This window comes from Amorphus coralli DSM 19760 (assembly GCF_000374525.1).
Lineage (GTDB): Bacteria > Pseudomonadota > Alphaproteobacteria > Rhizobiales > Amorphaceae > Amorphus > Amorphus coralli.
Genome location: NZ_KB894570.1, coordinates 340,715 through 456,057 on the forward strand (window position 1 = coordinate 340,715; position 115,343 = coordinate 456,057).

The 115,343-nt window shown below is 67.0% G+C and carries 92 protein-coding genes and 1 tRNA gene (2 of these 93 running past the window's edge); 44 read left to right on the plus strand and 49 right to left on the minus strand.

Annotated elements, in window-relative coordinates; genetic code table 11:
• Positions 1-4,846: the 5' portion of an apolipoprotein A-IV repeat region-like domain-containing protein gene (locus tag C507_RS0101565; RefSeq protein WP_018697892.1), read on the minus strand. The gene continues 2,081 nt to the left of window position 1, outside the view; the window shows 4,846 of its 6,927 coding nt (coding positions 1-4,846); the start codon lies at positions 4,844-4,846; the stop codon falls past the left edge of the window.
• Between the two features lie 398 nt (positions 4,847-5,244).
• Here C507_RS0101565 and C507_RS0101570 point away from each other — a divergent pair, with 398 nt between their 5' ends.
• Positions 5,245-5,565 carry a 2Fe-2S iron-sulfur cluster-binding protein gene (locus tag C507_RS0101570; RefSeq protein WP_018697893.1) on the plus strand — a complete coding sequence of 107 codons (321 nt, stop codon included), beginning with the start codon at positions 5,245-5,247 and terminating at the stop codon, positions 5,563-5,565.
• A 299-nt stretch (positions 5,566-5,864) separates the two neighbouring features.
• Here the strand turns inward: C507_RS0101570 and C507_RS0101575 are convergent, their stop codons facing one another.
• Entirely contained in the window at positions 5,865-7,538 is a 1,674-nt protein-coding gene (locus C507_RS0101575; protein WP_018697894.1) for an electron transfer flavoprotein-ubiquinone oxidoreductase, read from the minus strand.
• A gap of 455 nt (positions 7,539-7,993) precedes the next feature.
• On the opposite strand from C507_RS0101575, the gene C507_RS0101580 reads away from it, so the two are divergent.
• The 5 genes from C507_RS0101580 (at position 7,994) to C507_RS20040 (ending at position 12,478) form a co-directional block, all read left to right on the plus strand.
• A complete protein-coding gene (locus tag C507_RS0101580) occupies positions 7,994-8,587 on the plus strand; it encodes a uracil-DNA glycosylase family protein (protein WP_018697895.1) in 594 nt (197 codons plus the stop codon).
• A 187-nt stretch (positions 8,588-8,774) separates the two neighbouring features.
• Positions 8,775-10,175, plus strand: coding sequence for a cytochrome ubiquinol oxidase subunit I (locus tag C507_RS0101585; RefSeq protein ID WP_018697896.1), 1,401 nt, complete (start codon positions 8,775-8,777; stop codon positions 10,173-10,175).
• Positions 10,176-10,181: 6 nt separating this feature from the next.
• Entirely contained in the window at positions 10,182-11,186 is a 1,005-nt protein-coding gene (gene cydB / locus C507_RS0101590) for a cytochrome d ubiquinol oxidase subunit II (protein ID WP_018697897.1), read from the plus strand.
• Positions 11,187-11,323: 137 nt separating this feature from the next.
• The gene (locus C507_RS0101595; RefSeq protein ID WP_018697898.1) at positions 11,324-12,172 is read left to right on the plus strand and encodes a S49 family peptidase; all 849 of its coding nucleotides are present in this window, start codon (positions 11,324-11,326) and stop codon (positions 12,170-12,172) included.
• Between the two features lie 117 nt (positions 12,173-12,289).
• Complete coding sequence (locus C507_RS20040; protein ID WP_018697899.1) at positions 12,290-12,478, plus strand: hypothetical protein; 189 nt, start codon at positions 12,290-12,292, stop codon at positions 12,476-12,478.
• Positions 12,479-12,580: 102 nt separating this feature from the next.
• Here C507_RS20040 and C507_RS0101605 read toward each other — a convergent pair whose 3' ends face one another.
• Positions 12,581-12,997 carry a hypothetical protein gene (locus tag C507_RS0101605; RefSeq protein WP_156829119.1) on the minus strand — a complete coding sequence of 139 codons (417 nt, stop codon included), beginning with the start codon at positions 12,995-12,997 and terminating at the stop codon, positions 12,581-12,583.
• A gap of 475 nt (positions 12,998-13,472) precedes the next feature.
• Here C507_RS0101605 and C507_RS0101610 point away from each other — a divergent pair, with 475 nt between their 5' ends.
• A complete protein-coding gene (locus tag C507_RS0101610) occupies positions 13,473-14,417 on the plus strand; it encodes a glycine--tRNA ligase subunit alpha (RefSeq protein ID WP_018697901.1) in 945 nt (314 codons plus the stop codon).
• A 231-nt stretch (positions 14,418-14,648) separates the two neighbouring features.
• Here C507_RS0101610 and C507_RS0101615 read toward each other — a convergent pair whose 3' ends face one another.
• Positions 14,649-15,638, minus strand: coding sequence for an OmpA family protein (locus C507_RS0101615; RefSeq protein WP_018697902.1), 990 nt, complete (start codon positions 15,636-15,638; stop codon positions 14,649-14,651).
• A gap of 218 nt (positions 15,639-15,856) precedes the next feature.
• On the opposite strand from C507_RS0101615, the gene glyS reads away from it, so the two are divergent.
• The 3 genes from glyS to C507_RS0101630 all read left to right on the plus strand — a co-directional run bounded on the left by glyS (position 15,857) and on the right by C507_RS0101630 (position 19,998).
• Positions 15,857-18,229, plus strand: coding sequence for a glycine--tRNA ligase subunit beta (glyS, locus tag C507_RS0101620; RefSeq protein ID WP_018697903.1), 2,373 nt, complete (start codon positions 15,857-15,859; stop codon positions 18,227-18,229).
• A 172-nt stretch (positions 18,230-18,401) separates the two neighbouring features.
• On the plus strand, positions 18,402-18,812 hold the full coding sequence (locus C507_RS0101625) for a VOC family protein (protein ID WP_018697904.1): 411 nt from the start codon (positions 18,402-18,404) through the stop codon (positions 18,810-18,812).
• Positions 18,813-18,984: 172 nt separating this feature from the next.
• A complete protein-coding gene (locus C507_RS0101630) occupies positions 18,985-19,998 on the plus strand; it encodes a methyltransferase (RefSeq protein ID WP_018697905.1) in 1,014 nt (337 codons plus the stop codon).
• A 97-nt stretch (positions 19,999-20,095) separates the two neighbouring features.
• On the opposite strand, the gene C507_RS0101635 is transcribed toward C507_RS0101630, so the two are convergent.
• On the minus strand, positions 20,096-20,647 hold the full coding sequence (locus tag C507_RS0101635) for an RBBP9/YdeN family alpha/beta hydrolase (protein WP_018697906.1): 552 nt from the start codon (positions 20,645-20,647) through the stop codon (positions 20,096-20,098).
• Positions 20,644-21,963, minus strand: a complete 1,320-nt coding sequence (gene purB, locus C507_RS0101640; RefSeq protein ID WP_018697907.1) for an adenylosuccinate lyase — start codon at positions 21,961-21,963, stop codon at positions 20,644-20,646. Before purB ends, C507_RS0101635 begins: the two co-directional genes overlap by 4 nt.
• Before the next feature lie 187 nt (positions 21,964-22,150).
• Here purB and C507_RS0101645 point away from each other — a divergent pair, with 187 nt between their 5' ends.
• Positions 22,151-23,401: an NAD(P)/FAD-dependent oxidoreductase gene (locus tag C507_RS0101645; RefSeq protein ID WP_018697908.1), complete on the plus strand. Its 1,251-nt coding sequence runs from the start codon at positions 22,151-22,153 to the stop codon at positions 23,399-23,401.
• Positions 23,402-23,407: 6 nt separating this feature from the next.
• Here C507_RS0101645 and C507_RS0101650 read toward each other — a convergent pair whose 3' ends face one another.
• Positions 23,408-23,896 carry an Lrp/AsnC family transcriptional regulator gene (locus tag C507_RS0101650; RefSeq protein WP_018697909.1) on the minus strand — a complete coding sequence of 163 codons (489 nt, stop codon included), beginning with the start codon at positions 23,894-23,896 and terminating at the stop codon, positions 23,408-23,410.
• Positions 23,897-24,118: 222 nt separating this feature from the next.
• Between C507_RS0101650 and C507_RS20045 the strand changes: the two genes are divergently transcribed.
• Positions 24,119-27,622 (plus strand): indolepyruvate ferredoxin oxidoreductase family protein, encoded by a 3,504-nt coding sequence (locus C507_RS20045; protein ID WP_051089669.1) that lies wholly within the window; start codon positions 24,119-24,121, stop codon positions 27,620-27,622.
• Positions 27,623-27,625: 3 nt separating this feature from the next.
• Here C507_RS20045 and C507_RS0101660 read toward each other — a convergent pair whose 3' ends face one another.
• The gene (locus C507_RS0101660) at positions 27,626-28,633 is read right to left on the minus strand and encodes a P1 family peptidase (protein WP_018697911.1); all 1,008 of its coding nucleotides are present in this window, start codon (positions 28,631-28,633) and stop codon (positions 27,626-27,628) included.
• Between the two features lie 101 nt (positions 28,634-28,734).
• Positions 28,735-29,970, minus strand: a complete 1,236-nt coding sequence (locus tag C507_RS0101665) for a hypothetical protein (protein ID WP_018697912.1) — start codon at positions 29,968-29,970, stop codon at positions 28,735-28,737.
• A gap of 210 nt (positions 29,971-30,180) precedes the next feature.
• On the opposite strand from C507_RS0101665, the gene glmU reads away from it, so the two are divergent.
• The 3 genes from glmU to C507_RS0101680 all read left to right on the plus strand — a co-directional run bounded on the left by glmU (position 30,181) and on the right by C507_RS0101680 (position 34,477).
• The gene (glmU, locus tag C507_RS20050) at positions 30,181-31,527 is read left to right on the plus strand and encodes a bifunctional UDP-N-acetylglucosamine diphosphorylase/glucosamine-1-phosphate N-acetyltransferase GlmU (protein WP_018697913.1); all 1,347 of its coding nucleotides are present in this window, start codon (positions 30,181-30,183) and stop codon (positions 31,525-31,527) included.
• A 121-nt stretch (positions 31,528-31,648) separates the two neighbouring features.
• The gene (gene glmS, locus C507_RS0101675) at positions 31,649-33,478 is read left to right on the plus strand and encodes a glutamine--fructose-6-phosphate transaminase (isomerizing) (protein ID WP_018697914.1); all 1,830 of its coding nucleotides are present in this window, start codon (positions 31,649-31,651) and stop codon (positions 33,476-33,478) included.
• A 159-nt stretch (positions 33,479-33,637) separates the two neighbouring features.
• Positions 33,638-34,477, plus strand: a complete 840-nt coding sequence (locus C507_RS0101680) for a DUF502 domain-containing protein (protein ID WP_018697915.1) — start codon at positions 33,638-33,640, stop codon at positions 34,475-34,477.
• On the opposite strand, the gene recG is transcribed toward C507_RS0101680, so the two are convergent.
• Positions 34,429-36,525: an ATP-dependent DNA helicase RecG gene (gene recG, locus C507_RS0101685; protein WP_018697916.1), complete on the minus strand. Its 2,097-nt coding sequence runs from the start codon at positions 36,523-36,525 to the stop codon at positions 34,429-34,431. The two genes, C507_RS0101680 and recG, sit on opposite strands and share 49 nt — an antisense overlap.
• Positions 36,526-36,696: 171 nt before the next feature.
• On the opposite strand from recG, the gene C507_RS0101690 reads away from it, so the two are divergent.
• The 3 genes from C507_RS0101690 (at position 36,697) to C507_RS20055 (ending at position 42,060) form a co-directional block, all read left to right on the plus strand.
• Complete coding sequence (locus C507_RS0101690; protein ID WP_018697917.1) at positions 36,697-36,978, plus strand: FAD assembly factor SdhE; 282 nt, start codon at positions 36,697-36,699, stop codon at positions 36,976-36,978.
• A gap of 14 nt (positions 36,979-36,992) precedes the next feature.
• Positions 36,993-40,517 carry a transcription-repair coupling factor gene (mfd, locus tag C507_RS0101695; protein ID WP_018697918.1) on the plus strand — a complete coding sequence of 1,175 codons (3,525 nt, stop codon included), beginning with the start codon at positions 36,993-36,995 and terminating at the stop codon, positions 40,515-40,517.
• 298 nt (positions 40,518-40,815) lie between these two features.
• Positions 40,816-42,060, plus strand: a complete 1,245-nt coding sequence (locus C507_RS20055) for an alpha/beta hydrolase (RefSeq protein ID WP_018697919.1) — start codon at positions 40,816-40,818, stop codon at positions 42,058-42,060.
• 12 nt (positions 42,061-42,072) lie between these two features.
• Here the strand turns inward: C507_RS20055 and C507_RS0101705 are convergent, their stop codons facing one another.
• Positions 42,073-42,771, minus strand: coding sequence for a DsbA family oxidoreductase (locus tag C507_RS0101705; protein WP_018697920.1), 699 nt, complete (start codon positions 42,769-42,771; stop codon positions 42,073-42,075).
• 75 nt (positions 42,772-42,846) lie between these two features.
• Positions 42,847-44,703, minus strand: coding sequence for an extracellular solute-binding protein (locus C507_RS0101710; protein ID WP_018697921.1), 1,857 nt, complete (start codon positions 44,701-44,703; stop codon positions 42,847-42,849).
• 271 nt (positions 44,704-44,974) lie between these two features.
• On the opposite strand from C507_RS0101710, the gene C507_RS0101720 reads away from it, so the two are divergent.
• Entirely contained in the window at positions 44,975-45,616 is a 642-nt protein-coding gene (locus C507_RS0101720; protein ID WP_018697922.1) for an invasion associated locus B family protein, read from the plus strand.
• Positions 45,617-45,937: 321 nt separating this feature from the next.
• Here C507_RS0101720 and hspQ read toward each other — a convergent pair whose 3' ends face one another.
• From hspQ to C507_RS20065, 3 genes are all read right to left on the minus strand, one after another.
• On the minus strand, positions 45,938-46,273 hold the full coding sequence (gene hspQ, locus C507_RS0101725; protein WP_018697923.1) for a heat shock protein HspQ: 336 nt from the start codon (positions 46,271-46,273) through the stop codon (positions 45,938-45,940).
• A gap of 74 nt (positions 46,274-46,347) precedes the next feature.
• Entirely contained in the window at positions 46,348-47,394 is a 1,047-nt protein-coding gene (locus C507_RS0101730) for an HpcH/HpaI aldolase/citrate lyase family protein (RefSeq protein WP_018697924.1), read from the minus strand.
• 82 nt (positions 47,395-47,476) lie between these two features.
• Positions 47,477-48,412, minus strand: coding sequence for a lysophospholipid acyltransferase family protein (locus C507_RS20065; protein WP_018697925.1), 936 nt, complete (start codon positions 48,410-48,412; stop codon positions 47,477-47,479).
• A 211-nt stretch (positions 48,413-48,623) separates the two neighbouring features.
• On the opposite strand from C507_RS20065, the gene C507_RS0101740 reads away from it, so the two are divergent.
• Complete coding sequence (locus C507_RS0101740) at positions 48,624-49,583, plus strand: AEC family transporter (RefSeq protein WP_018697926.1); 960 nt, start codon at positions 48,624-48,626, stop codon at positions 49,581-49,583.
• 19 nt (positions 49,584-49,602) lie between these two features.
• Here the strand turns inward: C507_RS0101740 and C507_RS0101745 are convergent, their stop codons facing one another.
• Positions 49,603-50,814, minus strand: coding sequence for a UbiH/UbiF family hydroxylase (locus tag C507_RS0101745; RefSeq protein ID WP_018697927.1), 1,212 nt, complete (start codon positions 50,812-50,814; stop codon positions 49,603-49,605).
• 142 nt (positions 50,815-50,956) lie between these two features.
• On the opposite strand from C507_RS0101745, the gene C507_RS20070 reads away from it, so the two are divergent.
• From C507_RS20070 to C507_RS0101765, 4 genes are all read left to right on the plus strand, one after another.
• Complete coding sequence (locus C507_RS20070; RefSeq protein ID WP_018697928.1) at positions 50,957-51,889, plus strand: DUF2182 domain-containing protein; 933 nt, start codon at positions 50,957-50,959, stop codon at positions 51,887-51,889.
• 39 nt (positions 51,890-51,928) lie between these two features.
• Positions 51,929-52,666, plus strand: a complete 738-nt coding sequence (locus C507_RS0101755; protein WP_018697929.1) for a TerC family protein — start codon at positions 51,929-51,931, stop codon at positions 52,664-52,666.
• 90 nt (positions 52,667-52,756) lie between these two features.
• A complete protein-coding gene (locus C507_RS0101760) occupies positions 52,757-53,731 on the plus strand; it encodes a quinone oxidoreductase family protein (protein WP_018697930.1) in 975 nt (324 codons plus the stop codon).
• A gap of 19 nt (positions 53,732-53,750) precedes the next feature.
• The gene (locus C507_RS0101765) at positions 53,751-54,983 is read left to right on the plus strand and encodes a M20/M25/M40 family metallo-hydrolase (protein ID WP_018697931.1); all 1,233 of its coding nucleotides are present in this window, start codon (positions 53,751-53,753) and stop codon (positions 54,981-54,983) included.
• A 22-nt stretch (positions 54,984-55,005) separates the two neighbouring features.
• Here C507_RS0101765 and C507_RS20075 read toward each other — a convergent pair whose 3' ends face one another.
• Positions 55,006-56,220, minus strand: a complete 1,215-nt coding sequence (locus tag C507_RS20075) for an MFS transporter (RefSeq protein WP_018697932.1) — start codon at positions 56,218-56,220, stop codon at positions 55,006-55,008.
• 290 nt (positions 56,221-56,510) lie between these two features.
• On the opposite strand from C507_RS20075, the gene clcA reads away from it, so the two are divergent.
• The 7 genes from clcA (at position 56,511) to hflX (ending at position 65,850) form a co-directional block, all read left to right on the plus strand.
• Complete coding sequence (gene clcA, locus C507_RS20080) at positions 56,511-57,884, plus strand: H(+)/Cl(-) exchange transporter ClcA (protein WP_018697933.1); 1,374 nt, start codon at positions 56,511-56,513, stop codon at positions 57,882-57,884.
• 108 nt (positions 57,885-57,992) lie between these two features.
• Positions 57,993-60,254, plus strand: coding sequence for a sensor histidine kinase NtrY-like (locus C507_RS0101780; protein WP_018697934.1), 2,262 nt, complete (start codon positions 57,993-57,995; stop codon positions 60,252-60,254).
• Between the two features lie 6 nt (positions 60,255-60,260).
• Positions 60,261-61,631: a nitrogen assimilation response regulator NtrX gene (ntrX, locus tag C507_RS0101785; protein ID WP_018697935.1), complete on the plus strand. Its 1,371-nt coding sequence runs from the start codon at positions 60,261-60,263 to the stop codon at positions 61,629-61,631.
• Positions 61,632-61,727: 96 nt separating this feature from the next.
• Positions 61,728-63,104, plus strand: coding sequence for a Trk system potassium transporter TrkA (gene trkA, locus C507_RS0101790; protein ID WP_018697936.1), 1,377 nt, complete (start codon positions 61,728-61,730; stop codon positions 63,102-63,104).
• Positions 63,105-63,168: 64 nt separating this feature from the next.
• Positions 63,169-64,032: a D-amino-acid transaminase gene (locus C507_RS0101795; protein ID WP_018697937.1), complete on the plus strand. Its 864-nt coding sequence runs from the start codon at positions 63,169-63,171 to the stop codon at positions 64,030-64,032.
• A 189-nt stretch (positions 64,033-64,221) separates the two neighbouring features.
• A complete protein-coding gene (gene hfq / locus C507_RS0101800; protein ID WP_018697939.1) occupies positions 64,222-64,470 on the plus strand; it encodes an RNA chaperone Hfq in 249 nt (82 codons plus the stop codon).
• Complete coding sequence (gene hflX, locus C507_RS0101805; protein ID WP_018697940.1) at positions 64,471-65,850, plus strand: GTPase HflX; 1,380 nt, start codon at positions 64,471-64,473, stop codon at positions 65,848-65,850.
• Between the two features lie 24 nt (positions 65,851-65,874).
• Here the strand turns inward: hflX and mazG are convergent, their stop codons facing one another.
• The 6 genes from mazG to C507_RS0101835 all read right to left on the minus strand — a co-directional run bounded on the left by mazG (position 65,875) and on the right by C507_RS0101835 (position 69,795).
• Complete coding sequence (gene mazG / locus C507_RS0101810) at positions 65,875-66,705, minus strand: nucleoside triphosphate pyrophosphohydrolase (RefSeq protein ID WP_026318758.1); 831 nt, start codon at positions 66,703-66,705, stop codon at positions 65,875-65,877.
• A 2-nt stretch (positions 66,706-66,707) separates the two neighbouring features.
• Complete coding sequence (locus C507_RS0101815; protein WP_018697942.1) at positions 66,708-67,010, minus strand: Rdx family protein; 303 nt, start codon at positions 67,008-67,010, stop codon at positions 66,708-66,710.
• Between the two features lie 84 nt (positions 67,011-67,094).
• Positions 67,095-67,529, minus strand: coding sequence for a PACE efflux transporter (locus C507_RS0101820; RefSeq protein ID WP_018697943.1), 435 nt, complete (start codon positions 67,527-67,529; stop codon positions 67,095-67,097).
• A gap of 130 nt (positions 67,530-67,659) precedes the next feature.
• Complete coding sequence (locus tag C507_RS0101825; RefSeq protein WP_018697944.1) at positions 67,660-68,097, minus strand: PACE efflux transporter; 438 nt, start codon at positions 68,095-68,097, stop codon at positions 67,660-67,662.
• 80 nt (positions 68,098-68,177) lie between these two features.
• Entirely contained in the window at positions 68,178-68,612 is a 435-nt protein-coding gene (locus tag C507_RS0101830; RefSeq protein ID WP_018697945.1) for a PACE efflux transporter, read from the minus strand.
• 622 nt (positions 68,613-69,234) lie between these two features.
• The gene (locus tag C507_RS0101835) at positions 69,235-69,795 is read right to left on the minus strand and encodes a TetR/AcrR family transcriptional regulator (RefSeq protein WP_018697946.1); all 561 of its coding nucleotides are present in this window, start codon (positions 69,793-69,795) and stop codon (positions 69,235-69,237) included.
• Between the two features lie 219 nt (positions 69,796-70,014).
• Here C507_RS0101835 and C507_RS0101840 point away from each other — a divergent pair, with 219 nt between their 5' ends.
• The 3 genes from C507_RS0101840 to C507_RS0101850 all read left to right on the plus strand — a co-directional run bounded on the left by C507_RS0101840 (position 70,015) and on the right by C507_RS0101850 (position 72,096).
• The gene (locus C507_RS0101840; protein WP_026318759.1) at positions 70,015-70,479 is read left to right on the plus strand and encodes a nuclear transport factor 2 family protein; all 465 of its coding nucleotides are present in this window, start codon (positions 70,015-70,017) and stop codon (positions 70,477-70,479) included.
• A 154-nt stretch (positions 70,480-70,633) separates the two neighbouring features.
• On the plus strand, positions 70,634-71,482 hold the full coding sequence (locus C507_RS0101845; RefSeq protein WP_026318760.1) for a cysteine hydrolase family protein: 849 nt from the start codon (positions 70,634-70,636) through the stop codon (positions 71,480-71,482).
• A 122-nt stretch (positions 71,483-71,604) separates the two neighbouring features.
• Positions 71,605-72,096 (plus strand): YHS domain-containing (seleno)protein, encoded by a 492-nt coding sequence (locus C507_RS0101850; protein ID WP_018697949.1) that lies wholly within the window; start codon positions 71,605-71,607, stop codon positions 72,094-72,096.
• 116 nt (positions 72,097-72,212) lie between these two features.
• Here C507_RS0101850 and C507_RS0101855 read toward each other — a convergent pair whose 3' ends face one another.
• The 7 genes from C507_RS0101855 to C507_RS0101885 form a co-directional block, all read right to left on the minus strand.
• Positions 72,213-73,022, minus strand: coding sequence for an MBL fold metallo-hydrolase (locus C507_RS0101855; RefSeq protein ID WP_018697950.1), 810 nt, complete (start codon positions 73,020-73,022; stop codon positions 72,213-72,215).
• Positions 73,019-73,813, minus strand: coding sequence for a TatD family hydrolase (locus tag C507_RS0101860; protein WP_018697951.1), 795 nt, complete (start codon positions 73,811-73,813; stop codon positions 73,019-73,021). Before C507_RS0101860 ends, C507_RS0101855 begins: the two co-directional genes overlap by 4 nt.
• A gap of 9 nt (positions 73,814-73,822) precedes the next feature.
• Complete coding sequence (metG, locus tag C507_RS0101865) at positions 73,823-75,382, minus strand: methionine--tRNA ligase (protein WP_018697952.1); 1,560 nt, start codon at positions 75,380-75,382, stop codon at positions 73,823-73,825.
• 33 nt (positions 75,383-75,415) lie between these two features.
• Positions 75,416-76,552, minus strand: a complete 1,137-nt coding sequence (locus tag C507_RS0101870; RefSeq protein ID WP_210162071.1) for a DNA polymerase III subunit delta' — start codon at positions 76,550-76,552, stop codon at positions 75,416-75,418.
• Positions 76,521-77,189, minus strand: a complete 669-nt coding sequence (gene tmk, locus C507_RS0101875) for a dTMP kinase (protein ID WP_040400529.1) — start codon at positions 77,187-77,189, stop codon at positions 76,521-76,523. Before tmk ends, C507_RS0101870 begins: the two co-directional genes overlap by 32 nt.
• A gap of 89 nt (positions 77,190-77,278) precedes the next feature.
• The gene (locus C507_RS23540) at positions 77,279-78,439 is read right to left on the minus strand and encodes a septal ring lytic transglycosylase RlpA family protein (RefSeq protein WP_281167828.1); all 1,161 of its coding nucleotides are present in this window, start codon (positions 78,437-78,439) and stop codon (positions 77,279-77,281) included.
• 289 nt (positions 78,440-78,728) lie between these two features.
• Positions 78,729-79,130 carry a hypothetical protein gene (locus C507_RS0101885; protein WP_018697956.1) on the minus strand — a complete coding sequence of 134 codons (402 nt, stop codon included), beginning with the start codon at positions 79,128-79,130 and terminating at the stop codon, positions 78,729-78,731.
• Between the two features lie 144 nt (positions 79,131-79,274).
• Between C507_RS0101885 and C507_RS0101890 the strand changes: the two genes are divergently transcribed.
• A tRNA-Ser gene (locus C507_RS0101890) sits at positions 79,275-79,364 on the plus strand.
• 144 nt (positions 79,365-79,508) lie between these two features.
• Here the strand turns inward: C507_RS0101890 and C507_RS20090 are convergent.
• Positions 79,509-81,227 (minus strand): tetratricopeptide repeat protein, encoded by a 1,719-nt coding sequence (locus C507_RS20090; RefSeq protein ID WP_156829120.1) that lies wholly within the window; start codon positions 81,225-81,227, stop codon positions 79,509-79,511.
• A 375-nt stretch (positions 81,228-81,602) separates the two neighbouring features.
• On the opposite strand from C507_RS20090, the gene C507_RS0101900 reads away from it, so the two are divergent.
• The 4 genes from C507_RS0101900 to C507_RS0101915 all read left to right on the plus strand — a co-directional run bounded on the left by C507_RS0101900 (position 81,603) and on the right by C507_RS0101915 (position 88,716).
• Positions 81,603-84,344, plus strand: coding sequence for a hypothetical protein (locus tag C507_RS0101900; protein WP_018697958.1), 2,742 nt, complete (start codon positions 81,603-81,605; stop codon positions 84,342-84,344).
• 34 nt (positions 84,345-84,378) lie between these two features.
• Entirely contained in the window at positions 84,379-86,070 is a 1,692-nt protein-coding gene (aspT, locus tag C507_RS0101905; RefSeq protein ID WP_018697959.1) for an aspartate-alanine antiporter, read from the plus strand.
• 426 nt (positions 86,071-86,496) lie between these two features.
• Positions 86,497-87,699, plus strand: a complete 1,203-nt coding sequence (locus tag C507_RS0101910; protein ID WP_018697960.1) for an OsmC family protein — start codon at positions 86,497-86,499, stop codon at positions 87,697-87,699.
• Positions 87,700-87,852: 153 nt separating this feature from the next.
• Complete coding sequence (locus C507_RS0101915; RefSeq protein ID WP_018697961.1) at positions 87,853-88,716, plus strand: DMT family transporter; 864 nt, start codon at positions 87,853-87,855, stop codon at positions 88,714-88,716.
• Positions 88,717-88,756: 40 nt separating this feature from the next.
• Here C507_RS0101915 and C507_RS0101920 read toward each other — a convergent pair whose 3' ends face one another.
• Positions 88,757-89,785, minus strand: coding sequence for an NADP-dependent oxidoreductase (locus C507_RS0101920; protein WP_018697962.1), 1,029 nt, complete (start codon positions 89,783-89,785; stop codon positions 88,757-88,759).
• A 328-nt stretch (positions 89,786-90,113) separates the two neighbouring features.
• On the opposite strand from C507_RS0101920, the gene C507_RS0101925 reads away from it, so the two are divergent.
• Positions 90,114-91,331: an MFS transporter gene (locus tag C507_RS0101925; protein ID WP_018697963.1), complete on the plus strand. Its 1,218-nt coding sequence runs from the start codon at positions 90,114-90,116 to the stop codon at positions 91,329-91,331.
• 1 nt (position 91,332) lies between these two features.
• On the opposite strand, the gene C507_RS0101930 is transcribed toward C507_RS0101925, so the two are convergent.
• The 8 genes from C507_RS0101930 to C507_RS20095 form a co-directional block, all read right to left on the minus strand.
• Positions 91,333-92,109, minus strand: a complete 777-nt coding sequence (locus C507_RS0101930) for a crotonase/enoyl-CoA hydratase family protein (protein ID WP_018697964.1) — start codon at positions 92,107-92,109, stop codon at positions 91,333-91,335.
• Between the two features lie 47 nt (positions 92,110-92,156).
• A complete protein-coding gene (locus C507_RS0101935; protein ID WP_018697965.1) occupies positions 92,157-94,145 on the minus strand; it encodes an acetyl/propionyl/methylcrotonyl-CoA carboxylase subunit alpha in 1,989 nt (662 codons plus the stop codon).
• Between the two features lies 1 nt (position 94,146).
• Entirely contained in the window at positions 94,147-95,754 is a 1,608-nt protein-coding gene (locus tag C507_RS0101940) for a carboxyl transferase domain-containing protein (RefSeq protein ID WP_018697966.1), read from the minus strand.
• Between the two features lie 351 nt (positions 95,755-96,105).
• Entirely contained in the window at positions 96,106-97,377 is a 1,272-nt protein-coding gene (locus C507_RS0101945) for an FAD-dependent oxidoreductase (protein WP_018697967.1), read from the minus strand.
• Between the two features lie 137 nt (positions 97,378-97,514).
• The gene (locus tag C507_RS0101950; protein ID WP_156829121.1) at positions 97,515-98,381 is read right to left on the minus strand and encodes an ABC transporter permease; all 867 of its coding nucleotides are present in this window, start codon (positions 98,379-98,381) and stop codon (positions 97,515-97,517) included.
• Entirely contained in the window at positions 98,374-99,141 is a 768-nt protein-coding gene (locus C507_RS0101955) for an ABC transporter ATP-binding protein (protein WP_018697969.1), read from the minus strand. The genes C507_RS0101950 and C507_RS0101955 overlap by 8 nt, the downstream gene beginning before the upstream one ends.
• Positions 99,142-99,239: 98 nt before the next feature.
• The gene (locus C507_RS0101960; RefSeq protein ID WP_018697970.1) at positions 99,240-100,271 is read right to left on the minus strand and encodes an ABC transporter substrate-binding protein; all 1,032 of its coding nucleotides are present in this window, start codon (positions 100,269-100,271) and stop codon (positions 99,240-99,242) included.
• A 130-nt stretch (positions 100,272-100,401) separates the two neighbouring features.
• Positions 100,402-101,220 (minus strand): shikimate dehydrogenase family protein, encoded by an 819-nt coding sequence (locus C507_RS20095; RefSeq protein ID WP_018697971.1) that lies wholly within the window; start codon positions 101,218-101,220, stop codon positions 100,402-100,404.
• A 117-nt stretch (positions 101,221-101,337) separates the two neighbouring features.
• Here C507_RS20095 and C507_RS0101970 point away from each other — a divergent pair, with 117 nt between their 5' ends.
• From C507_RS0101970 to C507_RS0101985, 4 genes are all read left to right on the plus strand, one after another.
• The gene (locus tag C507_RS0101970; RefSeq protein WP_018697972.1) at positions 101,338-102,243 is read left to right on the plus strand and encodes a LysR family transcriptional regulator; all 906 of its coding nucleotides are present in this window, start codon (positions 101,338-101,340) and stop codon (positions 102,241-102,243) included.
• A 90-nt stretch (positions 102,244-102,333) separates the two neighbouring features.
• A complete protein-coding gene (locus C507_RS20100; protein WP_018697973.1) occupies positions 102,334-103,533 on the plus strand; it encodes a chorismate-binding protein in 1,200 nt (399 codons plus the stop codon).
• Positions 103,534-103,800: 267 nt separating this feature from the next.
• Entirely contained in the window at positions 103,801-104,613 is an 813-nt protein-coding gene (locus C507_RS0101980; RefSeq protein WP_018697974.1) for a CbbQ/NirQ/NorQ/GpvN family protein, read from the plus strand.
• Positions 104,614-104,660: 47 nt separating this feature from the next.
• Positions 104,661-106,916, plus strand: a complete 2,256-nt coding sequence (locus tag C507_RS0101985; RefSeq protein ID WP_169508938.1) for a nitric oxide reductase activation protein NorD — start codon at positions 104,661-104,663, stop codon at positions 106,914-106,916.
• A gap of 2 nt (positions 106,917-106,918) precedes the next feature.
• Here C507_RS0101985 and C507_RS20105 read toward each other — a convergent pair whose 3' ends face one another.
• The 9 genes from C507_RS20105 to C507_RS0102030 form a co-directional block, all read right to left on the minus strand.
• Positions 106,919-107,683 carry an urease accessory protein UreD gene (locus C507_RS20105; RefSeq protein WP_169508939.1) on the minus strand — a complete coding sequence of 255 codons (765 nt, stop codon included), beginning with the start codon at positions 107,681-107,683 and terminating at the stop codon, positions 106,919-106,921.
• A gap of 92 nt (positions 107,684-107,775) precedes the next feature.
• Positions 107,776-108,435 carry an urease accessory protein UreG gene (ureG, locus tag C507_RS0101995; RefSeq protein ID WP_018697977.1) on the minus strand — a complete coding sequence of 220 codons (660 nt, stop codon included), beginning with the start codon at positions 108,433-108,435 and terminating at the stop codon, positions 107,776-107,778.
• A 14-nt stretch (positions 108,436-108,449) separates the two neighbouring features.
• Entirely contained in the window at positions 108,450-110,162 is a 1,713-nt protein-coding gene (gene ureC, locus C507_RS0102000) for an urease subunit alpha (protein ID WP_018697978.1), read from the minus strand.
• 13 nt (positions 110,163-110,175) lie between these two features.
• Positions 110,176-110,865 carry an urease subunit beta gene (locus C507_RS0102005; RefSeq protein WP_018697979.1) on the minus strand — a complete coding sequence of 230 codons (690 nt, stop codon included), beginning with the start codon at positions 110,863-110,865 and terminating at the stop codon, positions 110,176-110,178.
• Between the two features lie 25 nt (positions 110,866-110,890).
• Complete coding sequence (locus C507_RS0102010) at positions 110,891-111,562, minus strand: urease accessory protein UreF (RefSeq protein WP_018697980.1); 672 nt, start codon at positions 111,560-111,562, stop codon at positions 110,891-110,893.
• Complete coding sequence (gene ureE, locus C507_RS20110; RefSeq protein ID WP_018697981.1) at positions 111,547-112,194, minus strand: urease accessory protein UreE; 648 nt, start codon at positions 112,192-112,194, stop codon at positions 111,547-111,549. Before ureE ends, C507_RS0102010 begins: the two co-directional genes overlap by 16 nt.
• Before the next feature lie 69 nt (positions 112,195-112,263).
• Positions 112,264-113,301: an aliphatic amidase gene (locus C507_RS0102020; RefSeq protein WP_018697982.1), complete on the minus strand. Its 1,038-nt coding sequence runs from the start codon at positions 113,299-113,301 to the stop codon at positions 112,264-112,266.
• Positions 113,302-113,743: 442 nt separating this feature from the next.
• Positions 113,744-114,403: an ANTAR domain-containing response regulator gene (locus tag C507_RS0102025; RefSeq protein ID WP_018697983.1), complete on the minus strand. Its 660-nt coding sequence runs from the start codon at positions 114,401-114,403 to the stop codon at positions 113,744-113,746.
• Between the two features lie 20 nt (positions 114,404-114,423).
• Positions 114,424-115,343, minus strand: partial view of a transporter substrate-binding domain-containing protein gene (locus tag C507_RS0102030; RefSeq protein WP_040400537.1) — the 3' portion only. Its footprint extends 247 nt past the window's final position; the window shows 920 of its 1,167 coding nt (coding positions 248-1,167); its start codon lies beyond the right edge, outside the window; its stop codon occupies positions 114,424-114,426.

The window sequence follows — 115,343 nt, forward strand, 5'->3', positions numbered from 1 at the left end:
CATCGCCGCGGCTGGAGAGCAGGTAGGACAGGCGCTCCGCGTAACCCTCGAGACGCGTGTCCAGCCCCTCGCTCGCCTGACCGAGCAGCGTCTCCAGACGCCCGATGTTGGTCTCCAGCGAGGAGTGCATCGTGTCGCTTCGGCTGGAGAGCACGTAGTCGAGGCGCTCGGCATGGGTGTCGAGCTGGGTGCCCAGATGGTCACCGGACTGTGAGAACAACGTCTCCAGCCGAACGATCTGGTCCTCCAGCGCCGTCTGCATGCCATCGCCGCGCATGGCGAGAAGGCCCGCCAGGTGCTCGGCATGGCCGGCGAGGCGGGCATCGATACCCTCGCCAGTGCGCGACAGCAGACCCTCCATCCGGGAGATATTGGTCTCCATTGTGCCGTGGATCGTCTCGCCGCTGGTGGAAAGCGCCGTGGTGATCCGCTCGGCATAGCCGGAAAGGCGGCTGTCGATGACTTCGCCGGACTGCGCCAGCGTGTTCTCCAGGCGGCCGATATTGGTCTCCAGCGAGGCCTGGAGGCCGTCGCCCCGGGAGGTGAGCACGTGGGTCACGCGATCCACGTGGCCCGTGAGGCGGGCGTCGATGGTGTCGCCCGACTGCGTGAGCAGTGTCTCGAGGCGTCCGACATTCTGTTCGAGCGAGGACTGGATACCTTCGCCGCTGCTCGACAGCACGTAGGAGATCCGGTCTGCGTGCTCGCTCAGCTGGCCACCGAGATACTCGCCCGACTGGGTGAACAGGGTGTCGAGGCGGGTGATGACGCCCTCGATCGCTGCCTGGACGCTCTCGCCACGGTTCGACAGAACGTAGGAGAGGTTCTGGGCGTGCGTGTCGAACTGGTTGCCAAGTTCTTCGCCGGAGTGCGTGAACAGCGCGTCGAGACGACCAATCTGGCCCTCGATCCGGGTGTGCAGGCCCTCGCCATGCTCGTTGAGCAGCTGGTCCAGACGGTCGACGTTGCCGGCGAAGGTGCTCTCGATGCCATGCTGGCTGGTCGCCAGGGCCTCTTCGAGACGGCCGACATTGTCCTGGCCGGCGATCCGGATCTGGTCGGCGCGTTCGGCAAGGAGTTCGCCGAGACGGCTGACGCCCTCGTCCGTGGCGGAGCGGATTTGCTCACCATGGGATCCGAGCAGGGTGTCCATGCGCCCGACGCTGTCATCGACAGAGTAGCGGATCGCATCGGAGTGCGCAGTGAGAACGCCGTCCAGACGGTTGACGCTCTCGTCCACGCTGGCGCGGATCTCGTCACCCTTGCTGCCGATCTGCTCGGCCACGTGGGCGGCGCTGGCGGCGATGTCCTCGCTGACCTTGGACCCTCGCGTGGCAATGGCCCGGGAAATCTCGGCGCCGGCGGTCGCCAGCGTCTCGCCGAGTTCCGTGGTGCGGTGGCCCAGTGAGACGGACGCATCTTCGACCGCCGTGACGATCCGCGCGTTGAGGGCGTCGGTCTGGGTCTCGAGGGCCTCGGCGAGCGCAGCGGTGGAGCGGGAGAAGGATTCCGCGATGCCGTTGGACGACCGATCGAGGGACTCCTGCAGCTGTCGGCCCTCCACCGTGATGGTCTCGTGGATCCGCACCGAGGTTTCCGACAGCTTCTCCGCCAGCTCGAAGCCGGAGACAGTGATCGCCTCCTCGAACCGCGAAGCAGTGCCTTCCAGATGACCCGACAGCGCATCGACCTGCTGGCTGAAGTCGGAGACGAAACCGGTGCCGCTCTGGGTGAGGGCGGTCACAGCCCGGTCCGCTTCGCCTGCGAGGCGCTCGCTGATGCTGTCGCTGAAGCCCGACAGCGCAGTGACGCTGCGTTCGGTCTCTTCGGCGAGACGCCCGGTGACGGTCTCGCCCACGCTCGAAAGCGAGGTGACCGCACGTTCGGTCTCCTCCAGAAGGCGGCCGGACACGCTGTCGCCGATGCTGGAGAGCGAGGTCAGCGTGCGATCTGCCTCTTCCGAGAGGCGACCCGTCACGGTGTCGCCGAAGCTTGAAACCGAGGTAACAAGCCGGTCGGTCTCTTCGGTGATGCGACCCGTGATGGTCTCGCCCACGCCGGAGAGCGAGGTAACGGCCCGTTCGGCTTCCTCTGCAAGGCGGGCGAAGATGCCGTCGTTGAAGCCGGAGAGGGCTCCGAGGATCTCTTCGCTTCGGGAACCCAGCTGGCTGTCGAGCGAAACCGTCGCGCTGTCGAGGGCTTCCTGCAGCTCACGGGTCCGGATCTCGAACGTCTGGCTGAGGGTTTCCTGGCGACCGGCCAACACGGCATCTGCCTGCTCGACATGTCCGAGCACAGAGTCCGAGAGTTCGTTCGAACGCTGGTGGATGACGTCGCCGACGCGGGCGCTGAGGGCCGACAGCGTGGTTTCGATCTCCGCCATGCGGCCGTCGACGCTCTCGCCGAGGGCGAGGTTGGCCGAACTGATCGTTCCGATGAGCCGTTCGCCGGTGTCGGCGAGCGAACCGTGCAGTTCGCTGACCTTGCCGTCGATCGACGAGACCAGACGGGTGGCCGTGTCGGTGAGGTTGCTGTCGATGGTCGTCGCGCGCTCCTCGAAGCCGCGGACGATGCGCTCGGTGACCTCGCCGAGATTGGTTTCCAGCCCGGAAAGGCGTTCGTCCAGGTCGACGGTGAAGCGGCCCGCCGTGCCGAGGATTGCGGTGTCGATGGCCGACAGGCGCTCCTCGATCGACTGGCTGAGGCGCTCGCCGGCGACGGCGACGGTGGTGTCGACCGCCGCGAGACGGTCGTCGATCGTACCGGACAGCTGGGCGCCGGCACCGTCGAGCGAAGCGCTGATGCGCTCGTGGGCAGCGTCAAGCGCAAGCATGAGCGCGTCGGCCCGCTCGTCCACGCCGCTGGTGACCCGCTCGGAGGCCGCGGCCATCGTCGCGTCGAGCGTCTCCATCCGTCCATCGACCAGGGTCGTGAACCGGCCGCTGGCGGTGTCGATGGCGTTGGTGACCCGATCCTCGGTGGTGAAGAGCAGTTCGTGAAGGCCGTTGTAGCGCTCGTCGAAGGACGAGGATAGGCGCTCGCTGGCCTGGGCCACGGACCCGTCGAACGCCTCCAGGCGGCTGTCGACCACCGTCGTGAAGCGACCGCTGGCGGTGTCGATGGCGCCGGTGACGCGGTCCTCGGTGGTGAAGAGCAGCTCGTGCAGGCCGTTGTAACGCTCGTCGAAGGCGACGGCGAGGCGCTCGTTGGCCTGGGTGACGGACCCGTCGAACGCGGAAATCCGCTCGTCGAACATCTCCTGGAAGCGGTTGCTGGCACCTTCAACCGCGGCCGTGACGCGATGCTCGGCAGAGGTGAGGGCCTCGTGCAGCCCGCTGGAGCGCTGGTCGAAGGCCACGGACAGGCGTTCGCTGGCTTCGGCGAAGGTCCCGTCGAACGCCCCGAGGCGTTCCTCGACAACCGTCGCCAGACGGCCGGAGGCCGCCTCGATGGATGCCGTGACCTGGGACTCCGTGGTCAGCAGCGTGTCCGTCAGGCTGCCGGAGCGCATCTCGAAGGTCGTGTTGAAGCGCTCGCTGGCCTCATCGAAGATCGTGTTGAACGTACCGAGGCGCTCGTGGATCGCCTGCGTGAACGCGTTCGCGGCGTCGTCGATGGCGCCTGTGACCTGGGCATGCGTGCCGCTGAGCAGTTCGGTGAGCTGGCCGTAGCGGTCGTCGACCGTGGTGCTGAGCTGGTTGCTCGCACCAGTGACAGCGGTGTCGATGAGCGACAGGCGCTCGTCGATGGTGCCGGTGAAGCGACCTGTCGCGCCATCGAGCTCCGTCGCGATCCGCTCATGGGTTTCGTTGAGCGAGGTGCTGAGTTGCTCGAAGCGGCTGCCGACGGACTCCACGATGAGGTCGCCGGACTGGTTCAGGGAGGCCGTCAGCGTCTCGCGGGCGCTGTCAACTTCGCCGCGCAGCGACGTCACCACCGACTGCAGCGTACCGGTGAGCGTCGTCTGGCCGGTCTCCATCTGATCCTTCAGGACGCCGACATTGTTGGCGACTTCCTGGCGTTCGTTGACGAGCTCGTTGATCAGGCCGCGGATGGCGACTTCGTGTTCGCCGTAGGAGCGTTCCAGCGCGGAAACCTCGCGCTTGACCATGACTTCGAGTTCACTGGCGCGGGCAAGCGCCCGTTCGATTCCATCGCCCATGGCGGCGACTTCGCGACGGATCGTCTGGCCGACGCTGACCATCCCCTCCGCGGCGTGGGCCTCGGGCTCGGCGAGGCGGAGCGCGATATCGGTCATGGAGTTGGCGGCGAGGCGGAACTCCTGGGCGCGACGGATCATGTATCCGAACGCGAAGAAGCCGAGCACCGGCACCATCAGCAGCGCGGCCAGTACCAGGAACTCGGTGGTGCCGGCAAAGGCGGAGAAGGACTCCGCCGAGATCAAGGCGTCCGGGAATTGCTGCGAGAACACGAAAGCACCGGCTGCGACCCATCCAAGGCTCAGGATGGCGGCGAGCCAGAGCGGCCAGCTCGACGGACGCTGGGCGGCGGCGAGGGCACGACGCGCATCCACCCGGTCGTCGTTGGCGGCAGAGCTCGGCCGAGACAACTTCCGACGGGCGCTGCGATCGCTGCCGGGCAGGGGAGCGGCGTCGTGCTCTCCATCGTTGGCGATCAGGGGTGCACTCGGCTCCACCGTCTCGTCCTGAGCGGACGAGCCCGTGTCGTCCGCGGTCTCGACGTCCGTGTCGGCGGCTGTCTCGGAGCGCTGGCGCTGCTCCTCGTCGTCCCGCATGGAAGTCGTGCCGAGATCGAATAGAGCCTCTTCGACCGCCGAGAGGGCGGCTTCTGCCGGATCGTTCGCCTTGGAAGATTGCGTGGCCATGGTCTGCGTCGCCCTCGCGTCCGTACGCTTTACTCGTCGGGACCGGCCGTTGGTGTCGGTAAAGAGCCGAACCGCGGGCAGGGTGCCGGATACGCTGCCGTCTCTCTTCTTTCCGGCGCGAGACGTTCTCGCGTGCACACCGGGAATTTTCGCGCACTGTCAGCCAATACGCGGAGAAACGGAATTTCTTAACAAAATCCTAATCGCATATCCGGGGTGCTGGAACAAGGAAATGCCTAGGGGCGACAAGGCTCTATGGTTAACGTCCGCCTCCATCTCGACGTATATTTGGCGAAATCGTGGCGGCCGCTCTGGAGCCCAGTCTGGAACCCCTCGACTTGACGCAGCGCGGCAACCCGATATGTCGGGCGCAAGCAGGCATTGAGTGAAGGACCCCCATGGCGAAGATCATCTACATTACCGCCGACGCAGAGACCCACGAGGTGGAGGCGGCGACCGGCTCGACCGTCATGGAGAATGCTGTTCGCAACATGGTGCCGGGCATCGAGGCGGAGTGCGGTGGTGCCTGCGCTTGCGCCACCTGTCATGTCTACGTGGATGAGGGCTGGCGCGAAAAGGTCGGCGAGGCGTCGCCGATGGAAGAGGACATGCTCGATTTCGCCTACGACGTGCAGCCGAATTCCAGGCTGTCCTGTCAGATCCGCGTAACCGACGAACTCGACGGGCTGGTGGTCAGGGTTCCCGAACGCCAAGCCTGACGGGCAATAATGTTTTTTGCCAGAGTGTTATGGCTATGAATTAGGGCGCTCCGCCCCGCCGGGCCATCCGGCGGGGCATTTTATTTGCGGTCTCTGGGGTTCGGAAATAGCGCGAGCCAAGCAGGTGACCGGTTCGCTCCGGATCGTGAAGCCGTGCTGGTGCAGTCGCTCTACCCAGTCTGCTTCCGGTGGAACCCTTTTTACGAGACAGTCGTACGCCCGGTATCGCGCGCCAGACTTAAGAGGTTTCCCTCAATGCATTGATTTGACGGAATAAAGCCGCGGCAGCCGCCTGGCCGCTACATGTTCGGGTAGTTCGGTCCGCCCGCGCCCTCGGGCACCGTCCAGACGATGTTCTGGTTTGGATCCTTGATGTCGCATGTCTTGCAGTGCACGCAGTTCTGCGCGTTGATGACAAAGCGCGGATCGCTGTCCTGGTCTACCCATTCGTAGACGCCGGCAGGGCAGTAGCGCTGGGATGGCCCGGCGTAGACCTCCCATTCCGACGCCTTCTGCAGTTCCATGTCCCGCACCTTGAGATGGACCGGCTGGTCTTCCTCATGGTTCGTATTGGACAGGAAGACAGACGACAGCCGGTCGAAGGACAGCTTTCCGTCCGGCTTGGGGTAGTCGATGGGTCTGCAGTTCGCAGCCGGTTTCGTCGAAGCCGCGTCCGTCTTGCCATGGGGCAGGGTGCCGAAGGGCGAGACGCCGAACAGCGACTGCAGCCACATGTCGAGGCCGCCGAGCCCGATGCCGAGCAGTGTGCCGAAGCGCGACCAGAGCGGCTTCACGTTGCGCACTGTCCACAGGTCGCGCCCAATCTCCGAGGTCCGCCAAGCGTCGTCATAGCCGGCGATCTCGTCATGAGCCCGGCCCGCCGAGATCGCCTCGTGCACGTGTTCGGCTGCAAGCATTCCCGAGAGCATCGCGTTGTGGCTACCCTTGATGCGCGGCACGTTCACGAACCCGGCCGAGCAGCCGATGAGAGCTCCGCCCGGAAAGGTCAGCTTGGGAACCGACTGGTAACCGCCCTCGGTAATGGCTCGCGCGCCGTAGGCCACCCGTTTGCCACCGTCCAGCGTTTCGGCAATCGTCGGGTGGGTCTTGAAACGCTGAAATTCCTCGAACGGGTTGAGGTAGGGGTTCTGGTAGTTCAGGTGAACCACGAAGCCGACGGCAACCTGGTTGTCCTCGAAATGGTAGAGAAACGAACCGCCGCCGGTTTTTGCGTCGAGCGGCCAGCCGAACGAATGCTGCACGAGGCCGGGTCGGTGCTGCTCCGGCGGGACCGTCCAGATCTCCTTCAGCCCGATACCGAACTTCGGCGGCTCGCGGTCGTCCGACAGACCGTACTTGGCTATGGCCATCTTTGACAGCGAGCCGCGCACTCCCTCCGCGAACAGCACATATTTGCCGCGCAGTTCCATTCCCGGCGTGTAGCTGTCCTTGTGTTCGCCCTGGCGGCCTATCCCCATGTCGCCCGTCGCCACGCCGACCACGGCGCCGTTGTCGTCATGCAGGATCTCCGACGCGGCAAAGCCCGGGTAGATCTCCACCCCCAGGCTCTCGGCCTTCTCAGCCAGCCAGCGGCACACGTTGCCGAGCGACACCACATAGTTTCCGTGGTTCGACATCAGCTTGGGCATCAGGAAGTTTGGCAGCCGGATCCCGCCGCTCTGGCCGAGGAACAGGAAGTGATCGTCCGTCACCGCGGTCTTGATCGGCGTGTCCTCGTCGCGCCATTCCGGAAGCAGCTTGTCGAGGCCGATCGGATCGATAACGGCGCCGGAAAGAATGTGCGCACCGACCTCCGACCCTTTTTCGAGTACGACGACGGAAAGCTCTTCGCCGGTTTCGGTGGCCAGCTGCATCAGCCGGATGGCGGCGGACAGGCCTGCCGGCCCAGCTCCGACGATGACCACGTCATAGTCCATGCTCTCGCGTTCGACGGCGTCTTGCTCTTCGGCCATTTCTGTCCTCTGGTCGGTTTGCCGCGCGCCGGGTCAGATCGGGCCGCGCATCGGGCAACAGGCGAATCCGGAATCGATCCAGAATACTTGCATCACCCGCTCGCCGCGTGAACACTGTCGTTGCGCACGCCTCTCGCACATGGTGCAAGAGGTCGTTCGGTTTTCCGGCAGGATGTCCGTCCTGACCAACGGACACGCATGGAGAGGGGTTCCGGTTGAACGAAAGCGTCGGTCATGACCGGCTTGCCGCGGCAAGGGCGCTTCTCGGCTGGTACGAGGCGATCGGTGTCGATTCCATCGTCCTGCCGGAAGCAATAGACCGGTTCTCGGTTCCGGCTGCTCCATCTCCGCCGCTCGTGCCGCGCGTGCCGCAATCGCGCCCGCAAGCCCGCCACCCCGAAACGCCCCCGCATCCCGCACCTTCTGTGGCGGCTCCCGGCTCGGGTGACGAGGTGATGCTCGCCCGGAGCGAAGCCGCCCGCGCCGGCTCCTTGGAGGAACTGGAACAGATCCTCGGTACCTTCGAGGGGTGCGCCCTGCGCCAGACAGCCCGGCGCCTGGTCTTTTCAGACGGCAACCCCGCCGGCCGGCTGATGCTGGTGGGGGAGGCTCCGGGGCGGGACGAGGATGCTCAGGGCAAGCCATTCGTCGGCCGATCAGGCCAGCTTCTCGACCGTATGCTCGCGGCCATCGGCCTGGATCGGTCCGGAGTCTATATCGCCAATGTCGTGCCCTGGAGGCCGCCCGGAAACCGGACGCCCAGCCCGCTGGAGACGGAAATCTGCCAGCCGTTCATCGCGCGGCAGATCGAGCTCGCGGACCCGGACGTCCTGATCTTCCTTGGCGGCGCGGCATCGAAGGCGATCACCGGGTCCTCCGAAGGCATTTTGCGGGCACGCGGCAAATGGTCGAGCCATCACACCGGGCAGCGCGAAATCCCCTGCATGGCCACGCTGCATCCGGCCTATCTGCTTCGGCAGCCCGCGCAGAAACGACTGGCATGGCGCGACATGTTGGCAATCAGGCGGCGGCTCGACGCGACCGGGTGACGGCGAAGCCCGCCTCGACTGTCGCACGTCCGCTACATATCGTCTCTAGGACGATTCTATGTCTCGCTGCGGCGCACAGGCGGCACTAGTACCAATCTTGTCGTCCGGCGGTCTGCCAGAGACAGGATACGACGACCGGGTTCGCCAAGGGGGCTGCCGTCAGGTCGGTGATTGAGGAGGCGTGACGATGGACATTGATCCCCTTATCTTTTCGAGAATCCAGTTCGCCTTCACCATCTCCTTCCACGTCATCTTCCCCTCCTTCACGATCGGCCTTGCCGCCTGGATCGCGACGCTGGAAGGCATGTGGCTATTCTCCAAGAACGAGCGCTACCACACGTTGGCGCGCTTCTGGACGAAGATCTTCGCCGTGTCCTTCGGCATGGGCGTCGTCTCCGGCATCGTGATGAGCTACCAGTTCGGCACCAACTGGGCCGAATATTCGCGCATCGTCGGCAATGTCGTCGCCCCGCTGATCGGCTATGAGGTCCTGACCGCCTTCTTCCTCGAGGCAACGTTCCTCGGCATCATGCTGTTCGGCTGGAACCGGGTTCCGCCGTGGCTGCACTTTACCGCCTCCGTGCTCGTGGCCCTCGGCACGGCGATGTCGGCCTTCTGGATTCTGTCCGCGAATTCGTGGATGCAGTATCCGGCCGGCCACGCCATGCAGGGCGACATCGCGGTTCCGGCGGACTGGCTGCAGGTCATCTTTTCGCCGACCTTCCCGACGCGCTTCCTGCACATGTTGTTCGCCGCCTACATCACCACCGCCTTCGTGGTGTTTGCCATGGGTGCGCGCTACTGGCTGCAGGGCCGCTTCATCGAGCACGCCGAGACCATGCTGAAGATGGCACTCGGCCTCCTCATCGTTCTCGTGCCGCTCCAGCTTCTCGTGGGTGACCGGGCCGGCACCACCGTCGCGGAGTATCAGCCGACGAAGCTCGCCGCGATCGAGGCGCACTGGGACGGCAACGAGTCGCCCGTGTCCTTCGTCCTGTTTGCCTGGCCCAACGAGGAGCAGGAGCGGAACGACTACGCCATCACCATCCCGCACGTCGCGAGCCTGCTGATCACTCACACCTGGGACGGCAAGTTCCCCGGCCTGACCGACGTACCGCGCGAGGACCGTCCGCCCGTCTGGCCGGTGTTCTTCTCCTTCCGCATCATGGTGGGCCTCGGTCTGGTCATGCTCGCGACCGTCGTCGTGGGCGGGGTGCTCTGGTACCGGGACCGGCTGTTCTCCACCGGCCTCTATCTGAGAACGGTTTCGCTGATGTGGCCCATCGGCTTCATTACAGTGCTGTGCGGCTGGTTCACTACGGAAATCGGCCGTCAGCCCTGGATAGCGACCGGCATTCTAAGAACGGAGGATGCCGTCTCGCCCATTTCGGGCGGCGCGGTGATTGTGTCGCTGGCCCTGTTCGTCCTCGTCTACGCCACGGTGTTCTCGGCCGGCATCTACTACATCAACCGGCTCCTCAAGCGCGGCCCCGAACCAACCGGGTCGGGCGGCGAGGGCACATCCAGCAGACGTCCGATGTCCTTCGCCAAGGACGCCGGCCGTGAAGCCATCCAGGCAGGGGAGTAAGTCGATATGGAAACCTATCTTCCCGTCATCTGGGGTGGCCTCATCGCCGCGGCGATCACCCTCTACGTCATCCTCGACGGCTTCGACCTTGGCATCGGCATCCTGTTTCCGTTCGGCCGCAGCGAGGCCGAACGCGACCACATGATGAACTCGGTGGCTCCCTTCTGGGATGGCAACGAGACCTGGCTGATCCTCGGCGGCGGCGGGCTCTGGGTGGCGTTCCCCTCGGCCTTCTCCGTCATCATGCCGGCCATGTACATTCCGGTGATCCTGATGCTCCTTGCCCTGGTGTTCCGGGGCGTGGCGTTCGAATTCCGGTTCGTCTCCAAGCCGCATCACAAGATGTGGGACATCGCTTTTTCGGCCGGGTCAATCGTGGCGGCCTTCTGTCAGGGGCTGGTGCTCGGCGGCGTGTTGGACGGCATCGCCGTGACCGACGGCCAGTTCTCCGGTGGACCGTTCGACTTCCTGTCGCCGTTCGCCATTGCCTGCGGGCTTGGGCTGATCTGCGGCTACGCGCTTCTCGGTTCGACGTGGCTGATGATGCGGGTCGACGGCACGGCCGGCGTCAAGGCGCGGGGCTGGGCATTCACCGCGCTGGTGCTGATGCTGATCTTCATCGTCGTGGTGTCGATCTGGACGCCGCTCTTCGACCAGCACATCGCCGAGCGCTGGTTCTCCCGGCCGAACATCTACGTTCTCTGGCTGGTTCCGCTGGCGACGGCCGCACTCGCCCTCGTGGCCATGCGCGGTATCGATGCCCACAAGGGCTTCCAGGCGTTCGCGGCCTCCGTCGGCCTCTATCTGCTCTGCTTCCTGGGGCTCGGCATCTCCACCTTCCCCTATCTCATCCCGCCCACTCTGACGGTCTGGGATACGGCGGCGGTGCCGGCGAGCCAGCTGTTCACGCTGTTCGGCATCCTCGTGATGCTGCCGATCATCCTGATGTACACCGCCTTCGTCTACTGGACGTTCCGCGGCAAGCTGGCGGAAGGCGAGGGCTACCACTAGCGCCGCAGCCTGCCTCTGCCGACAACGGCCTCCCTTGGAGGTTTGGAGAGCGCGCGTTGTGCCGATGCGCGCTCTTCCCATATCTGGACGATCGCCTGCCGTCGCCGCTCAATCTCCGCACATGAAAGGACACAGCCGTGATCGACAGTCTCCGTTCGCTCCTGCCGGCCCGCTGGAAGAAGTCGAAGCCTGTGATTCCGGTCGTTCGGGTCTCCGGTGCCATCGGCATGGCCACGCCGCTGCGGCCGGGCGTGACCATCGGCACCATGGCGCCGGTCCTGGAGAAGGCGTTCTCGGTCAAGAAGGCTCCGGCCGTTGCCATCGTGATCAACTCGCCGGGCGGTTCTCCCGTGCAGTCGCACCTGATCTACAAGCGCATCCGGGCCCTTTCTGAAGAAAAGCAGAAGCCGGTCCTGATTTTTGTCGAAGATGTCTGTGCGTCAGGCGGCTATATGATCGCCGTCGCCGGCGACGAGATCCATGTCGACGAACATTCGATCGTCGGCTCCATCGGCGTCGTTTCCCAGGGGTTCGGCTTTGTCGGCCTGATCGACAAGCTCGGAATCGATCGCCGCGTCTATACGTCGGGCGACCGCAAGGCGATCCTGGATCCGTTTCGTCCCGAACGGCAGGAGGACGTGGATCATCTGTTGCATCTCCAGGAGGAGGTGCACGCAGAGTTCCGGGATCTGGTCAAGGGCCGACGCGGGGATCTCCTGACCGATGCGGAAGACCTCTTCTCCGGTCTCTTCTGGACAGGCCGAACCGCCGTGGGCCTCGGCCTTGCCGACCAGATCGGCGACGTGCGGTCCGTCCTGAAGGCGCGGTATGGCGCGGACACGATCCTCAAGGTTATCTCCGCACCCCGCGCCATGCCGTTCCGGCGGCCCCCTGCTGGCGTCGGTCTGCCGGACTTTCGGAGCATGCCGGAAGAGGCGCTGTCGGCGCTGGAGGAGCGTTCGCTCTGGAGCCGCTACGGCCTTTAAACGGCTGTGCGAGGTCGGGCGCAGCGGCGGCCTCTTCCATCGGCCGGCCGCAATCCCTAGATCCATTGTGCCTCGATGGGCCGTTCACCGGTCCTGGGTGCGCGAAGGGAGTGTTTCATGCCTCAGCTCGTTTTTCTTGCGGTCGCGGCCGGCGCGGCGTGGCTCGGCTCCCGCTGGGTCAAGCGCGAACTGAACCGCGTCGGCGATCGCATGCGCCATCCGAGCGCTGCGCGGTCCCATGACCAGGGCGCCCGGCTGGCCCGGGACCCGGCAACCGGTGTCTACCGGCCAGAAAAGGTCCGCTGAGGCGCCCGCGCTGAAACGCTGTGGACCGAGACGGAGTGCAGTCCGCATTCTCCGCCTCGGCCCTTGTCGATCCGTTCTTTTCGGCCGCGATTCACCCATCGATCAGCGATAGGGGCGAATGACCTCGCCGCAGTCGCGGTAGACCACCATGCGTCCATCCGGAAGCAGATCCTGGCGCAGGTAGCAGCTCTCGTTCGCCCGGTAGGCCCGCATCGTCCGAGGCCGCGGATTGTTGGTGCCGGGATAGCGCGGCAGGGCGGCTGGCGCCGCGGCACCACCGCCATGCCCGCCGCCGGATTTCAGGACGCCATCCTCAATGTAGGCGTTCGGGTCAGCGCAGCCGGTGCAGACGATGACCCGTTCCGAGCCGCCGCGATCGCCTCCGGCGGAGTGACCGCCCCCTCCGCCGCGACCGCCGTTGCCGTTGGACTGGGCCATCGCCGTGGCGGCGGTTGCCATCACGACGATTGAGATGACGAGGGCGGATGTCGCCACTGAAGTAAGTCTGGTCGTGGACATGTCGAACCTCCATTCAAGCCTGCTGGTGAGGCACGCCCGCCAGGCCCGCTAATGCGGGAACGGGCGCGATCGAAGGCACGGCGTGGGGCTCCTGGGAGGCTGAGAGACGGCTTGCGGAGAGTGCGGCCCTGCGGCCCTTTCCCAGCGCTCCGAGGATCGGAAGGCTGATGGCTGTGAGTGCTCCGTGCGACGTCATGGTGTTCTCCCTTGCCCGATCGCGATGCCAAGCGACAGGAGGAGAATTCGGTACTTCCAGGCGGGACAACAGGGGCAGAGCAGGGAACAAGCGCTGGACTGTGATGGCCGGCACGCCGGAACGCTTCGAAGGTGACGCGGGTCACGCGCTTGACCGGGCGCGGGGGCGTGCATAGCGTGCCGCCGACATTCCCCGGACGTGGCCGTTCTCGCCATATCGTCCGAATCCGATCGAGTCCCGCCTGCGCCCTGCGGCGCTGCCAACCGCCCGAAGCCATCGATGACCGAGACCGACCCGCTTTCCCCGAAGACCTCGTTCCAGGGGCTGATCCTGACGCTGCAGCGCTTCTGGGCAGCTCAGGGCTGCGTTGTTCTGCAGCCCTATGACATGGAGGTGGGAGCGGGCACCTTTCATCCGGCAACGACGCTGCGGGCGCTTGGGCCCCGGACGTGGAACGCCGCCTACGTCCAGCCCTCACGGCGACCGACTGACGGACGCTACGGCGAGAACCCGAACCGTCTGCAGCATTACTACCAGTTTCAGGTGATCCTGAAGCCGAGCCCGCCGAACCTGCAGCAGCTCTACCTGCAGAGCCTGGAGGCGATCGGCATCGACATGGGCGTCCATGACGTCCGATTTGTCGAGGACGACTGGGAAAGCCCGACGCTGGGCGCCTGGGGACTTGGCTGGGAGTGCTGGTGCGACGGCATGGAAGTGTCGCAGTTCACCTATTTCCAGCAGGTGGCCGGCTTCGAGTGTTCACCGGTGGCGGGAGAGCTTACCTACGGGCTGGAGCGCCTGGCCATGTACGTGCAGGGGGTCGACAACGTCTACAACTTGAACTTCAACGGCCGAGAGGGCGCCGAGCGCGTCAACTACGGCGACGTCTTCCTGCAGGCCGAACAGGAATATTCCCGGCATAATTTCGAATACGCCGATACCGAGATTCTCCTGCGCCATTTCCGCGACGCTGAGAAGGAATGCCAGGCGCTGGTCGATGCCGGCTGGACGGGCGAGGGCCAGAACCGTCGCCACCTGATGGCGCAACCCGCCTACGACCAGTGCATCAAGGCGAGCCACATCTTCAACCTGCTCGATGCGCGCGGCGTCATCTCTGTGACGGAACGCCAGAGCTACATCCTGCGGGTCCGCACCTTGGCGCGCGCCTGCGGCGAAGCCTGGCTGGCGACTCACGCCGGTGGCGCCGAGCCGGTGGCGGCCTAATCCTTTACCGCTCACGCCGAGCTCGCTTCGCTCACCGGCTCCGCGGGGGCGGCCTCCGGCCGTCGCGCGGTCGCGCTCTGTTGGAGTAGTCCGGATGGGCCGAATTTGATGGTGAGAGCCCGCACCATCCTCCGCTCATCCCTGCGCACGCGGGGATCCAGGGCCGCAGGTGACGGACTCGGAGTTCCGTCGCCCTGGACCCCGGCTCGCGCCGCGATGAACGGCCCACCCTCACTCCTTCGCCACGATCTCGACGATCTCCACCCGGCGGTTCTTCGATCGTCCGTCCTCCGTGCGGTTGGTGGCAACCGGCGCCATCATTCCGGCTCCCGCCGCCGTCATCCGCCTGGCGTCGATGCCGTAGCCGGAAGCCAGCCGAGTGGTAACGGCCTGGGCGCGGGCCTGGGAGAGGGTGAGGTTGTAGTCCATGCCGCCTTTGCCGTCGGTGTGGCCCACGACGAGAATCCTCATCTCTGGATTGTCGCGCAAAAGCGTGGCGAGCTCCTCCACCTGAGGCTGGGATTCCGGCTTCAGGTCCGCCTCGTCGAAGTCGAAATGGAAGCCGTAGACGGCGATCTTGCCCTCGCTGGCAAAGGCCTTCTCCATGTCGCCCGCCTCCACGAGCGTGATCTTGTCGGTTTCCATCGCCTCGCCCTCGACGATGGTGGCCGCGATTTGTGGCTCGCGCTCCAGATTGCCACCGGTCTCCACAGCGAGCAGCGCGACGCTGTCTTGCTGCCCGTCTTTGGATCGCTCCGCCAGCATGTAGATCGAGGTGTTCCAGTTGGTCGTCAGGCCCAGCTTGCCGCGGCCCGCGTCCCATATCTCGGACAGGCTCACATCAGCACATTCCGTCTGACGGCAGAAGTAGTTGATCTCGAAACCCTTTTCCTCGAGTGCCTTCTGGTAGTTGCGCATCACCTCGAGCGGCGAGCGGCCGGGCGGACCCTCGTAGCGGATGCTGGTAACGCGACCGGCGCGGTCGATCTGCCAGGAGCCCGGATCCTTGAGATTTTCCCTGGTGATCTTGGCAGCTGGCAGGCTGACCTCGTCGTAGGCGGACTGGAAATACTGGGTGATCTCGGCGCCCTCGTAGCGGCCCAGCAGCGGGTGATCGCTGGACCCTTCGACATCGGCAGCACGTGCCGAAGGCGCCGCGGCAGCAAGGATCGCTGCTACGGCAAGGGCCGTCGCGGCGGATGTCCGGAAACCGGTCGTCATTGTGGTCTCTCCCTCTGGTGCAGGATCCCCCAGACCCCGGGCCAGCCTGTGCAGCCAGCGTAGGCTCGCAAAGACGGCAACGGCGTGAAGCGAAAGCGACGCTGAGATGATCCGCCGCCTCTGGTCTCGCGCGCCAACTCAGTTTATGTCCGCAGCCACGGTCCGGCAGTGTCGCCGGTCACATCTTTTCGCCTCCCAGCCCGAGCGCCCACGTCCCCATGCCCGAACTCCTGCTTGAACTCTTCTCCGAGGAAATTCCCGCGCGCATGCAGCGCCGGGCGGCCGATGACCTGAAGTCGCTGGTGACCAACGGTCTCGTTGAGGCGGGCCTCGTCTACGAGGGCGCTATGGCAACGGCGACGCCACGCAGGCTCTGTCTGCATGTGATGGGCGTGCCAGGCCGGTCGCCGGAGAAGACCGAAGCGCGCAAGGGTCCGCGCGTCGGCGCCCCGGAGAAGGCGTTGGAAGGCTTCCTGCGCTCCGCCGGACTTGCCTCCGTCGACGAGGCCGAGATCGTCTCCGACCCGAAGAAGGGCGACTTCTACCAGGCCACCATCGTGACCCCGGGCCGCGACGCCGCCGAGGTCCTTGCCGAGCTTCTGCCGGAGGTGGTTCGCAAGTTTCCCTGGCCGAAGTCCATGCGCTGGGGCGCGGCCTCTGCGGAAGCTGGTGCGCTGCGCTGGGTGCGTCCGCTGCATTCCATCGTCTGCACCTTCGGGACGGAGACCGAGGACCCGGAAGTCGTGCGCTTCGAGGTAGGCGGAATCGCCTCCGGCGACGAAACGCGCGGCCATCGCTTCATGGCGCCGGACGCGTTCCGGGTGCGCCGGATGGACGACTACGTGGCGAAGCTGGAGAGCGCCAGGGTCGTGCTCGATCTCGACCGGCGCAAGCAGATGATCGTGCATGACGCGCGCGACCGGGCGCTGGCGCTCAACCTCGATCTCGTCGAGGACGAGGGGTTGCTGGAAGAGGTCGCCGGCCTGGTCGAATGGCCGGTGGTGCTTATCGGTCGCTTCGACGAGGCTTTCCTGGCGCTGCCTGACGAAGTGATCCGGCTTACCATCCGCGAAAACCAGAAGTGCTTCGTGCTGCGCGACCCGAAGACCGGCAGCCTCGCCAACGCCTTCGTGCTGACCTCGAACATCGAGGCGACCGACGGCGGTGCTGCCATCGTCGCCGGCAACGAGCGCGTCGTCCGCGCCCGCTTGTCGGATGCGGAATTCTTTTGGAAGACCGATCTCAACACGCCGCTCGCCGACCACGCGGAACGGCTTGAGGCCGTCACCTTCCACGAAAAGCTGGGATCGCAGGCGGAGCGTGTCGAGCGCGTCGCCGCACTCGCCAGGGCGCTTGCGCCGATGGTGGGCGCCGATCCGGCCGCGGCGGAAGAGGCCGCGCGACTTGCGAAGGCCGATCTCGTCACCGGCATGGTCGGGGAGTTTCCGGAGCTGCAGGGCTATGTGGGCCGCCGCTACGCGGAGGCTCAGGGCGTTGACCCCGCGATCGCCGCGGCCGTTGAGGACCACTACAAGCCCGCCGGCCCGTCGGACGGCGTACCCACCGAGCCTGTGTCCATCGCGGTTGCGCTCGCCGACAAGCTCGACCTGCTGGTCTCATTCTGGGCCATCGATGAGAAGCCGACCGGCTCCAAGGACCCGTTTGCGCTCCGCCGCGCGGCACTCGGCGTCATCCGGATCATTCTGGAGAACGGGTTGCGGCTGGAACTACGTTCAGTTTTCAGAAGCGGGCACGAGCGATTGGTTCGAAGTGACCGCAATGCACTGCGACTTCTGCACAGGAAGCCGGGTGTCGATGTATTTACTTACCTTGATTCGTGGTTCTCGCCGTTCTCGTGGTCCAGTACCAACGAGGATGGAGACACACATATTGATTTTGAAGTTTGGGAGATTCCCGAGGATGATGAAATTTTCTACTATCTTGGAGATGTAGATTCAGAATCAGTCACCGTTGGGTTTATGAAGTCGCATGGAAAGCAGATAAATTTCGAAAGAATAGCCTCAGAGAGTTACTCGTTAGGACGGCTGTCTAAACTCCCTCTGGATCTCCTTTCCTTCTTCATGGATCGCCTTAAGGTCCAGCTCCGCGATCAGGGGGCGCGCCACGATCTCGTGGACGCCGTTCTGGAGGGTAAGGAAGGTGCGTCCGATGATCTCCTGCTGATCACCCACCGTATCGACGCGCTGGGCGGCTTCCTGGCCACCGACGACGGTGCCAACCTGCTGGCCGGCTACAAGCGCGCAGCCAACATCCTGCGCGCCGAGGCGAAGAAGGACGGCCGCACGTTCGACGGCGAACCTGACGCCGGGCTCCTGAAGGAGCCGGAGGAGAAGGCACTGTTCGCCGCTATCGGCCCGGCTCGAGAAAAGGCGGCATCGGCCGTCGCCGCGGAGGACTTCGCCGGCGCGATGGAGGCGCTGGCCTCGTTGCGCGGGCCCGTCGACGCCTTCTTCGACAAGATCCTTGTCAACGCCGACGACCCGGCCCTGCGCGAAAACCGGCTGAAGCTTCTGAGCGCCATTCCGGCTGCAACCGCGGCCGTGGCCGATTTCTCCCGGATCTCCGGCTAGGACGAACCCGTTGGCGCCTTCTTTCGGATCCGCATGAGCGGGTAGTCGGGGAAGCCACCAGCATTTGATGTTCTACCAGTAAAACGCGGCCTCCCCGGCAAAGCGGTGGGCGGCTAGCCTTCTTGTTCGCGCGGCACACCGGAGGCCGCCAGAAACAAGATTGGATTCCGCCATGAAGCCGCGCCTGCGCCACTTCGCCATCGTCGTTCGCGATCTCGAAGCGATGACCGAGTTCTACAAGTCGAACTTCGAGCTCGAGTTCGCCGGCTCCGAGACCATTGGGACTGGCACGGCCAACTACCTGACCGACGGCGTGGTGAACCTGGCGCTGCTGCACTTTTCCGACAAGACCGGCGAGGAACTGGACCGAATGGCCGGTCTCAACCATTTCGGCATCCAGGTCGACGACGTCGCCGAGTACGAGGCACGCGTCGAGGCCTCTGGCGGCAAATTCTTCTTCGAACTCGCGGGCTCGAAGCAGGGCAATTCCGAGCGCAAGTACAAGGATCCGGAAGGCGTCGTGTTCGACATTTCAGCCCACGGCTGGGTCGGGACGGATGGGCGCGTCGAACCGGATGAGTAGGCCGTCTGGCGCATCGCTTACAGACCAGGGCTTCAAGAGGCCGGCGTAAATACCCGAATAGAATAGGGTATTCGGAAAAGGCGCGCGACTCTCTCTCGCCCCGGGGTGGCCGTGCGCGTGCCATTGCAGCTATGGTCCCGGCATCCGAAACAGCTTGCGAGATACCAGCCCCATGACCCTCCTGACCACGGCCGAGGAGATCTCCGACATCGCCTTCGGCTTCATGGGCTCGAAGGCCTTGTTCGCCGCGCTTCATTTCGGCGTGTTCACCCATCTCGCCGAGAGGCCGATGACGGCGGAGGAGCTTGGACAGGCCGCCGGCCTGCCGGCGGAGAGGGCACGGACGCTGCTGACGGCGGTCGCCTCCCTCGGCCTGGTGTCGGTCGAGGACGGCCGCTTCGCCAACGCGCCGGCGGCGGAGGCCTTCCTGGTGAAGGGCGCGAAGTACGATTTCGGCGACTACCTGCGTCTGCAGGTGGATCGGCAGATGTACGGACTGCTCGACCAGATCGAACCGGCGCTGGCCAATCGTCTGCCCGAGGATGCGACCGGCAGCTACGCCGAGTGGTTCTCCGATCCCGAGCAGGCCCGGATCTACTCGGAAAGCCAGCACGCTGGTTCGCTCGGTCCGGCGCGAGGCCTTGCCAAGAGCGTCGACCTGGCCGGCGCGAGGACGCTCCTCGACGTGGGGGGTGGCACCGGCGCCTACGCCATCACGCTCTGCAAGGCCAATCCGGACCTAGCCGCGACGGTGGTCGACTTCCCGAACGTCGCCGCGCTCGGCCGAGAGTATGTCGCCGAGGCGGGGCTCGCTGACCGGGTTTCCTATGTCGACGGCAACGCGCTGGAGACGGACTGGCCGGCCGGGCAGGACTCGGTCCTGATGTCCTACCTCTTCTCCGGCGTGCCGGGTGAAGAGCACGACCGCCTGGTGCGTCGCGCTTATGACACCCTGACGCCCGGCGGCCTGTATATGGTCCACGATTTCGTGGTGGACGCGGATCGGACCGGCCCCAAGCTCGCCGCTCTCTGGCAGCTCCAGCACACGGCCTTCACGCCGACGGCGCGCAGTCTCGACGAGGCAACGCTCGCCGACATGATGACCGGCGCGGGCTTCGAGGGTGTCGAGGTGCGGGAAATGATCCCCGGTCTGACCATGCTGGCTACGGGCCGCAAGCCGGGTTGAGGCGCCTGAAATCGGGGCATTTGGCCCCGATTTCTCTTTCCTTTCGGGCGCTTGTCTGCAGATTTTTACGTGCTGGCGCCTGCGCGATGCGCCGGCCTTAGCCGACGCGCTTCATCAGCATGGCGAAGCGGGTCAGGCCTTCCGGCCAAGGGCCGTGACCGCTTTCGTCGTTGATGTGGCCCGCTTCGCCCGCGTCGATCAGATGCGAGCCCCAGCTCGCCGCGAAGTCTTCCGCGCGCTCGTAGGAGCACCATGGGTCGGTGCGGCTCGCCACCATCAGCGACGGAAAGGGCAGGGGATCGCGCGGCAACGGCGCGAAGCCATGGACCTCGGCCGGCATGTCGTTGCGCTCCACGTCCGGGACGCCCACCAGGAACGCACCGGCCACGCCCGGCAACCCGGTTTCCGCCGCTGCCTGGACCGCCACGACCGTTCCCAGCGAATGGGCGATCAGTACGACCGGCCGCTTCGCTGCCTTCACGGCGGCTGCGAGGGAATCCGTCCATTCCTGCCTGTCAGGCGCGTCGTAGTCGGCGGGCACGATCCGCCGCGCCGACCTCAGCTTCTCCTCCCAGCGGGAATACCAGTGGTCGGGCGTGCCGCCGCCCAGACCCGGCAGGATCAGGAGCTCGGCGTCGGACGTTTTCATGCGGCGGCTCCATCGGCCCCGAACACGCGCTCGAAGATGGTGTCGACGTGGGCCATGTGGTGGTCGAGATCGAACAGGCTGTCGATGGTCTCCGGCGACAGCTTTTCCGCCACCTCCTTGTCAGCCTTCAGGAGCGCGCGGAAGTCGCCGCCCTCCTGCCAGACCGGCATGGCATTGCGCTGCACCAGCCGGTAGGCGCTCTCGCGCGACACGCCCGCCTGGGTCAGCGCGAGAAGCACGCGCTGCGAATGGACCAGTCCGCCCAAGAGATCGAGATTCTTCTGCATCCGCTCGGGATAGATCAGCAGCTTGTCGATCATGCCGGTCAGCCGGGCGAGGGCGAAGTCCAGCGTCACCGTCGCGTCCGGACCGATCATCCGTTCCACCGACGAGTGAGAAATGTCGCGCTCGTGCCAGAGCGCGACATTCTCCAGCGCCGGCAGGGCATAGGCGCGCACCATGCGGGCAAGCCCGGTCAGGTTCTCCGACAGAACCGGGTTGCGCTTGTGCGGCATCGCCGACGAGCCCTTCTGGCCCTCGGAGAAATATTCCTCCGCTTCCAGAACCTCGGTACGCTGCAGGTGGCGCACTTCCGTCGCCAGCCGCTCCACCGACGAGGCGATGACGGCGAGCGTGGTGAAATAGGCTGCGTGCCGGTCGCGCGGGATCACCTGGGTGGAGATCGGCTCCGCCTTCAGGCCGAGCTTCGCGGCGACATGCTCCTCTATCGCCGGAGCGATGTTGGCGAAGGTGCCGACGGCGCCGGAGATCGCGCAGGTGGCGACTTCCTCACGCGCCGTCACCAGCCGGGTGCGGCAGCGGTCGAACTCGGCATAGGCCTGGGCGAGCTTGAGGCCGAAGGTGGTCGGCTCGGCGTGGATGCCGTGGCTGCGGCCGATGGTCGGCGTGTACTTGTGCTCGAAGGCGCGGCGCTTGATGGCGGCGAGAAGCTGCTCGAGGTCCTCCAGCAGGATGTCGGCGGCACGCACCAGCTGCACGTTGAGGCAGGTGTCGAGCACGTCGGACGAGGTCATGCCCTGGTGGACGAAGCGCGCCTCGGGGCCAACGATTTCCGACAGGTGGGTCAGAAAGGCGATGACGTCGTGCTTCACCTCGCGCTCGATCTCGTCGATCCGGTCGACGTCGAACTCGGCGTTGCCGCCACGCTCCCAGACCGCCGCCACGGCCTCCTTCGGGATGACGCCGTGCTCCGCCAGGGCGTCCGCGGCGTGCGCTTCGATCTCGAACCAGATGCGGTATTTCGATTCCGGCGACCAGATCGCGGCCATGGCGGGGCGGGAATAGCGGGGGATCATCGTTTCGTCAGCTCCGAGGGGGAAGGAGGCTCGGCCATAGCAAAGCCGGCGCGTTGCGACAATCTCGGCGGGGCGGGGAGCAGATGCGCGGGACGCGCGCGGCTTGCGAGAAGGACGCGATTTGCGCACACTTTACAGGCCGTCCCCCGAGTTGCGACCCGCCCAGCCAGGATAACGAGGATAACCGATGACCGAGCGCGCCGATATCGCCGTTCTCGGTGCCGGTATCGTCGGGGTGTCGACGGCCCTGCATCTCTTGCAGCGCGGTCGCACTGTGCTCCTGATCGATCGGCGGGAGCCGGGCGAGGAGACGTCTTACGGCAATGCCGGCGTCGTGGCGCGCGACGCGCTGGTACCTGTGCTGTTTCCGCAAGGAGTTCAGGCGCTGTGGCCCTTCGCGCTGAACCGGACGGTTGCCGCCCACTATCACCTGCGCGACCTGTTAGGCTTCGCGCCCTGGCTCGCAGCGCTCAGGCGCAACTCCGCTCCGGCCGTTGTTGAGCGGTACGCGACCATCGCCGACCGCCTCGCCCGGGAGGTCGTCCGCGCGCACCATGCGTTGGCCGGTCCGGCCGGAGCCGAGCATCTCTTTCGCCAGACCGGGTGGCTGCGCATCTTTCGAACACCGGAGGGCTTCGCCGGGGCGGAAAAGCGGCTGCTGGCAAAGGCGCGTGCGGCCGGCGTCGCGTTCGAGGTGCTGGACACGGCCGCGACCCTTGCGATCGAGCCGCACCTTGAGCCCGCCTTTCACCGCGCCATCCTGTTTCCGGAAACGGAATCCGTTGCCAGCCCTGGCCGCGTCACCCAGGCCTATGCGGAGCACTTCATCGCCAACGGCGGCCGCTTCCTGAAACGGGAGATCGCCGAGATCCGTCCCCTTGCCAAAGGCTTCGAGATCGGAGTGGGCGGCGAAACGGTGCATGCTGATCAGGTGGTCGTCTGTCTCGGGATCTGGTCGAAGGCGGCCCTGAAACCGCTTGGCTACGACCTGCCATTGGCGCCCAAGCGCGGCTACCACCGTCACTACGCGCCGGCTGGCGAGGCATCACTTTCGCGGCCCGTCGTCGATATCGAGAATGGCTGTCTGGTCACGCCGATGCTGGACGGGATCCGACTGACCACGGGGGTCGAGTTCGCCCGCCACGACAGTCGGCCGACCCCGGTTCAGATCGCGCGGTCGGAGGCCGCCATGCGGGAGCTTTTTCCACTCGGCGCGCCGGTGGAGGCAACGCCGTGGATGGGCTCGCGGCCGTGCTTCCCGGATTCACTCGCCGCCATCGGTCCGGCGCCGAACCATCAGGGACTCTGGTTCAATTTCGGCCACGGCCACGAAGGCTTCTCGCAAGGGCCGGCGGCCGGTCACCTGCTGGCCGACCTCGTCACCTGGTCGCGCCCGCTGGTCGACCCGGAGCCCTATTCGCCGGCACGCTTTTCCTGATCAAAACTAGGTTTCCCGGATCGGCAACGCCGGTGTGTCCTTCACTGTAGCGATGACGATGCGCGACTGCACGTCCGACACCAGCTCATTGTTGAGAAGCTTGAGGCGCAGGAAGTCGTCATAGTCCTTGATGTCCTCGGCGACGATCTTCAGCAGATAGTCCACCGCGCCGGTGATGCGCTCGCACAGCACAACCTCCGGCCAGCGGTTCACCATCCGATCGAACTCTTCCATGTTGTCCCGGCTCGGGATCGACAGCTTGACGAACGAATAGGACGCGAACTGCAGGCCAACCGCCTCACGATCCACCAGTGCCGCGATCTGGCGCACGACACCGCCGTCCTTGAGCTTCTTGATGCGCCGCCAGCAGGGCGTCTGGCTCATGCCGGCCTGGCGCGCGATCTCTGCAATGGAAAGCGATGCATCGCGTTGCAGGATTCGCAGCACTCGAATGTCGGCGGGATCGAGATGCGTTGTTCCGGGTGAGGCTTTCATTTCGGATCAGTCTTCTCATTTGTGCACCCTGCGCCGCGAGGATAGCACAGAAATTCCCTCGAATGAGAACAAACTATCCTTCTGAAGGCAGGCGAGGGCGGCATCCGTCCGTTCGCCCGCCCGACGGCAGGCCGGACATGGCCTCCCGGATCCGTGAAAATGGCCGGGCAACCAAAGGCTGATCGGGCGCGTTTCCACACATCGGGATTTGCGGGAGGCCATATGACGGCACAACCGGTCAGCGTATCCTTGGACGACAAGTACAGGTTGGAGCGCGGCACCGTCTACATGACGGGGATTCAGGCGCTCATGCGTGTCGGCCTCGATCAGATCCGCGCGGACCGCGAGGCCGGCCACCGGACCGGGGGATTCTACTCTGGATACCGCGGCTCGCCGCTAGGCGGCCTCGACAAGGAACTTGCGCGCGAAAAGACGTTGCTCGGCGAGCACGACATCGTCTTCACGCCCGGCGTCAACGAGGAGCTCGGCGCGACCGCCGTCTGGGGTACCCAGAAGGTGGGCCTGCACGGCAAAGGCTCCACACACGAGGGCGTCTTCGGCATCTGGTATGGCAAGGCCCCGGGCGTCGACCGCGCCAGCGACGCGCTGAAACAGGCGAATGCCAGCGGCACCGCGCCGCTTGGCGGCTGTCTGGCGCTCTGCGGCGACGACCACCTTGCCAAGTCGTCGATCCTGCCGGCCCAGAGCGAGTTCGGCCTGCTCAACTTCGAAATGCCGATCCTCAACCCGTCCGATCTCCAGGACGTGCTCGACTACGGCCTGCACGGCCTCGCCATGTCGCGCTTTTCCGGCCTGTGGACCGGCATTCTCTGCCTTGCGGACACGATGGATTCCTCCGGTCTCGTTTCCGTCGACCCGGAGCGGCTTGCCATCGTCACACCCGATGAGCACGACCCGCGTCGCGAAGCGGATATCAACCGGGTTCTCCTGCTCAAGAACCGGCTGGAAACCGAACGCGTCCTTCGAGAGCACAAGCTGCCCGCGGCGCAGGCTTACGTCCGGGCCAACGGGCTCGACCGTGTCGCTTTCGGTTCGCATTGCCCCCGCTACGGCATCGTGACCTCCGGCAAGGCCTACCGCGACCTGCGCCAGGCCTTCGAGCTGCTCGGCATCGACGAGGCGGTCGCGCGGCGCATCGGGCTCGCCGTCTTCAAGGTCGCCATGCCGTGGCCGCTTGAGCCCTCGCGGATCGCAGCCTTCGCCCGCGGCCTCGACCGGCTGATGGTGGTCGAGCACAAGCGCGCCTTCATGGAGCCGCAGATCAAGGAGCTGCTTTACGGTTGGCCTGAAGATCAGCGCCCGCGCATCTGGGGCAAGAAAACGCCGGACGGCGCGCCGTTCCTCTCCGACGTGCTGGAGCTGCCGGCTCCTGAAATCGTCGAGGCGCTGCTCGCGTTCGTGCCGGAGGTCCAGGACGACGGCGCCATGCGCTCGGTGGCGGAACGCCTCGTCATGCGTTCCGCCTGGGCCGGCGGCCATGCCGAGAAGGCGCAGCGGTCGGCCTATTTCTGCGCCGGCTGTCCGCATTCTTCGTCCACGGTGGTGCCGGAGGGGGCCCGTGCCCAGCCGGGTATCGGCTGCCATGCGATGACCGAAATCAACGGCCGCACCACCGACGGCCAGATCGCCATGGGCGGCGAGGGTGTCCTGTGGGTCGGCCAGCAGCCTTTCTCCAACGACACCCACATGTTCGTGAACCTCGGTGACGGGACCTATTTCCACTCCGGCATCCTGGCGATCCGTCAGGCCGTCGCCGCCAACGTTCCGATCACCTACAAGATCCTGTTCAACGACGCCGTCGCGATGACCGGCGGTCAGCCCTTCGACGGGCCGCTGTCGGTTCCGCAGATTTCCCGCCAGTTGGCGGCAGAGGGCGTCGAGAAGATCGTCGTGTTGTCCGAGCGACCGCATCTCTACGAGGGCGTCACCGACCTCGCTCCCGGCACGCCGGTGCGTGACCGCGGTGAATTGATGCCGACCCAGGAGGAACTGGCCGCTTATCCTGGCGTCTCCGCCATCATCTTCGACCAGACCTGCGCGGCGGAGAAGCGTCGCCGCCGCAAAAAGGGCGGCTACGAGGACCCCGACAAGCGGCTGTTCATCAACTCCCGTGTCTGCGAGGGCTGTGGCGACTGTTCCGTTCAATCGAACTGCATCGCGGTGGAGCCGCTCGAGACCGAGTTCGGCCACAAGCGGCGCATCAACCAGTCGAGCTGCAACAAGGACTTCTCCTGCGTGAAGGGCTTTTGCCCGTCCTTCGTGTGGGTCGAAGGCGCCGATCTGGTCACCGCGGAAGACGCCCACCTCGATATCGACGCGATGGCCGCCCGGCTCGCTCGACCCACGCCCGACGTTCCCACCGCCACACGCAACATCCTCGTCGCCGGCATCGGTGGCATGGGCGTCACCACCGTCGGCGCGGTAATGGCCATGGCCGGTCACATCGACGGCCTCAACGTCACCACGCTCGACGTTACCGGCCTGGCCCAGAAGAACGGACCGGTCACATCGCATCTGCGTATTGGACCGAAGGGGCGGGACATCGAAGGCCCGCGCATCCCGACCGCCAGCCTCGACGTGCTGCTCGCCGCCGACATGCTGGTGGCCTGCTCGGCCGACGTGCTGGGTCTGGCCGAAGCCGAGGGTACAGCGACGGTTGCCAACACCCATGTCGCGCCGACGGCCGAGTTCGTCATGAAGCAGACGCTCTCCTTCGAGGAGGCGCGCCTGAAGAAGACGCTCGAAGAGGGCAGCCGCGACTTTACAGCCGTGGACGCGGCCGACCTTGCCGAGCGCCTGATGGGCGACGCGCTCTACACCAACATGATCCTCGCCGGCGCCGCCTGGCAGAAGGGCGAGATCCCTCTTTCCTTCGAGGCGATCGAGACGGCAATCCGTCTGAACGGCGCAGCGGTGGACAAGAACCTCAAGGCGTTTGCCGTCGGTCGCGTGGCCGCCGCCGATCCCGGAGCGCTCGCCGAGGCGCTGCCGAAAGAGGAGCATCCGGAGGAAGAGTCCCTCGATCAGCGTATCGCGGTGTTGTCGGAGGAACTCGTTCGCTACCAGGGGCACGGCTATGCCCGCCGCTTCCGCGATCTTGTTGCGAAGGTGAGGATCGCCGACGAGGAGAGGGGGCAGGGCACCCTGCGGCTGACCAGGACGATCGCGGAAAGCCTCTACAAGGTGATGGCCTACAAGGACGAGTACGAGGTGGCGCGCCTTTACTCCGAGCCTGCTTTCAAGGCCCGGCTCAAGGACACCTTTCGCGATCCCAAGCGGCTTTCCGTCATGATGGCGCCGCCGCTCCTGTCGAAGACCGACCCCGCGACGGGGCGCCCGAAGAAACGCGCCTTCGGACCGTGGATCTTCTCTGCCTTCCGTGTGCTTGCCGCCCTGAAACCGCTGCGCGGCACGCCACTGGATCCGTTCGGTTATTCCAGCGAACGCAAGGCCGAGCGAGCCCTGATTGCCCGCACTCGCGCCGACGTCGACCTGATCCTCTCCCACTTGGGCGACGCCAACTACGGTCTCCTTGTCGAGATCGCCCGTATCCCGGACCAGATCCGGGGTTACGGACCGATCAAGGAAGCCGCTATGGAAGCGGCGGACCGAAAGCGCGCGATGCTCCTGTCCCGCCTGGAGGCCAATGAGCCGGACAACCCTGCCGCGCCGACGAGGCGCGTCATCCTGGAGGCGGCGGAGTAAACGTCAGCCGAACCGCTCCTGCCAGGTGGAGAGCGTGTCGCCCTCGGCGGCATGCGCGGCATGCACCCCGCGTGCAATCGCTCGTGCAAGCGTCGCCGCGGCCGCCGCTCCCAGTTCGATGGGTTCGAACAGAGCGTCCGCGATGGGCCGCTTGCCCGTCGACAGCGCAAAGATCGTGTCGCCATCATAGGGCGTGTGCGCCGGCCACAGTGCCCGGGCAAAGCCGTCATGGGCGGCAATCGCAAGCCGCTTGGTCTGCGCCTTGGTCAGCGTGGCATCGGTGGCCACGACTGCGATGGTGGTATTGGCGCCAGCCTTGACGGAATCGAGCTTTGTGATGAGCCGGCTGGCGTCCGCCGGCAGCGGATGCGGCATTCCGCGATTGCCGTATTCCCCGTCGAGCTCGAAGGGCGCGGCCCAGAAGTGCTCGCCGCTGGCGATTGTTGCGGTCCCGACGGCGTTCACCCCGACGATCGCCGCGATCGTATGGCCGCTCGGCAGAACCGTGGAAGCGGAGCCGAGCCCCCCCTTGAGGTCGGCGGTGGTGCAGCCGGTGCCCAGACCCACCGTGCCGATCCGGTCGTCGTTCGAAGAGGCAGCGCGGACGGCCGTTGCGCCGAGATCGCGATAGGGCGGAACATCGCCCCACGCCTTGTCGCCTCCATTGGCGAGGTCGAACACGATTGCCGTCGGAGCGATGGGGACCCTGAAGCCGACGACCTCGGCACCGCGGCCCATCGCGGCGAGTGCTGCCAGCGCGCCGTCTGCGGATGCCAGCCCGAACGCGGAGCCACCCGACAGCACAATCGCGTCCACTGCCGGTATCATCTGCTCCGGCGCCAGGAGGTCCGTTTCCCGGGTCCCCGGTGCGCCGCCGAGGACGGCGACGGACGCGACCGCCGGTTCGTCCGGTACGACCACCGTGACACCGCTCTTCACCCGGTGGTCCTCGGCGTGGCCCACGGCCAGCCCGGCAACGTCGATGAGGTGATTGCGCGGTCCCGGTCGCATGGGAGGGGGCCTCTCTCGTTGATCCTGTCTGAAACGAAAACGCCCGCCGACCGGGATACCGGTGCGGCGGGCGCGAAGTCGCCTCGTGGCGGGCAGACGCCTTACTGGTCGGTGGCGCCGTCTGGCGTCGGCTGGCCCGCCGTGGCGCCGGTCTGCGGCTCGTTGGCCGTCACGTCGACGGCCAGCACCGTCGGCAGCGTCTGGGGCGCCATCATCACCGTTCCGACGAGCTGGGCGAACGGCACCGGCTGCTGCGGGTTGGCGGTGATCTCCAGCGACCCCGGGGCCGCAAGGAACGCCTTGAGCGCCGCGGAAACCGTCTCCTCGAAGGGCTTGTTCTCCAGCATCGCCAGCATCTGGCTGGCCTGCATGTTCAGCGTGTCGATGAACTCCGCCTTGGTGACGTCCTGCTCCTTGGCGGCAAGCGTCATGGCCCGCTCAGCCAGCGAGCTGTCGTCGTAGCGGATCGCCAGGTTGGAGACGCTGACACCCTGCATCGCCTGAATCAGCTGGTTGAAGTCGTTGTCGTCGCGCTGAAGCTGGGCGAGCACGTCCGGCGTGAAGCCGAGGAACCGGCCGGAGATCGAGACTGTGCCCATGTCCTCCGCGGTGATGGTCAGCTCGTCGAGCGTCGTGGTCCCGTCGGCCTCGACCCAGTCGGCCGTGGCGGTGGCACCGATCACCACCTTGTCGTAGCCGAGGTCGGTGAGCTGCTTCCTGGTGTCCTCGTCATCGAGGGTTTCGGTGTCGACCACCGCGTTCTCGATGGTCAGCGTTCCGCCGCGCGGCTCTCCGTCGTCGGTGCGCTCGGTGACCTGGGCAACGATCTTGCCGATTGGCAGCGTCGAACCACCTTCATCGGTGAAGACGATTTCGGTCAGCTCGGCGCGTTCGTAGTTGGTGATTCGCGAGCTCGGGTCGTCGGAGGCGTCGGCATCCGCCTCGGTCGGAATCTCCGGCTCGGTCAGAAGCAACGACTTCGCCGTCATCGTGGCGGGGTCGTCGTCCTGCTTCATCGTGATGTCGTCGATCTGGACCCGGTCGGCCGAAAGCGCGTCGTCGGCACCGACCGTGCCATTTTCGATCGCGGTCGAGCCAAGTTCGGCGGATCCGCCACCATCCTCGCCGGTGAACACGACGTTGATGCCGTTGATCGTCACCGTCGATCCGGATTCTTCGACGCCGTCATAGGTCAGCGAGCCGCCGTCCTGGGGCTCGATGGCGGAAAGGAAGGCGTCCGCGACGGTGTTGCCGGAGGGGTCGAAGGCGAGGGCGGGCGGCGTGGCGACCAGTACGATCGCAAGCGCGGCAGAACCGGAAACCCGGAGAGAATTCATGTGAGGACCTCTGGAAATTGGTTCGGTCTGGACGTGGCCTGCGCCCATGGCGCGGTGAACCCCAGCATGGCTGCTAATGTGGGCGAGGAACACGACCAGAGCAAGACAACCGTGCTTGATCAGTGATTTGCGTCACGCTCTTGACGGAAGCCCGGCCTCTCGACACGTTCTGGCCTCCCATTCCGTAGACAGCGCAGATCGAGGGACCCGATGACCGAGCGCTCCTGCCTGGCGATCATCCTGGCGGCTGGCGAGGGCACGCGCATGCGCTCCCAAACGCCCAAGGTTCTGCACGAGATTGCCCGTCGGCCGATGATCGGCCACGTGCTCAAGGCAGCCGAGGCGGCCGACGTCGCGCGGCGCGCCGTCGTGGTCGGCCATGGCGCCGAAACCGTTGCCAAGGCCGTCACGGCCTTCGATCCGGCCGCCGCCGTCTTCGAGCAGACCGAGCGTCTCGGAACCGCTCACGCCGTCAGAGCGGCGTCCCCCGCCGTGACCGACGACCTCGACGACGTCGTGATCCTTTACGGCGACGTGCCGCTCGTGACGTCCGACACCGTTGCCCGGCTCCGCGCTGGCCTTGCCGCCGGGGCCGACCTTGTCGTGCTTGGCTTCGAGGCGCAGGACCCGTCCGGCTATGGCCGGCTGGTCATGGAGGATAGAGCCTTGGTCGCCATCCGCGAGGAGCGTGAGGCAAGCGACGCGGAACGTGCCATCACGCTCTGCAACTCCGGCATGCTCGCCGTCCGCGCTGGTCGGCTTTTGCCGCTTCTGGAGGCGATCGGCAACGACAATGCCAAGGGCGAGTACTACCTGACCGACGCCATCGCGATCGCCCGGCAGGAGGGGCTCGTCGTCTCCGTCGAGATCACCGCCGAAGCCGAACTGATGGGCGTCAACGATCGGGCTCAGCTCGCTGCGGCCGAGGCCGCGTTCCAGGCCAGTGCACGCCAGCGCCTGCTCGCGTCCGGCGTGACCTTGCAGGTGCCGGACACGGTGATCATCTCTGCCGACACCGTGATCGAGCCTGATGCCGTGATCGAGCCCCACGTGGTATTCGGCCCAGGCGTCAAGGTCGGAACCGGCGCAGCGATACACGCCTTCAGCCATCTCGAGGGCGCCGTGGTCGAGGCCGGCGCCTCGATCGGTCCCTACGCTCGTCTGCGCCCCGGCAGCGTGGTGCGTGAGAAGGGCAAGATCGGCAACTTCGTGGAGACCAAGAACACCGAGGTCGGCGTCGGCGCGAAGATCAACCACCTGAGCTACGTCGGCGATGCGTCCGTGGGCGCCGGGGCGAACATCGGAGCCGGGACCATTACCTGCAACTATGATGGTGTCTCGAAATTTCGCACGGTGATCGGGGAGGGAGCGTTCATCGGCTCCAACTCGGCCCTGGTTGCCCCGGTGACCATCGGCGACACCGCTTATGTGGGAACCGGAAGCGTCATCACGGACGACGTCCCTGCAGCTTCTCTGGCCATTGCGCGCGGGCGCCAGGTGGTCAAACCGGACCGCTCTCCGATCGCGGCGCGCGGTGAAAAGCCGAAGCCTGCCTGAGGATCCGGCCGAACCGGTCACACTTCGCAATCTGGATTGATTCACACCTCGATGGCGCCACCGGTTATCACCCTGCCGGATCGCATCTGTGCTGAGTCGGATCGGAAGAGGCCTCTCTCGTATGTGTGGAATCGTTGGTGTTCTCGGCCGTGAGCCGGCTGCCCCGCTGCTGCTCGACGCCCTGAAGCGGCTCGAGTACCGGGGCTATGATTCGGCCGGTATCGCCACTCTCGGTGCCGGAGGGCATGTCGAGAGGCGGAGGGCGGCCGGCAAGCTCCGCAACCTCGAGAAGGTGCTGGATGGCGATCCGATGATCGGCACCGCCGGTATCGGCCATACGCGGTGGGCTACACATGGCGCACCGACGGAAGCCAATGCCCATCCGCACGTGGCGGGTCGCGTCGCCGTCGTCCACAACGGCATCATCGAAAATTATCGGGCCCTGCGGGACGAACTTGTCGCAAGCGGCGCCCGCATCGAGAGTGACACCGACACCGAGATCATCGCCCATCTGCTCAACGGGGCGCTGGACCGCGGCCTGGCGCCGGAAGCCGCGGTGCGGACCGTGCTCGGCAAGCTGCAGGGCGCTTATGCGCTCGCTATCGTTTTCGAGGGCGAGGACGACCTGATCGCAGCGGCGCGCGTGGGCAGTCCGCTCGCCATAGGCCTTGCCGAGGACGGAACCTATCTGGGCTCCGATGCCATTGCGTTGGCGCCCTTCGCGGATCGGCTGATCTATCTGGAGGAGGGCGACTGGGCCCTCCTCAGCCGCGGCGGCGTCCGGATCTTCGACGAAACCGGAGCCGAAACCCGCCGGGAGGATACCCCGACGCCCGCCAGCATCTCTCTCGCCGAGAAAGGCAACTATCGTCACTTCATGGCGAAGGAGATCCACGAGCAGCCAGCCGTGCTCGGTCACACCTTCGGCAACTATGTCGACCTTTCCGAAGAGACCGTCCGGTTCGACGAGGCGGCTTCCATCGATTTCCGCGGTGCGCAGCGGATCGCCATGTCCGCCTGCGGCACCGCCTACTATGCCGGGCTGATCGGCCGCTACTGGCTGGAGAAACTCGCTCGCATCCCGGTCGATATCGATATCGCGTCGGAATTCCGCTATCGCGAGACGCCGCTGGCACCCGGCAATCCGGCCCTGTTCATTTCCCAGTCCGGCGAGACCGCCGACACGCTCGCGTCCCTGCGTTATTGCAAGGCCGGCGGACAGACCATCGCCAGCATCGTTAACGTGCCGACGTCCTCGATCGCGCGCGAATCCGACGTGGTGATGCCGACTCTGGCCGGCCCGGAGATCGGGGTTGCCTCGACCAAGGCCTTCACCTGTCAGCTGGCGGTGCTCGCCTCGCTGGCCGTGCATGCGGCGCAGGCTCGCGGAACGCTCGGGCCGGACGCCCTCAAGGCTGCGGTTCGTGCGCTCGCTGAGACACCGGGATACGTAGCCGATGCGCTGCGGCAGGAGGCCGAGATCGAGCGCATCGCCCGGGATCTGTCGCACGCGAAGAACGCGCTCTATCTGGGACGAGGGACGAGCTTTCCGCTGGCGCTAGAGGGTGCGCTCAAGCTGAAGGAAATCTCCTACATTCATGCCGAGGGCTACGCGGCCGGCGAGCTCAAGCACGGCCCGATCGCTCTCATTGACGAAGAGATGCCGGTGGTCGTGGTCGCCCCTCATGACGCGGTCTTCGAGAAGGTCGCTTCCAACATTCAGGAGGTCGCGGCGCGCGGCGGCAGAATCATCCTCATCACTGACGAGCGCGGCGCCAACGAAGCCGGCTCGGATGCCCACGAGACCATCGTGATGCCTACCGTACCAGAGCTGGTCGCCCCGATTGTTCACGCCGTGCCGGTGCAGCTGCTTGCCTACCATGCGGCCGTCTTCAACGGCACGGACGTCGATCAGCCGCGGAATCTCGCCAAGTCCGTCACCGTGGAGTAGGGCCGTTCTGCTCGGAGAGAATTGTTCCCCTCTGCCGCGGAAAAATCCTGCTGGTCTTCGTCTTGCTTCTCCTGTCTTTTGAAGAGATCCCCGGTGAAGGATCGACCGCGCCGCTGCCCTCGCGCGACGCCGACCGTCAGCTGGCACCGGATTGGGAAGATGCGACGCTCGATGAAAAAGACGCCGGATAGCGACGGGTCAGGCCCGCCCCTGAGGCCGCGCAATACCTTCTGGGCACGGCTCAGGAACTATTTCCTGACGGGCGTGGTCTTCGCCGCGCCGCTGGCCATCACCTTTTTGATTACCTGGTCTTTCGTGCGTTGGGTCGACCGATGGGTAAAGCCGTTCATCCCGGCCCGCTACAATCCGGAGACCTATCTCGACTTTCCGGTCCCCGGCATCGGACTGATTGTTGCCCTCGTCGGGCTGACCCTACTCGGGTTTCTCACTGCGAATATCTTCGGCCGCACCGTCCTGTCCTTCGGCGAGCAGATGCTCAACCGGATGCCCCTGGTGCGCAATATCTACAAGGCGCTCAAGCAGATCTTCGAAACCGCGCTGTCGGAGCGCGAGCGATCCTTCCAGCAGGCCGGGCTCATCGAGTATCCGCGCAAGGGCATCTGGTCGATCGTCTTCATCTCTACTCAGGCTAAGGGAGAGGTGGCGCACCGCCTGTCGGAGAAGGACAACGACTTCATTTCCGTCTTCCTGCCGACGACGCCCAACCCGACATCCGGCTTCCTGCTCTATGTTCCGCGCAAGGATGTCAGGCTTCTCGATATGAGCATTGAGGATGCTGCAAAGCTGGTGATCTCGGCCGGGCTCATCACGCCGGAGTTCGTCGAGAAACACCAGCTGTCGCTCGCAGCCGGAGTCGATGTGGACGGCGGCGGTCAGCCAGGCGCGACGGGGATCGATCCCGATGACCCCGACCGACCGGATGAGCCAAATCAGCCGGCCCGCAGCAGGCGGACCGCTTCATCGCGTTCGAACAGGTAGAGCAGCATCCTGAGCGCTTGTCCGCGCTCGCTCGTCAGCTCCGGATCTGTCTCGATGATCAGTCGGGCGTCATCGTGCGCCGCGGCAATGAGGTCGCCGTGGGCCTCCGGAACGGCAAGCCGGAACCCTGGAACGCCGCTCTGGCGGGTGCCGAGAAGCTCCCCTTCGCCGCGCAGACGCAGGTCCTCCTCTGCGATCACGAACCCGTCTTCGCTGTCGCGCATGACGGTCAGCCGGCCCTTCGCCGTCTCGCCGATCGAGTCCTTGTAGAGGAGCAGGCAGACGGACCGCCGCTGTCCGCGACCCACGCGGCCGCGCAGCTGGTGGAGTTGGGCGAGCCCGAACCGTTCGGCGTGCTCGATCACCATGATGGTCGCGTCCGGCACATCCACGCCGACTTCCACCACCGTGGTCGAAACGAGCACCTTGAGATCACCGTCGCGGAACCGGCCCATCACCTCGTCGCGGTCGGCGGCCTTCATCTTGCCGTGGACGAGTCCGACGGTGTCGCCGAGGCGGGCTTGCAGAACCCGGTGGCGCTCTGTCACCGCCGAGAGCTCCACCACGTCGGAATCCTCGACGAGGGGGCAGATCCAATAGGCTTTCTCGCCGCGCTCCAGCGCTGCCTGCAGACGGTCCACCACGTCGTCGAGGCGCGACAGCGGCACCGTGCGCGTATCGACGGGCGTGCGGCCCGGCGGCTTCTCCGTCAGCCGGGAGACGTCCATGTCGCCGAAGGTCGTCAGCACCAGCGTGCGCGGGATCGGCGTCGCCGTCATCACCAGCACGTCGCTGGACGGACCCTTTTCCGACAGGGCAAGCCGCTGATGGACACCGAACCGGTGCTGTTCGTCGACGATCACGAGGCCGAGATCGCGAAACGTCACGTCCTCCTGGAACATGGCGTGCGTGCCGATCACCACATCGACCGAGCCGTCGTCCAGGCCGGCGCGCGTCCTGTTGCGATCCCCCGCCGGCATGCCGCCCACGAGCAGCCGGCAGGAGATGCCGAAACGGGCAAACAGAGGGCCGATCGCCTCGAAGTGCTGACGGGCCAGAAGCGCCGTGGGCGCCATGAGTGCGGCCTGCGCGCCGCTCGTCACGGTCATGGCGATGGTTTCGATGGCCACCGCCGTCTTGCCGGATCCGACGTCACCCTGCAGCAGGCGCAGCATGCGATGCGGGGCGGCCACGTCCTCGGCGATCTCTTTCAGCGCCAGGCTCTGCGCTCCGGTCAGGGCGAACGGCAGGGCGCTGCGGATGGCGGCGACCCGGTCCTTGTCCCAGGCGCGCGCCTGGCCCGACTGTCTGCGGATCCTCCGGCGGATCAGGGCAAGGGCCAACTGGCCAGACAGGATTTCGTCGTAGGCAAGCCTCAACCGGGCGGGCGCGGCCGGTGCCACGTCCGTCTCGTCCTTGGGGTGATGGAGGCACTGCAGTGCCTCGTGAAAGGTCGGGAAGCCGTTCTTTGTAAGCCAGCCCCTGTCTTGCCATTCGGGTAGTTCGGGAACGCTGGCAAGGGCACCGGCGATGGTCTTGGCGAGCACCCGCGCCGTAAGCCCCTCGGTCAGGGGGTAGATCGGTTCGATGGTGGGGAGGTCGTCCTCGTCCTCCGGCGCAACGATGTGATCAGGATGCACCATCTGCGGTCGGCCGGAATACCATTCGAGCTTTCCCGACACGACGCGCGTCTCGCTTTCGGGAAGCAGCCGCTGCAACCATTCGGGCTGCGCGCGGAAGAACACGATCGCCAGTTCACCGGTCTCGTCGGTCGCGAAGACCCGGTAAGGCGCGTTCCGCCGTTTCGGCGCTTCGTGCCGGCCGATCCGCACCGTCAGCGTCGCGATCGCACCGTGCGGGGCGGTGGCGATCTCGGGGCGGGCGCGTCGGTCGAGCACGTCGACGGGCAGGTGAAAGAGCAGATCGGCAACCCGGGGCTCGCCGGTTCCTCGGCCGAGAAGCCGGGCATAGTGCTTCACGGTCTTCGGCCCGACCCCGCCCAGGTCGGACAGGTCGCGAAAAAAGGGATTGAGTTCGGCAGGTCGCATCGGGCATTCACGGGGCTTCGCGCGGCGGCACGCGCCTGCGCCAGACGGGCGCATCCGGTCGCGGTCACTCGCATCCGACAGCGCACGTACCACGTAAGAGCCGGGAAGGCACCGATCCCGCGCCAAGCCGACCATGGCAGCCACGCGCGCCTCAGCAGCAGGAGTTTCCCGATGACCGGAACCACGCGCTCTTCCGCCGGGTTGGATGTGCGACGGCGCAAGCTACTGTTTCACGCCTGGCACCGGGGCACGCGCGAGATGGATCTGCTTCTCGGCCGGTTCGCCGACGCGCATGTTGGCGATCTGAGCGACGCAGACCTGGAGGCCTTCGAGGCGCTGATGTCGGTGCCGGATCCCGACCTCTACAACTGGATCTCGGGCCGCGCGGACATTCCGGACAACTGGAACGGCGCCTTCCTGCGCAGGATCATCGACTTCCACGAACCCTCCTGACCCGACACGACCCGATGGCCAAACGCGCATCCTCTTCCGTTTCCGCTTCCATTCGCCCGGCTCCGGGCCGGACCGCCACCGTTGCCAACGTCCCGGACGGACTGGAAGGTCTTGTCCTGGCCGATCTCGCACGCGGCGGTAGCGGTGCGCCCGCCATCCTCTTCGTCGCCCGCGATGGCCAGCGCCTGCAGGCGGTACAGGATTCGCTTGCCTTCTTCGCGCCGGAGATCGAAACGCTGGAGTTCCCGGCCTGGGACTGCATGCCCTACGACCGGGTGTCGCCGAACCCTGCGGTTCAGGCCCGTCGGATGGCCGCGCTTGCACGCCTCGTCGCCCGCGATCCCTCCGATGTTCCGGCGGTGGTGCTGACCACCGCCAACGCCATCGTCCAGCGCCTGCCGCCGCGCGACTGGGTGGAGACCGACGTCTGGTCTGCGGCCGCCGGCAACCAGATCGAAATGGAGAGCCTGGTCCGCTGGGTGGATGCGAACGGCTTCCTGCGTACGCCAACGGTGCGCGAGCCGGGCGAATACGCTGTGCGCGGTGGCATCGTCGATCTCTACGCGCCGGGCGCAGAGGCGCCCGTTCGACTCGACTTCTTCGGCGACACGCTGGAATCCATCCGCCCCTTCGATCCGGAGACCCAGCGCACCACCGGCCAGCAGAGACGCCTCGATCTCGTCCCGATGAGCGAGGTGGTGATCGGGCCGGAGATCATCACCTGCTTCCGCTCCGCCTACCGGGAGCAATTCGGCGCGCCGTCGCGCGACGATCTTCTCTACACTTCGGTCAGCGAGGGTCGGCGCCATCCCGGCATCGAACACTGGTTGCCGCTCTTCCACGATCACCTCGACACGCTGTTCGCCTACACTGGCGAAGCGCTAACCGTGCTCGACCATCTTGCCGACGAAGCGATCGGCAACCGCCTGGCCGAGGTCGCCGACCACTACGAGGCCCGGCGCGAAGGCGTTGGCGGGGGGCAGGGCGGCGCGCCCTACAATCCGGTCGAGCCCGACAGCCTCTACCTGTCCGAGAGCGCGCTGAAGGCAGCAGTGAGCACCAATGGCGCCGTCCGGCTGACGCCGTTCCTGGTGCCCGAGACGGCCGAGACAGGCCCGGTGTCCGACGCCGCAGGTCATGTCGGCCGCACCTTTGCCGCCGAGCGTGCGGCGGAGAACACCAACGTCTTCGACGCGCTGGTCCAGCATGTCGCCGGGCTGCGCAAGGCGAAGAAGCGGGTGGTCATTGCCGCCTGGAGCCTTGGCTCGCGCGACCGGCTGCAGCAGGTGCTGGCCGATCATGGTCTGGAGACCATGACGCCGGTTGCCAGCTGGCGCGAGGTGCTCGACCTGCCGCCGGCAACGGTTGCGCTGGCCGCGCTGGGCATCGAGACCGGCTTCGAGACCGACACGCTTGCCGTCATCGCCGAGCAGGACGTGCTCGGTGATCGACTGGTCCGCGGCAAGCGCCGCAAGCGTTCCAACGCCGATGTCCTGACCGAGGCCTCCAGCCTTGCCGAGGGCGATCTCGTCGTCCACGCCGACCACGGGATTGGCCGGTTCATCGGCTTGAAATCCATCGAGGCCGCCGGCGCACCGCACGACTGCCTGGAGCTCGCCTATCACGGCGGCGACAAGCTGTTCCTGCCGGTTGAGAATATTGAGCTCCTTTCGCGCTACGGATCCGACGAGGCGGAGGCGCAACTCGACCGGCTGGGCGGCGGGGCCTGGCAGGCGCGCAAGGCGCGCATGAAGCAGCGGATCCGCGAAATGGCGGATCAGCTGATCAAGATCGCGGCATCGCGGGCCATGCGCAACGCGCCGGTCATCGAACTGCCGTCGGGCGTTTACGACGAGTTCGCCTCGCGCTTTCCCTACGAGGAGACCGACGACCAGCTTGGGGCAATCGACGCCGTCTTCGACGACCTGGCCGCCGGCAAGCCCATGGACCGCCTGGTCTGCGGTGATGTCGGCTTCGGCAAGACCGAGGTCGCGTTACGAGCCGCCTTCGTCTCCGCCATGACCGGCCGGCAGGTGGCCGTGGTTGTGCCCACCACGCTGCTTTCGCGCCAGCACTTCAAGACCTTCACCGAACGCTTCAAGGGGCTTCCGATCCGGGTCGCCCAGGCCTCCCGGCTGGTCTCCACCAAGGAGATGAACCAGGTCAAGGCTGGGCTTGCCGACGGCTCCATCGACATCGTGGTCGGCACCCATGCGCTGCTTGGCAAGGGCATCCAGTTCCGCGATTTGGGCCTGCTCATCGTCGACGAGGAGCAGCACTTCGGCGTGAAGCACAAGGAACGGCTGAAGGAGATCAAGTCGGAGGTCCATGTCCTCACGCTCTCCGCCACGCCGATTCCGCGAACGCTTCAGTTGGCGCTCACGGGCGTGCGGGAACTGTCCCTGATCGCCACGCCGCCGGTGGACCGGCTCGCGGTGCGGACCTTCGTGTCGCCGTTCGATCCGCTGGTGGTGCGCGAGACGCTGCTGCGCGAGCTCTATCGCGGCGGCCAGTCCTTCTATGTCTGCCCGCGCGTTTCCGACCTCGCCGAGCAGAAGGCCTTCCTGGACGAGACGGTGCCTGAGGTTAAGGTCGCGGTCGCCCACGGCCAGATTCCGGCCGGCGAGCTGGAAGACATCATGACGGCCTTCTACGAGGGCAAATACGACGTCCTTCTCTCCACCACGATCGTGGAATCCGGCCTCGATATTCCCACCGCAAACACGCTGATCGTCCATCGCGCCGACATGTTCGGCCTATCCCAGCTCTACCAGCTCAGGGGCCGCGTCGGCCGCTCCAAGCAGCGCGCCTATGCGCTCTTCACGGTGCCCGCCAACAAGACGCTGACTGCATCCGCCGAGCGCCGCCTCAAGGTTCTGCAGTCCCTCGATACGCTCGGCGCAGGCTTCCAGCTCGCCAGCCACGACCTCGATATCCGCGGCGCCGGCAACCTGCTCGGCGAGGAGCAGTCCGGCCACATCAAGGAGGTCGGCTACGAGCTCTACCAGCAGATGTTGGAAGAGGCGGTCGCGAGCCTGAAGAGCGGCGAGGCCGAGGACGACGAGCGCGAGTGGTCGCCGCAGATCTCCGTCGGCACGCCGGTGATGATCCCGGAGAGCTACGTGCCGGACCTGTCGCTGCGCCTGTCGCTCTATCGCCGCCTCGCCGACCTGACGGAAGCCGACGAGATCGACGCCTTCGCCGCCGAGATGGTCGACCGGTTCGGCCCGATCACCGAGGAGGTGGAGGCGCTCCTGAAGATCGTCTACATCAAGGGCTTGTGCCGGAAGGCCAACGTCGAAAAGGTCGACGCAGGGCCCAAGGGCCTCGTCATCGCGCTCCGCAACAACGAGTTTCCCAATCCGGAGGGGCTCGTCGCCTACATCGCCAATCAGAGCGTGCTGGCCAAGATGCGGCCCGACCACCGGCTGGTCCTGCAGCGCGACTGGCCGACCCCGGACGACCGCCTCAAGGGCACCGCGACGATCCTCTCCAAGCTCGCCCGCATCGCCGAGGACGGCCGCAAGCAGGCGGCCTGAGCGCTTCCAGGCAAAGTGGGAACCGGTTTGCCGTCCGGAAGCGCGGAGAAAGACAGCGCTTCCAGGCAAAGTGGGAACCGGTCTGCCGTCCGGAAGCGCTGAGTGACACAGTGCCTCCGGCTCGCCACCGCCTTCGCCCGGACACGGTGCGTCCTTCCTGCCTCAGTCGCGCAGGATTGCGCGGACGGGTTCGGTTCGGTCTGGACACGCGGTTCGCCGCACTGCACAGGTGAGGCTTCCGGACGGAAAGGGTGCGCGTGCCATGCGTTCAGCGAGCGGACGACGGTTTGGCCTTGCGATGGCTGCGCTTTGCCTGCTTGTGGCCAGCTGCTCGCGCCCCGAGGGCGTTCTGATCCCGTTCGAGGGCCAGATCGCCGGCACCGATGTGGTCGATCTGCTTGTGGCGACGACGCGCGTGCCCGACACGGAAGATGAGGGGTTCCTCTTCTCCGGCGACCGTGGGGAGATGGCCTACGCCGAGATCAGCGTCTCCATCCCGCCGGCCGGCGCCCGCAAGTCGGGCGAAATCCAGTGGCCAGACCAGCTGCCGCCCAACCCCGCGACCGATTTCGTCACCGTCGCCGCTGCGCGGGTCGACGAGGCCGCCGCCAACCGCTTTTTCGACCGCGAACTGGCCCGGTCGCGGGACCGGCACGTGCTGGTGTTCATCCACGGCTACAACAACCGTTTCGAGAGCGCGGTCTACCGTCTGGCGCAGATCGTCAACGATTCCGGCGCGCCCGTGGTGCCGGTTCTGTTCACCTGGCCGTCGCGGGGCAAGCTGCTCGCCTATACCTATGACCGGGAAAGCGCGAACTATTCCCGCGACGCGCTGGAGCGACTGCTCACCAACCTGGCGCGCAACCCGAAGGTCGATACGGTCAGCATCCTCAGCCACTCGATGGGCAATTGGGTGACGCTCGAAGCGCTGCGCCAGATGGCGATCCGCAACGGCCGCATCCTGCCGAAGATCCACGATGTGATCCTCGCCGCGCCTGATGTCGATGTCGACGTCTTTCGCACCCAGCTCGCCCAGCTTGGTGAGCCGCGGCCGAACTTTACCCTGTTCGTTTCGCGCCGGGACAAGGCGCTGGCGGTGTCACGCCGGGTGTGGGGCGGGACGCGTCTCGGGGCGATCGACCCGACCTCGGAGCCCTACAAGGACGAACTCCGCGACGCCGGCTTTGCCGTCGTCGACCTGTCGGAGGAGCAGACGTCGGACCGGCTCGGCCACAATACCTTTGCCGAGAGCCCGGAAGCGGTACAGCTGATCGGTCGCCAGCTCGAGACGGGCCAGGACCTCAACACCTATGATGTCGGCTTCGGCGAGAAGATCGGCGAGCTGGCGACGGCCACGGGAGCCAATCTCGGGGCCGCCACGGGACTGATCGTGACCGCCCCGCTGGCCGTCATCGACCCACGCACCCGCAACAGCTACGACGAGCGCGTGGAGCACCTCGGCCAGTCGATCGGCGATACCCTGCAAAGCGCCACGGAGCTTCCCGCCGGTGATGGCCCGCCGCCGATCGACGAACGGCGGTAGGGCGGGGCGTACCTACCGCTCCGGCCCGCCTTCCGCCGGCGGGCGGATGCCGGCCTGGCGTTCCTGGTAGGACTGGCGGATCGCGTCGGCGATCACAGTCGGATCCTGCGCGCCAAGCACCGCATAACGGTTGTCGATGATGAAGCAGGGCACGCCGGTGACCCCGATCTGCTGAGCCGTGGCGATCTCGTCCTTCACCGCCTCGCGATCGGCATCGCCGGCCAGGAGTGTCTCGACCACGGCGCCGTCCATGCCGGCCTCGGTTGCAGCCGTCACCAGCGTGGCCCGATCGCCGATATCGCCCCCTTCGAGGAAGTAAAGCGAGAACAGACGCTCCACGACCGCGTCCTGAACCCCTTCGACACCGGCCCAGCGAATGACGCGGTGGGCGTCGACAGTGCTCGGCGAGCGCGCGATATCCTCGAACGCAAACGCGATGCCCTCATCTTGCCCGGCCTCGCGGATGCTCGCGTAGATGGCCTCCGCCTCTTCCTTGCCGCCGAACTTGTCCGACAGGTAAGACTGCCGATCCTTGCCTTCCGGCGGCAGTGTCGGATCCAGCAGGAACGGCCGCCACGTCACCTTGACGTCGATGCCCTCGATGTCGGCAAGCGCGCGTTCCAGGCGGCGCTTGCCGATGAAGCACCAGGGGCACATGACGTCGGACACGACGTCGACGGAAATCGGTTCGATGGCTTGAGTATCGGCCAAGGGCTGCGCCTTTTTTCTGGCGGGCGGTAAGGGCTTGAAAGGCGCATGTAGGGTCCGGGATCGCCCGGCGAAACCCTATTCCGCGGATTGGGCCCACCACGTCTCCGGTTCCGCGCCTGTGAGGCTTGGCGTCTCCGGCTGGCGGATGCGCGTCCAGCGGGCGATCCACTGGTTCGGTGAGTGGTAGAGAGGCAGCGCGTAGAAACCTGACAGAAGCACCCGGTCGAAGGCCCGCACGGCGTCCACGAACGCTTCTCGCGTCCGGGCGGCCAGCATGGCGTCGATGGTGCCGTCGATGGCGGGATCGGCCGCGCCGCTGAAATTGTAGGACCCCTGCGCACCGGCCGCGGCCGAGCTCCAGCGAAAGAGCTGCTCGTTGCCCGGCGAAAGCGACGAGGCCCAGATCGCCTTGATGACGTCGTAGTCGAACGTCTGCAGCCGGGCTTGGTACTGGGCCGAATCCACGCTCCTGACCGAAATGTCGATACCGATCGGCTCGGCCATGCGGCGGAAGGCGAGGGCCAGGCGTTCGTCGGTGCGGGTCGTTACCAGGATCTCGAAGCCGAACGGGACGCCCGTCTCGGTATCGACGAGCCTCCCGTTGCGGATCTCGTAGCCGGCCTCCTTGAAGAGAGCGAGCGCCTTGCGCAGGTTCGCCCGGTCCCGACCGGAGCCGTCGCCCTGCGGGGGGCGCCAGGTTCCGGCAAGAATGTCCGGCCTGACCGCACCGGGCCAGGCATCCAGGATCTGCCGTTCGCTCTCGCTTGCGGGATGGCCGGTTGAGGCCAGCTCCGAGTTCGGAAAGAAGCTCGCGGTCCGCTCGTATTGTCCGTGAAGCAGGTTCTGATTGATCCACGGGAAATCGAACAGGTAACCCAGCGCTTCGCGGACCCTGATATCGGCGAACTGCGGGCGCCTCGTATTGAAGGCGAAAGCGCTCATGGCACGCGGCGTGCCGGTCTCCACGCGTTCCGCCTGGACGTCACCGTTTGCGACGGCCGGGAAGGTGTAGCCGGTTGCCCAGCGGGTCGGGTCGCTCTCCAGGAAGACGTCGACCAGCCCCTTCTTGAAGGCTTCGAAGAGCGCCGATTGATCGCGGAAATAGTCGAACCGGATCTCGTCGAAATTGTATCGGCCCCGATTGATGGGGAGATCGCTCCCCCAGTAGTCCGGATCGCGCGTGAGCACGAGGCGCTTGCCGGGATCGACGCTGGCCACGATGTACGGGCCGCTTCCCACCGGTGGGGCGAGGGTGGTCTGCTCGAAGGTCTCGGCGTCGTAGATGTGCGCGGGCAGGACGGGCATCAGCCCGAGGATCAGCGGCAACTCACGGTCCGTGCCGTCCTTGAAGACGAAGCGGACCCCGTTTCCGCCCACGCGCTCCACCCGGTCGATCTTGGAATAGTAGCTGCGGTGATTCGGCCTGCCATGGTCCCGCAGTGTCTCGAAGGAGAAGACGACGTCGTCGACGGTCACGGGTTCGCCGTCTGAAAAGCGCGCCTCGGGCCGAAGGTGAAAGGTGATGGAGCGGCGATCCTCCGGCACCTCGATGCGGTCCGCCAGAAGCCCGTACAGGCCAAAGGCCTCGTCCCGGTTCCGCTCAAGAAGGCTCTCGAAGACGTTATTGCCGTAGAACGCGTCGCGCAGGCCCGATGCCACCGCGCCACGCACGATGAACGGGTTCAGATTGTCGAAGGTGCCGAGCACGCCGTAGGTGATCCGGCCACCTTTCGGCGCGGCGGGATTGGCGTAGGGCAGGTGCGCGAAATCGGGCGGCAGGGCCGGCTCGCCCTGCATCGCGAGACCGTGAACCGGCGCAGCAGAGACCGCCTGGATGACGGACACGACGGCCAGAAAAGCAAGCGCGCCCAGTGCACTGGCGATCCCGTGAAGGATCGGCCCGCGGCACCGCCGGTGTTGCAAAAGGAACATAGCCGCATCCCGAATCGTTGCTCGGACGGGTTCGCCTGCCGGAAATCTCTAGCAAAGCTGCCGCATTGGTGCATCCGTTGCCGTGCTGGAAATTCGGCGCGCGGCCAGTTAGAAGGGCACGCGCTGGAGTTTCAGGAGGCTTATGGCCCGGCTTCGGCGGCACCGAGACCTTGGCGCGGGTGCGCCACGGCGATACAACCGCGGACGAGGGCTTCGGACCCGCGCTCGGCATCCCCGAGAGGCGGCCAGTTCAAACCCGGATGGAGTTCAAATGGCTGAGCGCAAGATGATGATGAAGGCCCCTGCGCGGACCGGCCTGTTGGTGGCCGGTGCGATCGCCGTCGCGGGCGCCATCTCCCCGGTCCAGGCGCAGACCGAGAGCGATAACCCGTGGGTGAAGGTGTGCAACACCGACCCGAATTCGAAGAAGGAAGTCTGCCTGGTCACCCAGGAGATCCGCACGGACAACGGCCAATTCCTGGCCTCCGTGGCGATCCGTGAAATCGCGGGCGAGGAGCGCAAGGTGCTCCTGTCGGCGGTTCCGGTGGGCATGCTGATCCAGCCCGGTCTGCGTGTGCAGATCGACGGCGGCAAGCAGGAGCAGGCGCGCTACTCGATCTGCTTCCCGAACGCCTGTTACGCCGAACTGGTGGTGGACGCGGGCTTCGTGAGCCAGCTGAAGGCGGGCGGCCAGCTCAAGCTGACCACGCTGAACCAGCAGGCGAAGCCGGTGAATTTCGACGTGACGCTGAAGGGCTTCACCGCAGCCTATGACGGCGCGGCGCTCGACCCGCAGGCTCTCCAGCGCCAGCAGGAACAGCTCCAGGAAGAGCTGAACCGGAAGGCCCAGGAGGCCCGCCAGCGGCTCATCGAAGAGCAGAACAAAGCCAGCGACGCCGCCGAGGGCAACTGATACGACAGACGTCCAGGCGGGGCGGCCGGTCCTCGGTCATCCCGCCCGTCTGTGGATGCTGGCCGCTTGGCTGCCGTCGGTTTCCTGCATCGATCAGAAAAAGGCGCGGCCCGCGGGTCGCGCCTTTTTTGTGCGCGCGCCCGGATGCGCGCGCAAGTCCGGCTGCGGCGATGCGCAGCGACCATTCTGTCAATGAAATTATCGGGTTAGGGCAGACTGCTGAAGAAGACGGCGGCCGAGGTGCGGTGCTGCGCAATCGTGCGCGATCCTGCGCGTTTCTGCGCAGACGCGCGCAGTGACCGCAGGCGGCGAGGACGCAACTCAGTGCCGGCGGCTTTCCCGCGCCTGGTAGACCCCATCCTCGTGCCGGCTGAACATCTCGGCCACCTGGGGGTGGCGAATCGGCTCGCCCGACTCGTCGGGGACAAGATTCTGTTCCGAGACGTAAGCGACGTACTCCGTCTCCGCGTTCTCGGCGAACAGGTGATAGTAGGGCTGGTCCTTGGCAGGCCGGATGTCTTCCGGGATCGCCTGCCACCATTCCTCGGTGTTCGCGAAGGTCGGGTCGACATCGAAGATCACGCCGCGGAACGGATAGATGCGGTGCCGGACGATCTGGCCGATCTGGAATTTTGCAGTGCGCACGTTCTCGCTCATCCGCGGAAACCTCGGTTAGCCCCTCCTAAACAATCCCCCCACACGTCGCAACATATGCGATGCCGGTTAAGGAGTTAAAACCCGTACGTGGCGGCGAGTTCCGGGTCTTTTTCAGCCACCTGCCGGGCGAGATCGACGATAACCTTGGCCTGTTTCCAGGTGGCGTCGTCCTGCATCTTGCCATCGAGCATCACCGCGCCGCTGCCGTCCGGCATGGCGTCGAGGATGCGCCGGGCGAAGGCCACCTCGTCTGGATCGGGGCTGAACACCCGCTTGGCGATATCGATCTGGCTGGGGTGCAGCGACCAGGCGCCGACGCAGCCCATCAGGAAGGCGTTCTGGAACTGCGCCTCGCAGGCGTCCGGGTCCTGGAAGTCGCCGAAGGGGCCGTAGAACGGCTTTATGCCGGCCGTGGCGCAGGCATCGACCATGCGGCCGAGGGTGTAGTGCCAGAGATCCTGCTGGTAGGAGCCGCGGGGGGCCCCGCCGCTGCCGTCCGGATCGGCGAGGACCCGGTAGCCGGGATGTCCGCCACCGACGCGGGTGGTCTTCATGCGCCGCGATGCGGCGAGATCGGCCGGGCCGAGGCTCATGCCGTGCATGCGTGGGCTCGCCTGGGCGATCGCCGCGACATTCTCCACGCCCTCCGCCGTCTCGAGGATGGCATGCAGCAGGATCGGCTTCTCGATGGCGTGCTTCGCCTCGAGCTGGGCGAGGAGCTGGTCGAGATAGTGGATGTCCCACGGTCCGTTGACCTTCGGCACCATGATGACGTCGAGCCTGTCGCCAATGGCCGGAACGATCTCCAGCACGTCGTCGAGCATCCACGGGCTGTCATAGGAGTTGATGCGGGTCCACAGGCCCGTGGCGCCGAAATCGGTCGACCGCGCCATCTCGATGAAACCCTGGCGCGCGGCGAGCTTCTGGTCGGCGGGGATCGCGTCCTCAAGATTCCCGAGAACAACGTCCACCTTGCCGGCGAGCTCCGGCACCTTGGCCCGGACCTTCTCGATGTGCGGCGGCACGAAGTGGATCATCCGCTCCAGGCACACCGGCAGCGTCCGGTACGGGGCAGGGGCCCCCACCGCCAGGGGTTCGAAAAAGGCGCGGGATGTCTTCATCGGGTCCTCCTGTGCGGCCGGCTCTCCGGCGCGGCTTTCCCCGGATCATGCCGATGCTGCAGCGCAATACAAGCCCCGGTGGTCAGTCGGCCGCAGCTTCCCCCGACGACATGTCCTCGGGCCTGAGCGCCCACTTGCGGTGCGACCACATCCACTGGCCGGGATACTGGCGGATCCAGTACTCGAACACGTCGTGAATGGACTGGGTCGTCTCCCGAACGTCGAGGGCCCGGTCGCCGCTGCGGGTCTGCTCGATCTCCTTCAGGTGGAGGCGGAAGCGGACGCCTCCGGTCCGCACCATGCAGCCGGCCACGATCGGATATCCGGCCATGCGGGCAAGACTGGCCGGGAACGGATTGGCGTAGGCCGGTCGGTCGAAGAAGGTGACCTTGATGCCGCGGCGCTCCCTGAGATCGGCCAGAAAGCCGACCGAGCCACCGGAGCGGACGATGGAAACCAGCTTGCGGGAGGTGGCGTGGCCCTTCGGGTACAGCCCGCCGGCATAAAGCGGCAGGCGCAGGCTGCGGATGTAGCGGTCCACCAGCGGGTTCTGGATCGCCTGGTAGGTGCCGGCCACCGAGACGTTCTTGCCGAGGGCGGGGAGGGCGGCGATCTCCCAGTTGCCGAGATGCAGGGAGACGAACACGCACCCGGTCCGCGCCAGCCGCCGGTAGCGTTCGACATCGTCGGGCAGCTCGAACCGGTCGAGATCGGTGGCGAACCGGTCGACATGGGCGCCTTCAGCGGTCACGCGGCCGAGATTTTCCCAGCTGTCCAGTGCGATGCGTTCGCGCGCGTCCTCCGACAGTTCCGGGAAGGCAAAGGCCAGGTGTTCGCGCACCCGGGAATGGCGGTGAAGCCGAGGTGCCACCGCCCGCCAGAGCGTGCCGCTGATGGCCGAGGCCGTCTCCAGCGGCATGGCGCGGATTGGCAGCAGCGCCGCGCGCAGGCCGGCATACTCCGCCCGCATCCTGAGCGGGCCGAAGGGCGGCGGATAATCGGGCGAGGTGATCGTCAAGGCAGGGTCCGGAACATGTGGTCTTTTATGCCCGTCCGGGGCTGCGGCGGGCCGGCGACGGGTAGGGCAGTTTAACGCCCCCTGTCCACTGCCTTACGGCAACGGCGCGGGACGGATCTGTCGATGGGCTTTGCGGGCCCTTGCAATTCGGCTACCGATTTCAGGCCCACACCTTGCCGCCCGAAACCCGAAAACCGCAGCCCGCGCTCCCATGCAGCACGTCATTTCGCTGGCCTTTCCCTTCTTCGGCCTGATCTTTCTCGGCTACTTTGCCGGCAAACTGATGGGCCTCGCGACAGACGGGCTGGCGTGGCTGAACTTCTTCGTCATTTACCTGGCACTGCCGGCGCTGTTCTTCCAGCTTCTCTCCGAAACACCCATCGAGCAGCTTGGCAGCTGGAGCTTCATCATCTCCACGACGGTGGTGACGTTCGCCATGTTCGCGCTCGCCTTCGGTGTCGGCTATCTGCGCACCGGCGGCGACATCCGCGTGTCCTCGATCCAGGGCCTCGTCGGCTCCTATTCCAACATCGGCTACCTGGGGCCGGGCCTGACGCTGGCAGCGCTCGGGCCGGCCGCCACGGTGCCCACCGCGCTGATCTTCTGCTTCGACAGCGCGCTTCTGTTCGTAATCGTGCCGATCCTCATGTCCATCGGCCATCGCGAGGAAGAGGGCTGGGGCCGGACCGCCTTCACCATCGTGAAGCGAATCCTGACGCATCCGTTCATTCTGGCGACCATCGCGGGCATTGCCGCCGCGGCGATCGACTTCCAGCCGCCCGAGGCCGTCGACCGGCTCCTGACCATGCTGCGCGGTGCCGCTGCGCCGTGCGCCCTGTTCGCCATCGGCGTCACGGTGTCGAGCCGCTCGATCCGCCGCGTCGAGGCGGAACTGCCGGCGCTGCTCGCCATCAAGCTCCTGATCCACCCGGTGGTGATCTTCCTGGTTTTGAGCTGGGTCGGGGGTATCGACCCGCTCTGGATCGCCACGGCGGTGCTGATGGCCGGCCTTCCGCCGGCGACCAACTGTTTCGTCCTGGCGAGCCAGTACAAGGTCTACGTGGAGCGCGCCTCCAGCGCGGTGCTCATCGGCACCATCGCCTCCGTGGCGTCGGTGACGGCCCTGCTCTACCTGGTGACCAACGACATGCTGCCGACGGGGCTGTTCTGAGGCGGCGTGCCTGCGCCGGTCAGCCCAGCGGCAGACCGCGGCTCAGACGGGGGGCACCGAGGCTCGGCGTCAGGCCCTCGCGCATCATGAAGCGACGCAGCGGACCGACCCGTGTCGCCGCGTAGAGGCCGAGGCCGCGCGCCGCGGAGGCTGGCAGGAATTCCGACAGAAGCGACCGGTTGAGGAGGTCGACGGCCAGCGTTCGGCTCTCGATGTCGGCCTTGCGGCTGCGCTTGTAGGCGGAAAGCGTCGCCGCGCCACCCAGATCGTCTCCCTTGCGCCGGGCGGCGACGAGAATTTCCACGAGGCCGGCAATGTCGCGAAAGCCGAGATTGAGCCCCTGGGCGCCGATCGGAGGGAAACGATGCCCGGCCTCGGCCACCAGGACGGTGCGGTGCGCCGCGAGCTTGCGCGCGACCATACCGCCCAGCGGGATCGCGCCACGGACCTTTTCCACCGTCACCTTGCCGAGCAGCCGGTGGCTGCGTCGCTCGATCTCCCGGGACAGCTCGCCGTCGTTCAGCGTCTCGATCCAGGCGAGGTTCTCCGGCTTCTCCACCCAGACCAGGCTGGAGCGGCGCGCCTCCAGCGGCACCACCGTGAAGGGCCCCGAGGGCGTGTGGAATTCCGTCGAGGCATCGTGGTGGGGGCCGGTGTGGCCGAAGATCGTCACGAAAGCGTGCTGCGGATAGTCCCAGGTGCGCACGCCGATACCGGCGGCCTCGCGCATGAAGGAGCGCGCCCCGTCGGCGGCAACGGCGAGCCGCGCCCGGACCCTGCCGCCTTCGGTCTCCAGCTCGATGCGATCGCCCGCATCGACAACCCCGACCACAGGCTCCGCGACCCATTCCAGCCCGGCCGCGTCGGCCGCGGCCAGAAGCGCCTCGTTCAGGCGGTCGTTCTCGATGTTGAATCCGAAGGCCTCCAGCCCGATCTCGCCAGCCTCGAAGGCCACCTCGGGTGCCCGGACCAGCCTGCGGGTGGCATCGACAATGCGCATGGTGCGCATGGGGGCGGCATGGGCCGAGGCGCGGTCCCAGGCGCCAGCGGCACCCAGTACATTGACCGATCCGGTCAGCAGTGCCGTGGTGCGGGGATCGGCACCCGGCCTCGGGCCCACGAGAACCGTGTCGAAACCCTGCGCCTTGAGAAGCAATGCGGCGGTCAGACCCGCCGGTCCCGCGCCAACGACGGCAATCTCGTGGCTGCGGTCACTGTCGTGCTCATGCATGGCTCGTCTCCGCTTCGGGTCTCGCCGCGACTGCTCCGGCGATGCTATTAGCATGTGGAGGCCGTGGCGCGAGTGCCCAGCCCCCGCGACACTTGATCCGCAGACCGGGGCCTCGAACGGCCCACTCCGGACAGACCGTTTGATGCCGAACCGGCAACCGACCCAGACCGTTCCGCAGCCCGACACGCTGCCCTCCGACCGACCGCGGGTCAGCGGCGGGGTTCGACGCGGTACGGCGGTGACGGTCGCGACGACACTCGTCGCCGCGTTGCTCGGCTGGATCTATCTCGTCTTCGTCGTGCTGGCCGTTCCCGAGCCGCTGCGCGCCAATCTCGGCCCCGGCATGAACCTGACCACGCTTGGCGGGGCACCGGACGTGCCGGCCTTTCTGGCGGCGCTCTGTGTGCCGGCCACGCTGACGACCGGGGTGGACTGGACGGCGCTCGCCGTCACCTTCGCCATGTGGGTGGCGATGGTGTTCGCCATGATGCTGCCGACCGCGATCCCGATGTTCGCCACCTATTCGCGGATCTTGGCGGACACGGCGCAGACGGGACAGCGGCGCCCATCGCGGACGCTGCTTGCCGCCGGCTATACCAGCGTCTGGGTCGGCTTCGCCCTCGTTGCGACGCTCGCGCAGACCGGGCTCGTCTGGCTCGGCACGCTGTCGCCGGCCATGACGCCGCTCGCGCCCGCGCTCGCGGGCATGACGCTGATCGCGGCAGGTCTCTACCAGTTCACACCAGCCAAATATGCCTGCCTCGTGCGCTGCCGGGCACCATATTCGGTGCTTTATGCGCGCTGGCGGTCCACCGGCTTCGGCATGCTCCGTCTCGGCGTCGAGGAGGGGCTCTTCTGCCTCGGGTGCTGCTGGACCCTGATGCTGGTGATGTTCGCCGTCGGCGTCATGAACGTCGTGTGGATGGCGCTGTTCGCCGCGCTGATGGTGGCGGAAAAAATGGGGACGGGACGAAAACTCACCGTCGGCATAGGGATCGGACTCGTGGTCTGGGGCGTTCTCCTCGTCGCCGTGTCCGAACCGGGCCGGCGTCTGATCGGGATGCTGCAGCTTTAGGCCTGCTCCGCGGGGCGGAGGGCAAGGGGAGACGACTGCATGGAGTGGATCACGGATCCGCAGATCTGGGCGAGCCTCGTCACGCTGACGGTGATGGAGATCGTCCTCGGCATCGACAACATCGTCTTCATCTCCGTTCTGGTGTCGCGATTGCCCGAATCGCAGGCCGACAAGGCCCGCAAGATCGGCCTGGGGCTGGCACTGATCTTCCGCATCCTGCTGCTTCTGGTGATCTCCTGGATCATCGGCTTGACGGCGCCGTTGTTCTCGGCCTTCGGGCTGGATTTCTCCTGGCGCGACGTCATCCTGATCGCCGGCGGCACCTTCCTGCTGGTCAAGGGCACGCTGGAGATCCACGCCGGCATCGAGGGCGAGCACGAGACACCGGGCCAGAAGACCGCGCATCCCGCCTACTGGTCGGTGATCGCGCAGATCCTGGTGATCGACATGGTGTTCTCCGTCGATTCCATCATCACCGCCGTGGGCATGGCCGAGCACGTGGAGGTGATGATCGCGGCCGTGGTGATCTCCATCGCCATCATGTTCGTGGCCTCTGGCCCGGTGGCGGCCTTCATCAAGCAGCACCCGACCACCAAGATGCTGGCGCTGTCGTTCCTGCTCCTGATCGGCGTGGCGCTGATCGCGGACGGGCTCGGCTTCCACATCCCGCGCGGCTACATCTACTTCGCGATGGCCTTCTCCGCGCTGGTGGAACTGCTCAACATCGCGGCGCGCCGAAGGCGGCAGCGTGCCTCGGCCGGAGCGGGCGACCACTGAGCAGCCAATGGCACGGCCGTGCGCCTCCGCTCTCGCGGGCGGCGCGGCCGTCGCCTATAAGCGCTGACAGGCAGATACAGGGAGGCTCCCATGACCAAGGCAATCGTCATTCGTCAGACCGGTGGACCGGACGTCCTCGAATGGTCAGAGACCACCGTCGGCGAGCCCGGTCCGGGCCAGGCGCGCATCCGCCATACCGCCATCGGGCTCAACTTCATCGACACCTATTTCCGCTCCGGCCTCTACAAGGCGCCGCAGCTGCCGTTCTCGCCTGGCAACGAGGGCGCCGGCGTTGTGGAAGCCGTGGGCGAGGGCGTCGACTGGGTCGCGCCGGGTGATCGGGTCGCCTATGTCGGCACGCTGGGCGCCTATTCGGAGGCACGGCTGATCGAGGCCGACCGGCTGGTGAAGATTCCCGACGGCATCGACGACCGCGAGGCGGCCGGCATGATGCTCAAGGGCATGACGGCGCGCTATCTGCTGCGCAAGACCTATCCGGTCACCGCCGACACCACGCTTCTCTTCCATGCCGCGGCCGGCGGCGTCGGCCTGATCGCCGGCCAGTGGGCCAAGCATCTGGGCGCCACCACCATCGGCACGGCCGGCTCGGAGGAGAAGGTCGAACTCGCCCGGCAGCACGGCTACGACCACGTCATCAACTACCGCACCGAGAACTTCGTCGAGCGGGTGAAGGAGATCACCGGCGGCAAAGGCGTCGACGTGGTCTACGATTCGGTGGGCCAGGACACCTATCCGGGCTCGCTCGACTGCATCCGGCGGCTCGGCATGTGGGTGCCGTTCGGCCAGTCGTCGGGACCGATCAAGGACTTCGAGCTGCAGCTTCTCAACGCGAAGGGGTCGCTGTTCACCACCCGCCCGACGCTGTTCCACTATATCGTCGAGCGCGAGGAACTCGTGGAGACGGCGAACGATCTCTTCGATGTGGTGCGGTCCGGCGCGGTGAAGATCCGGGTCAACCAGGACTACCCGCTGCAGGAGGCGGCCCGGGCGCACACCGACCTGGAAAGCCGCAAGACGACGGGCACCACGGTGCTGATCCCATGAGGCGCATGAGGCGAACGCGATGATCGAAACGGAGGTGGACAGTCGCTTCGAGGACGCGGTCGCGTTCCTCCAGGCCCTGATCCGGGTGCCGAGCGAGAACCCGCCGGGCGACTGCGCCGAGGCGGCGGACCAGATCGCCGAGCTCTACCAATGGCTCGGCTTCACCGTCGAGCATCACCCGGTTCCCGATCCCTTCGTCCGCCAGTACGGGATGCGCAGCGCCACGAACCTGGTGGTGCGGCGCACCTTCGGCGACGGATCGGGTCCGACCATCGCGCTGTCCAGCCACGCCGACGTGGTGCCGCCCGGCGAGGGCTGGAACATGGATCCCTATGCCGGGCAGATCCAGGGCCAGTCGATCTACGGGCGCGGCGCCAACGACGCCAAGGGCGACCTGGCCACCTACGCCTTCGCGCTGAAGGCGCTGGAGGCGGATGCCGAGGCCCGCGGGGCCAACGGCACGGTGGAACTGCACATCTCCTTCGACGAGGCCGTCGGCGGCTTCATCGGGCCGCAGTGGCTGCTGGGGCAGGGGTTGAGCGCGCCGGACTACGCGATCTGCGCGGGCTTCGTCAGCGCCGTCACCACGGCCCACAACGGCTGTCTCCACCTTGAGGTGGTGGTGCGCGGCCGCTCCGCGCATGCCGCCGTTCCCGAGGCCGGTCGCGACGCCCTGGAGGCCGCCACGCCGATCCTCGCCGCGCTCTACGCGGAACGGAAACGGCTCGCCGACGTGACCAGCGCGGAACCGGGAATCGGCGCCGCGAAGCTGACCGTCGGCACCATCGCCGGCGGGCTTCACACCAACGTGGTGCCCGACCGGGTGGTGATGCGCATCGACCGGCGGCTGATTCCGGAGGAGACGCCGGAAGCCGTGGAAGAGGGATTGACCGCGCTGGTGCTGGCCGCAGCGGGCGAGCAGGAGGGCATCGAGGTGGAGTGCCGCCGGGTGATGCTCGCCGGGGCCATGCGGCCGGTGGCGGGCGTGGACCGGTTGGTTGAACCGATCAGGGCGCACGCCGAGGCGGTGCTGGGCGAGGCGGTGCCGGTCACCGGCGCGCCGGTCTACACCAGCGCCCGCCACTACGCGGCGGCCGGCGTGCCGACGGTGCTCTACGGTGCCAGCGCCCACATCACCGGCGAGACCGACACCCATGCGGCCGACGAATACCTGCGCCTCGACCATCTGCGCACGGCGACCACGGTCGTGGCACTGGCGCTCGCCGACCTGCTCGGCGCCCGGCGCGACTGACCGACGGACGCGCGGCGGCGGCTCAGTCCTCCACGCGCGGCGGCGGCGGTGATAGCAGCAGCGGCAGGAGCGAGGCGACCTGCGCCACCAGCAGGATCGCGAACGCCACCCGGTAGCCGATGGCGGTGGCGCCGCCATCGGCCGCGGGGAAGAAATCCAGCAGCTCGCCGAACAGCCATTGGGTCACGAAGGCCGACACGAACACGAAGAAATTCAGCGCGGTGTTGACCCGACCGGCGGCGGCACGGCTGTAGGCCGACGACAGGACGGCGAAGCAGGAGACGCCCACCGTGCCGGTGATGCCATAGAGCAGCCAGAGCGGCGCCGTGCGCTCCGGCGGCAGCACGATCATCAGGAGCTGCACCGCGAAGAAGGCGAGGCTGCCGAGGATCACCACGCGCTCCACCGACCGCCCGCCGCGTGCCGCCTGCTGCACCAGCCAGCCGAAGCCAATGAAGCCGATCATCAGCGCGATCGCCATCATGGACAGCCAGGCGGCCGCTCCGCTCGCCGATGCGCCCGCCGCGTCGCGCAGCCATGGCCCGGCCCAGAGGCTCCCCACCGACAGCGTCACCCCCTGGACCATCGCCGACAGCGGACAGATCCGCCAGAACGCCTTGTGCGACAGGATCGCCCGCATTTCCCCCAGCAGTTGGCCCAGCGGCGGCGGCGTGCCGTGCATGTCGCGGCGCGGCACGAGGGCGAAGGTGGCGACGGCGGAAACCAGCATGGCCACGCCGATGACGTCGAAGACGCCGCGCCAGCCCAAGGCCTGGACAAGGACGTCGGTCGGGGTGCCGCCGAAGAAAGCGCCGACCGAGCCGGCCGCCATGTGCAGGCCGTTGATCATCGGGATCCGGTCGGCCGGGAACCAGAGCCGGTAGGCGGTGAAGGCGGCCGTCAGGCAGGTCGCGGTACCGAGCCCGATGATCAGGCGCGCGCTGCCGAGCTGCAGAAAGGACGAGGCGTGCGCGAACAGGAAGCTGCCCGCGGCGGCGAAGACCAGCAGCGTCGCCTGCACCTTGCGCGGGCCGAACTTGTCGATCAGCACGCCGAACGGCAGCTGGGCACAGGCGAAGGCGAAGAAGTAGAGACTGGTGAGAAGGCCCAGCTCGCCCGGCGTCAGGGCGAAGTCGGCACTGATCGGTTCACCGGCCACCGCGTTGATGACGCGGGCCAGGTAGCTGATGAGATAGCCGAGCGAGAAGGGCAGGAAAACGCGGACAAAAAGGTGCATGGGCTCACGCGATGACGGCCCGGCGCGGGACGCGTCAGGCTGCGTTGCGGCGACGGATCGCAACGCGGAACATGCAGGGTCGCCGCCGAGAGCTATCCCGCCATCTGTGGTCGGTGCAAGGGTGACGATCGCACGGTCCGGAGCGGCACGGCGGCCGTACAGCTTGATCAGGCAGGAAACTCGCGCTAGCCGCTAAGGGGGGTGTCGTCGGGTCGGGCAGGGGATCCGGTCGGCGGTCAGGCGCAAGAGGGGGCGGAACCATCGTGACGAAGCCGGGAGTTCCATCGCGCGTGTCGGACGCGCGGTTCTATGTCCTGGCCGTCGTGGTGGGGCTCGGCACCGGCATCCTGGGAACCTGGTTCCACCTCATCGCCGACTATCTGCTCATGCTGCATCGCGACACCGCCCTCCATCTCGGCCCGGTGACGGGCGCGGTCGCCGGAGCGCTGTCCAGCTGCGTCATGGTGGTGCTCGCGGTCTTCCTGGTTCGCCGCTTCGCGCCGGAAGCCGGCGGCTCGGGCGTCCAGGAGATCGAGGGCGCGATGGAGGACCTGCGCCCGCTGCACTGGCGCCGGGTGCTGCCGGTGAAATTCTTCGGCGGGCTGCTCTCCATCTCGTCAGGCCTGGTGGTCGGGCGTGAAGGACCGACGATCCACATGGGCTCCAGCATCGCCGCTGCACTGGCGGAATGGGCGAAGCCTGGCAAGACGGAGCGCAAGGGCCTTCTGGCCGCGGGCGCTGCCGCCGGTCTCGCTGCCGCCTTCAACGCGCCGCTGGCTGCCGTGCTCTTTGTCATCGAGGAAACGCGCAAGCAGTTTCCCTACACCTTCCGCACCTACATGGGCGTCGCCATCGCCGCCGGGTTTTCCACGCTGATGACCCAGGAGATTGCCGGTGTCGGACCGGACCTGGCGATCATGAGCATGTCGGTCGCACCGAAGCACCTGATCGGCTTCGTGGTTCTCGGCGCGGTGCTTGGCGTGTTCGGGGTGATCTTCAACCGGCTGCTGCTGTGGACGCTGGACGCGGTCCGCGTGCTGGGCGAGCGCACCAACCCCTACCTCTTTCCCGCCGTCTGGGGCCTGGCGATCGGCGGCCTGCTGGTGCTCTATCCGGAGGCGGCCACGGGCGGCGAGAGCCTCATCCTGTTCCTGGTCAAACAGCACTGGACGGTGCTCGGCCTGTTCCTGCTGGTGTTCCTGCGGCTTGGCTCAACCATGGCAAGCTACGCCACCGGCGCACCCGGCGGCATCTTCGCGCCGATCCTGACGCTGGCCACGTCCACCGGCCTGGCGCTGGGAGCGGCAGCGAGCGTCGTGTTTCCCGGCGTGGAAGGGCTGCCGGTCGCGTTCGCCATCGCCGCCATGGGCGGTCTCTTCACCTCCACGATCCGGGCACCGATGGTCGGCATCGTCCTGGTGCTGGAACTCACCGGCTCTTTCGATCTCCTGCTCGCGGTGTTCGTCACCTGCATCGTGTCGAACATCGTGGCGGAATCCCTCGGCGGCCGGCCGATCTACGAACAGCTTCTGGAACGGACGCTGCGGCTTGCCGGACAGCCGGTGCCGGAACCGGGCGAAAGCCATATGCCGGTCGAACTTGGCTGGCAGGAAGGCGCGAAGCGCGCCGAAACCGATCGAAATCGCTCCGACACGCCGGGCTGATCCCCGTCGGTAGCCGCTACGGGTCGACCATCCCGTCTCATTTCTGCAACATTGTTGTCTATCGGTAACGGACTCACCGGCCGACTCGGGCATCCGATTCAGGGTTACATGACAACCAGCGACGTCCTTCTCAGCGAACCACTTCCCGGGAACGGCAACGAGCGAAGCCGCTGGTCGCGCCCGATCCGCCTCGGCGTGATCGGCCTCTCGCTGCTTTCCGTCACGGTCACCTTCCTGGTGCTGACGGGGCTCACTCCCATCGATCCCACCAACCAGGTGGTTCTCCTGGCGCTGATCGTGAACGGCGCCCTGGTGGCCTTGATGCTGCTCGGCGTCGCCTGGGAAATCCGCAGCCTCTGGCTCGCCCGGCGCGCGCGCAAGGCCGGTGCGCGGCTTCATGTGCGCATCCTGGCACTGTTCTCGCTGATGGCGGTGCTGCCGGCGGCACTGGTCGCCGTCGTGGCCGTCATCACGCTGAACCGGGGGCTCGACCGCTGGTTCGAGGACCGGACCCGCGACATCGTCGAAAACTCGGTGGCCGTCGCCGACGCCTATATCGAGGAGCACGCACGCGTGCTGCGCGGCGACCTGATCGCCATGTCGCACGATCTCGACCGGGCACGGCCGATGTACGATCACGAGCCGGCACGGTTCGATTCCTACCTGCAGACCCAGGCTTCGCTGCGCCTGCTGCCCAAGGTGTTCCTGCTGTCCGGCAGCGGATCGGTGATCACGAGCGCGGTGATCAATCCCGACCTGCAGATCGCCATGCCTCCGGAAGCCGCGCTCCAGCGCGCCGAGGACGGCAGCCCGGTGATGATCGCGCCGGGCGATGCAGATCAGGTGGGCGGCATCATCCGGCTCAAGGCCTACGAGGACCTCTACCTCTACATCGCGCGACCGATGGACCCGCGCGTGCTCGAATATCTGCGCCTGACGCAGGACAACGCGGAGGAATATTCGGCGCTGGACGAAAGCCGGCTGGGCATGCAGGTGGCGTTCGCCCTGGTCTATGCCGGCGTGACACTGGTGCTGCTGGTGTCGGCGCTCTGGCTGGGCTTCGGCTTCTCCAACCGGCTGGTTCAGCCGATCCGACGCCTGATCGACGCGGCCGACGAGGTGTCGCACGGCAACCTCGCCACCGAGGTGCCGATCAATCCGCATGACGGGGATCTGGCTCACCTGGGCGAGACCTTCAACACCATGACGACACAGCTCAGGTCGCAGCGGGAAGAGCTGCTGTCGGCCAACGAGCAGATCGACCAGCGGCGCCGCTTCACCGAGGCCGTGCTCGCCGGCGTGACCGTCGGCGTGCTGGGCATCGAGCCTGACGGACGGGTCTCGCTGGCCAACCGTTCCGCGCTCGACATCCTGGGCACGCGCGAGGATGCGCTGGTCGGCCAGTCGCTGCGCGACGGCGTGCCGGAACTGGCGAGCCTGATGGACACCGGGCCGCGCCTCGGCTTCCGCGCCCGCCAGGGCCAGATCACCCTGCACCGGGACGGCAAGGAACGCATCGTGGCGGTTCGCATCACCGTCGATCGGGCCGACGCGCGCCACCAGGGCTGGGTGGTGACCTTCGATGACATTTCCGATCTCGTGTCCGCGCAGCGCACCTCCGCCTGGGCGGACGTGGCCCGGCGCATCGCCCACGAGATCAAGAACCCGCTGACACCGATCCAGCTGTCCGCCGAGCGGCTGAAGCGGCGCTACGGCAAGCGCATCGAGGACGACCGCGACGTATTCGACCAGTGCATCGACACCATCGTGCGCCAGGTGGGCGACATCGGCCGGATGGTCAACGAGTTCTCCTCATTTGCGCGGATGCCGAAACCGGTGATCGAGGAGCGCAATCTTACCGAGGCGGTGCGCGAGGGCGTCTTCCTGCAGAGCGTCGGCCATCCCGACGTGCGGGTGGAGACGCATTTCCCGGAAGGCAAGGTGATCGGCTGGTTCGATCACCGTCTGATCGTCCAGGCCATCTCCAACCTGGTGAAGAATGCCGCGGAATCCATCGAGCAGGTGGACGAGGCGGAGCGGGCGGCAGCGCCCGGCCATATCGATGTCTCGATTCGGACCGAAGACGACGTCCACATCGTCGAGATCGTCGACAACGGCATCGGTCTTCCGCAGGAAGGCCGCCAGCGCCTCCTGGAGCCCTACATGACCACGCGCGAGAAGGGCACCGGCCTGGGCCTGGCCATCGTCGGCAAGATCGCCGAGGACCATGGCGGCCGCGTCGAACTCCTCGATGCCAAGGCGGCCGGTCACGATCACCGCGGCGCCTGCGTCCGCTTCATTCTCGCCGTCGCCGGTCCCACCGGCGAGGCGGTTCCCGCCCTGCCGGCTTCACCCTCCAATCCGGAATAAGGATCCATGGCAACCGACATTCTCATCGTCGACGACGAGCGCGACATTCGAGAACTCATCGCCGGCATTCTGGAGGACGAGGGCTTCTCTGCCCGCACCGCCGCTCATTCCGACGAGGCGCTGGAGGCGATCGCCACCCGCAAGCCGAGCCTGATGTTTCTCGACATCTGGCTGCAGGGCAGCCGGCTCGACGGACTGGCGCTTCTGGACCAGGTGAAGGAGCAGCATCCGACCCTGCCCATCGTCATCATTTCCGGCCACGGCAACATCGAGACGGCGGTTTCCGCCATCAAGCGCGGCGCCTACGATTATATCGAGAAGCCGCTGAAGGCCGACAGGATGATCCTGGCGGCCGAACGGGCGCTGGAAGCCTCCAAGCTGCGCCGGGAGATCGCCGACCTGAAGGCGCGCGCCGGCGAGGCGGGCGAACTGGTCGGCCAGTCGGCGGCGATGAACACGCTGCGCACGATGATCGACCGTGTGTCGCCGACCAACAGCCGCATCATGCTCACCGGACCGTCCGGGTCCGGCAAGGAACTGGTGGCACGCTCCATCCACGCGTCGTCGCAGCGCACCGGCGGTCCGTTCGTCATCGTCAACGCCGCCACGATCACCCCGGACCGGGTTGAGGAGGCGCTGTTCGGCACGGAATCGTCGAACGGCGGGCCGCGCGTGGTGGGGGCGCTGGAGGAGGCCCACGGCGGCACCCTCTATCTCGACGAGATCGCCGACATGCCGCTGGAAACCCAGGGCCGCATCCTGCGGGTCCTGGTGGATCAGACCTTCACCCGGGTCGGCGGTTCCACGCGGGTCCAGGTGGACGTGCGCATCATCTCCTCGTCGGCCCGCGACCTGCAGGCGGAGATCGAGGACGGCCGGGTGCGCGAGGACCTGTTCCACCGGCTGAGCGTGGTCCCGATCCGGGTCCCGTCGCTGGCGGAACGGCGCGAGGACATCCCGGTGCTCGTCGATCACTTCATGCGGCAGATCACCACGGCGGCCGGCCTGCCGGCGCGGCTGATCGGCGAGGACGCCATGGCGGTGCTGCAGGCGCACGACTGGCCGGGCAACATCCGGCAGCTGAAGAACAACGTCGAGCGGCTGCTGATCCTGACCCGCGACCAGGACGAGGACGAGCCGATCTCCGCGGATCTGCTGCCGTCGGAGGTGGGCGCCCTGGTGCCGCCGCTGTCGTCGGGGCCGGGCGGGGAGCACTTTATGGCCTTGCCTCTGCGGGACGCCCGCGAGATCTTCGAGCGCGACTATCTGAAGGCCCAGATCAACCGGTTCGGCGGCAACATTTCCCGCACCGCGGAGTTCGTGGGAATGGAACGCTCGGCCTTGCATCGCAAGCTGAAGTCGCTAGGCATCGCATAGCACAAAACCGCCGAACCGATCGGCGCCTGTGGGTGATCTGGCTGTGAGCGCGGACGACGACGCCGGAACGGCGTCCGGTCCCGTGAGCGAGGGCGAATGCGCATCGTGATTTGTGGGGCCGGGCAGGTCGGTTTCGGCATTGCCGAGAAGCTCGCCCAGGAGGAGAACGACGTGTCGGTGATCGACACGTCGGCCCGGCTCGTGAGCATCATTCGCGACACACTCGATGTGCGCGGCGTGGTGGGCTACGGCTCGCATCCCGACGTGCTGGCCCAGGCCGGGGCGGAAGATGCCGACATGCTGATCGCGGTGACCCAGGCCGACGAGGTCAACATGGTCGCCTGCCAGGTGGCGCACACGCTGTTCAACGTGCCCACCAAGATCGCCCGGGTGCGCGCTCAGAGCTACCTGCAGCCGCACTACTCCGACCTGTTCGCCCGCGATCATCTGCCCATCGACGTGATCATCTCGCCGGAAATCGAGGTCGGCGAGACGGTGCTCCGCCGGCTGTCGCTGCCGGGCGCGGTGGAGACAGTGAAGTTCGCCGACGGCGCGGTGCTGGTGGTGGGCATCCTGTGCAACGAGGACTGTCCGGTCATCGACACGCCGCTGCGGCAGCTGACCGAGCTGTTCCCGGACCTCGGTGCCGTCGTCACCGGCGTGTTCCGCAACGGCCGGCTGTTCGTGCCGCAGAGCGACGACACGATCATGATGGGCGACCTGGTCTACGTGGTCGCCCGGGTCGACCAGGTGCGCCGCACGCTGGGCATCTTCGGCCACGACGAGCCGGAGGCGAAGCGCGTGGTGATCGCCGGCGGCGGCCATATCGGCGCCTACGTGGCCGGCGAGCTGGAGCGCCGCAAGCCGGACGTGAAGGTGAAGATCATCGAGCAGTCGCGCCAGCGCGCCGTCGACATCGCCGACGAGCTGCGCCGCACGGTGATCCTGCACGGCTCGTCGCTCGACCAGGACATCCTGCGCGAGGCCGATATCACCGATGCCGACGTGATGGTGGCGGTCACCAACGACGACCAGGCCAACATCATCGCCGGCGTGATGGCCAAGACGCTGGGCTGCAAGCGCAACCTGAGCCTGATCAACAACGCCAGCTATCCCGCCTTCGCCCATGCGCTCGGGATCGACGCCTACGTGAACCCGCGGGCGGTGACGATCTCGCGCGTCCTGCGGCATGTGCGCCGGGGCCGCATCCGGTCGGTCCATTCCTTGCAGAACGGTGCAGCGGAAGTGATCGAGGCGGAGGCGCTGGACACCTCGTCCCTGGTGGGCAAGCCGCTCAGGGACCTGAACCTTCCGGCGGGTATCCGCATCGGGGCGATCTACCGGCGCAAGCAGGCGATCACCCCGGAGGGCGATACCCAGATCATGCCCCGCGACCGGGTGGTGATCTTCGCGCTCGCCGAGCGCGTCCGGCAGGTGGAGCAGATGTTCCGGGTGAGCCTCGAATTCTTCTGAGCGTCGCGGCGCCGCGGGAACGGCGCGCGCCGTTCGGCGTCCAGTCTATGCAAGTGGAGTGATCATGAGCCGCATCGCCTACGTCAACGGCCGCTACCGGCCCCACGATCTCGCGACCGTCCACATCGAGGATCGTGGCTACCAGTTCGCGGACGGGGTCTACGAGGTGTGCGAGGTCAAGGATGGCGCGCTGATCGACACCACGCGCCACCTGGCGCGGCTGGAGCGCTCGCTGTCGGAACTGGAGATTCCCGAGCCGATGGGCCGCAAGCCGCTGGTGGCGGTGATGCGCGAGGTTGTGCGCCGCAACCGGGTCAGGAACGGCATGGTCTACATCCAGGTCACCCGGGGCGTTGCGCCGCGCGAGCACACCTACCCGATGGCCGGCACGCCGTCCGCGCTGGTGATCACGGCGCGCGCCGCCGACCCGCGCAAGGCGGCGAAGACGGCGGAAAACGGCGTCGCCGTGATCTCCGTGCCGGACAACCGCTGGGAGCGGGTGGACATCAAGTCGGTGTCGCTGCTGCCCAACGTGATGGCCAAGGAGAAGGCGAAGCGGGCAGGGGCCAAAGAGGCCTGGTTCGTGGATGCCGACGGCTACGTGACGGAAGGCTCGTCCACCAATGCGTGGATCGTGACGGCGGACGGCGCGCTGGTGACGCGCCCGGCCGAGCACGGCATCCTGAAGGGCATCACCCGGGCGGCGATCCTGGACCTTGCGCAGCGCGACAACCTCACCGTCGAGGAGCGTCCGTTCACGCTGGAGGAAGCCTACGCGGCGCGCGAGGCCTTCATCACCGCCGCGACGACGCTTGTGATGCCGGTGGTGCGCATCGACGACCACGCCATCGGCAACGGCCAGCCCGGCTCGATCGCCAGCGGGCTGCGCGAACGGTTCCACGAGGTGGTGGAAGTCACTGCCGTTTGATGAAGCCGTGGCAGAGATGGCACGGACCGTGCAGCGATCGGGTCTGCGAGCCCGGCTCGTTTTCGACGTTGCGAACGAAAAGGAGACCGACCATCTAACTCAGACTGAAGCCCCATAACGGTGGGGGGCGCCCGCGGCGAAGAGGGCGTCCGCACAACGAACCACCCCATAAGAAGGGAATGCAAACTTATGGCTGACCGGACACAAAACCTACAAGACACCTTTCTGAACTATGTCCGCAAGAACAAGACTCCGCTGACAATCTTCCTTGTGAATGGTGTCAAGCTCCAGGGCGTGGTGACCTGGTTCGACAACTTCTGCGTCCTGCTGCGGCGCGACGGACATTCACAACTCGTCTACAAGCACGCGATCTCGACCGTCATGCCGAACCAGCCGGTTCAGCTCTTCGATCCGACCGACGAGACTGCCGGAGGCTGATTGGAACACCGTCCTCCCGAGACGTCCCTGACGACCCGCCCGGCACCCGATGGCGTGGCGGAGGGGACAGGGGCGCGTACGCGCGCCCTGGTCATCCTTCCGGACCTGAAGCAGCCGGTCGACGCGCGTGCCGCGTCGGCCGGCTCGCCGGTGCCGGAGCGCTCTCCCGACGCACGGCTTGAGGAGGCCATCGGCCTCGCGCTCGCCATCGATCTCGACGTCGTCGCCTCCGGCATCGTCAAACTGGCGACGCAGCGTCCTGCGACGCTGTTCGGCACCGGCAAGGTTGAGGAGCTCAAGCTCCAGGTGACCACGGCCGAGGCCAGCCTGGTTGTCGTCGACTACCCGCTTTCCCCCGTCCAGCAGCGCAACCTGGAACGCGCCTGGGGCGTGAAGGTCCTCGATCGGACCGCCCTGATCCTGGAGATCTTCGGCGACCGCGCGAACACCCGCGAAGGCGCGCTGCAGGTCGAGCTTGCCCATCTCCAGTGGCAGAAGAGCCGGCTGGTGCGCTCCTGGACCCATCTGGAACGCCAGCGCGGCGGCTACGGCTTTCTCGGCGGCCCCGGCGAGACCCAGATCGAGGCCGACCGCCGGCAGATCCAGGAGCGGATCACGCGGCTCGAGCGCGACCTGGAGGACGTGCGGCGGACGCGCAGCCTGCACCGCAAGAAGCGCAGCCGGATGGACCAGCCGGTGGTGGCGCTCGTCGGCTACACCAATGCCGGCAAGTCCACGCTGTTCAACCGGCTCACCCACAGCGAGGTGCGCGCCCAGGACCTGCTGTTCGCAACGCTCGACCCAACCCTGCGCCGGGTGAAGCTGCCGCACGGCATGGAAATCGTGCTGTCCGACACGGTGGGCTTCATTTCCGATCTGCCGACCCACCTGGTGGCCGCCTTCCGGGCGACGCTGGAAGAGGTCGTGGAAGCGGACCTGATCCTGCACGTCCGCGACATTGCGCATCCGGACACGGCGGCCCAGGCGTCCGACGTGGAGGCGACACTCGCTGCACTCGGGATCGATGCGCAGGAGCCCGGCCGGCTGATCGAGGTCTGGAACAAGATCGATCTTCTGGGCGATGCCCAGCGCGAGCGGATGCTGGCGGAAACCGGCACCGAAACGGTTGCGGTGTCCGCACTCACCGGGCTTGGCGTCGATCGGCTGCTCGACACGATCGAGGGCCGGCTGACGGAGGGCCGGCGCGAGGCCAAGGTGAGCCTGCCGTCCGAGGACGGTGAGCTTCTGGCCTGGCTCTACCGCACCACCGAGGTTCTGGAGCGCGTCGACAAGGACGACACGATCCGGCTGACGGTGCGCATACCGCATTCGGCGGCGGACCGGTTCCAGGAGCGGGCAGGGGCCTACGTCATTACCTGACGGCCGCGGGCGGCCTCCCCGCCGCTACGACCGCTCGCGCGTCTTGGCGTCCTGCCAGAGCGCTTCCATCTCGTCCAGGCTCGCGTCCTCGATCGTCCGGTCAGCGGCCTGAAGCCCGGTCTCGATGTGGCGGAAGCGGCGGCGGAACTTCTCGTTTGTGCCGCGCAGCGCATCCTCCGGATCGACGTTGAGGTGACGGGCGAGATTGGCCACGGCGAAGAGCAGGTCGCCGACCTCCTCGGCAACAGCCGCATCGCCGCGCGACCCGGTGGCGAGAGCCTCCTCGAGCTCGTCGATCTCCTCTCGGATCTTGGCGAACACGGGTCCCGGCTCGCCCCAGTCGAAGCCGACCTTCGCGGCCTTCTTCTGCAGCTTTTCGGCGCGGGTGAGCGCGGGCAGGGCGGCCGGTACGTCGTCGAGCCGTCCCTTGGCGGCGAGAGCCTCCACCGTAACACCGGCGCGTTCGGCCTTGAGCCGCTTCTCCTCGGCCTTGATCTCGTCCCACAGCGCCTTGACCCGCTCGGGCGGCAGATCGCGCGCGTCGCCGAACACGTGCGGATGGCGGCGGACAAGCTTTTCCGTGATGGCCTCCACGACGCCGCCGAAATCGAAGGCGCCGTCTTCCTCGGCCATGCGGGCATGGAAGACAACCTGGAGCAGCAGATCGCCGAGTTCGTCACGCAGATCCTCGCTGTCGCCGCGTTCGATCGCGTCGGCGACCTCGTAGGCCTCCTCGATCGTGTAGGGCACGATGGTCGCGAAGGTCTGCTGCACGTCCCACGGGCACCCGGTCTCCGGGTCGCGCAGGCGCGCCATGATCTCGATGAGGCGCGCGATGTCGCGCGAAGGCGTGATCGTCATTCGGAGCCTTGCGTGCCGGAGGAACGGTCGATGTGGCCAAGATCGCGATCGGGATCCATGTGATCGCGCACGCGCTGCTTGAGCGCCTTCACGTCGGGAAAGCCACCGTCGCGCACGCGCTCCCACACAAGCGTCCCGTCGATCTCGATGGTGAAGATGCCACCGGTCCCGGGAATCAGCGTGACTGCGCCGAGCTCCTCGGAAAAGGTCGACAGGAGTTCCTGCGCCATCCAGGCGGAGCGGAGCATCCAGTTGCACTGGCGGCAGTAGGTGATGGTGATGCGGGGCTTGTCGATCATGGGCGACAGACTCGGGCGAGGGGGCGTCGAATGCAAGCCGAAGAAAGGGCCTGGAAGGGCGCACCGGCCTGGTCCAGGTGGAGCCTAGCGCGGTTCCGCCGCGCGCTCGTCCGCGATCGGGAAGATCGTGTCATAGGCGAGATTGAAGACGAAGGCGTAGACCCCGTAGAACACTAGGAATCCGGTCTGCATGACCGCCGCGTTCCACAGGCTCGTGCCGAGGAACCAGGCGATGAACAGTATGAGAACGCAGACGAGGACGGCCTGAAAGATCAGCGTGTGGAGAACGCGGATCGGCATGGTCTTCCGGGTGGACCCGCGGATGCGCAGCATCGCGATGTCGAAGCCGAGATTGTAGGCGTAGTTCCAGGCCATCGCGATCAGCGAGCAACCAATGGCGAGGCCGCCCATGGTGACCGGCGGAATGCCGAAGATCCAGGAACCGAAGGGCGTGGCCAGGGCCAGTCCGATGAGTTCGAAGCTGATGATGTGGCGCAGTCGGTCGCGGACTGTGCGCATGGCGACGGATTCCCGAAAACTGGTGCGGCCCGAGCGCCAGAAATACGGGCCGGGAGGAGAGGGCGTATCCGCTCCGACGCGGACTTAAGCCGGGGACGCCGGTTCGGCAAGCCCGGATCGGGAGACGAGCTCAGGACTCCGCTCGGGAGCTGCGCTCTTCGCGGATGGGAAAAACCATATCGTACAGCCAGTTAAACACGAGCGCGTAGACCAGGTAGAAGCTCGCGAACGCCACGTCCATCATCAGTGCTACCCAGAGCGTAATTCCGAGAAAGGCCGAAATCAGCGGCACGACGAACAGGAGAAGGCCGCCTTCGAACAGGATGGCGTGCAGAACCCTCAGCGGAGCGGTCTTGCGCGTCGTGCCGCGTGTGCACAGCATCGCCGTGTCGAAGACGACATTATAGATGTAGTTCCAAGCCATCGCGATCAGCGAACCGACGATGGTCACGGCGCTCATGTCGACCGGCGGAATGCCGAAGACCCACGCGCCGAGTGGCGTGACGAGCGCAAGGCCGATCACCTCAAAGAGAATGACGTGGCGCAGCCTGTCGCGGGTTGTCCGCACGGTGATCGTCTCCCGGTGGTTCTGTAGCCGCGGCCGGCGGCCGATCCCCGCCGTGACGGGTGCCGGGGGGCGCACCAGCGTCAGCGGGTCGCCTGCACAGCCTCGTCAGGTATCGGGAAGACGACGTCGTAGGCCCAGTTGAAGACGAAGGCATAGACCAGGTAGAAGCCCGCGAACGCGAGATCCATCATCAGGGCCTCCCACAGAGTGATCCCGAGATAGGCCGAGATCAGCGGCAACAGGACCAACAGCAGGCCGCCTTCGAACAGGAATGCGTGCAGGATGCGGAGCGACACGGTCTTCCGGGTGGTGCCACGCAGCCGCATCATCAGCTTGTCGAAGCCGAGATTGTAGACAAAATTCCAGCCGGTCGCGATGAGCGAGCTACCCACCGCGATGGCGCCGATATCGGTGGGCGAATGGTCGAAGACCAGAGTTCCGAGCGGCGTGGCCAGTGCCAGACCGAAGAGCTCGAAGCAGATGGTGTGGCGAATGCGGTCCCCAGTCGAGCGCATGGAAGGCTCCCGATCGTTTCGAGTATCGGGTCGTCCCGACGGTGGGCGTTGCGGCCCGTGAGGTCGTCCACACGGCAGGACCGATCTAGTCATCCGGGCCTGCGGCGGCAAGCGCTTTCGGACTGCCGCCGCGTCTTGGCCCGTCGCGCCGAGACCGCCGGTTGCGACTACGGCACGGCATTGGCGCGGCCCACCGGGCCGACCCGGATGCAACGCCATGGAGAAGGGTTCGATCCGGCGAGAAGCGCTCAACGGCTGCGTCAGAGGGCGGGCAGCTGGCTTACGCGACCGTGCGAGGCAGGAGGCGGTCCAAGCCAGGCAAACCAGGCGCGTCCAGGCGGTCACATCTGCCGCCCATATACACAAGTCGCATAAGATGCATTATGGAACATAAATAAACGATGACGGTCAGGTGTTTGGCCAATCCGGGCGTCGCTGCGGGTCACGGGCTGTCTGCCCATGTCATGCGCTGCAAACCTGCAGCGCCAACCAGGAGACGCGACTAGAGATCATCCCGGCCATCGTACACCCGCGGCGCCGTCCGGTCATAAGCGCCGCGCATGCCACGACGCACTCTGAGCCCGGGCCTGTCCAACGACCGGCAAACCGGAATGGTGGCTTGCTAGATCTCCGCCGCTGCAAGAAGCGTTTCGGCGGCACACCTTGCATCACCGGCCGGATCGGCCTCGTGGCCCAGATGGGCGGTGACGATGGCGCCTTCCTTCAACAGGAGCAGCATTCGGGTCAGCTGCTCGGCATCCGTGGCGCCGGCCGCGCTGACGATCTTCACCAACTGGCGATAGAGAAGCCGCTTGTGCTCTGCGGACTGGGCGTGGATCGGATTCTGCGGTTCCGGATATTCCGACGCCGCCTTGATGAACATGCACGATCGAAACTCCGGCGATGCGAACCATTCGCCCAGCGCATCGAACATGGCCAGAATCTGAGCGCGTGGCGGTCCGGCCTCCTCCATCCGGCGGAACAGCCAATTGCGGAAATCCTCGTCCCGCAGCCGAAGCACGGCCAGGATCAGTTCTTCCTTGGTGCGGAAGTGCCTGAACATCGTGGTCTTGGAGATGCCGGTCTCGGCGGCAAGCCGATCCATTCCTGTCGCGTGGAAGCCTTCGCGATAGAAGATCTTGAGCGCTTCACGCACCAGTTCGTCGCGCTTGGGGGGACGCATCTGCACCTCATACTGAACCGATCTGTTCCTTATCTAGTGCGTTCGGATATGGATTGAAAGCCCGGTTTCCGGAACGAATGCCAAGAGCGATCACGGGTTCGTGAACGCAGAACCGGCGAAACTGGCGATGGATGGGTTTTCCAACGAAACCGATCGGTGCATAAACCGCGCATCGAAACGAAACCGATCGGTATCGATTGAGCCGGATTGGACAGACCCATGACACGCCCTCCGCTGCCTCCCTTCGATCAAGACATGGCTGCCCTCAAGGTTCGCGCCGCCGAGGACGCCTGGAACACACGTGACCCGCACCGGGTTGCCGCCGCCTACACGCTTGATACCGCGTGGCGAAACCGCTCGGAATTCCTCATCGGCCGGGATGCGGTCGAAACCTTCCTGGCGCGCAAGTGGCGGATGGAACTGGAATATCGGCTCATCAAGGAGCTTTGGGCGGTCTCCGGCAATCGCATCGCCGTCCGCTTCGCCTATGAGGCGCGAACTCCGGACGGCCAATGGTTCCGCGCCTACGGCAACGAGAATTGGGACTTCGCGCCCGATGGCCTGATGGCGGTGCGCCGGGCCTCCATCAACGACGTGCCGATCGCCGCTACGGATCGCCTGTTTCACTGGCCGCTGGGGCGCCGCCCTGACGACCATCCCGGCCTGTCGGCCCTCGACCTCTGACCTGAGACCGCCCCCGCCGGCCAAGGCCGCAGGGGGTCCGGCTCGCCTGCCCGGCAAGCCACCGCTGTTCGTCGCGATGCGGCGGGCAAACCATCCCCCATGCGTGGATCCGGGCCTGCGCCGGCCACGCGCCTTTCCAGACAGGAGACACGACATGACGTGCAGACACAGCCCCCCATCCCATGATCCGGCCGCTCCCATCGATCGGCGGACTTTCCTGACTGCAAGCGGCGCCGGTGTGGCCTCGGGCGCGGCGCTCGTCGCCGGCGGGCTCGCCTCGGAGGCGCGGGCCTCCGACAATCCGACCTATGCCGAACCGGCCAAACCCGGGTTGCCGCCGTCCACGATGGCGCTGACGAAGGGACGGGCGGCCCTTCTGGTGGTCGACCCGCAGATCGACTTCCTCAGCCCGGACGGCGTGACCTGGGGCGTCGTCGGCCAGAGCGTCACCGAGCACAACGTGGTCGACAATCTCGGGCGCCTGTTTCGCGCAGCCAAGGCCGCCGACATGCCGGTGGTGATCTCGCCGCACTACTACTATCCGCACGACCACCGCTGGGAGTTCGAGGGCGCGCTGGAGAAGACCATGCATTCGATCGGCATGTTCGACCGCCCCGGCCCGCTCGACGTGTCCGGACTGGAAGGCTCCGGCGCCGATTTCATGCCCCAGTACAAGGACTTCATCTTCGACGGACAGACCATCATCGCCTCGCCGCACAAGGTCTACGGGCCCGAGCAGAACGACGCGGCGCTGCAACTGCGCAAGCTGCGTGTCGACCAGATCGTGCTGGCCGGCATGTCCGCCAATCTCTGCGTGGAAAGCCACCTGCGCTCTTTCCTGGAGAACGGCTTCGAGGTGGCCGTGGTGCGGGATGCGACGGCCGGAGCGAAGGTGCCGGAAGGCGACGGCTACCTCGCCGCCCTCATCAACTTCCGCATGATCGCCAACGCCGTGTGGAGCACGGACGAGGCCGTCGAGCGGATCGACCGCCTGGCCGGCTAGGCCCGGCCCCTCACCCCCTCTCCTTTCCTGACGACCCTGTTCGACGCCCGGGCCAACGGCACGGGCGATCAGCCCCGGCGTGTCCAGCGCCATCCCCGACTGCCAACAAAGAGGACAGACCCATGAAGACCATCACCACCATTCTTGCCGCCGCCGCTCTCGCCGCAACGCTTTCGGCCGGTCCGGCCATGGCCGCCGACGAGTACAATGTCTCGACGGGCACAACGGTCGAGGGACACGGCGTCGCCATGCGCGGCACCGACGTCGTCGCCCTTTCCACGGACCTCGCCATCGAGCCGGGACACGCCCGCTTCACCCACGTCCACGATGGCGTCGCCTACTACTTCGCGTCGTCCGAAACGATGGACGCCTTCGCAGCCGATCCGGAGCGCTACATGCCCCAGTATGGCGGCTTCTGCGCGCTCGGCGTGGCGCTCGGCAAGAAGCTCGACGGCAGCCCGCGCTTCGCCGACATCGTCGACGGCAAGCTCTACGTGTTCCTGAACGCGGCGGTCTTCGAGAGCTACAGCAAGGACAAGGCCGGCATCCTGGCGAAGGCCGCCGACACGTGGCCGTCGATCCATCACCTCACCGTGGCGGACGCCAACCGCTGACCGCGATCAGCGCGGGCGGTTGCCCGGCCTCCGTCCCATCAGACGCCAGCCGCGGGTTCCGACCCGCGGCTTTTCCCGTTCGGCCCGGCACGAGGCGGAAGCCGAGACGGCTCCCCTCACCCTTCGGCGGGCACGTCGAACCGCAGACCATCGTAGGCCACTTCGATGTCGTGCGGGGTCCGGGCGCTCAGCTCGTCGAAGTCGAGGTCGAGGTGCAGGTTGGTGAGGATGGAGCGGCGCGGTTTCAGATGGTCGATCCAGCCGAGCGCATCGTCCACAGAGAAGTGGCTCGGATGCGGTGTGTAGCGCAGCGCGTCGACGATCCAGACATCCAGATCCCGGAGATGGTCGAGGCTGGCCTGCGGCAGGTCGCTCACGTCGCTGGAATAGGCCACGGAGCCGATGCGGAAGCCCAGCGAAACGATGTCGCCGTGTTGCTGCAGGAACGGTACGAAGCGGATCGGCCCGCCGGCGCCGGTGATGGTGACGGGAACGCCCGGCAGGAGCCGGTGCTCGTTGAGAATCGGCGGATAGCCCGAACCCTCTGGCGTGGTGAAGCAATAGTCGAACGCCTTGTGGGCGCGCGCCGCGGTCGACTGATCGAGATAGACGTCGATGCGCTTGCGCTCCTTGATCGCAAGGCCGCGCAGGTCGTCGATGCCGTGGATGTGGTCGGCATGGGCGTGGGTGTAGAAGACCGCGTCGAGGCGCGGCACGCCTGCATCGTTGAGTTGTTCGCGCAGGTCCGGACCGGTGTCGACGACGACCGTGGTGACGCCGGCATCCGTGCGCCGTTCCACCAGCAGCGCGCACCGTCGCCGGCGGTTCTTCGGGTTGTCCGGATTGCAGGCACCCCAGTCGCCGCCGATGCGCGGCACGCCGCCGGACGACCCGCAGCCGAGGATGGTGAAGGTCAGGCTGGTCATGCGGCCTCGGACGGACGCTCGACCTTGGAGAAGAGCCGGAAGAAGTTGTCGGTGGTCTGCCGGGCGATCTCCTCGGCGGTAACGCCACGCGCGTCCGCCAGCACCTTCGCGGTCTCCACCACGTAGGACGGCTCGTTGGTCTTGCCCCGGTACGGCACCGGCGCGAGATAGGGCGCGTCGGTCTCCACCAGCAGCCGGTCGGCTGGCACGTCGCGCGCGATGTCGCGCAGCGCCTCGGCCGACTTGAAGGTCAGGATGCCGGAAAACGAAACATGGAGACCCAGCTCGACGCCGCGCATGGCGAGCGCCCGCCCCGACGAGAAGCAGTGCAGGATCGCCGGGAAAGGCCCCTCCTCCGCATGCGCGGTCGACAGGATCTCGGCCACGTCCTCGTCGGCGCTGCGGGCATGGATGACCAGCGGCAGCCCGGTTTCGCGGGCGGCGCGGATGTGGCGGCGGAAGCCCTCCGCCTGCGCCTCGCGCGGCGCGTAGTCATAGTGGTAGTCGAGACCCGCCTCGCCGATGGCAACGACCTTCGGGTGCCGGGCGAGCTCCACCAGGTCGGCCGTGGTGATGTCGGTCTCCTCGCCCGCATTGTGCGGGTGCGTCCCGACGGAGCAGTAGACCTCCGGGTAGGTCTCGGCGACGGCGCGGACCTGGTCGAACTTCCGGACGCGGGTGCAGATGGTGACCATCAAACGGACCCCGGCGGCGCGGGCGCGCGCGATCACGGCGTCGCGCTCGGCCTCGAAGTCCGGGAAGTCGAGATGGCAGTGGCTGTCGATAAGCATGGCAGGCCATCAGTCCTGGCTGGTTTCGGGCTCCACGAAGCGCGGGAACACCGGCGCGGGCGCCGGCAGCACGGAGGCCGGCGCGAGACGTCCCGCGGCACCCAGCTGAGCAAAATCCCGCGCGTCCTCGGCAAGGCCCAGGATGGACAGAAGCCGATCGGCAGCGGCCGGCGTGACCGGCTGCATCAGGATGGCGACCTCGCGGATGACCTCGGCCGTTACGTAGAGGACGGTCTGCATGCGCTCGGGATCGCTCTTGCGGAGCGCCCACGGCTCCTGGCCGGCGAAGTAGCGATTGGCGTCGGCCACCACCTGGAAGATGGCGGCGAGCGCGGTGTGCAGCGCCTGGGTCTGGAGCGCCGTGCGGCAGGCCTCCAGCAGCCCGTCGGCGGCTGCGAGGATCTCCTGGTCGGCCTCGGTGAAGGCGCCGGGCGTGGGCACCCTGCCCTCGCAGTGCTTGGCGATCATCGACAGCGAGCGCTGCGCCAGGTTGCCGAGGTCGTTGGCAAGATCGGCGTTGATGCGGTTGACGATGGCGTCGTGCGAGTAGTTGCCGTCTTGGCCGAACGGCACCTCGCGCAGGAAGAAGTAGCGCAGCTGGTCGACGCCGTAGGTTTCCGCGAGCGCGAACGGGTCGATGACGTTGCCCACCGACTTCGACATCTTCTCCCCGCGGTTGAACAGGAAGCCGTGGGCGAACACGCGCTTGGGCAGCGGCAGGCCCGCCGACATCAGGAAGGCCGGCCAGTAGACCGTGTGGAAGCGGACGATGTCCTTGCCGATGACGTGCAGGTCGGCGGGCCAGAAGCGCTTGTAGGAGGCGCTGTCGGTGTCGGGATAGCCGACGCCGGTCAGGTAGTTGGTGAGCGCGTCGACCCAGACATACATGACGTGGCGATCATCGCCCGGCACCGGGATGCCCCAGTCGAACGTGGTGCGCGAGATCGACAGGTCCTTGAGGCCGCCCTCGACGAAGCGCAGCACTTCGTTGCGCCGCTCGTCCGGACCGATGAATGCCGGGTTGTCACCGTAATGGGCGAGCAGCCGCTCCTGATAGGCCGACAGGCGGAAGAAGTAGCTCTCCTCCTCCACCCATTCCACCGGCGTGCCCTGCGGGCCGCGACGCACGCCGTCCTCGCCGACAACCGTCTCGGCCTCCTGGTAGTAGGCCTCGTCGCGGACGGAGTACCAGCCGGAATAGGCATCCTTGTAGATGTCGCCGGCTTCGGCCATCCGCTCCCAGATCGCCTGGCTCGCCCTGGCGTGGCGCGCCTCGGTGGTGCGGATGAAATCGTCGTTGGAGCAGTTGAGCGCGGCGGCCATGGCGGCGAAGCGCGGCGCCTGGCGATCGGCGAATTCGCGCGCCGTGACGCCCTCGCGCGCCGCGGTCTGCTGCATCTTCTGGCCGTGCTCGTCGGTGCCGGTCAGGAAATAGACGTCGTGGCCATCGAGCCGCCGGAACCGGGCGAGCGCGTCGGTGGCGATCACCTCGTAGGCGTGGCCGATGTGCGGCGCGCCGTTCGGGTAGGAGATGGCGGTGGTGATGTAGTACGCGGGACGGTCTGTCATGGCACCCGGCAGACGCGGGATCGGCCCAGCCGATCAGGACGCGCGCGCCCGAGCCGTCCGGTCGATCTCCGCGATATCTTGAAAGAGGTTGAGCACAACCTGCTTGCGGTCGAGATTGAGCGCATCGGCAAGGCCGATCGCATGGCCGGTCTTTTCCCACACCTCGGCCCACCCGGCAAGCACCGCGGGCGGCGCGCCGGCGGCCGCTTCCGCCCTCACCTTCTCCGACAGCCAGTCCAGCACCAGGTCGACGAAAAGGTCGTAGGATTCGCCCGCTCCGCTGCCGCTGATGCGGTCCGCGAGGCGGTGCACGGCCGGCACGTCGAGTTTAGGCAGGGTGGCCAGGATGTCCGCCACCGCCTTGTGAAGCCCGACCCCGCCGGCCTCCAGCATGGTCAGCGCGCGGCGAATGCTGCCGTGCGCGATGTCGGCGGCGGCGTTCAGCGCTTCGCCGTCGTGTTCGGCGTCGGCGCCAAGCGCCGTGAGGGCCGCGCGGACATCGCCCGGAGGCAGCGGCCGGACATCGAGACGACGGCAGCGCGAGCGGATGGTGGGCAGGAGCTTGCCCGGCACGTTGCACACCACCAGGAACAGCGCCTGGCTCGGCGGCTCCTCCAGCGCCTTCAACAGCGCGTTGGCGGCATTCGTGTTCAGGTCGTCGGCCGGATCGACGATGACGGTGCGGTAGCCGCCGTGGGCCGAGGTCGAACCGAAATAGGGAACCAGCCGACGCACCTCGTCGACGGTGATCTCGGTACGGTAGCGCTTCGCCTTCTCGTCATAGGGCCGGCGCAGATGCAGAAGACCGGGGTGCGCCCCGATGGTCACCTGGCGGGCCACCGAATGGTCGGCGGGCACCGCCAGATCGCGCGCCTCGCGGACCGCGTCCGCAGACGGATCCGGGTTGGCGAGCACGAAGCGGGCGAAGCGGAAGGCGAGTGTTGCCTTGCCGATGCCGGCCGGCCCCGTGAGCAGGATGGCGTGATGCAGCCGCCCGCTCCGGTAGGCCTCCAGAAGTTCTGCCTCCGCCTGGGCGTGACCGCAAAGGGCGATCTGCTCACGCGGGACGGGCCACGCGCCGATCTGGTCGGGATCCGGAGGGGCTTCCTGGACGGCCGCGGCGCGCACCATGGCGGCGTCAGACCTCGCGAGCCGGGCAGAGGCGCTCAACGACGGTTCGCCAGACGCGATCGGCGATCTCCGGCGACGCGCCGTTCGCGTCAATCAGGACGCAGCGATCGGGATCCGACTTGGCGAGTGCCCGGAAGGCCCGGCGGCGCGCCGCGTCGGCATCGAACCCCTCCCCTTCGAACCGGTCGGCGGCCGCGTCACCGCGGCGGCGCGCGGCCCGGGCACGGCCGATCTCGGGGTCGAGGTCGAGCACGATGGTGAGGTCCGGGCGCACACCGTCCAGCGAAATGCGCTCCATGGCCGACAGGAGCGGCATCTCCACGCCCGCGAGCCCCTGGTAGACCCGGGTGGAATCGGCAAAACGGTCGCTCACCACCCAGGTGCCCCGCGACAACGCCGGACGGATGGTGCGGTCGACATGATCGATGCGGGCGGCGGAGAACAGAACGGCCTCGGTATCGGGACCGAAGTCTTTCGCAGCACCGGACAGAAGCAGCGAGCGGATCATCTCGCCACCGCTGGTCCCCCCGGGCTCGCGCGTGCGCAGGACCGGAAGGCCGAGCTCGAGAAGCCGGTGGACGAGCGAGCGGATCTGGGTGGTCTTGCCGGTCCCCTCGCCGCCCTCGAACGTGATGAAGCGGCCGCGCAGCCCGCGACCGCGGGGAGACGGGACCATGGGGGACGCGCCGGAGGAAGGCCGATTGCCGGTCTGTGCGCCGTGCTCGGGCGACGGCGACGGATCGGCTTCCACGGTCGGCGCCTGGCTCATTCGATCGGGGCCAGGCCGCTCTTGCCGGCGGAGGCGGCGATGGCGTTGGCATCAAGGCCGGAGGACGTGCCGACGCTGGAATAGGCCGCCAGAATACGCGACGCGATCGGGTCGGCATCGGCCGGATCGGCGGAGGCCACGACCATCGGGGCCGGCTCGGACGCCGGCTGCTGGGCGGCCAGCTCGACCGTTTCGGCCACGGCGTCCTGCGGCTGGGCCGGTGCCGGCTGCACGTAGGTGGGCTCCGGCTCGGGCTGGCTCACGGGTGCGGGTGTCGGTTCGGGCGCGGAGGCGGCGACGCCGGGAAGGGTTTCGGTCGATCGCGTGGTCCGTGCGGCCGGCGCGGGCGTGGTCTTTGCACTGGCAAGCGCTGGCGGCGCGGCGTGAAGCGGTACGGCCCGCTGCTTGCGCGGCTGGGATTCGTTGTAGGCGAGCAGCGCGCTGGTCGGCGAATCCGGTGTCAGGACTTCGCGACGCGGCGCGACGCGCTGGGAGCGGTTGGGCGTCTGCTTGTCCTTGTTGCGGGAGGCCAGGAAGATCGAGCGCTCGGGCGCCTTCTTCTCCTTTGCGCCGGACGGAGCGCCCGGACCCTTGTAGCTCGCCAGCAGGAAGTCCTCGTCCTGACCGTCGATCCGCGCCGGACCCACATAGGCGACCTTCACCTTGGCGATGCCGTCGTTGTGGAAGTCGAGGATCTCGGCGGTGCGCCGCGACAGGTCGATGACGCGGTTGCCGTGGAAAGGCCCGCGGTCGTTGACGCGCACCACGATGGAGCGGCCGTTCTTGAGGTTGGTCACCCGCGCATAGGACGGCAGCGGCATGGTGGTGTGGGCGGCGGTGATGCTGCCGGAATCGAAGATCTCGCCGTTGGCGGTCTGGCGTCCATGGAAGGCGGCGCCATACCAGGACGCCTTGCCTACGGCCTCGTAGTCAGGGTCTTCCTTCGGCGTGTACCACTTGCCGGCGACCTTGTAGGGCTTGCCGACCACGGCACGTCCGCCGCCCTTCGGGACGGCCTTGCCGGACCCGATCAGGCGCGGGCTGGGCGCGACCCCGTATTTCGGGTCCACCTTGGCGGTTTCGCTGGTGTTGCAGGCGGCGAGCACGGCACAGCCGATAACGACCGCACCGACTTTGAGGAGGAGAGTCGATCCCAACGGAACCTTCCGCTTCATTTCGAGGAAAGCGTCATCCCCATCGCTCAACTGTCCGATCGGACGCGGTGACGCCATGCCGATTGCCCCTGCCCCAAGTGCCGCCGACCGGTCCACCCGGACCGGGCGAACCCAACGGCGCATCAAACGTGACTGTGAGTTCATCCGTTCTAGGGAGAATAGGGCGTCATTGTGACATATGCCAAAGCTCGGCGCAGCCAGGGATAAGAAGATCCTAACGCCGCCGGTCGCATCGCGCACACAATGCCAACGAAACGAGGGCGTCAGGCCGCTAGTTTCCGACGCGAGCCCTTCCGGACAGCCCGTCGTCGCGGGTCCAGTACAGGCGTGCACCCTCCCCGTCGGCCAGCGTGAAGCAGAACGTCTTGCCGTCATACCAGCTGGTCCACTGCTGGCAGAGTTCGTTGCCATCAATCCACCATTTGCCGGAGTCGGTCGGGCGCATGTAGCGGCCGAGGCCGAGCGCCTTGCCGGAGCCGTCGACCGTGCCGTTGGCCTTGTAGTAAAGCGGAAACTCGCCCCCGAACGGCGTGGAGAGATAGACGCGCTTGCCGGCGACGGTGTCGCGGATCTGCGAGCCGGAGAGCTGGCTCCCCTCGGCGAGGACGGTGGCCGGGCCGGCGGCGGCCAGACAGGCGGCGAGCGCGGCGGACAGTGCGCGGCGGACGGTCATTCGGATGATCCTTCTAAATGGCCCCTTGCGGCTCCTACGCACGGAGGCCAGGCCCGGATCGCTCCGGGAGCAGGAGGTTTTTGCCCGCCGATCTTGCCGAGCCGTCTTGCCGGAGGGGCCCACGGACCGCTAACAAGCGGTTCCGGAGGAGTGGCCGAGTGGTTGAAGGCACCGGTCTTGAAAACCGGCAGGCGGGCAACCGTCTCGTGGGTTCGAATCCCACCTCCTCCGCCACATCCAGATACAGACTTCCGTCCAAGGCCCCCAATTGGGGCCTTTTCTTTTTCATTTCAGAAGCGCGACCGGTGATCGACTCAGCCGCCCACGGGTGGCGCCCAAGCCTTCGGCAGATTCGTCGCGAGCGGATGTAGATTACCGTTAGCGGCAAATCTCCGGCTGGGATCGGAGCGGCAGGATCCGAGCGGCCACAACGTCGCGCGAACCGGCGCGCCCGTCCGGGGCGATCCGGTGCACCGCGTCAAGGATCGCCGCCACGAGGTCGGGGTGGATCTGACGCAGAAGCAGGTCCTCCCGCAGACGGGGAAGGATCCCGGGCGCCAACCGATCGAAGCGCTCGAGGCCCGCGCGCGCCTCTTGCAGGCGACCGAGCCGGCTCAGAGCGACTGCGGAAGCGAGATGGACCTGGGCGATCCCGGGCGCGTCGATCGCGCGCGTGGCCTCCAGCGCCGCCTCGTAGCGGCCTTCGGCGAAGTGATAGAAGAAGAACCCCATGCGATACTGCCCGGTCTGCAACGGGTTGCGCGCGTAGGCGGCTTCCAGCATGGGGATGGCGCAATCCCAGTTCATCCGCATCGCCTGCCGGAAGCCGAGTTCCGCGAGGAGTTCCGGATCGTTCGGATTGAGGGATCGCGCTATCTGGAGGCTCGTCAGGCTCTGCTCCACCAGTCCCGAGAACCACTCGGCGATGGCCTTGGCGTGGTGCGCGCGGCTCGAATTGGGGGCGAGTTGAACCGCCTTGCGCGCAAGATCCAGCGCGTGTTCGAGCGGGGTGTCGGTGGTGTCCGAGACGTCGTAGCCATAGCGGGCCGCGTTCGAATACACCATGGACAGGCACGCGAGCGCGAGGGCGAAATTGGGGTCCTCGGCAACGGTGATCTCGAGATCGCGGCGCAGCGGCTGGAAGAGCTGCGGATCGAGCGAGCGCCAGTAATCCTGGAATTCGAGGAGCTTCTGGTAGCCGGCGAAACTGGAGGGTTCCTCGCCGATGGCATCCCGTGCCTGACTGTCGAGGATTCCGTCGCGCAGAGCGAGCGTCGTCGCCACCTCGCCCGCGATCTCGGCGCACAGGCTCCTGATCGAACCGACCTCGGGCACGATACGCTCGACATTCTGCGTCCAGACAAACCTGCTGTCTTCATTGCGCCGCAGGAACAGATCGACGTGGATCGTGTCTTCCTGGACGTTGACCGTCCCGCTCAGCCGGTAGTCGACCGCGACGCCATTCGGCGCGCCCGCGCTCCTGCCGAGCGCCTCGCTGGTGTCGAAACCGTAGACGAAGACCTCGTTGAAGCGGGTAAGCGCGGCGATAACGCATCGCGTCATCATCCGCGCCAAGGTCGGATACATCCCTTGGTCGCCTTCCGGCTCCAACGGCTCGACGAGGACCCTGGGCCCAAGATCGTGGAGCCGCCGGTGAGGTGTTTCAACTGGCTCGCCAGGCGGGCAAGGATTGCGGTCGGGGGCGAAAAATTCCGGAACGTAGGTCCCTTTGGGGATGGAGATCTGGACCTGGCCGTCTCGCGCGCTCAGAAGGTAGTAGCGCTCGATGGCGCGCCGAAGCCGGCCCGCCTCGATCCGCACGATCGAGTCCTTCTGGGGATCGAAGGCCTCGTCGCGCCCGAACACCTCCGTCGCGATGTTGTAGGCCTTGATGCGGTCGCGACGCCCCTCGAGCGTTTCCTCGACGACATATTTCAGAAATCGCTTGTTACGCTCGGAAATCTCGAAGGCCGGGGACGAGAGGATCCGCGAAAGTTCCTCGCGGACTTCCGTCTCTAGTGCTTCGGATGCGTCCGGTCGGATCATGTGCGTCCCTCCCCCCAGAGGATTGGCGTCTGATCTCTTGAGCCGATCCATTTACGGTAACGTACTGCGGCCCGGTCGGGCAACTAACGTATACGCCGTGCTTGCGCTCCGAGGCGGGCGGGCAATGTGCGAGGATCCGGCCCATGCCGATCAAGGTCCTGCGCAGGGCCGAGAATTGGCCGGACGCGCCCGAGGCCGGAGATCGACGATTGCCGGTGCATGTCCCGCGAACCGGAAGCCGAGTTCCGCCCCCATCGATGCCCCCATCGAGGCCCCCCGGCGGCGCTTGGCGCGCGGACCGGCCAAACGCCAGGGCCTGACGGTAACGGTAACCTACACCAACGCGATGGAACCGGATCGGGGCAGCCCTGTACCGTCGTCCTCGCAGCGATCGCTCGCGTGGTTCCAATTACCGGGAAAAGGTTCATGGGCAACCAGACAAAAGCAGCGCACCACACCGAGGGCGTGCGGCATGATCACTTTTTCTCCTTTCCCGGGGCACGCGCCGACCGCTGGAGGGGGCTCCATGCGTCGGCACGCGACTGGGCACGAGGCCACGGCGACGCCGCCCGCGTCCGCGCCCTGCTAGACGATCTCTCCGCCTACGAGACATTCTTCGCCTACCCGGGCCGCGCCGCCCTGATGGCGCTCCGCCAGCGCATCGAAGGCAACCAGGCGCAAGAGGCGGCATCGCTCGCACAGCGCATCTCGGAAGCGATCCTGACGCGCTCCTACAAGGACGACCCGGGCGATTGGCAGGCGGCCGAAGCGGTCGCGGAGACGCCGCTCGAGCTCAGAACGGCGACACTTTCCCGCGGTCAGGCGCACCGCCCCTATTTCGAGATGCTGATCGTCGCTCCGGGTGCGGAGACGCGGAGCGAGTCCCTCATCAGCGAGATGCGCGGCCTCCGCCGCCCGGAAGACGAATTCATCTACGAGGCCGTGCCCGTCGCGAGCTTCGAGGACGCGATCTGCGCCGTCATCCTCAACCCGGCCATTGCCGCGGTGACGCTCTACGAGGGCTTCTTCCACGAGACCGCGAGCGCGGTGCCGGTGCTGCGCGACTTCCTCGCCTCGGCGGGTCTCGACGCCGCCCATATCGCGGGCGACGACCTGCCCTTGTCGCTGGCAAATGCCCTGAAGCACATCCGGCCGGAGCTCGACCTGTACCTGCTGTCGGACCGCCGCGTGGAGCACATCGCGGGCGACCCGCGCGCCGCCAACGTCCGCCGGGTTCTCTACTCGGTCGAGGAAATGCTTGAGCTGCATCTCTGCGTGCTCGAAGGGGTCGCGGACCGGTTCCGCACGCCCTTCTTCGACAACCTCAAGAAGTACGCGATGCGCCCGATCAGCACGTTTCACGCGCTGCCCATTGCCCGCGGCAAGTCGGTGTTCAAGTCCGACTGGATCCGCGACATGGGCGAGTTCTACGGGCTGAATATCTTCCTTGCGGAGTCTTCCGCCACGACCGGCGGCCTCGACAGTCTCCTCGAGCCCACCGGCAACATCAAGGAAGCGCAGGAGATGGCCGCGCGCGCCTTCGGCGCCGACCATGTGTTCTTCGTGACGAACGGCACGTCGACCTCGAACAAGATGGTCCACCAGGCGCTGGTGGCACCGGGCGATATCGTGCTTCTCGACCGCAACTGCCACAAGTCGCATCATTACGGGCTCGTGCTTGCAGGCGGTCAGCCGCTGTACATCGAGGCGTTCCCGATGACGGAATACTCGATGTATGGCGCGGTGCCGCTCGCTTCGGTCAAGAAGGCGCTGCTAGACCTCAAGGCCGAGGGACGGCTCGACCGCGCGAAGATGGTCGACCTGACCAACTGCACCTTCGACGGCCACATCTACAACACCCGCCGCATGATGGAGGAATGCCTCGCCATCAAGCCCGATCTCATCTTCCTGTGGGACGAGGCGTGGTTTGGCTTCGCCCGCTGGTCGCCCTTCCTGCGTCCGCGCACGGCGATGGGGGCGGCCGAGGCCATCGAGAAGTGGATGGTCGATCCGGCGTCGGTCGAGGCCTACGAGGCGCAACAGAAGGAGCTGGGCAAGACCCCCTCGGCGGCCACGCTGCTGGAAACCCGACTCGTTCCCGATCCGCGCCAGATTCGGCTTCGCGTCTACCAGACCAACTCCACCCACAAGTCGATGTCGGCGCTCCGGCAGGGCTCGATGCTGCTGGTGAAGGACGTCGATTTCGGCGAGGTCGAGGCGCAGTTCCACGAGGCGGTATTTACCCACGCCTCCACCAGCCCCAACCAGCAGCTGATCGCCAGTCTCGACGTGGCGCGCCGCCAGATGGAGCTGGAAGGCTACGGGCTTGTGGCCAATGCCATCGAGATCGCGCTCGACATCCGCAAGGAGGTCAACGCGCACCCCGTCATCTCGAAATATTTCCGCGTTCTCGGCGCCGCCGAGATGATCCCGGCCGAGTACCGCCAGAGCGGCTTCACCGACTTCCTGGCGCCCGGGGTCGACTGGGAGGACCAGGTCCGCTCCATGCACGAGGACGAGTTCTGCCTCGATCCAACACGAATGACGCTGGTCTGCGGCACCGCCGGCTTCGACGGCACCCAGTTCAAGAAGCTGATGGCCGACGAATATGACATCCAGTTCAACAAGACGTCGCGCAACTCGGTCCTGCTGCAATCCAACATCAACAACACCCGCAGCGACGTCGCCAACCTGATTCGCGTCCTATTGGAGATCTGCAACGAGATCGAGCGCGGTCTCGCCAAGGGCGGCAAGAACGGGCACGCGGCCTTCGAGGCGCGCGTCAAGTCGCTGATGGAGGACGTGCCCGACCTGCCGAACTTCTCGAGTTTCCACGACGCCTTTCGCTGGGACGCCGGCAAGAAGACGCCCGAGGGCGACATGCGCTCGGCCTTCTACAGCGCCTACTATGCCGATGGGTGCGAGTACCTGCCGCTCGACAGTCCTGACGTGGACAAGCGGCTGAAGAGCGGGCCGGAGATGATCTCGGCCAACTTCGTGATCCCCTATCCGCCCGGCTTCCCGATCATGGTGCCCGGCCAAGTCATCACGAAGGAGACCATCGACTTCATGCGCAAGCTCGACGTGAAGGAGATCCACGGCTTCGAGCGGGCGAAGGGGCTCAAGCTCATTCGCCCGGACCATGCCAAGGACCACGTTCGCAAATGACGTCTAGGGCCTGAAAGGCAGGGGGGCATCCATCATGTGGACATACATCGTCGAAACGCTGCGTGCGAACCCGCACATCGCGATCTTCGTCACGCTCGCCGTTGGATACTGGATCGGCAGCAAGAAGTTCGGCAGCTTCAGCCTCGGCGCGGTGACGGGCACGCTGCTCGCCGGCGTCGTCATCGGCCAGATCGGCATCGAGGTCTCGGGGCAGGTCAAGTCGATCTTCTTTATCATGTTCCTCTTCGCCGTGGGCTTCGGCGTCGGTCCGCAGTTCGTGCGCGGCATCGCCACGGACGGCGCACCGCAGGCCCTCTTTGCGGTCGTCATCTCCGCGCTCTGCCTTGGGGTGGTGTGGGTGGCGGCGATGGTCGCGGGCTATGGCCCCGGTCTCGCTGCCGGTCTGCTCGCGGGGGCGCAGACGATCTCGGCCTCGATCGGCCTCGCCGAGGACGCGATCCGCAACTCCGGCCTGGACCCCGAAGCGGCACAGGCGGAAATCTCGCGCATACCGGTCGCCTACGCCATCACCTACCTCTTCGGCACCATTGGAACGGGCTGGGTCCTCGCCTTTCTCGGGCCGAGAATGCTGGGCACGAACATCGCGGAGGCGTGTAAGCAGTACGAGCGCGACGTGCTCAAGGGCGCCTCGAAGGACGGCGATTACATCAGCGCCTGGCGCGCGCGCGAACTGCGGGCCTACCGGGTCCGTGAGGACGGCGTGGCGGTCGGCAAGAGCCGCATCGCGCTGGAAGAGATGGCGGAGGGCGAGCGCATCTTCGTCGAGCGGCTTCGCCGCGACGGGGAGATCGTCATCCCGACGGACGAGACCATCTTGATGGCAGGCGACATCGTCGCCGTCGCAGGCCGCCGCGAGGCCCTCGTCACCCTTTTTGGCGAGGCTGTGGAGGTGGATGATCGGGAACTGCTCGATGTGCCGGTCGAGGCGGTCGACGTGCTGATCACGTCAAAGGCACTCGACGGCCGCGAACTGATCGACATCGCGAAACAGCCCTACACCCGCGGCGTCTACCTCAACTCGATCCGGCGCGGGTCGGCAGCGGTGAACATCCCCATCCTGCCGGGCACCAAGATCAACCGCGGCGACATCCTGCGCGTGGCCGGCTCCAAGTCCAACGTCGACACCTTCGTCACGGAAGCAGGCTATGCCGACCGTCCGCAGACCGTCACCGACATGGTCCTCGTGGGCCTCTCAATCCTGATCGGCGGCCTGATCGGCGCGGCCGTCCTGCCCATCGGCGGCGTGCCGATCACCCTCAGCACGTCGGGTGGCGCGCTGCTGGCCGGGATCTTCGTGGGCTGGTTCCGCACTGTTCGTCCGCAGATCGGCAACATCCCCCAGCCGACGCTCTGGTTCATGAACTCGGTCGGCCTCAACGTCTTCATCGCCGTGGTCGGTCTGTCTTCAGGACCCACCTTCATCCAGGGCTTGAGGGAGGCGGGGTTCGGCCTCTTCCTCTGGGGGATCGTCGCGACCGCGGTGCCGATGCTGCTGGCCCCGTACATCGGCAAGTACATCTTCCGCTTTCACGACGCGATCAATCTCGGCTGCTGCGGCGGCGCGCGGACTTCCACGGCCTCGGTCGCGATGGTTGGCGAGCAGGCCAAGAGCGACGTGCCGATGCTCGGCTACACGGTGCCCTACGCCGTCAGCAACACGCTGCTCACGCTCTGGGGCCTTGTCATCGTCCTGCTCGTCATGTGACGGCGATGGCCGAACGGTGAAGCCAGGGGCGCCCCGCCGGGGGCGCCCTATCTTTTCCGGAAGACGCGTTCAGGAACCTGACCGGATCGTTCTCCGAGGCCCCTCCTGTCGCGATCATCTCTATCTTCGTCTGCGTCGCGGTCGAACGAATGGGAATAGTTGCCCGCCTAAAATCGCCCCCGTGTCGCACCGCCGAGCGTCGCGCACAAACTCCGGTCGAGCGGCCTGGCCGACCCGTAGGCACTCCACGATCACGCGCAGATGGGGGCAGCCCGGCAATCGACGGCCGGCGAGCGGAGCCATCGGGTTGATTTGTTCTGCAATCGATTGCAGAATCACTCTCAGAGCGTCGGTCCCAAGGCGGCCCGACGACGGAAGAGACATGGCCCGAACGGGCCGCAGCCGAAATCTTGGGGGAACCGACCGATGGCCGAGCTCACACTGGAAGGGCTTGCCCGCCCGCTGGTCCACGAAGTCCAGGGGCTCGAGGCGGCCGGTCTGGAGCCGCCGGAGAACCGCCGCGGTCAATCCGTCCGCGCCTGGGTGCGCTCCCTCGATGGAATCCAGAAGGAAGGCATCACCTTTTCCGGGCGCAGCGGCCGGGCCTGGCGGTTCGCCTCCGATGAAGGCGCGCATCTGGGCGGCCGGGACTTCGCGCCCAACCCGCTCGGCTATGTCGGCGTGGGCATGGCGGCGGCGTTCATGACCGAGCTCCTCGCGCTCGCCAGGATGCGCTCCATCACGCTGCGCGAGCCCATATTGGTGGTGGAGAATTTCTACTACCGCGACGGCTCCTTCCCGAAGGGCACGATGGTGTCCGGAGCCCTCTCGCCGGAGGTGTCGTTGCGCTGCGGCTCCGACGCCGATCCGGCCGATCTCGGCCAGTTGCTCGTGGATGCCGTGGCCGCGACGCCGATCAGCGGGCTGGTGCGCGACGAGAAGATCAGCCTCTTCACCCTCACCCTGAACGGCAAAGAGATCGAGGCGACGGGCGTCGCACCGATGGGGGCCACCCCCCTGCCCGACCCCGGCGATCCGATCGCGGCGCTGAGGCCGGCGGATGCGTTCGAGGCCAACCAGCCGCTCGCCTGGAAATCCTGCTCGGAGGAGGAGATGATCGAGCGCATCGCGACGGATCCGCCGCGCGCGCCGACGCTGTCCGGCACGAAGAAGCTCCTGCACCTCAGGACCACCTGCACCCTGCGGCCGGACGGAACCTACGACTGCCTGCGCGAACAGTACGCCCAGGCCTCGTCCTCCTGGACCTTCGTGGTCGACGACCGGCCGGACCAGGAGAACGCCATCGCGCCGGACAGCGCCAGCGTCTTCGCCATCGGCCTGATCTTCTGCTTCATGACGCAGATGGGCCGCTATGCCCACATGGCGAAGCTGCCCCTGGACAGCTACCGGGTTGTGCAGGACCTGCACCTGACGCAGGGCGGTGCCTCCGCCGGCTCCGGCGAGCGCGGCGACGGAGATCCCGTCGAGACCCATGTCTTCGTGGATTCGCCGCTGGAGGCCGACGCCGTCGCCGATATCGTGCGGGTGGCGGAACGCACCTGCTTCCTGCACGCGCTCTGCCGCGACAGGGCGAAGGTCAAGGTGCGCCAGGCGGCCGAGCTCGCCTGACGGCTTCCGTGTTCCCGTCATCCGGGAACACGCCCATCGGCGACCGGTCACCGCCCGTCGCGCAAAGATGACTGTATCGCCCCGCCGGATCGTGCCACGCAATCTCGATGACGTGTGATGCGCGCGTGCGCGACCGGAGGGCAACTGCCGACCATGACAGCGATCCGGCTGTTTCTGATCACCGCGCTGGTGATGACCGCCTTCGCCGCCAACTCGGTGCTGAACCGGCTGGCGCTCGCCGACGGCGTCATCGGTCCGGGCGCCTTCGCGGCCATCCGGCTCGGCTCGGGCCCCCTCGCCCTCTGCCTGCTGGTCCTTCTCACCCGGCGCCGGCCGCACTGGCTCCGGCCCGGCCGGATCCTGCCCGTGGTGGCGCTTGCCGCCTATGTCGGCGGCTTTTCGTTCGCCTATGTCGCGATGGACGCCGGGCTCGGCGCACTCATCCTGTTCGGCGTCGTCCAGATGACCATGTTCGCCGGCGCATTCCAGGCGCGCGAGTCGATCCCGGCCCGCAAGTGGACCGGGGCCGTCCTCGCCTTCGCCGGCCTCGTGTGGCTCCTGTGGCCGGCCGGCGCGGGGGCTCCGCCGCTCGGCGCCGCGCTCCTCATGGTTGCCGCGGGCATCGGCTGGGGCGCCTATTCGCTCATCGGACGGTCGGCGGCAGACCCGCTGTCGGAGACGGCCGTCAACTTCGCTCTTGCCACGCCGCTCGGCCTGGCGCTCTGGCTGCTGCCGGCCGGCGCCGAAATCGTCACGGCGCCGGGCGTCAGGCTCGCCGTTGTGTCCGGCGTGGTCACCTCCGGCCTCGGCTATGCGCTGTGGTACAGCATCCTGCCGCGGCTTTCGGCGAGTGCCGCGGCGATCGCCCAGCTGACCGTGCCGCCGATCGCGATGGCCGGCGGTGTAGCGGTCCTGGCCGAACCCCTCACCTGGCGCTTCGCGCTCGCCAGCGTTCTGGTGCTCGGCGGGGTTCTCTACTCGAGCCTCGGCAGGGCTGTCCCGCGCCGGACGCGGTGAGAGCCGGCCCCGCCGCGCGGTCGCGCCGGGGCCGACGCAATCAGCCCAGCTTGATGACGCGCTTGCCGAAGGCCTCGCCGTTGAGGAGGCCGATGAAGGCGGCGGGGGCCTGTTCCAGTCCCTCGATCATCTCCTCGCGGTAGTGGATCCGGCCCTCGCTCACCCAGCCGCCGACCTGATGGGCGAATTCGGGATAGAGGTGGCCGAAATCGTTGAAGACGATGAAGCCGCGCACGGTCATCCGCTTGCGCAGTATGGTGCCGAGCAGAAGGTTCAGCCGGTCCGGCCCCTCCGGCAGCGAGGTGGCGTTGTACTGGGAAATGAGGCCGCAGACCGGGATCCGCGCCGAGGTGTTGAGGAGCGGCAGGACGGCGTCGAACACGGCCCCGCCGACATTCTCGAAATAGATGTCGATCCCGTCCGGCACCGCCGTCTTGAGCGCATCGGGAAAGCCCTCGGCCTTGTAATCGACGCAGGCATCGAAGCCGAGCGTCTTCACCACGTGCGCGCATTTTTCCGGGCCGCCGGCGATGCCCACGACGCGCAGGCCGAGGATCTTGCCGATCTGGCCGACGGTCGCGCCCACCGGCCCGCTCGCGCCGGCAACGACGAGGGTCTCGCCCTCCTTCGGCTCGCCGATCTGGGTCAAGCCCGCCCACGCCGTGAGACCCGGCATTCCGAGCACGCCCAACGCCCAGGACGGATTCTCCGGCTCCTTGCCCATGTTGATGACGCCGGTGCCGTCGGACACCGCGTAGTCCTGCCAGCCGCCGAACGCGACCACCCGGTCGCCCGCCTCGAAGCCCTTCACGTCCGAGGTCACGACTTCCGCAACGGTGCCGCCGACCATCACCTCGCCGATCTCCACCGGAACCGCGTAGGACGGCGCGTCGCTCATGCGGCCCCGCATGTACGGGTCGAGGGACAGGAACTCGTTGCGCAGCAGCATCTGGCCGGCACCGGCTTCAGGACGGTCCTCGGTTTCCAGGCGCAGCGTCTTCTCGGTCGGCACGCCCTTGGGGCGCTCCGCCAGGACGAACTTGCGGTTGACGGTTTCGGATTGGCTCATGGGGGACAGCTTTCAATCGGTAGGAAGACGTCGGATCGCTCCCACTTATGAACGCCGCGCGTCGAGACAATGGCGAAAGGGACCCGCGCGCGTCCTGGCGGTCGGTTTGCCGCATGCCGGCAGCGACCGTCCCGACCGCTCCCGAGGGGTCCGTCATCGTGCGCGAAACTGGAGCCATGCCGTTTTCACAGGGCAGAGGTCCACTGCACCGACTTGCAGATGCTGCAACGCAGCATAGTCTCGGGATCAACGAGTCCACCGACCCGCGCCTGAGTGATGCGTGCGCGGCATCGGGACCATCCCCCGTTCCAGAGCTTCGGTGATATCCATGACGACCATTCCAGGCGTCGCCCCCGCCACCCCGTCCAGCCGCCTGCCGCTGATCGCGCTGGCGCTCGCGTCCTTCGGCATCGGCACCACCGAGTTCGTCATCATGGGCCTGTTGCCCAACGTGGCGGCCGACCTGCAGGTGACCATTCCCGCAGCCGGCCTCCTGGTGACGGGCTATGCGCTGAGCGTCACCTTCGGCTCGCCCTTCCTGGCGGTTGCCACGGCGCGGATGGACCGGCGCAAGGCGCTGCTTCTGCTGATGGGTGTCTTCATCGCCGGCAACGTGCTGTGCGCCGTTGCCGGCGACTACTGGCTTTTGATGGGCGCGCGCGTCGTCACCGCGCTGTGCCACGGCGCCTTCTTCGGCCTGGGTGCCGTGGTGGCCTCGTCGCTGGTGCCCCCGCACAAGCGCGCCCAGGCGATCGCCATGATGTTCGCAGGCCTGACGCTCGCCAACGTGCTCGGCGTGCCCTTCGGCACGGCCATCGGCGAGGCGCTCGGCTGGCGCAACACCTTCTGGGCCGTGGTCCTGATCGGCGTTGCCGCTGCGGCGGCGCTCTATGCCTGGCTGCCGCGCGACATCCCGGTCCCCAAGGTGAACTTCCTGCGCGAGGCGGCTTCCATCGGCAGCACCCAGGTGGTGCTGGCCATGGCCATCAGCGTGCTCGCCTCCGCCAGCCTGTTCAGCGTGTTCACCTACATCGCACCGATGATGCAGGAGGTGACCGGCATTTCCGGCCACGCCATCACCGTCATGCTGCTGATTTTCGGCGTCGGCCTGACCATCGGCAACTTCGTTGGCGGCCGTCTCGGCGACTGGAAGCTGATGCCGTCGGTGATCGGCATCTTCCTGCTGCTGATCCCGACGCTCGCGCTCCTGAGCCTGACGAGCCACGCCATGCTGCCGGCGGCGATCACCCTGTTCGTGTGGGGGGCGCTGGTGTTCGCGCTGGTTTCGCCGCTGCAGATGCGGGTGGTGACGGAAGCCTCAGACGCACCGAACCTCGCGTCCACCGTGAACCAGGGCGCCTTCAACTTCGGCAACGCCATCGGCGCCTGGATCGGCGGCGTCGGCATCACCTGGGGCGTGGCCTACGACCAGTTGCCCTGGATCGGCGTGTCGCTGGCGGTGGTCGCCCTGGCGCTGACCGTCGTGTCCTGGCGCATCGACGTGCGCCGGCGCGCCGCCGGATCGGCTGTCGCCGTTCCCTGCTGACCTATCGGTCGGAGCGGTCAAAGAAGGCGGCGATGCGCGCCTGCGCTTCGTCGCTCTCCCAGCGATCGGCCAGCGCGGCCACGGTCGCCTCGATGTGATCGGCGGCCGGCGAGCCGCCGAGGTTGAGGCACAGCGCCTTGGCCGCGCCCATGGCACCGGGCGCACAGGCAAGGGCCGCCTTGCATTCCGCCTCGATCGCGGCGTCGAGCGCGTCCCCCGTGACGACCTCCGAGACAAGCCCGCTGCGCGCTGCATAGTCCGCGTCGAAGGGTTTTGCGGTGAGGAAGACGCGTCGCGCGAACCCCTCCCCCATGCGCCGGACCACGAACGGCCCGATGGTCGCGGGGATGAGGCCGAGCTTGGTTTCCGTCAGGGCGAAGCGCGTGCCCTCCGCGGCAATCACGATGTCGGAGACGGCCATCAGCCCCAGCCCGCCGCCATAGGCCGGGCCATGCACCCGGGCGATGACGGGGCGCGGCAGCGCGTTCCAGGCGGCCAGCATGTCGGCCAGCGTCCGCGCCTCGGCGATCTTGCCGACGCGGTCCTTCTCCGCCTGGTCTCGCATCCAGCCGAGATCGCCGCCGGCGCAGAAGCTTCGCCCCTCGGCGGCCAGCACCACCACGCGCACGTCCGGGTCCTGGCCGAGCCGGTCCGCGAGCGTCGTGAGCTCGGCGATCATCGCCGCGTCCATCGCGTTGTGCTTGTCCGGCCGGTCGAGGGTCACCGTGGCCACGCCGCGCGCGTCGATGCCGACCCGGACCGTCTCGTACTCGCCCATGGCGTCTGCCTCTCCGTCCGATGGTTGGTTCGCGGGCCGGAGGACGGTCAGTCCTCGGCCTGGTAGCGCAACAGCACCGCGCCGCCGTCCACAGCATCGCCAACGGCGCACAGCACCTCGGCGATCAGGCCATCGCGATGGGCAACGAGCGTCGTTTCCATCTTCATGGCCTCCATCACCACCAGCTTCTCGCCTTCCCGCACCTGGTCGCCGGCGCAAACGGTCACGCCGCGCACGATGCCGGTCATCGGGGCGGTGAGGATGTCGGAGGCGTCCGCCGCGTGCGAACCGGCCGCGAGCGGATCGGGGAAGGCGATCTCGAACGAATGGCCGTCGATCATTGCGGCGACGATGGTGGCGCCCGCCGTTTCGTAGCGCACCAGATCCGCCGCGACGCGCGCCTTCAGCGGTCCCGACCGGGCGGCGACACCGCCTTCGGAGCGAGCAACGTCGGCGAGATCGAGCGGGTCGCCCTCGCCGCCTTCGAGCCGGCAGGACCCGTGGCCACCCAGAACCAGCCGGCGGGTGATCTCCATGTCGCGGTAGCGGGCACGCACCGTCACGCTTCCTTCGCCGAAGAGGCGCCAGCCAGCGAAGCGGGCCGCCGGGTCGACCCCGAGCGCCTCGATGGCGGCAAACGCGATCGCCGCTTCCGACAGGTCGGGCCGTGCGGTGAGCGCGGCCGTGTTGCGGTCGATCAGGCCGGTGTCGACGATGCCGCCGGCGAACTCTGGCTGACGGGCAAGCGCCAGGAGGAAGTCCCGGTTGGTGACGGTCCCGGCCACGTGGGTTTCGGCGAGCGCGGTTGCCAATCCGCCGAGCGCCGCCTCGCGCGTCGCCGCATGGGTGACGAGCTTGGCGATCATCGGATCGTAGAAGGGTGTGATCTGGTCGCCGGTCCTGACGCCCGCGTCGATGCGCGCGCCCGGACCAAAGCCGAGGTGCGCCAGCCTTCCGGTCTGCGGCAGGAAGTCGTTGGCCGGATCCTCGGCGTAAAGCCGCGCCTCGAAGGCATGGCCGGTGATCGCAATCGCGTCCTGCTCCACCGGGATAGGCTCTCCGGCGGCGACGCGGAGCTGCCATTCGACCAGATCGGTACCGGTGATCGCCTCGGTGACGGGATGCTCCACCTGCAGGCGGGTGTTCATTTCCATGAACCAGAAGCCGTCGGGCCTGAGCGGGCCGGAGCCGTCGGCGATGAACTCGATGGTGCCGGCGCCCTCGTAGCCGATCGCCTTCGCCGCGGTGACGGCGGCCTCGGTCATCGCCGCGCGGACTTCGTCGGTCATGCCCGGCGCGGGCGCTTCCTCGATGACCTTCTGATGCCGGCGCTGCAGCGAGCAGTCGCGCTCAAACAGGTGCACGACATTGCCGTGCCGGTCGCCGAAGACCTGCACCTCGATGTGGCGCGGCGTCGGCACAAACTTCTCCACCAGCACCCGGTCGTCGCCGAAGGCCGCCTTCGCCTCGCGCTTCGCCGAGCCGAGCGCATCCTTGAAGTCACCCGGCCGCTCGACCTTGCGCATCCCCTTGCCACCGCCGCCGGCGCGCGCCTTGATCAGCACCGGGTAGCCGATGTCGGTGGCCTTGCCGGCCAGCACGACCAGGTCCTGCGCCTCGCCGTGATAGCCGGGCACCACCGGCACGCCGGCCTTTTCCATCAGCCGCTTGGCGGCGTCCTTGTGCCCCATGGCGCGGATGGCGGACGCCGGCGGACCGACGAAGATCAGCCCGGCCTGCTCCACCGCCTCCACGAATTCAGGGTTCTCCGAGAGAAAGCCGTAGCCCGGATGGATGGCATCGGCGCCGCTCTGGCGGGCGGCACGCAGGATCGCCTCGACGCAAAGATAGCTTTCCGCCGCCGGCGCCGGCCCGATCCCCACGGCGGCGTCGGCCATGTCCACGTGCAGCGCGTCGCGGTCGGCATCGGAATAGACGGCGACGGTGCGGATCCCCATGCGCCGCGCGGTGCGGATGATCCGGCAGGCGATCTCGCCGCGATTGGCGATCAGGAGCGTCTTGATGGCCCTGGTCATCTCACATCCTGAACAGGCCGAACGAGGTGTCCTCGATCGGCGCGTTGAGCGCGGCGCGCAGGCTCAGCGCCACCACGTCGCGGGTCTTGCGCGGGTCGATGATGCCGTCGTCCCACAGGCGCGCGGAAGCGTAGAAGGGATGGCTCTGGCGTTCGAACTGGTCGAGGACCGGCTGCTTGTAGGCGGCCTCGTCCTCCGCGCTCCAGCTGCTGCCCTTGGCCTCGATGGTCGTGCGCCGGACGCTGGCCAGCACGCCGGCCGCCTGCGGTCCGCCCATCACGGAGATGCGCGCGTTCGGCCACATCCACAGAAAGCGCGGCCCGTAGGCGCGGCCGCACATGCCGTAGTTGCCGGCGCCGTAAGAGCCGCCGATGATGACGGTGACCTTCGGCACCGAGGCCGTGGAGACGGCCGTGACCAGCTTGGCGCCGTCCTTGGCGATGCCGCCGGCCTCGTATTTCGAGCCGACCATGAAGCCGGTGATGTTCTGCAGGAACAGGAGCGGGATCTTGCGCTGGCAGCACAGCTCGATGAAGTGCGCCCCCTTGAGCGAGCTCTCGGAAAACAGCACCCCGTTGTTGGCGAGGATCCCCACCGGCATGCCGTCGATATGGGCGAAGCCGGTCACCAGTGTGGTGCCGTAGCGTGGCTTGAACTCGGCAAAGTCCGAACCGTCGACGATGCGCGCGATGATCTCGCGCACGTCGAAGGGCGTGCGGGTATCGGCCGGCACGACGCCGAGGATCTCGTCCGGGTCGAGCCGCGGCGGCTCGGGCGCGCGCATCGCCACGTCCGGCGCCGGTACCGGCCCGAGATTGCGAACGATCTCGCGGGCGAGCGCCAGAGCGTGGTTGTCGTCGTCGGCGAGATAGTCGGCCACGCCGGACAGGCGGGTGTGGGTGTCGCCGCCGCCCAGCGTCTCGGCGTCGACAACCTCGCCGGTGGCCTCCTTCACCAGCGGCGGACCGGCCAGGAAGATGGTGCCCTGCTCCTTCACGATGATGGTCTGGTCGCTCATCGCCGGCACGTAGGCGCCGCCGGCCGTGCAGGAGCCCATGACCACGGCAATCTGGGCGATGCCCTTGGCGCTCATCCGCGCCTGGTTGAAGAAGATCCGGCCGAAATGATCGCGGTCGGGAAACACCTCGTCCTGGTTCGGCAGGTTGGCGCCACCGGAATCCACCAGGTAGAGGCAGGGCAGCCGGTTTTCCTCGGCGATTTCCTGAGCCCGCAGGTGCTTCTTCACGGTGAGCGGATAGTAGGTGCCGCCCTTCACCGTGGCGTCGTTGCAGACGATCATGCAGTCGCGGCCCTCGACCCGGCCGACGCCTGCAATGACCCCTGCCGACGGGATGTCTTCGCCGTAGACGTCCCTCGCCGCGAACAGTCCGATCTCGAGGAACGGCGAACCGGGATCGATCAGCCCCTCGATCCGGTCGCGTGGCAGCAGCTTGCCGCGGGAAGCGTGGCGTTCGCGCGCGGCCTCGCTGCCACCCCGGGCAATTCGGGCGGCCTCACCGGCCACGGCCTCGAGCTGGGCCTCCATCGCAGACCGGTTGGCGGCGAAGTCCGGCGAGGCCGGCGAAAGGGCGGACACGAGACGCGTCATGAACGGCACATCCCGGGCGCAACCGGGCTGCGGACAAATTTGGGCCTCAACACACTCTCCTCCCGCTCGCCCGGCTGGACGGATCGGCTCCGCCGGATCGTGGCGCAGACGTCCCAGAGGCGGCCGCGACTCGCCACAGGATACGGACAGCGCGGCCGGCTTGTCCACGCAGGTTGCAGGCGCGCGCCGACCTCGCGTCGAGCAGCGATGCCCGCCGGTCGCGGCAAAAATGGGGAGACGCGGCAGGCCCGTCACCGGGGCGAGGCGAGCAGGCCGCCGATCGGCATGAGGAGAGAGGCGAAACCGACTGGTCGCGCTTGTCTTTCCGGAGCGTGCGGAATGGCCCGGAGGCTAGATGATGGCGCCCTGGGCGGTCAGCGCCTCGCGCACCTGGTCTGCCGCCGGAGCGCGGCCGCTGCGCGCCGAAAGTGCCGCCGCCGTGCCGGCCGCCTCGCCGGTGGCGAAGGCCGTGCCCATCACCCGGATCGAGCCGTAGGCCAGGCTGTCGGCACCGATGACCCGGCCGCCATACCAGACATTGTCGAGACCGCGCGCCCGCACCGCGTCGAGCGGCACGTGGAAATAGCCGCGCGCGCCGATCTTTTCATAGAGCGGCTTGCCCGCTTCCTTGTGCAGCTCGATGGGCCAGGCCCCCCGGGCGATCCCGTCCTCGCGCAGGCGGCCTTCCACCACGTCCTCGTGGGTGATCTCGTAGCGCGCGGCCGGGTGCCGGCTTTCGCGAATGCCGATCTGCGGGCCGGTCTGGGCAAGCCAGGCATTCTCGAAGCCCGGCACCTGCTCGCGCAGAATATCCACAAGGGCCAGCGCCATCTCGCGGGCCCGCTGTTCCGCCCTGGTGAAGGTGCGCGATGACAGGTCCGTCATCTCCCGGTCGATGATCAGCCACCAGAAGTCGCCGGAGCCGGGAACGCGGGTGTAGATGCCGCCGTCGTTGCGGTGGATCGGGTCGTTGCCTCGCGCATTGTAGGCCGCCACGGCCGCCTTGATGGCCTCGCGATCGATCTTGACCGACGGGTTCAGGCCACCCACCCGCATCGGCATGGTGCCCGCCTGCAGGTGCTTTTCCTCGTCGCCCACCCGGAACGGCAGTCCGGCGACGAGCGCCATGTTGGCGTCACCGCTGGCGTCGACGTAGGCCTCGGCACCCACCTGGCTGCGCCCGTCCATGCCGGCCAGCGTCGCCGCCTCGACCCGGCTGGCGGTCCGCGAGACGGCGGCCAGACGGGTGTGCAGCATCACGTCGATGCCATGCTCCGCGCACAGCCGGTCCAGCGCCACCTTCAGGCGTTCGGGATCGAGCAGAACGATCCAGTTGCCGGTGGTCTCGGAGTGATAGGGTTCAGCCCCGACGCCGAGCTTGCGCAGCGCGCCGAGCACCTGTTCGCCGGCCCCGCCGACCGCCTGGATCGGCTCGTTGCCCTGCTGGAAGAAACCGCAATAGGCGAGCACCTGAGCATTGGTCGCCGCGCCGCCGAGGAAGCCGTACTTCTCCACAAGACACACCTTGGCCCCGGCCTTGGCGGCCCCGAGCGCGGCGCCGATGCCCCCTGCACCGCCACCGGCGACCAGCACGTCATAATCGGCATCGGCCTGTCTGCTCATCGGATCCTCGACTGTTTCGACATTTCAGGGGCGCAGGACGAACGAATGGGCGCGCATGCCACTCAGGCGTGCCCGGTCCGCGCCGTTGCGGGTGCGTTGCGGCAAGGGGGAGCCGGCGCCCGCCTCCCCCGGATCGACTAGTTCCGCCAGCGCAGGAAGTGGCGCTCGGCGAGCGAGATCAGCCAGCTCACGATCAGCCCCAGCATCGACAGGACGATCACGCCGGCGATGAGCTGGTCGGTGGCCATCAGGTTGCCGGCGAGCAGCACGTAAGCGCCAATGCCGTATTCGGCACCGATCATCTCCGCCGCGACCAGCAGGATGATGGAGATGGACGCGGCGATCCGCATGCCGTTCAGGATGGCCGGGAGCGCGCTCGGCAGCACGATCTTCCGGATGATCGCGGCGCGGCTCATGTTGAAACTCTGGCCCATGCGGATCAGCGACCGGTCCACGGCGTCGATGCCGCCATAGGTGGCGATGACCATCGGGAAGAAGGAGCCGAACAGGATCGTGGCGACCTTGGAGCCCTCGCCGATGCCGAACCAGATGATGAACAGCGGCAGGAGGGCGATCTTCGGGATCGGGAAGATGGCGGCCACCAGCGGCCGGAAGGCCGAGCGCGCCAGCGAGTAAAGCCCGATCAGCACGCCGACGACGGTGCCGAGGATCGTGCCGCAGACAAAGCCGATGACCAGCCGCTGCAGAGATGCGGCGAGATGGTTGTAGAGCATCCCGCTCTCGACGAGGTTGCGGAAGGCGGTGAGCACCTCGCTCGGCGCCGGCAGCACCAGCGGCGAGATCAGGCCGAAGCGCGAGCCCGCCTCCCACACCGCCAGCAGCAGCAGGAAGACCAGCGGCGGCACGTACCACAGCGCCTTGGGCGAGAAACCCGCACCGCGGAACGGAACCCGCCGGGTCTCGACGTCCTTCGCCACCGGGCGCAGCGGGATCGGCTCGGCCACGCCGGTCGGCGTCTGCACGGTTCGGTCGGGACTATGCATCGTTCAACTGCCTGTCTGCGGTCAGCGCCTCTTCCCGCATCATTTCCCACAGCTGGGTCTGGATGCGGCCGAGATGGGCGCTGTCGGCGGACCGCTCGGACAGCGGCGTGTCGATGTCGACGATCTCGCGGATCTCGCCCGGGCGGCGCGACAGGACCACGACACGGTGACCGAGGCGGACCGCTTCGTTGAGATTGTGGGTGATGTAGCAGGCGGTGAAACGCTCGCGTTCCCACAGCGACACGAGGTCGTCCATCAGGAGTTCGCGGGTCTGGCTGTCGAGGGCGGACAGAGGCTCGTCCATCAGGAGAACCGCCGGGTCGACGGCGAGCGCGCGGGCGATGGCCACGCGCTGCTTCATGCCGCCGGAAAGCTGGCGCGGATAGACGCCGGCGAAATCGGAAAGCCGCGTGCGGGCCAGCACGTCGGAAATGCGGCCCTGGATCTCCGACTTGCCGAGCTGATGGCCTTCCAGCACCAGGGAGATGTTGCCAGAGACCGTGCGCCACGGCAGCAGCGCGAAATCCTGGAAGATGTAGGTCAGCGGATTGAGCGATCCCTTCGGCGGCGCGCCGACTTCCAGGATCTCGCCCTGGGTTGGCTGCTCCAGGCCGCCGAGCAGGCGTAGCAGCGTGGACTTGCCGCATCCGGACGGGCCGACGATGCAGACGATCTGGCCGCTGGGAATGGTGAGGGTCACGTCGCGCAGGACATCGAGGTCGTCGTAGCGGTGCGTGAGATTGCGGATCTCGAGGTCCATGGGACAGCGCTTTCGGTTCGATCGGAACAGGTGCGATCGGATGCGAAACCCCCGCGACCCGGCGGCTGGCCGGGGCGCGGGGGCATCGCGTCAGCCGGTCAGTAGGTCTCGACGAAGGACGTGTCGACGAGCTCGTCCATGGTCAGGTCCTTGGTCACGAGGCCCTGCTCCTGGAACCAGGTCATCTGCTTCTCGATGTCGGTCACGTCCATCGCGCCGCCCTCGTTCAGGTTCATCGAACCGGCGAGGATCGGCGGCGCGGCCTTCTCGAAGGGACGGTCCTGGTAGACGTAGTTGTGGATGATCTTGATCATCTCTTCCTGCTCGCCCGCGTCCGGGTTCTCGGCGAGCATGACGCGGTTGAAGTCGGCAATGCCGCGGGCATAGGCGCGCACGAAGCGCTCCACCATGTCCCGGTTCTCCTCGATGTTCTTCACCGAGGTGAACAAGCCGGAGATCTGGTACTCGGCATAGTCGTAGAGCCAGCCGAGCATCTTGGCGTCGCCGGACTCAACCAGCGCCTTGGCGATGTGCGGCACCATGATCATGGCGTCGACCTGGCCGCTCTTCAGCGCCGCGATCATGGCGCCGACCTTCTGCAGCGGCACCAGCTTCACGTCATCGATCGTCCAGTCCTGGTGATCGGCGATGCGGGCGGTCATGTAGTGGAAGGTCGAGCCGACCTGGGTCATCGCGATGGAGTGACCCTCGAGCTGGTCGACGGAGGTCAGGCCGTCGTCATAGGCCTTGTTGGACGCCAGGATCATCATCCCGTCGACGCCGGCCTTCTCGTGAAGCACGCCGGCGACGAGGCGCACGGCGCCCTTGTCGGCAAGGCTCATGAAGCCGCCGGTCACGCCGGCGATACCGAAATCGACGTCGCCGGCGGCAGTCGCCACGGCGATCGGCTGGGCCGCCTGGAAGAACTTGAACTCAACGTCCAGGCCCTCTTCCTTGAAGTAGCCCTTCTCGTAGGCAATGAAGCCGGCAGAGTGCGAGGTGAAGCGCAGCGCGCCCACGACGACCTTGTCATCGGCTTTCGCCTGCTCGGCGGCGGCGAACGGCATGGCCATCAGCGCAGCCATCAGCGTGGCCCCCAGCCACGGCCGGAGTGTCTTGGTAAAGCTCACGGGTATCCTCCCTAAGGGTACGGTTCTTGAGGCCGGGAATCCGACGATGATGGCACATGTCCGCCATTTCCCCGGACTGGGAAACAGAAGACTCCCGCGCTGGGGATAGCCTGAGGCTATTGTTCGATTTCTATCGCCGTAGGTCCAGCTCGAAGCCGAACCGCTCCGCGATCGGGGCGAACTGGCCTTCCGCCATGGCCGCGCCGGACTGTGTGACACAGCCCATTTCCCGGCCGGTGCGCAGCCATGGGGTGGGCTTGGACGTGGACAGAACGTCGGCGACGAGCGCATCCGGCCTGACCGTGTCCAGCGGGTGGACCATGCTCTCCCCGTCCAGGCCGACGGCGGTGGCGTTGATGACGGCATCGAACCGGGCAAGGCTGGCCGGCACGCCAATCTCCAGGGCAACGCAGTGGTGCACCGCGAGGGTCGCCTTCAGCCGCTCGGCCCGCGCCGCATCGGCGTCCACCAGACGGATGCAGTGCGCTCCGGATTCGGCCAGGGCCAGCGCAATGGCCGATCCCGCCCCGCCGCAGCCAAACAGCGCAACCCTCAGGCCGGCCGGATCGAACCCGCTGCAGCGCATGCCGGCGACGAAACCGGAGCCGTCGACATTGTCTCCCACGAGTCGGCCGTCGCTGTCGCGAATCACGACATTGACCGCGCCGACCAGCCGGGCCCGGTTGCTGACCACGTCCAGATGATCCGCGGTGGCCGCCTTGTGGGGTGCCGTGACCACGCAGCCGCGGCAATTGCTCCAGCCCCGCATGGCGGCGAAGAACGCGCCCAGCGCGCCGGGTTCCACGTCGAACGGAACCATGAGGGCGTCGATGCCCTCTTCGGCGAAGCGGCGATTGAAGGTCGCGGGCAGATGGGCATGGGCGATCGGCGAGCCGATCATCGCGGCAAGCGCCGCACCCGCGGAAGGGATGAAGGGGGAACGCGTCAAATCGGGTCACCCGGATGCTGTTTCCACCTTCAAAGCACAGCGACACCCGTGGTGGCTTGGCGCGATTGTGTGAACGGCTATAGCTTCTTGGAATAGCCCCCTGCCAAGAAGCCCCCGATGCTGTCCTTTCGCCAACTTGAAATTTTTCGATCGGTGATGGTCTGCGGATCCATCAGCGCGGCCGCCCAGCAGCTCAACATCGCCCAGCCCACGGTGACCAACACGATCAAGCGGCTGGAGGACATGCTGAAGGTCGACCTCTTCGACCGCAGCGGCGGCCGCCTCGCGCCCACCCGCACCGCGCGACAGATCTTCGAGGTGGTGCAGCCGTCCATCATCTCCATGGAGCAGCTCTCACTGACGGTCCAGGAGATCGCCAGCGGCCGTCACGTCATGGTCCGGCTGGGCGTGTCGCCAAGCGTCTCCCAGGCCCTGGCGCCGCGCGCGCTTCGGCACCTGGCCGATCACAATCCCGGCATGAAACTGAGGATGGACACCCTCTCCCTCAAGCAGATCAAGGACTATCTCTGGCTTTCCGAGGGCGATTGCGCCGTCACCATCTTTCCGCTCGACGACAGTTTCATCCTGTCGCGCAAGCTCGCCGAGATCTCGCTGGTCTGCCTCATTCCGCTGGGTCACCCGCTTGCGAACCGCGACAGCGTGTCGGTGTCCGACATCGCCGACGAGGAGCTGGTCTTCTTCCACCCCAACACCCCGCACGGCCAGATGGTGAAGGACATGTTCGCCTCCCTGAAGGTGACGCCGCGCATCGCCGTGGAGACGCGCTTCGCAGAGAGCGCGGTCAACCTGCTGCGCGTGGGCTTCGGGATCGCCATCGTCGACGAGCTCACCGGCAAGGGCGTGCGCGGCACCGACGTGAAGATCGTGCCGCTGGCCGGGGCGCCGAAGCTGCCGGTGCTGTTTCATCACCATCGCAACCACGGGTCACCGCAGCTGATTGCCTTGGTGCGCGGCTGCGTGGAGCGCGCGGCGCGGGAACTGGGCCTGCAGCCCGGCGGATAGCTTCACGCTATGGGGCGGCCGCCTCTTCTGGCTGGTGGCGCTGCCCGAATATCTGCATCAGGAATACTTAACGTGGAGGCGTGAAGACTGATGGACGTGTCGCAGGACGTAAAAGCCCTCGTCGGAACCGCGAGCGATCGGGGGTTGCCGTTCGCCCTGTGGCGGCGTCCGGACGGCGACAGGATGGAAGGCATCGTTTCCTGCGAACCGGTCTGCGGCCGGACGGTGTTTGCCGGCGGTCACCTCGCCCCGTTCTACGCTCTCGGCCGCTTTGCGGCACCGCGGGCCAACCAGTGCGATGCCATCACCGCTGACGCGATCATCCGCGGAGCCGAGATAAGCTGGTGGTCGGAGGACGGCGCGGTGAGCGGTCCCACGTCCCACAGCCAGAAGATCCTCGCGGCAGCGGCGGAGCGACGGAATGGCGCGCTGCCGATCAAGGCGAGCGCGGGCGGCCCCATCCCCGAGCAGACCGGCCCCGAGGCCTATCGCGACCTGGTGGCCCGCGCCGTGTCCGAAATCGAGGCCGGCAGCTTCCGCAAGGTCGTGCTGTCGCGCTGCGAGGCCCGACCGCTCGCGCCGGATACGGACTGTTTCTGCCTGTTCGAGGATCTCGCCCGCAAGCTTCCGGCGGCGTTCGTGTCGCTCGTGTCGCTGCCGGGTGAAGGCACCTGGCTGGTGGGCACGCCCGAAACCCTGGTGTCCGTGCGCGACGGCACGCTCAGGACCGTTGCCCTCGCCGGCACCCAGTGGGCCAAGGACGGCGTACCGCTCGCCGACATCTGCTGGCCGGACAAGATCATCGAGGAGCAGGCGCTCGTCTCCGCCTATATCCGCCGCGCACTGGAAGCCTCCGGCCTCACCGCTTACGAGGAGCTCGGCCCGCACACGGTGGCCGCGGCCGCGCTCGTGCATCTGCGTTCCGATTTTTCCGTGACCCTCGCTGCCGACGACGCCGCCAAGCTCGGCGGCCTACTCGACCGGCTGAGCCCCACCTCCGCCGTGCTCGGCATGCCCAAAGAGCCGGCGCTCGACTTCCTCGTCGCCAACGAGGGCTACGACCGGGGCTACTACACCGGCTTCCTCGGGCCGGTCGGCTTCGACGGCGGCACCGATCTCTACGTCAACCTGCGCACCTGCCAGATCATCGGCGACACCGCCTGCCTCTATGTCGGCGGCGGTATCGTGGCCCAGTCGCAGCCCGACGTGGAATGGGAGGAGACCGTCCAGAAGACCCGCACCGTCGGCACGGTGCTGCCGACCCGCGAGCCGGAACCTGTGGACGCCTAGGTCCGTCAGAATTCGGCGCACCCCCTTCGCCAACTCGCGTCGGGCGTGCTAGCATTCAAATCAATGTCTTTCGCCGGGCACCGTAGCCCGGCTTACCCGGCCAATGATGCCCATGTCGCGCGATCCACGCGCGGCGTTTCGTCGACCCGCGCGGCGATGGCAGGGCATTGGCCCCGAACCTCTCTCCGCCGGACGACCCGCGCCGCCCTGTCGCGCTCGCTTCACAGCTTGTGGCGCCCCAAGGGGCGTGTCCGACCGGAGGCTTTCATGACGGCTCCCCTTTCCCTGGATGCCTATCGCATCACCGAGGAACCCTATTATCGCCCTGCCGGCGATGAGGTCGCCGTCTTCGAGGCGGCCTGGCGCGAACGCCTGCCGGTCATGCTCAAGGGGCCGACCGGTTGCGGCAAGACGCGCTTCATCGAGCACATGGCATGGCGCCTCGGCGTGCCGCTGGTGACCATCGCCTGCCACGAGGACATGACGGCGAGCGACCTGGTCGGCCGCTACCTGATCGATGAGACCGGAACCGTCTGGCATGACGGCCCGCTGACGGTCGCCGTCCGCCACGGTGCCATCTGCTATCTCGACGAGGTGGTAGAGGCACGGCAGGACACCACCGTGGTGATCCATCCCCTCACCGATGCGCGGCGCGTCCTGCCCATCGAGAAGCACAACGAACTGGTCCGCGCGCACGCGGACTTCCAGCTCGTCGTCTCCTACAATCCCGGCTACCAGAGCGCCATCAAGGACCTCAAGGAGTCCACCAAGCAGCGCTTCTGCGCCATCGGCTTCGACTATCCAGCGCACGAGGCGGAAGCCGCGATCGTCGCCGAGGAAGCCGGTGTCGCTCTCGATGTCGCAAGCCAGCTGGTGGCCATCGCCGAGCGCAGCCGCAATCTCGGCGGCCAGGGCCTGGCGGAAGGGGCCTCCACCCGCATGCTCGTCCATACTGGACGGCTGGTCGCCCAGGGGCTTCCTCTCGCCCAGGCTGTCGACACCGCCATCGTCATGCCCGTCACCGACGAGCCGGACGTGCGCGCCGCGCTGGCTGCCGCCGTCGAGGCCTGTCTGCCGTGATGACAAGCGTCGCCCGGCTGGATCCGCCGGCCGCACCAGATGGCGGCGTGGTTACTCGAACAGAGCGGCTTTTCGCCGGCCGCGGGGCCCTCGGCGTGGCCTACCGCGAGGCGGCCGAAACTGTTGCGAAGCACGGATCCGAGGATGACACCGAAGTCTGGTGCGCATCGGTCTCCGGGCTGGCGAACGCCAATGCCGGGGCGACCGCGCTGCTCGCCGCATGGCAACTCTCCCGCGAGGAGATTCGGGCCCTCGGCCCCCGCCGGCTCGCGCGGATCATCGAGGCGGCGGGGGCGGTCTGCCGGCGTGCCGGCGCGACAGCGGCGGCCCAGCTTCTCAAGCAGGCGCCGCTGGCACGAAGGTCGCTGCGGTCCGGCGATTCCACCGTCACCTGGGCCGACATCGTCGCCGACCTGGCCCGGGAGATGCCCACCGCCATAATCCCCCTGCTCGCGGAAACCGGCCGCGTTCTCAGCCGCACCGACCTCGACGGTTTCCGGCACTGGGTCGAGAGCGGACGGCGTGCCTGCGAACGCGATACAGGCAGTCAGGTGGCCTTTTTCTCGCTGGAGGATCCAGCGGCCGTGCGCCTTCTCGCCCGCTCGGGCCGCAGCCAGCCATTCGACCGGTTGGAGCGCCGTCTCTCTCCCTACGCCGCGGCGCTGTACGGAAGGCCGGCCGCGCTTCGCGGCATTGAGCCCGACCCCGAGGCAATCGTGCCGCCTCGCCCCAACATCGCCGGCGGGCTGATGCGGTTACCGCTGCGCTTTGCGGGTGCAGACGAGATCCAGGACCGGACCTACCACGCTGCGGTTGCCCACATGGGGGCGCACCTGGCGTTCAGCCGATCCCGTTTCGAGGTCGGCAAGCTGCGCCCGTTGCAGATTGCCCTGGTCAATCTGGCCGAGGATCACCGGGTGGAGACGCTTGCCTCCCGCGCCCTGCCCGGCCTTGCCAACCTCTGGCGGAGCTTTCACACCATCGGTGCCGATACGCCGACCACCACCGACAACCTGCTGGCCCGGATCGCGCGGGCCCTCGCAGATCCGGCTTTCGAGGACGATGACTGGGCGGTTGCCAAGGCCCGCGCCCTCCTGGCCGAACGGTCCGACCGATTGGAGGATCCGCAGATTTCCCGCGAGTTCGGATCTTTGCTGGGCAACGATTTCGGTCAGCGTCGCCTGCAGTTCAACTGGAAGACCTATGCCGTCGAGCCCCTCTACCGGGACGACGGGCTGGGGCTGTGGGAGTTTCCCGAGGACGTCGCGCCGCCGGAAACCATCGAGATGTTCTCCGATGTCGCGCGACCGGAGGAATGCAGCGACGCTCCGGAGCGTGATGACGGTCGCGTCGACCAGGATCTCGAACCGGCCCGGGTCCGCGCCGCGACCAGAGAGGACGGACTGCCGGTTGCCCGCTATCCGGAGTTCGATCATCGCACCGGCGATCTTCGCCAGGAGTGGACGTCGGTACGCGACATGCCGGTCCCGTCAGCAAGCCCGGCGCGGCTGCATGCCCTCGCGGCGACGCATGCCTCCGTCCACCAGAAGCTGGTCAGCCAGATCCGCTCGGCCCGAATTGGCAGGTCGGAACGGCTCAAGCGACAGCCGGACGGGGACGTTCTCGACCTGGAGGCCGCCATCGATCACACGGTCAAGCGGCGTCTCGGCGAAATCGGCGACGACCGGCTGTTCATCCGGCGCAACCGCCAGGCTCGGGATCTCGCCACTCTGGTGCTTCTCGATGTCTCCGAATCGACGCGCGACCGCCCGCCGCTGTCCCCGGCCAGCGTGCTTGACATGGAACTGGCTGCCACGACCCTGCTCGCCGGGGCGCTGGACGATCTCGGCGACCGGATCGCCATCCGTAGCTTCGCCTCCGACGGGCGCAACGACGTGCGCATGGCGCGCCTCAAGGAGTTCGACGAACGCCTCTCCGACGGTCCCCTCGGTCGGCTGGCCGGCGTCAGGCCGGGTCTGTCCACCCGGCTCGGTGCGGCGATCCGACACGCGACCGGCGAGATCGCAGCGGAACGGGCCTATCGACGGCTGATCACGGTGGTGACCGATGGCGAACCGTCCGACGTGGACGTCGCCGACCCGGACTATCTGGCGCTCGATGCCCGCCATGCCGTGCGGGCCGCCCGGCGCGCCGGCATCGACATCGTCTGCATTGCGCTGTCGAACGCGCATCTGGACCGGGCAAAGCAGGTCTTCGGCGCCGGCCACGTCTTTCCTGTCGGCCGGATCGACACCCTGCCGACTGCCCTGTCGGCCATCATCTTCCGGTTGGCTGCGAGGTAACGCTACTTCCGCCGCCGGCCCGGTTCCCCGTCATAGACGAGGCGGAAGGCCGCCGCGAACACCGCATCGAGAACCGCCGACAGGGCCACGCCGGACGAAGCCGCTATGCGCACCGACAGGCCGGTGCCGAAGGGAAGCCGGCAGGCCGCCACCCGGGCGCCCTCGATCGCGCCGATCGAGGCTTCCATCTCCACCGGGTCGGCATCGGCCGCTTGCGGCCCGGCGATCATCACGCCAGCACTGGCCAGAACTCCGTCAAGGCGCGAGACAATGGAAAGGTCGGATCCCACGAATTCCAGCCGGTCGATGGGCTCGGGCGATCCGTCCGGCGTCTCGATGCGGATCTCGTTTTCCAGCCGGCCGAAGGGCCGATCGGCGCCTTCGGGATCGTGGATCATGAAGGCCTCGGAGACCAAGACGGTCGCATCCGACGCGCGCCGAACCCTGACGCTGGTGGACAGTTCGGCGCCGGGAAGCAGGATCAGCGGATCGGGCGCATGGAAGACCACCGAGCCCGCCTCCGCCTCAATCAGCGTCTCGGCGACGGTCGGTGTGCCGCGCGCGTGATGCACGATGGTCGACGCCTGGGTGGTGACGCTGAGCTCCGCGCCCTCGCACGCGCGAATGCGCACCGGCAGCCGCTCGCCGCGATAGTAGCCGCCCGAGGCCGACTGCAGGTAGAGGGTGGCAAGGCCGGGCGCGCTCTCCCGGTCGAAATAGAACGGCCGTGTGATGTGGAACGGGTAGCGGACCAGTTGCTCGGCCAACCGCGTGCGACCGCCCTGGCGTCGAAACGTCAAGTCCAGGGCCGGCGCGCCGGTCGCCGGATCGCCGGCTGGACGCGAGGGCGGCACCGCGTTCATCGGCTGAAGAGCACGGCACGGCCGAGTTCGTCCGCGAGCGAGCCGATCCCCTCGCCCGTTCGGGCGTTGGCCAGCAACACGGGCCGTCCCTCCCGCACCAGCAGCGCCTCCTCGTACATGGAGACGAGGTCGACGCCGACGTGCGGCGCCAGGTCGATCTTGTTGATGATCAGGAGGTCGGCCTGGATGACGCCGGGACCGCGCTTTCTCGGAATGTCGTCGCCGCCCGCCACGTCGATGACGAACGCCCACCAGTCCACCAGATCCAGCGAGAAGGTGGAGGCGAGATTGTCGCCGCCGGACTCGATCAGCACCAGGTCGGTGCCCGGAAACGCCATTTCGAGGTCGTCCGCCGCGGCGATGTTGAGGGTCGGGTCCTCCCGGATCACGGTATGCGGGCAGGCCCCCGCCTCCACCGCCGCAACACGGGCGGGGTCGATGAACCCGCCGCGCCGGATGCGTTCGGCGTCCTCGTCGGTGACGAGGTCGTTGGTGATGACGCAGAGCTCGGTGCCGCGCGCCGACAGCATGGGCACGAGCGCCTCGAGGATGGCGGTCTTGCCGGAGCCGACCGGTCCGCCGATCCCGACCCGCGCCGCTCCGCCGCCAGTCGCCGGATGGGTCTTCAGATGCTCGATGTCGTGGGTGCCGTGCATGGCGTCCTCTTCCCTCAGCGCAGCATGTAGAGCTGGGCGAGCGGCAAGCGTTCGGCCGGCTCGCAGGTGGCCAGTTCCCCGTCGACGAAGACATCGAAGGTTTGCGGATCGACCCGGATGTCCGGCACGGCGTCGTTGTGCAGCATGTCGGCCTTGGTCAGCGTTCGGGTGCCCCGAGCCGGCAGCAGCCGCTTCTTCAGGTCGAGGCTGTCGGCGATCCCCGCCTCGATGGCCGTGGGGTGCACGAAGCAGGCGGACAGCGCCTGTTTCGCCCTGCCGAACGCGCCCCACTGCGGGCGCATCTGGATCGGCTCGCAGGTCATCAGCGAGGCCGCGCTGTCGCCCATGGCGCCCCAGGCGATGAAACCGCTCTTGATGACCAGTTCCGGCTTGATGCCGAAGAAGCCCGGTCGCCAGACCACGATGTCGGCCATCTTGCCGTCTTCCAGCGAGCCGATGTGGTCGGCGATGCCGAAGGTGCGCGCGGCATTGATGGTGTATTTCGCGATGAACCGCTTGATGCGCTCGTTGTCGCCGCGCGCCGTCGTCTCCTCCGGCAGCCGGCCGCGCTGATCCTTCATCTTCGAGGCGAGCTGCCAGGTCCGGCAGATCACCTCGTGGATGCGGCCCATGCCCTGGCTGTCGGAGCCCAGCATGGAAATCCCGCCGAGATCGTGCAGCACGTCCTCGGCCGCGATCGACTGGGCCCGGATGCGGCTTTCGGCGAAGGCAACGTCCTCGGGGATCGACGGGCTCAGATGATGGCACACCATCGTCATGTCGAGGTGTTCGTCGAACGTGTTGACCGTGAACGGGTTGGTCGGGTTGGTCGAGGACGGCAGGCAGTTCGCGACGCCGGCCACCCGGATGATGTCCGGGGCGTGGCCGCCGCCGGCGCCTTCCGTGTGGTACATGTGGATGGTGCGCCCGCCGATGGCGGCCAGCGTATCCTCCACGAAGCCGGATTCGTTGAGCGTGTCGGTGTGCAGCTGGACCTGGAAGTCGAGGTCGTCGGCCACCTGCAGGCAGGTGTCGATCACTGCGGGCATCGCCCCCCAATCCTCGTGGATCTTCAGGCCGAGACAGCCGGCGGCCATCTGTTCGGGCAGCGATTCCGGCTTGTGGGTGTTGCCGCGTCCGAGAAAGCCGAAATTGATCGGCCAGGCCTCCGCCGCCTGCAGCATCTTGCCGACATTGAACGGTCCGCCGCAGTCGATGCCCACGGTGATGGGCCCGAGCGAGCCGCCGATCATCGTGGTAATGCCGGACGAGATGGCGTGTTCGCACAGCTGCGCGGAATCGAAGTGGACGTGGACGTCGATGGCTCCGGGCGTGGCGATCATGCCCTCGCAATCGCGCACCGTGGTCGCCGTGGAGACGATGAGGCGCGGGTCGACGCCGTCCATCACCGCCGGATTGCCGGCCTTGCCGATGCCGACGATATTGCCGTCCTTGATGCCGATATCGCCCTTCACGATGCCGACCACGGGGTCGATGACGAGGACATTGACGAGGAGCATGTCGAGCGCCCCGTCCTCGCTCGTCGCGCCGGCCACGAGCCCCATCCCGTCGCGCAGCGTCTTGCCGCCGCCGTGCAGGCATTCATCTCCGTAGGCCGCGTAGTCCTTCTCCACCTCGGCGAACAGGCTGGTATCGCCCAGCCGGACCACGTCGCCCGTGGTCGGTCCGTACATCGCTGCGTAGTCGGCCCGCGAGATCGTCGTCATTGCCTGTCTCCTCCTACGCGCCCTTGAAGCCGCGCTCGCGAGCGCGTTGCAGCGCCGCTGCCTTGGCCGCTTCGTCGGTGGCACCATCGTTGAGGGCGTTCAGCCCGGACACCTCGCGGTTGCCGCCGAACGGCACCAGGGTGACCTCTTTCGACTGGCCGGGCTCGAAGCGCACCGCCGTTCCGGCCGGGATGTCCAGCCGCCGCCCGTAGGCCGCGGCACGGTCGAAATCGAGCGCCTTGTTGGTGTCGAAGAAGTGGTAGTGGCTGCCCACCTGGATCGGGCGGTCGCCGGTGTTCACGGCGGTGACGGTCACCCGGTCGCGACCGGCGTTGAGTTCGATCTCGCCGTCAACGGCCAGCGTCTCGCCGGGTGGGTCGAGATCCGCCGGCGGGGTGCCTAGGCGGATCGGGTCATGCACCGTCACCAGCTTGGTGCCGTCGGGAAACACGCCCTCCACCTGCAGCATCGGCAGGAGGTCGGCGACCCCCGGCATCACGTCGTCGTAGGTGAGGATCTGGCTGCCCCACGAGATCAGGTCGGCCACGGACCGGCCCTCGCGCGCCCCTTCCAGGATCTCGTCGGTCAGGATGGCGACGGTCTCCGGATAGTTGAGCCTCAGACCCTTTGCCCGCCGTTTCCGGGCAAGTTCCGCTGCCGTGTAGATCGTCAGCCGCTCGAGTTCGGTGGGCGTCAGAAGCATGATAGTTCCTTTGTCGGCAAACGAATCAGGACGCGAAGAGCCGGCCGCGCTGACGGCTGTGATGGGTGGCGGCAATGTCCACGAGCGGTGTGAAGCTTGACGGCGCGGCGCCCTCCGGGATCGGCAGCGCGGCGATGTGGTCGATGTCGGCAAGCGCCTCGCCAACGATGCGCTGGGTGTCCATGGCGCCGACCCGGCCCAGCCGCAGCGCCGCCTGGGCGATGCCCATCGCCAATCCATAGCCGGCTACGTTTATCGCCTCGGCCTCTTTCAGCCCGAGGCTGCGGCTGACCATTCCCTGAACGATGGCGAGATGACCGAAGGCTTTGCGGCCCCGCACCCGCGCCTGGTAGGACGCCGTCCCCTCCGTCCCTAGCCGGGCATGGGCTGCAAGTAGCGCGGCACCGTTCTTCAGCGATGCGGCGCGCTGCGCCTCCACCGGCGATGCCGCATGAAACTCCCGGTCGACGGCGGCCAGCGCCTCCTGGTCGTCGGCAACCCGAAAGGCCCGGACGAGCGCAACGCGGTCCGCCGTGGCAAAGCGCAGCCGGAGTTGCTCGCGGACGAAGGCGAGCACCGCCTCGGCGCCGGCCGCCCTGTCGGCGGCCAGAATCGGCTCCAGCCCCTGGGAAAAGGCGAAGCTGCCGCTCGGGAAGGCCGTGTCGGCGAGCCGCAGTGCGGTCAGGAGGCCCGACATATGCCCTCCTTTGCCGGAGCGGCGCCGTGCGGGTGCATTCGTTTTCGGTGGTGATGGTGTCCGTGTAGCCCGGGAGCGTGGGGGTCGTGCCCAGGCCCGCCGTGCCCATGATCGCCGTGCCCGTGATCTGCGTGCCCGTGGTCTGCGTGCCGGTGCGGCTCGGGTTCGGGGCCGGCGGCCCCGGTGACCGGCGTGCCCACCACGATGCGGCCGCTGGCAAGCAGCGGCTTCAGCCGGGCCAGATAGGTAGCCACCGGCCCTTCGAGCCCGACGAACAGGGTCGCGCCGGAGAACCGCACCCGCCAGTGCAGATTGCCCGCGTGGTAGCCGAGTTCGACGGCCGTCGCCGGGTCGGCGGGCGTCAGCGGCAACCACTCGATCTCGTCGACGCGTACGACGATGATGTGCTCGCCATCGCAGGCGAGCACCGCGCCGTCATGCAGGCGTTCGCTGCGCGACAGCGCGATGGCGACGTCGGTGCCGTGGTCGGTGACCACCCGCATCCGGCGGCGCGAGACGTCGCCGGCGCCAAGCCGGACCGTTTCCAGCCGCCCGGCGTGTGCGGCGGAGTGCACCTCGGCGGCAAGAGGCTCGCTGTCGGCGCTTCCGAGGATGGTCTCGATACGCAGCATGACCGGACTCCGTGATGGCAGCCAGGAGGATCGCCGGCCGACGCCCGTCGCGCCGGCCGGTAGGACGGCTCAGCGGTGCGAGGTTGTCTCGTTGGGAATTCCCTCGATGGGACATTCCTCGGTGCCGACTGTGGGCCGGGTCACCCCCTCCACCATCTCGCGCGTGCCGTCCGGATCGGTTACCCAGTTCTTGTAGAATTCGAACGGACAAACGGCGTGGCCGCGGATGTCGTCGCCGGAGTTGATGGTGCCGGTGTAGCCCCGGTGCAGAAGCTTGAAGAGGTGGTTCTGCGACTGCATGTTCTTGCGGGAATCGCGGATCAGCGACAGCGACAGCTGGGCATACTGGATGCCCATGTCCTCCTCGCCGCACTCGCCCAGCGTCCGGCCGTCGAAGCCGACGATGGCGGAATGGCCGAAGTAGGAATAGACGCCGTCGAAGCCGGCCGCGTTGGCAACCGCCACGTAGGTATTGTTGGCCCATGCCATGGCCTTGGCCATCACCACCTGCTGCTCCTTGGCCGGGTACATGTAGCCCTGGCAGCGGACGATCAGCTCGGCCCCGCGCATGGCGCAGTCGCGCCAGATCTCCGGATAGTTGCCGTCATCGCAGATGATCAGGCTGATCTTCATGCCCTTCGGTCCTTCGGAGACGAAGGTGCAATCGCCCGGATACCAGCCCTCGATGGGCACCCACGGCATGATCTTCCGGTATTTCTGGACGATCTCGCCCTGGTCGTTCATCAGGATCAGGGTGTTGTAGGGCGCCTTGTTCGGGTGCTCCTCGTGCTGCTCGCCGGTGAGCGAGAACACGCCCCAGACCTTCGCGGTCCGGCACGCCTCTGCGAAGATCTCCGTCTCGTCGCCGGGGATCGTCGACGCCGTCTCGTACATCTCCTTCTGGTCGTACATGATCCCGTGGGTCGAATATTCCGGGAAGATCACGAGATCCATGCCGGGCAGACCCTTCTTCATGCCGATCAGCATGTCGGCGATGTTCTTCGCGTTGGCGAGGACCTCGGCCTTGGTGTGAAGGCGCGGCATCTTGTAGTTCACGACGGCCACGCCCACCGTGTCGTGGCTGCTGGAGATGTCACCGTGCAACATGTCGGTATCCTCGTTCTGTCCGGTGTGGTTGTTTTTCCCCGCCGCCGCCTGGCGCTGGAGATGTGTCCCGGTCCCGCACGTCCATCCCCTGGCGCGCGCTGAAACCCGATCAGTGAAGCCAGTCCTCGGCCGGCCCCTTGCCGGCTCACCCAACCCGTCAGCCGCTGAGATCGGTCCGTTTGCGCGAATGGCCCTCTGCCTGCGCATGAGGACATCGGCGCGGCTGCGCGCGCTCGCGCCACCCGGTCAGGTCTGTCGGGACTGGGACTTGGTTGCTGGACCGACGGCCTTGTCGGCAGATCCAGACAAGCGGAAACAAAAAAGCCCCGTGAAGGCCGTTGGGCCTTCCGGGGCTGCGTTGCCGCGTGCACCGACATCCTTGTCGATGCCAAATGGTGCGAGATCAGGCCGCTACTGCGACTTTCCTTCGCATGCCCACAAGTTAAGCATCATCACCTTTCGGGCGCAAGCGGGATTTCCTCGCGGCATCCTTCGGTATGGCGGCACCCCCGCCCAGCACGTCGTTTGCGTTGATGATGGCAGCCGCCAGGTCCTCCATGGCCATGCGCTTCGCCATCGCCTGGCGGCGCAGCATGCCATACGCGTCCTCCTCGGAAATGTTCTGGCTGTTCATGAGGATGGACTTGGCCTTTTGCACCTGCTGCATGCCGGACAGCCTGCGTTCCAGCTTGCGCGCGCGCTTTTCCGCATCCATGCGCTGCAGCCACAGGCTTCGGGCGACAGTCAGGTTGGACAGGAGACCAAACGGCCGGATCGGGCGCTCGACGATCGCAAGCGCCCCGCTCTCCAGCACGATCTGCAGCGTGCTGGGGTCCTCGTAGCCGACGATGGCGATGATGGTCGGCTGGATCTGGCCGCCGCGCTGACGGGTCAGCTTGCGGATCTTCTCGCGCGCCTCGTACTCGATGGCCAGCACCACGACGTCCGCCGTCGGCGAGAACTCGTCGGGCACCGGCCACTGGGTCTCCGTCAGGCAGCCGATGCGGTGAAACTGGTCCACCAGGCTCTGCCCCTCCGCGTCCGGCGGGTGAATGACCTGGACGCGAAGCCCCCGAAGATCGCGCAGTACCTGGATAGCCACCTTGTCGATCCCCCGAACGTTCAGGCCCGCCGGCTCTCGAAGGCCAGGCTGGACCAGTCGTCGATGCTCGGCGACAGGAAATAGGGATCCGGCTTGATGCCCACCGGAGGCGCCCAGACGATCTCGAAGGCGCCATCCGCGCCAACGCGTCCGATCTTCGGCCAGAGGTAGGTGTGATTGTTCTCCGGCTCGATCTTCACGCGTCCCTGCGGCGCGTCGTACTCACTCCCCTTGAGAGCATCCAGCAGCGCTTCCGGCGCATCCGTATCAGCGGAGGCCAGGGCCCGGGCAAACAGGTGAACCTGAAAATAGGCGGCTTCGGCACTCGCCGCCACCGGGGCCGAATGGCCGTATTTCAGCTTGAAGGCCGACACGAAGGATCTCGCCGACGAGGTGGTGAGGCTCTCGAAGAAGGGGGCCGAGGTGATATGGCCTTCCGCATCCCCCGGCTCCATCTGGGCGATTTCCGCCTCGCTGGTCGTCAGGCTTGCAATCGGCATGCGCGCGGGATCGAAACCCGCCTCTCTGTACGCCTGGTAGAGCTGCGCCGTTCCCGCCCCGACAACGGTGGAGAAGATCACGTCCGGCTCGTGCTTGCGGACTTCCCGCACGAAGCGCTCGAAATCCTTCTCGCCCGGCTCGAGCGGGATGTAGATTTCGTTGAGCACCCTGCCCTTGGCGCTCACCACCAGGTCGGACATGACCCGGTTGGATTCGTAGGGAAAGACATAGTTCGAGCCCACCAGCAGGAACCGGTTTCCGTGCGCCTCTAGCAGGTACTTGAGCAGCGGCAGCGCGTTCTGGTTCGGCGCGGCGCCGGAATAGATGCAGCGCGGCGAATACTCGAACCCCTCGTAGAGCGTGGAGTAGAACAGCAGCCCGTTGCGGGCCTCCACCACCGGCAGCAGCGCCTTGCGCGTGCTCGACATGTAGCAGCCGA

Excerpts from the sequence above, each read along its gene's own strand:
- C507_RS0101570 (WP_018697893.1), top strand. The coding sequence starts at position 5,245 with ATGGCGAAGATCATCTACATTACCGCCGACGCAGAGACCCACGAGGTG.
- C507_RS0101575 (WP_018697894.1), bottom strand. The coding sequence starts at position 7,538 with ATGGCCGAAGAGCAAGACGCCGTCGAACGCGAGAGCATGGACTATGAC.
- C507_RS0101580 (WP_018697895.1), top strand. The coding sequence starts at position 7,994 with ATGCTCGCCCGGAGCGAAGCCGCCCGCGCCGGCTCCTTGGAGGAACTG.
- C507_RS0101585 (WP_018697896.1), top strand. The coding sequence starts at position 8,775 with ATGGACATTGATCCCCTTATCTTTTCGAGAATCCAGTTCGCCTTCACC.
- cydB (WP_018697897.1), top strand. The coding sequence starts at position 10,182 with ATGGAAACCTATCTTCCCGTCATCTGGGGTGGCCTCATCGCCGCGGCG.
- C507_RS20040 (WP_018697899.1), top strand. The coding sequence starts at position 12,290 with ATGCCTCAGCTCGTTTTTCTTGCGGTCGCGGCCGGCGCGGCGTGGCTC.
- C507_RS0101605 (WP_156829119.1), bottom strand. The coding sequence starts at position 12,997 with ATGTCCACGACCAGACTTACTTCAGTGGCGACATCCGCCCTCGTCATC.
- C507_RS0101610 (WP_018697901.1), top strand. The coding sequence starts at position 13,473 with ATGACCGAGACCGACCCGCTTTCCCCGAAGACCTCGTTCCAGGGGCTG.
- C507_RS0101615 (WP_018697902.1), bottom strand. The coding sequence starts at position 15,638 with ATGACGACCGGTTTCCGGACATCCGCCGCGACGGCCCTTGCCGTAGCA.
- glyS (WP_018697903.1), top strand. The coding sequence starts at position 15,857 with ATGCCCGAACTCCTGCTTGAACTCTTCTCCGAGGAAATTCCCGCGCGC.
- C507_RS0101625 (WP_018697904.1), top strand. The coding sequence starts at position 18,402 with ATGAAGCCGCGCCTGCGCCACTTCGCCATCGTCGTTCGCGATCTCGAA.
- C507_RS0101630 (WP_018697905.1), top strand. The coding sequence starts at position 18,985 with ATGACCCTCCTGACCACGGCCGAGGAGATCTCCGACATCGCCTTCGGC.
- C507_RS0101635 (WP_018697906.1), bottom strand. The coding sequence starts at position 20,647 with ATGAAAACGTCCGACGCCGAGCTCCTGATCCTGCCGGGTCTGGGCGGC.
- purB (WP_018697907.1), bottom strand. The coding sequence starts at position 21,963 with ATGATCCCCCGCTATTCCCGCCCCGCCATGGCCGCGATCTGGTCGCCG.
- C507_RS0101645 (WP_018697908.1), top strand. The coding sequence starts at position 22,151 with ATGACCGAGCGCGCCGATATCGCCGTTCTCGGTGCCGGTATCGTCGGG.
- C507_RS0101650 (WP_018697909.1), bottom strand. The coding sequence starts at position 23,896 with ATGAAAGCCTCACCCGGAACAACGCATCTCGATCCCGCCGACATTCGA.
- C507_RS20045 (WP_051089669.1), top strand. The coding sequence starts at position 24,119 with ATGACGGCACAACCGGTCAGCGTATCCTTGGACGACAAGTACAGGTTG.
- C507_RS0101660 (WP_018697911.1), bottom strand. The coding sequence starts at position 28,633 with ATGCGACCGGGACCGCGCAATCACCTCATCGACGTTGCCGGGCTGGCC.
- C507_RS0101665 (WP_018697912.1), bottom strand. The coding sequence starts at position 29,970 with ATGAATTCTCTCCGGGTTTCCGGTTCTGCCGCGCTTGCGATCGTACTG.
- glmU (WP_018697913.1), top strand. The coding sequence starts at position 30,181 with ATGACCGAGCGCTCCTGCCTGGCGATCATCCTGGCGGCTGGCGAGGGC.
- glmS (WP_018697914.1), top strand. The coding sequence starts at position 31,649 with ATGTGTGGAATCGTTGGTGTTCTCGGCCGTGAGCCGGCTGCCCCGCTG.
- C507_RS0101680 (WP_018697915.1), top strand. The coding sequence starts at position 33,638 with ATGCGACGCTCGATGAAAAAGACGCCGGATAGCGACGGGTCAGGCCCG.
- recG (WP_018697916.1), bottom strand. The coding sequence starts at position 36,525 with ATGCGACCTGCCGAACTCAATCCCTTTTTTCGCGACCTGTCCGACCTG.
- C507_RS0101690 (WP_018697917.1), top strand. The coding sequence starts at position 36,697 with ATGACCGGAACCACGCGCTCTTCCGCCGGGTTGGATGTGCGACGGCGC.
- mfd (WP_018697918.1), top strand. The coding sequence starts at position 36,993 with ATGGCCAAACGCGCATCCTCTTCCGTTTCCGCTTCCATTCGCCCGGCT.
- C507_RS20055 (WP_018697919.1), top strand. The coding sequence starts at position 40,816 with ATGGCTGCGCTTTGCCTGCTTGTGGCCAGCTGCTCGCGCCCCGAGGGC.
- C507_RS0101710 (WP_018697921.1), bottom strand. The coding sequence starts at position 44,703 with ATGTTCCTTTTGCAACACCGGCGGTGCCGCGGGCCGATCCTTCACGGG.
- C507_RS0101720 (WP_018697922.1), top strand. The coding sequence starts at position 44,975 with ATGGCTGAGCGCAAGATGATGATGAAGGCCCCTGCGCGGACCGGCCTG.
- hspQ (WP_018697923.1), bottom strand. The coding sequence starts at position 46,273 with ATGAGCGAGAACGTGCGCACTGCAAAATTCCAGATCGGCCAGATCGTC.
- C507_RS0101730 (WP_018697924.1), bottom strand. The coding sequence starts at position 47,394 with ATGAAGACATCCCGCGCCTTTTTCGAACCCCTGGCGGTGGGGGCCCCT.
- C507_RS0101740 (WP_018697926.1), top strand. The coding sequence starts at position 48,624 with ATGCAGCACGTCATTTCGCTGGCCTTTCCCTTCTTCGGCCTGATCTTT.
- C507_RS0101745 (WP_018697927.1), bottom strand. The coding sequence starts at position 50,814 with ATGCATGAGCACGACAGTGACCGCAGCCACGAGATTGCCGTCGTTGGC.
- C507_RS20070 (WP_018697928.1), top strand. The coding sequence starts at position 50,957 with ATGCCGAACCGGCAACCGACCCAGACCGTTCCGCAGCCCGACACGCTG.
- C507_RS0101755 (WP_018697929.1), top strand. The coding sequence starts at position 51,929 with ATGGAGTGGATCACGGATCCGCAGATCTGGGCGAGCCTCGTCACGCTG.
- C507_RS0101760 (WP_018697930.1), top strand. The coding sequence starts at position 52,757 with ATGACCAAGGCAATCGTCATTCGTCAGACCGGTGGACCGGACGTCCTC.
- C507_RS0101765 (WP_018697931.1), top strand. The coding sequence starts at position 53,751 with ATGATCGAAACGGAGGTGGACAGTCGCTTCGAGGACGCGGTCGCGTTC.
- C507_RS20075 (WP_018697932.1), bottom strand. The coding sequence starts at position 56,220 with ATGCACCTTTTTGTCCGCGTTTTCCTGCCCTTCTCGCTCGGCTATCTC.
- C507_RS0101780 (WP_018697934.1), top strand. The coding sequence starts at position 57,993 with ATGACAACCAGCGACGTCCTTCTCAGCGAACCACTTCCCGGGAACGGC.
- ntrX (WP_018697935.1), top strand. The coding sequence starts at position 60,261 with ATGGCAACCGACATTCTCATCGTCGACGACGAGCGCGACATTCGAGAA.
- trkA (WP_018697936.1), top strand. The coding sequence starts at position 61,728 with ATGCGCATCGTGATTTGTGGGGCCGGGCAGGTCGGTTTCGGCATTGCC.
- C507_RS0101795 (WP_018697937.1), top strand. The coding sequence starts at position 63,169 with ATGAGCCGCATCGCCTACGTCAACGGCCGCTACCGGCCCCACGATCTC.
- hfq (WP_018697939.1), top strand. The coding sequence starts at position 64,222 with ATGGCTGACCGGACACAAAACCTACAAGACACCTTTCTGAACTATGTC.
- C507_RS0101815 (WP_018697942.1), bottom strand. The coding sequence starts at position 67,010 with ATGATCGACAAGCCCCGCATCACCATCACCTACTGCCGCCAGTGCAAC.
- C507_RS0101820 (WP_018697943.1), bottom strand. The coding sequence starts at position 67,529 with ATGCGCACAGTCCGCGACCGACTGCGCCACATCATCAGCTTCGAACTC.
- C507_RS0101830 (WP_018697945.1), bottom strand. The coding sequence starts at position 68,612 with ATGCGCTCGACTGGGGACCGCATTCGCCACACCATCTGCTTCGAGCTC.
- C507_RS0101835 (WP_018697946.1), bottom strand. The coding sequence starts at position 69,795 with ATGCGTCCCCCCAAGCGCGACGAACTGGTGCGTGAAGCGCTCAAGATC.
- C507_RS0101840 (WP_026318759.1), top strand. The coding sequence starts at position 70,015 with ATGACACGCCCTCCGCTGCCTCCCTTCGATCAAGACATGGCTGCCCTC.
- C507_RS0101845 (WP_026318760.1), top strand. The coding sequence starts at position 70,634 with ATGACGTGCAGACACAGCCCCCCATCCCATGATCCGGCCGCTCCCATC.
- C507_RS0101850 (WP_018697949.1), top strand. The coding sequence starts at position 71,605 with ATGAAGACCATCACCACCATTCTTGCCGCCGCCGCTCTCGCCGCAACG.
- C507_RS0101855 (WP_018697950.1), bottom strand. The coding sequence starts at position 73,022 with ATGACCAGCCTGACCTTCACCATCCTCGGCTGCGGGTCGTCCGGCGGC.
- C507_RS0101860 (WP_018697951.1), bottom strand. The coding sequence starts at position 73,813 with ATGCTTATCGACAGCCACTGCCATCTCGACTTCCCGGACTTCGAGGCC.
- metG (WP_018697952.1), bottom strand. The coding sequence starts at position 75,382 with ATGACAGACCGTCCCGCGTACTACATCACCACCGCCATCTCCTACCCG.
- tmk (WP_040400529.1), bottom strand. The coding sequence starts at position 77,189 with ATGGTCCCGTCTCCCCGCGGTCGCGGGCTGCGCGGCCGCTTCATCACG.
- C507_RS0101885 (WP_018697956.1), bottom strand. The coding sequence starts at position 79,130 with ATGACCGTCCGCCGCGCACTGTCCGCCGCGCTCGCCGCCTGTCTGGCC.
- C507_RS20090 (WP_156829120.1), bottom strand. The coding sequence starts at position 81,227 with ATGGATCGGCTCAAGAGATCAGACGCCAATCCTCTGGGGGGAGGGACG.
- C507_RS0101900 (WP_018697958.1), top strand. The coding sequence starts at position 81,603 with ATGGGCAACCAGACAAAAGCAGCGCACCACACCGAGGGCGTGCGGCAT.
- aspT (WP_018697959.1), top strand. The coding sequence starts at position 84,379 with ATGTGGACATACATCGTCGAAACGCTGCGTGCGAACCCGCACATCGCG.
- C507_RS0101910 (WP_018697960.1), top strand. The coding sequence starts at position 86,497 with ATGGCCGAGCTCACACTGGAAGGGCTTGCCCGCCCGCTGGTCCACGAA.
- C507_RS0101915 (WP_018697961.1), top strand. The coding sequence starts at position 87,853 with ATGACAGCGATCCGGCTGTTTCTGATCACCGCGCTGGTGATGACCGCC.
- C507_RS0101920 (WP_018697962.1), bottom strand. The coding sequence starts at position 89,785 with ATGAGCCAATCCGAAACCGTCAACCGCAAGTTCGTCCTGGCGGAGCGC.
- C507_RS0101925 (WP_018697963.1), top strand. The coding sequence starts at position 90,114 with ATGACGACCATTCCAGGCGTCGCCCCCGCCACCCCGTCCAGCCGCCTG.
- C507_RS0101930 (WP_018697964.1), bottom strand. The coding sequence starts at position 92,109 with ATGGGCGAGTACGAGACGGTCCGGGTCGGCATCGACGCGCGCGGCGTG.
- C507_RS0101935 (WP_018697965.1), bottom strand. The coding sequence starts at position 94,145 with ATGACCAGGGCCATCAAGACGCTCCTGATCGCCAATCGCGGCGAGATC.
- C507_RS0101940 (WP_018697966.1), bottom strand. The coding sequence starts at position 95,754 with ATGACGCGTCTCGTGTCCGCCCTTTCGCCGGCCTCGCCGGACTTCGCC.
- C507_RS0101945 (WP_018697967.1), bottom strand. The coding sequence starts at position 97,377 with ATGAGCAGACAGGCCGATGCCGATTATGACGTGCTGGTCGCCGGTGGC.
- C507_RS0101950 (WP_156829121.1), bottom strand. The coding sequence starts at position 98,381 with ATGCATAGTCCCGACCGAACCGTGCAGACGCCGACCGGCGTGGCCGAG.
- C507_RS0101955 (WP_018697969.1), bottom strand. The coding sequence starts at position 99,141 with ATGGACCTCGAGATCCGCAATCTCACGCACCGCTACGACGACCTCGAT.
- C507_RS0101970 (WP_018697972.1), top strand. The coding sequence starts at position 101,338 with ATGCTGTCCTTTCGCCAACTTGAAATTTTTCGATCGGTGATGGTCTGC.
- C507_RS20100 (WP_018697973.1), top strand. The coding sequence starts at position 102,334 with ATGGACGTGTCGCAGGACGTAAAAGCCCTCGTCGGAACCGCGAGCGAT.
- C507_RS0101980 (WP_018697974.1), top strand. The coding sequence starts at position 103,801 with ATGACGGCTCCCCTTTCCCTGGATGCCTATCGCATCACCGAGGAACCC.
- ureG (WP_018697977.1), bottom strand. The coding sequence starts at position 108,435 with ATGCACGGCACCCACGACATCGAGCATCTGAAGACCCATCCGGCGACT.
- ureC (WP_018697978.1), bottom strand. The coding sequence starts at position 110,162 with ATGACGACGATCTCGCGGGCCGACTACGCAGCGATGTACGGACCGACC.
- C507_RS0102005 (WP_018697979.1), bottom strand. The coding sequence starts at position 110,865 with ATGCTTCTGACGCCCACCGAACTCGAGCGGCTGACGATCTACACGGCA.
- C507_RS0102010 (WP_018697980.1), bottom strand. The coding sequence starts at position 111,562 with ATGTCGGGCCTCCTGACCGCACTGCGGCTCGCCGACACGGCCTTCCCG.
- ureE (WP_018697981.1), bottom strand. The coding sequence starts at position 112,194 with ATGCTGCGTATCGAGACCATCCTCGGAAGCGCCGACAGCGAGCCTCTT.
- C507_RS0102020 (WP_018697982.1), bottom strand. The coding sequence starts at position 113,301 with ATGTTGCACGGTGACATCTCCAGCAGCCACGACACGGTGGGCGTGGCC.